This is a genomic window from Glutamicibacter sp. BW77 (assembly GCF_002332285.1).
GTDB classification, from domain to species: Bacteria; Actinomycetota; Actinomycetes; order Actinomycetales; family Micrococcaceae; genus Glutamicibacter; species Glutamicibacter bergerei.
This window is the reverse complement of record NZ_NRGT01000073.1, coordinates 128,219-241,839: the sequence shown is the minus strand read 5'-3', so window position 1 is coordinate 241,839 and position 113,621 is coordinate 128,219. Positions and strand designations below refer to the sequence as shown.

At 56.0% G+C, this 113,621-nt stretch carries 117 protein-coding genes, 1 tRNA gene and 1 riboswitch (2 of these 119 running past the window's edge); of the genes, 48 read left to right on the top strand and 70 right to left on the bottom strand.

The features are described 5' to 3' along the window. Positions 1-112, bottom strand: partial view of a homoserine O-acetyltransferase gene (locus tag CIK74_RS13510; RefSeq protein ID WP_096256714.1) — the 5' portion only. 1,034 nt of this gene lie to the left of the window's left edge; only the first 112 of its 1,146 coding nucleotides appear in the window; the start codon lies at positions 110-112; its stop codon lies beyond the left edge, outside the window. 2 nt (positions 113-114) lie between these two features. After that, a complete protein-coding gene (locus CIK74_RS13505; RefSeq protein ID WP_255248480.1) occupies positions 115-1,470 on the bottom strand; it encodes a bifunctional o-acetylhomoserine/o-acetylserine sulfhydrylase in 1,356 nt (451 codons plus the stop codon). Between the two features lie 80 nt (positions 1,471-1,550). Further along, a riboswitch (SAM riboswitch) is annotated at positions 1,551-1,668 on the bottom strand. A gap of 174 nt (positions 1,669-1,842) precedes the next feature. Here CIK74_RS13505 and CIK74_RS13500 point away from each other — a divergent pair. After that, positions 1,843-2,487 carry a VOC family protein gene (locus CIK74_RS13500; RefSeq protein ID WP_170947882.1) on the top strand — a complete coding sequence of 215 codons (645 nt, stop codon included), beginning with the start codon at positions 1,843-1,845 and terminating at the stop codon, positions 2,485-2,487. Between the two features lie 66 nt (positions 2,488-2,553). On the opposite strand, the gene CIK74_RS13495 is transcribed toward CIK74_RS13500, so the two are convergent. Continuing rightward, positions 2,554-2,964: a GNAT family acetyltransferase gene (locus CIK74_RS13495; protein WP_096256712.1), complete on the bottom strand. Its 411-nt coding sequence runs from the start codon at positions 2,962-2,964 to the stop codon at positions 2,554-2,556. A 62-nt stretch (positions 2,965-3,026) separates the two neighbouring features. Beyond that, positions 3,027-3,809: a type II CAAX endopeptidase family protein gene (locus tag CIK74_RS13490; RefSeq protein ID WP_096256711.1), complete on the bottom strand. Its 783-nt coding sequence runs from the start codon at positions 3,807-3,809 to the stop codon at positions 3,027-3,029. A 35-nt stretch (positions 3,810-3,844) separates the two neighbouring features. Between CIK74_RS13490 and CIK74_RS13485 the strand changes: the two genes are divergently transcribed. Continuing rightward, the gene (locus tag CIK74_RS13485) at positions 3,845-4,231 is read left to right on the top strand and encodes a hypothetical protein (protein ID WP_096256710.1); all 387 of its coding nucleotides are present in this window, start codon (positions 3,845-3,847) and stop codon (positions 4,229-4,231) included. 13 nt (positions 4,232-4,244) lie between these two features. Beyond that, positions 4,245-4,700, top strand: coding sequence for a hypothetical protein (locus CIK74_RS13480; RefSeq protein ID WP_141392962.1), 456 nt, complete (start codon positions 4,245-4,247; stop codon positions 4,698-4,700). Between the two features lie 198 nt (positions 4,701-4,898). Here the strand turns inward: CIK74_RS13480 and tpx are convergent, their stop codons facing one another. Beyond that, on the bottom strand, positions 4,899-5,396 hold the full coding sequence (gene tpx, locus CIK74_RS13475) for a thiol peroxidase (protein WP_096256708.1): 498 nt from the start codon (positions 5,394-5,396) through the stop codon (positions 4,899-4,901). A 98-nt stretch (positions 5,397-5,494) separates the two neighbouring features. Between tpx and CIK74_RS13470 the strand changes: the two genes are divergently transcribed. Beyond that, entirely contained in the window at positions 5,495-6,121 is a 627-nt protein-coding gene (locus tag CIK74_RS13470) for a class I SAM-dependent methyltransferase (protein WP_096256707.1), read from the top strand. A 121-nt stretch (positions 6,122-6,242) separates the two neighbouring features. Here CIK74_RS13470 and hutI read toward each other — a convergent pair whose 3' ends face one another. The 7 genes from hutI to tdh all read right to left on the bottom strand — a co-directional run bounded on the left by hutI (position 6,243) and on the right by tdh (position 14,563). Continuing rightward, positions 6,243-7,430, bottom strand: a complete 1,188-nt coding sequence (gene hutI / locus CIK74_RS13465; RefSeq protein WP_096256706.1) for an imidazolonepropionase — start codon at positions 7,428-7,430, stop codon at positions 6,243-6,245. A 128-nt stretch (positions 7,431-7,558) separates the two neighbouring features. Further along, positions 7,559-8,506, bottom strand: coding sequence for a carbohydrate ABC transporter permease (locus tag CIK74_RS13460; protein WP_096256705.1), 948 nt, complete (start codon positions 8,504-8,506; stop codon positions 7,559-7,561). Beyond that, positions 8,503-9,642, bottom strand: coding sequence for a sugar ABC transporter permease (locus CIK74_RS13455; RefSeq protein WP_096256704.1), 1,140 nt, complete (start codon positions 9,640-9,642; stop codon positions 8,503-8,505). The genes CIK74_RS13460 and CIK74_RS13455 overlap by 4 nt, the downstream gene beginning before the upstream one ends. 67 nt (positions 9,643-9,709) lie before the next feature. Then, entirely contained in the window at positions 9,710-11,065 is a 1,356-nt protein-coding gene (locus tag CIK74_RS13450; protein ID WP_041649406.1) for an extracellular solute-binding protein, read from the bottom strand. 136 nt (positions 11,066-11,201) lie between these two features. Next, positions 11,202-12,218 carry a LacI family DNA-binding transcriptional regulator gene (locus CIK74_RS13445; RefSeq protein ID WP_096256703.1) on the bottom strand — a complete coding sequence of 339 codons (1,017 nt, stop codon included), beginning with the start codon at positions 12,216-12,218 and terminating at the stop codon, positions 11,202-11,204. An 88-nt stretch (positions 12,219-12,306) separates the two neighbouring features. Then, complete coding sequence (locus CIK74_RS13440) at positions 12,307-13,506, bottom strand: glycine C-acetyltransferase (protein ID WP_096256702.1); 1,200 nt, start codon at positions 13,504-13,506, stop codon at positions 12,307-12,309. 10 nt (positions 13,507-13,516) lie between these two features. Further along, positions 13,517-14,563, bottom strand: a complete 1,047-nt coding sequence (tdh, locus tag CIK74_RS13435; RefSeq protein WP_096256701.1) for an L-threonine 3-dehydrogenase — start codon at positions 14,561-14,563, stop codon at positions 13,517-13,519. A 134-nt stretch (positions 14,564-14,697) separates the two neighbouring features. On the opposite strand from tdh, the gene CIK74_RS13430 reads away from it, so the two are divergent. After that, on the top strand, positions 14,698-15,603 hold the full coding sequence (locus CIK74_RS13430; RefSeq protein WP_096256700.1) for a LysR family transcriptional regulator: 906 nt from the start codon (positions 14,698-14,700) through the stop codon (positions 15,601-15,603). A 208-nt stretch (positions 15,604-15,811) separates the two neighbouring features. Here CIK74_RS13430 and CIK74_RS13425 read toward each other — a convergent pair whose 3' ends face one another. Genes CIK74_RS13425 through CIK74_RS13420 form a run of 3 tightly spaced genes read right to left on the bottom strand, consistent with a single transcriptional unit; the run spans position 15,812 to position 17,897 of the window. Then, positions 15,812-16,540, bottom strand: coding sequence for an aldo/keto reductase (locus CIK74_RS13425; RefSeq protein WP_343251927.1), 729 nt, complete (start codon positions 16,538-16,540; stop codon positions 15,812-15,814). After that, positions 16,503-16,673 carry a hypothetical protein gene (locus CIK74_RS19200; protein WP_343251926.1) on the bottom strand — a complete coding sequence of 57 codons (171 nt, stop codon included), beginning with the start codon at positions 16,671-16,673 and terminating at the stop codon, positions 16,503-16,505. Before CIK74_RS19200 ends, CIK74_RS13425 begins: the two co-directional genes overlap by 38 nt. A gap of 45 nt (positions 16,674-16,718) precedes the next feature. Further along, complete coding sequence (locus CIK74_RS13420; RefSeq protein WP_096256699.1) at positions 16,719-17,897, bottom strand: MFS transporter; 1,179 nt, start codon at positions 17,895-17,897, stop codon at positions 16,719-16,721. A 115-nt stretch (positions 17,898-18,012) separates the two neighbouring features. Here CIK74_RS13420 and CIK74_RS13415 point away from each other — a divergent pair, with 115 nt between their 5' ends. Together CIK74_RS13415 and CIK74_RS13410 are read left to right on the top strand one after the other, a co-directional pair. Continuing rightward, positions 18,013-18,459, top strand: coding sequence for a MarR family transcriptional regulator (locus CIK74_RS13415; protein ID WP_096256698.1), 447 nt, complete (start codon positions 18,013-18,015; stop codon positions 18,457-18,459). Positions 18,460-18,491: 32 nt separating this feature from the next. Then, positions 18,492-19,166 (top strand): HAD family phosphatase, encoded by a 675-nt coding sequence (locus CIK74_RS13410; RefSeq protein ID WP_096256697.1) that lies wholly within the window; start codon positions 18,492-18,494, stop codon positions 19,164-19,166. Between the two features lie 98 nt (positions 19,167-19,264). On the opposite strand, the gene CIK74_RS13405 is transcribed toward CIK74_RS13410, so the two are convergent. Further along, on the bottom strand, positions 19,265-20,173 hold the full coding sequence (locus CIK74_RS13405; RefSeq protein ID WP_096256696.1) for an aminoglycoside phosphotransferase family protein: 909 nt from the start codon (positions 20,171-20,173) through the stop codon (positions 19,265-19,267). A gap of 633 nt (positions 20,174-20,806) precedes the next feature. Between CIK74_RS13405 and CIK74_RS13400 the strand changes: the two genes are divergently transcribed. Then, positions 20,807-21,100 (top strand): hypothetical protein, encoded by a 294-nt coding sequence (locus tag CIK74_RS13400; protein ID WP_141392961.1) that lies wholly within the window; start codon positions 20,807-20,809, stop codon positions 21,098-21,100. 365 nt (positions 21,101-21,465) lie between these two features. On the opposite strand, the gene gatB is transcribed toward CIK74_RS13400, so the two are convergent. The 4 genes from gatB to CIK74_RS13375 all read right to left on the bottom strand — a co-directional run bounded on the left by gatB (position 21,466) and on the right by CIK74_RS13375 (position 25,461). Continuing rightward, positions 21,466-22,974 (bottom strand): Asp-tRNA(Asn)/Glu-tRNA(Gln) amidotransferase subunit GatB, encoded by a 1,509-nt coding sequence (gene gatB / locus CIK74_RS13390; protein ID WP_096256693.1) that lies wholly within the window; start codon positions 22,972-22,974, stop codon positions 21,466-21,468. Between the two features lie 9 nt (positions 22,975-22,983). Beyond that, positions 22,984-24,537 carry an Asp-tRNA(Asn)/Glu-tRNA(Gln) amidotransferase subunit GatA gene (gene gatA, locus CIK74_RS13385; RefSeq protein ID WP_096256692.1) on the bottom strand — a complete coding sequence of 518 codons (1,554 nt, stop codon included), beginning with the start codon at positions 24,535-24,537 and terminating at the stop codon, positions 22,984-22,986. Beyond that, positions 24,527-24,823 (bottom strand): Asp-tRNA(Asn)/Glu-tRNA(Gln) amidotransferase subunit GatC, encoded by a 297-nt coding sequence (gene gatC, locus CIK74_RS13380; RefSeq protein ID WP_096256691.1) that lies wholly within the window; start codon positions 24,821-24,823, stop codon positions 24,527-24,529. The genes gatA and gatC overlap by 11 nt, the downstream gene beginning before the upstream one ends. Positions 24,824-24,909: 86 nt before the next feature. Continuing rightward, positions 24,910-25,461, bottom strand: coding sequence for a 1,4-alpha-glucan branching protein (locus CIK74_RS13375; RefSeq protein WP_096256690.1), 552 nt, complete (start codon positions 25,459-25,461; stop codon positions 24,910-24,912). Between the two features lie 121 nt (positions 25,462-25,582). Here CIK74_RS13375 and CIK74_RS13370 point away from each other — a divergent pair, with 121 nt between their 5' ends. Together CIK74_RS13370 and CIK74_RS13365 are read left to right on the top strand one after the other, a co-directional pair. Next, entirely contained in the window at positions 25,583-25,858 is a 276-nt protein-coding gene (locus tag CIK74_RS13370) for a hypothetical protein (RefSeq protein ID WP_096256689.1), read from the top strand. 12 nt (positions 25,859-25,870) lie between these two features. Next, a complete protein-coding gene (locus tag CIK74_RS13365) occupies positions 25,871-26,200 on the top strand; it encodes a GNAT family protein (protein ID WP_096256688.1) in 330 nt (109 codons plus the stop codon). A 7-nt stretch (positions 26,201-26,207) separates the two neighbouring features. On the opposite strand, the gene CIK74_RS13360 is transcribed toward CIK74_RS13365, so the two are convergent. Beyond that, positions 26,208-28,121, bottom strand: a complete 1,914-nt coding sequence (locus CIK74_RS13360; RefSeq protein ID WP_096256687.1) for a penicillin-binding transpeptidase domain-containing protein — start codon at positions 28,119-28,121, stop codon at positions 26,208-26,210. 72 nt (positions 28,122-28,193) lie between these two features. Beyond that, positions 28,194-28,730, bottom strand: coding sequence for a GNAT family N-acetyltransferase (locus tag CIK74_RS13355; protein WP_096256686.1), 537 nt, complete (start codon positions 28,728-28,730; stop codon positions 28,194-28,196). Positions 28,731-29,210: 480 nt separating this feature from the next. On the opposite strand from CIK74_RS13355, the gene CIK74_RS13350 reads away from it, so the two are divergent. Next, the gene (locus CIK74_RS13350; RefSeq protein ID WP_229677031.1) at positions 29,211-30,026 is read left to right on the top strand and encodes a glucosamine-6-phosphate deaminase; all 816 of its coding nucleotides are present in this window, start codon (positions 29,211-29,213) and stop codon (positions 30,024-30,026) included. A 49-nt stretch (positions 30,027-30,075) separates the two neighbouring features. Then, the gene (locus CIK74_RS13345; protein WP_096256685.1) at positions 30,076-30,519 is read left to right on the top strand and encodes an SRPBCC family protein; all 444 of its coding nucleotides are present in this window, start codon (positions 30,076-30,078) and stop codon (positions 30,517-30,519) included. Here CIK74_RS13345 and CIK74_RS13340 read toward each other — a convergent pair. Next, on the bottom strand, positions 30,516-31,103 hold the full coding sequence (locus CIK74_RS13340) for a hypothetical protein (RefSeq protein WP_096256684.1): 588 nt from the start codon (positions 31,101-31,103) through the stop codon (positions 30,516-30,518). The genes CIK74_RS13345 and CIK74_RS13340 overlap by 4 nt on opposite strands. Positions 31,104-31,387: 284 nt before the next feature. Between CIK74_RS13340 and CIK74_RS13335 the strand changes: the two genes are divergently transcribed. Then, positions 31,388-31,915: a hypothetical protein gene (locus CIK74_RS13335; protein WP_141392960.1), complete on the top strand. Its 528-nt coding sequence runs from the start codon at positions 31,388-31,390 to the stop codon at positions 31,913-31,915. Between the two features lie 72 nt (positions 31,916-31,987). On the opposite strand, the gene CIK74_RS13330 is transcribed toward CIK74_RS13335, so the two are convergent. The 7 genes from CIK74_RS13330 to CIK74_RS13300 form a co-directional block, all read right to left on the bottom strand. After that, positions 31,988-32,791: an inositol monophosphatase family protein gene (locus tag CIK74_RS13330; protein WP_096256682.1), complete on the bottom strand. Its 804-nt coding sequence runs from the start codon at positions 32,789-32,791 to the stop codon at positions 31,988-31,990. After that, positions 32,792-35,032, bottom strand: coding sequence for an NAD-dependent DNA ligase LigA (ligA, locus tag CIK74_RS13325; RefSeq protein WP_096256681.1), 2,241 nt, complete (start codon positions 35,030-35,032; stop codon positions 32,792-32,794). Positions 35,033-35,123: 91 nt separating this feature from the next. Then, positions 35,124-36,053 (bottom strand): protein phosphatase 2C domain-containing protein, encoded by a 930-nt coding sequence (locus CIK74_RS13320; protein WP_096256680.1) that lies wholly within the window; start codon positions 36,051-36,053, stop codon positions 35,124-35,126. Further along, positions 36,054-37,265, bottom strand: a complete 1,212-nt coding sequence (locus CIK74_RS13315) for an adenylate/guanylate cyclase domain-containing protein (RefSeq protein WP_096256679.1) — start codon at positions 37,263-37,265, stop codon at positions 36,054-36,056. It abuts the gene before it with no gap. Further along, positions 37,262-37,813, bottom strand: coding sequence for a hypothetical protein (locus CIK74_RS13310; RefSeq protein ID WP_096256678.1), 552 nt, complete (start codon positions 37,811-37,813; stop codon positions 37,262-37,264). Before CIK74_RS13310 ends, CIK74_RS13315 begins: the two co-directional genes overlap by 4 nt. Before the next feature lie 86 nt (positions 37,814-37,899). After that, the gene (locus CIK74_RS13305; protein WP_096256677.1) at positions 37,900-38,766 is read right to left on the bottom strand and encodes a biotin--[acetyl-CoA-carboxylase] ligase; all 867 of its coding nucleotides are present in this window, start codon (positions 38,764-38,766) and stop codon (positions 37,900-37,902) included. Between the two features lie 40 nt (positions 38,767-38,806). Beyond that, entirely contained in the window at positions 38,807-39,664 is an 858-nt protein-coding gene (locus CIK74_RS13300; protein WP_096256676.1) for an NAD(P)-dependent oxidoreductase, read from the bottom strand. A 194-nt stretch (positions 39,665-39,858) separates the two neighbouring features. On the opposite strand from CIK74_RS13300, the gene CIK74_RS13295 reads away from it, so the two are divergent. From CIK74_RS13295 to CIK74_RS13285, 3 genes are all read left to right on the top strand, one after another. Beyond that, a complete protein-coding gene (locus CIK74_RS13295) occupies positions 39,859-41,469 on the top strand; it encodes an acyl-CoA carboxylase subunit beta (protein ID WP_096256675.1) in 1,611 nt (536 codons plus the stop codon). A gap of 43 nt (positions 41,470-41,512) precedes the next feature. Further along, positions 41,513-41,731, top strand: a complete 219-nt coding sequence (locus tag CIK74_RS13290) for an acyl-CoA carboxylase subunit epsilon (protein WP_096256674.1) — start codon at positions 41,513-41,515, stop codon at positions 41,729-41,731. Between the two features lie 132 nt (positions 41,732-41,863). Further along, a complete protein-coding gene (locus CIK74_RS13285) occupies positions 41,864-43,531 on the top strand; it encodes a DUF885 domain-containing protein (RefSeq protein WP_096256673.1) in 1,668 nt (555 codons plus the stop codon). Positions 43,532-43,602: 71 nt separating this feature from the next. Here CIK74_RS13285 and CIK74_RS13280 read toward each other — a convergent pair whose 3' ends face one another. Beyond that, on the bottom strand, positions 43,603-43,992 hold the full coding sequence (locus CIK74_RS13280; protein ID WP_096256672.1) for a VOC family protein: 390 nt from the start codon (positions 43,990-43,992) through the stop codon (positions 43,603-43,605). A gap of 296 nt (positions 43,993-44,288) precedes the next feature. Between CIK74_RS13280 and CIK74_RS13275 the strand changes: the two genes are divergently transcribed. The 7 genes from CIK74_RS13275 (at position 44,289) to CIK74_RS13245 (ending at position 54,370) form a co-directional block, all read left to right on the top strand. Continuing rightward, the gene (locus CIK74_RS13275; RefSeq protein WP_170947881.1) at positions 44,289-45,671 is read left to right on the top strand and encodes a dicarboxylate/amino acid:cation symporter; all 1,383 of its coding nucleotides are present in this window, start codon (positions 44,289-44,291) and stop codon (positions 45,669-45,671) included. Between the two features lie 158 nt (positions 45,672-45,829). Continuing rightward, entirely contained in the window at positions 45,830-46,501 is a 672-nt protein-coding gene (locus CIK74_RS13270) for a TetR family transcriptional regulator (RefSeq protein ID WP_096256670.1), read from the top strand. A 3-nt stretch (positions 46,502-46,504) separates the two neighbouring features. Next, complete coding sequence (locus CIK74_RS13265) at positions 46,505-49,945, top strand: MMPL family transporter (RefSeq protein ID WP_096256669.1); 3,441 nt, start codon at positions 46,505-46,507, stop codon at positions 49,943-49,945. Further along, complete coding sequence (locus tag CIK74_RS13260) at positions 49,942-50,580, top strand: nucleoside triphosphate pyrophosphatase (RefSeq protein ID WP_096256668.1); 639 nt, start codon at positions 49,942-49,944, stop codon at positions 50,578-50,580. Before CIK74_RS13265 ends, CIK74_RS13260 begins: the two co-directional genes overlap by 4 nt. Positions 50,581-50,670: 90 nt before the next feature. Then, positions 50,671-51,141: a hypothetical protein gene (locus CIK74_RS13255; RefSeq protein ID WP_141392959.1), complete on the top strand. Its 471-nt coding sequence runs from the start codon at positions 50,671-50,673 to the stop codon at positions 51,139-51,141. A 5-nt stretch (positions 51,142-51,146) separates the two neighbouring features. After that, complete coding sequence (locus tag CIK74_RS13250) at positions 51,147-52,445, top strand: glutathionylspermidine synthase family protein (RefSeq protein ID WP_096256666.1); 1,299 nt, start codon at positions 51,147-51,149, stop codon at positions 52,443-52,445. A 152-nt stretch (positions 52,446-52,597) separates the two neighbouring features. Then, positions 52,598-54,370 carry a biotin carboxylase N-terminal domain-containing protein gene (locus tag CIK74_RS13245; protein ID WP_096256665.1) on the top strand — a complete coding sequence of 591 codons (1,773 nt, stop codon included), beginning with the start codon at positions 52,598-52,600 and terminating at the stop codon, positions 54,368-54,370. A gap of 31 nt (positions 54,371-54,401) precedes the next feature. Here the strand turns inward: CIK74_RS13245 and CIK74_RS13240 are convergent, their stop codons facing one another. Continuing rightward, positions 54,402-55,160, bottom strand: coding sequence for a 3-beta hydroxysteroid dehydrogenase (locus tag CIK74_RS13240; RefSeq protein WP_096256664.1), 759 nt, complete (start codon positions 55,158-55,160; stop codon positions 54,402-54,404). 208 nt (positions 55,161-55,368) lie between these two features. On the opposite strand from CIK74_RS13240, the gene CIK74_RS13235 reads away from it, so the two are divergent. Continuing rightward, positions 55,369-55,911: a hypothetical protein gene (locus CIK74_RS13235; protein ID WP_141392958.1), complete on the top strand. Its 543-nt coding sequence runs from the start codon at positions 55,369-55,371 to the stop codon at positions 55,909-55,911. An 80-nt stretch (positions 55,912-55,991) separates the two neighbouring features. On the opposite strand, the gene CIK74_RS13230 is transcribed toward CIK74_RS13235, so the two are convergent. From CIK74_RS13230 to CIK74_RS13220, 3 genes are all read right to left on the bottom strand, one after another. Continuing rightward, positions 55,992-56,576: a VanZ family protein gene (locus tag CIK74_RS13230; RefSeq protein WP_096256662.1), complete on the bottom strand. Its 585-nt coding sequence runs from the start codon at positions 56,574-56,576 to the stop codon at positions 55,992-55,994. 657 nt (positions 56,577-57,233) lie between these two features. Continuing rightward, positions 57,234-58,622, bottom strand: a complete 1,389-nt coding sequence (locus tag CIK74_RS13225; RefSeq protein ID WP_096256661.1) for an MFS transporter — start codon at positions 58,620-58,622, stop codon at positions 57,234-57,236. 361 nt (positions 58,623-58,983) lie between these two features. Next, positions 58,984-60,396: an NAD(P)H-quinone dehydrogenase gene (locus CIK74_RS13220; protein WP_096256660.1), complete on the bottom strand. Its 1,413-nt coding sequence runs from the start codon at positions 60,394-60,396 to the stop codon at positions 58,984-58,986. A gap of 114 nt (positions 60,397-60,510) precedes the next feature. On the opposite strand from CIK74_RS13220, the gene CIK74_RS13215 reads away from it, so the two are divergent. The 5 genes from CIK74_RS13215 to CIK74_RS13195 all read left to right on the top strand — a co-directional run bounded on the left by CIK74_RS13215 (position 60,511) and on the right by CIK74_RS13195 (position 64,671). Next, positions 60,511-61,311, top strand: a complete 801-nt coding sequence (locus CIK74_RS13215; protein ID WP_096256659.1) for a purine-nucleoside phosphorylase — start codon at positions 60,511-60,513, stop codon at positions 61,309-61,311. 37 nt (positions 61,312-61,348) lie between these two features. Next, positions 61,349-63,079: a phospho-sugar mutase gene (locus CIK74_RS13210; RefSeq protein WP_096256658.1), complete on the top strand. Its 1,731-nt coding sequence runs from the start codon at positions 61,349-61,351 to the stop codon at positions 63,077-63,079. Between the two features lie 33 nt (positions 63,080-63,112). Beyond that, positions 63,113-63,799, top strand: a complete 687-nt coding sequence (deoC, locus tag CIK74_RS13205) for a deoxyribose-phosphate aldolase (RefSeq protein WP_096256657.1) — start codon at positions 63,113-63,115, stop codon at positions 63,797-63,799. 35 nt (positions 63,800-63,834) lie between these two features. Beyond that, positions 63,835-64,086 carry a hypothetical protein gene (locus CIK74_RS13200; RefSeq protein ID WP_096256656.1) on the top strand — a complete coding sequence of 84 codons (252 nt, stop codon included), beginning with the start codon at positions 63,835-63,837 and terminating at the stop codon, positions 64,084-64,086. Between the two features lie 102 nt (positions 64,087-64,188). Then, on the top strand, positions 64,189-64,671 hold the full coding sequence (locus CIK74_RS13195) for a tetratricopeptide repeat protein (RefSeq protein ID WP_096256655.1): 483 nt from the start codon (positions 64,189-64,191) through the stop codon (positions 64,669-64,671). A gap of 17 nt (positions 64,672-64,688) precedes the next feature. On the opposite strand, the gene mfd is transcribed toward CIK74_RS13195, so the two are convergent. Next, positions 64,689-68,306 carry a transcription-repair coupling factor gene (gene mfd / locus CIK74_RS13190; protein WP_096256654.1) on the bottom strand — a complete coding sequence of 1,206 codons (3,618 nt, stop codon included), beginning with the start codon at positions 68,304-68,306 and terminating at the stop codon, positions 64,689-64,691. A 227-nt stretch (positions 68,307-68,533) separates the two neighbouring features. On the opposite strand from mfd, the gene CIK74_RS13185 reads away from it, so the two are divergent. After that, positions 68,534-69,028: a DUF2505 domain-containing protein gene (locus tag CIK74_RS13185; RefSeq protein ID WP_096256653.1), complete on the top strand. Its 495-nt coding sequence runs from the start codon at positions 68,534-68,536 to the stop codon at positions 69,026-69,028. 159 nt (positions 69,029-69,187) lie between these two features. Continuing rightward, a complete protein-coding gene (gene nhaA / locus CIK74_RS13180) occupies positions 69,188-70,534 on the top strand; it encodes a Na+/H+ antiporter NhaA (protein WP_096256652.1) in 1,347 nt (448 codons plus the stop codon). Positions 70,535-70,625: 91 nt separating this feature from the next. On the opposite strand, the gene sufU is transcribed toward nhaA, so the two are convergent. The 4 genes from sufU to CIK74_RS13160 form a co-directional block, all read right to left on the bottom strand. Continuing rightward, positions 70,626-71,078: a Fe-S cluster assembly sulfur transfer protein SufU gene (gene sufU, locus CIK74_RS13175; RefSeq protein ID WP_096256651.1), complete on the bottom strand. Its 453-nt coding sequence runs from the start codon at positions 71,076-71,078 to the stop codon at positions 70,626-70,628. After that, positions 71,079-72,380: a SufS family cysteine desulfurase gene (locus CIK74_RS13170; protein ID WP_275542575.1), complete on the bottom strand. Its 1,302-nt coding sequence runs from the start codon at positions 72,378-72,380 to the stop codon at positions 71,079-71,081. It abuts the gene before it with no gap. A gap of 199 nt (positions 72,381-72,579) precedes the next feature. Further along, positions 72,580-73,161 carry an aminoacyl-tRNA hydrolase gene (pth, locus tag CIK74_RS13165; protein WP_096256650.1) on the bottom strand — a complete coding sequence of 194 codons (582 nt, stop codon included), beginning with the start codon at positions 73,159-73,161 and terminating at the stop codon, positions 72,580-72,582. Positions 73,162-73,204: 43 nt separating this feature from the next. Further along, positions 73,205-73,489 (bottom strand): 50S ribosomal protein L25, encoded by a 285-nt coding sequence (locus CIK74_RS13160; protein WP_096256649.1) that lies wholly within the window; start codon positions 73,487-73,489, stop codon positions 73,205-73,207. 300 nt (positions 73,490-73,789) lie between these two features. Between CIK74_RS13160 and CIK74_RS13155 the strand changes: the two genes are divergently transcribed. Both CIK74_RS13155 and CIK74_RS13150 read left to right on the top strand, forming a co-directional pair. Then, positions 73,790-74,215 carry a DUF1801 domain-containing protein gene (locus tag CIK74_RS13155; protein ID WP_096256648.1) on the top strand — a complete coding sequence of 142 codons (426 nt, stop codon included), beginning with the start codon at positions 73,790-73,792 and terminating at the stop codon, positions 74,213-74,215. A 40-nt stretch (positions 74,216-74,255) separates the two neighbouring features. After that, positions 74,256-74,759 carry a hypothetical protein gene (locus CIK74_RS13150; protein WP_096256647.1) on the top strand — a complete coding sequence of 168 codons (504 nt, stop codon included), beginning with the start codon at positions 74,256-74,258 and terminating at the stop codon, positions 74,757-74,759. Positions 74,760-74,868: 109 nt separating this feature from the next. Here the strand turns inward: CIK74_RS13150 and CIK74_RS13145 are convergent, their stop codons facing one another. From CIK74_RS13145 to CIK74_RS13135, 3 genes are all read right to left on the bottom strand, one after another. Continuing rightward, a complete protein-coding gene (locus CIK74_RS13145) occupies positions 74,869-75,849 on the bottom strand; it encodes a ribose-phosphate diphosphokinase (RefSeq protein WP_096256646.1) in 981 nt (326 codons plus the stop codon). 70 nt (positions 75,850-75,919) lie between these two features. Further along, on the bottom strand, positions 75,920-77,371 hold the full coding sequence (gene glmU / locus CIK74_RS13140; RefSeq protein WP_096256645.1) for a bifunctional UDP-N-acetylglucosamine diphosphorylase/glucosamine-1-phosphate N-acetyltransferase GlmU: 1,452 nt from the start codon (positions 77,369-77,371) through the stop codon (positions 75,920-75,922). A gap of 137 nt (positions 77,372-77,508) precedes the next feature. Beyond that, positions 77,509-77,583: transfer RNA gene (locus CIK74_RS13135), tRNA-Gln, on the bottom strand. 163 nt (positions 77,584-77,746) lie between these two features. Here CIK74_RS13135 and CIK74_RS13130 point away from each other — a divergent pair. Together CIK74_RS13130 and CIK74_RS13125 are read left to right on the top strand one after the other, a co-directional pair. Continuing rightward, a complete protein-coding gene (locus CIK74_RS13130; RefSeq protein ID WP_096256644.1) occupies positions 77,747-79,540 on the top strand; it encodes an ABC-F family ATP-binding cassette domain-containing protein in 1,794 nt (597 codons plus the stop codon). 216 nt (positions 79,541-79,756) lie between these two features. After that, entirely contained in the window at positions 79,757-80,611 is an 855-nt protein-coding gene (locus CIK74_RS13125) for a phosphotransferase (RefSeq protein ID WP_096256643.1), read from the top strand. 159 nt (positions 80,612-80,770) lie between these two features. Here the strand turns inward: CIK74_RS13125 and CIK74_RS13120 are convergent, their stop codons facing one another. Together CIK74_RS13120 and CIK74_RS13115 are read right to left on the bottom strand one after the other, a co-directional pair. Next, positions 80,771-81,757 carry an NAD-dependent epimerase/dehydratase family protein gene (locus tag CIK74_RS13120; protein ID WP_096256789.1) on the bottom strand — a complete coding sequence of 329 codons (987 nt, stop codon included), beginning with the start codon at positions 81,755-81,757 and terminating at the stop codon, positions 80,771-80,773. A 242-nt stretch (positions 81,758-81,999) separates the two neighbouring features. Further along, positions 82,000-82,482 (bottom strand): glutathione peroxidase, encoded by a 483-nt coding sequence (locus CIK74_RS13115; protein WP_170947880.1) that lies wholly within the window; start codon positions 82,480-82,482, stop codon positions 82,000-82,002. A gap of 143 nt (positions 82,483-82,625) precedes the next feature. Here CIK74_RS13115 and CIK74_RS13110 point away from each other — a divergent pair, with 143 nt between their 5' ends. Both CIK74_RS13110 and CIK74_RS13100 read left to right on the top strand, forming a co-directional pair. Next, positions 82,626-83,138 carry a hypothetical protein gene (locus tag CIK74_RS13110; protein ID WP_205738287.1) on the top strand — a complete coding sequence of 171 codons (513 nt, stop codon included), beginning with the start codon at positions 82,626-82,628 and terminating at the stop codon, positions 83,136-83,138. Positions 83,139-84,064: 926 nt separating this feature from the next. Then, positions 84,065-84,430: a hypothetical protein gene (locus CIK74_RS13100; protein ID WP_170947879.1), complete on the top strand. Its 366-nt coding sequence runs from the start codon at positions 84,065-84,067 to the stop codon at positions 84,428-84,430. A 534-nt stretch (positions 84,431-84,964) separates the two neighbouring features. On the opposite strand, the gene CIK74_RS13090 is transcribed toward CIK74_RS13100, so the two are convergent. Together CIK74_RS13090 and CIK74_RS13085 are read right to left on the bottom strand one after the other, a co-directional pair. Then, on the bottom strand, positions 84,965-85,225 hold the full coding sequence (locus CIK74_RS13090; RefSeq protein WP_096256639.1) for a type II toxin-antitoxin system RelE/ParE family toxin: 261 nt from the start codon (positions 85,223-85,225) through the stop codon (positions 84,965-84,967). Further along, on the bottom strand, positions 85,222-85,485 hold the full coding sequence (locus CIK74_RS13085) for a type II toxin-antitoxin system Phd/YefM family antitoxin (protein WP_096256638.1): 264 nt from the start codon (positions 85,483-85,485) through the stop codon (positions 85,222-85,224). The genes CIK74_RS13090 and CIK74_RS13085 overlap by 4 nt, the downstream gene beginning before the upstream one ends. Positions 85,486-85,670: 185 nt before the next feature. Between CIK74_RS13085 and CIK74_RS13080 the strand changes: the two genes are divergently transcribed. The 3 genes from CIK74_RS13080 (at position 85,671) to CIK74_RS13070 (ending at position 87,574) form a co-directional block, all read left to right on the top strand. Then, entirely contained in the window at positions 85,671-85,916 is a 246-nt protein-coding gene (locus tag CIK74_RS13080) for a hypothetical protein (RefSeq protein ID WP_096256637.1), read from the top strand. Further along, complete coding sequence (locus tag CIK74_RS13075) at positions 85,913-86,911, top strand: SRPBCC family protein (RefSeq protein WP_096256636.1); 999 nt, start codon at positions 85,913-85,915, stop codon at positions 86,909-86,911. Before CIK74_RS13080 ends, CIK74_RS13075 begins: the two co-directional genes overlap by 4 nt. A gap of 270 nt (positions 86,912-87,181) precedes the next feature. Continuing rightward, on the top strand, positions 87,182-87,574 hold the full coding sequence (locus tag CIK74_RS13070) for a DUF3021 domain-containing protein (protein ID WP_096256635.1): 393 nt from the start codon (positions 87,182-87,184) through the stop codon (positions 87,572-87,574). A 173-nt stretch (positions 87,575-87,747) separates the two neighbouring features. On the opposite strand, the gene CIK74_RS13065 is transcribed toward CIK74_RS13070, so the two are convergent. The 3 genes from CIK74_RS13065 to CIK74_RS13060 form a co-directional block, all read right to left on the bottom strand. After that, entirely contained in the window at positions 87,748-88,221 is a 474-nt protein-coding gene (locus tag CIK74_RS13065) for a hypothetical protein (RefSeq protein WP_096256634.1), read from the bottom strand. A gap of 224 nt (positions 88,222-88,445) precedes the next feature. Further along, positions 88,446-88,595 carry a hypothetical protein gene (locus tag CIK74_RS18810; protein WP_170947878.1) on the bottom strand — a complete coding sequence of 50 codons (150 nt, stop codon included), beginning with the start codon at positions 88,593-88,595 and terminating at the stop codon, positions 88,446-88,448. Positions 88,596-88,716: 121 nt separating this feature from the next. Beyond that, the gene (locus CIK74_RS13060) at positions 88,717-89,202 is read right to left on the bottom strand and encodes a MarR family transcriptional regulator (protein WP_096256633.1); all 486 of its coding nucleotides are present in this window, start codon (positions 89,200-89,202) and stop codon (positions 88,717-88,719) included. A gap of 45 nt (positions 89,203-89,247) precedes the next feature. Here CIK74_RS13060 and CIK74_RS13055 point away from each other — a divergent pair, with 45 nt between their 5' ends. Further along, positions 89,248-90,213: an EamA family transporter gene (locus CIK74_RS13055; RefSeq protein WP_096256632.1), complete on the top strand. Its 966-nt coding sequence runs from the start codon at positions 89,248-89,250 to the stop codon at positions 90,211-90,213. A gap of 82 nt (positions 90,214-90,295) precedes the next feature. Here CIK74_RS13055 and CIK74_RS13050 read toward each other — a convergent pair whose 3' ends face one another. Continuing rightward, positions 90,296-90,799 (bottom strand): hypothetical protein, encoded by a 504-nt coding sequence (locus CIK74_RS13050; protein WP_096256631.1) that lies wholly within the window; start codon positions 90,797-90,799, stop codon positions 90,296-90,298. A 317-nt stretch (positions 90,800-91,116) separates the two neighbouring features. Here CIK74_RS13050 and CIK74_RS13045 point away from each other — a divergent pair, with 317 nt between their 5' ends. Continuing rightward, the gene (locus tag CIK74_RS13045; protein WP_096256630.1) at positions 91,117-91,536 is read left to right on the top strand and encodes a hypothetical protein; all 420 of its coding nucleotides are present in this window, start codon (positions 91,117-91,119) and stop codon (positions 91,534-91,536) included. A gap of 215 nt (positions 91,537-91,751) precedes the next feature. Then, complete coding sequence (locus tag CIK74_RS13040) at positions 91,752-92,273, top strand: hypothetical protein (protein WP_096256629.1); 522 nt, start codon at positions 91,752-91,754, stop codon at positions 92,271-92,273. Between the two features lie 145 nt (positions 92,274-92,418). Here CIK74_RS13040 and CIK74_RS13035 read toward each other — a convergent pair whose 3' ends face one another. The 3 genes from CIK74_RS13035 to CIK74_RS13025 form a co-directional block, all read right to left on the bottom strand. After that, a complete protein-coding gene (locus CIK74_RS13035; RefSeq protein ID WP_096256628.1) occupies positions 92,419-92,928 on the bottom strand; it encodes a GNAT family N-acetyltransferase in 510 nt (169 codons plus the stop codon). Positions 92,929-93,019: 91 nt separating this feature from the next. Next, complete coding sequence (locus tag CIK74_RS13030; protein WP_096256627.1) at positions 93,020-93,496, bottom strand: GNAT family N-acetyltransferase; 477 nt, start codon at positions 93,494-93,496, stop codon at positions 93,020-93,022. A 173-nt stretch (positions 93,497-93,669) separates the two neighbouring features. Beyond that, entirely contained in the window at positions 93,670-94,095 is a 426-nt protein-coding gene (locus tag CIK74_RS13025; protein ID WP_240520544.1) for a hypothetical protein, read from the bottom strand. A 306-nt stretch (positions 94,096-94,401) separates the two neighbouring features. Between CIK74_RS13025 and CIK74_RS13020 the strand changes: the two genes are divergently transcribed. Continuing rightward, a complete protein-coding gene (locus CIK74_RS13020; protein ID WP_013348061.1) occupies positions 94,402-95,523 on the top strand; it encodes a hypothetical protein in 1,122 nt (373 codons plus the stop codon). Positions 95,524-95,611: 88 nt separating this feature from the next. Here the strand turns inward: CIK74_RS13020 and CIK74_RS13015 are convergent, their stop codons facing one another. Continuing rightward, complete coding sequence (locus CIK74_RS13015) at positions 95,612-96,112, bottom strand: tetratricopeptide repeat protein (protein WP_240520543.1); 501 nt, start codon at positions 96,110-96,112, stop codon at positions 95,612-95,614. A 136-nt stretch (positions 96,113-96,248) separates the two neighbouring features. Between CIK74_RS13015 and CIK74_RS13010 the strand changes: the two genes are divergently transcribed. Continuing rightward, on the top strand, positions 96,249-96,857 hold the full coding sequence (locus CIK74_RS13010) for a tetratricopeptide repeat protein (protein WP_141392957.1): 609 nt from the start codon (positions 96,249-96,251) through the stop codon (positions 96,855-96,857). Between the two features lie 201 nt (positions 96,858-97,058). Here the strand turns inward: CIK74_RS13010 and CIK74_RS13005 are convergent, their stop codons facing one another. The 8 genes from CIK74_RS13005 to CIK74_RS18555 form a co-directional block, all read right to left on the bottom strand. Next, complete coding sequence (locus CIK74_RS13005; RefSeq protein WP_205738286.1) at positions 97,059-97,454, bottom strand: hypothetical protein; 396 nt, start codon at positions 97,452-97,454, stop codon at positions 97,059-97,061. A 272-nt stretch (positions 97,455-97,726) separates the two neighbouring features. Further along, positions 97,727-97,927 (bottom strand): hypothetical protein, encoded by a 201-nt coding sequence (locus tag CIK74_RS18955; RefSeq protein ID WP_041649101.1) that lies wholly within the window; start codon positions 97,925-97,927, stop codon positions 97,727-97,729. A gap of 243 nt (positions 97,928-98,170) precedes the next feature. After that, positions 98,171-98,668: a GNAT family N-acetyltransferase gene (locus CIK74_RS12995; protein WP_240520549.1), complete on the bottom strand. Its 498-nt coding sequence runs from the start codon at positions 98,666-98,668 to the stop codon at positions 98,171-98,173. 363 nt (positions 98,669-99,031) lie between these two features. Next, complete coding sequence (locus CIK74_RS12990; protein WP_096256623.1) at positions 99,032-100,135, bottom strand: FtsX-like permease family protein; 1,104 nt, start codon at positions 100,133-100,135, stop codon at positions 99,032-99,034. Further along, positions 100,132-100,776 (bottom strand): ABC transporter ATP-binding protein, encoded by a 645-nt coding sequence (locus CIK74_RS12985; protein WP_240520542.1) that lies wholly within the window; start codon positions 100,774-100,776, stop codon positions 100,132-100,134. Before CIK74_RS12985 ends, CIK74_RS12990 begins: the two co-directional genes overlap by 4 nt. Then, the gene (locus CIK74_RS12980; RefSeq protein ID WP_096256622.1) at positions 100,773-101,849 is read right to left on the bottom strand and encodes a peptidoglycan-binding domain-containing protein; all 1,077 of its coding nucleotides are present in this window, start codon (positions 101,847-101,849) and stop codon (positions 100,773-100,775) included. Before CIK74_RS12980 ends, CIK74_RS12985 begins: the two co-directional genes overlap by 4 nt. Beyond that, entirely contained in the window at positions 101,839-102,411 is a 573-nt protein-coding gene (locus CIK74_RS12975) for a hypothetical protein (RefSeq protein WP_096256621.1), read from the bottom strand. The genes CIK74_RS12980 and CIK74_RS12975 overlap by 11 nt, the downstream gene beginning before the upstream one ends. 733 nt (positions 102,412-103,144) lie before the next feature. Then, positions 103,145-103,399 carry a hypothetical protein gene (locus CIK74_RS18555; protein ID WP_141392954.1) on the bottom strand — a complete coding sequence of 85 codons (255 nt, stop codon included), beginning with the start codon at positions 103,397-103,399 and terminating at the stop codon, positions 103,145-103,147. Positions 103,400-103,615: 216 nt separating this feature from the next. Between CIK74_RS18555 and CIK74_RS12960 the strand changes: the two genes are divergently transcribed. Continuing rightward, the gene (locus tag CIK74_RS12960) at positions 103,616-104,161 is read left to right on the top strand and encodes a VanZ family protein (RefSeq protein ID WP_096256618.1); all 546 of its coding nucleotides are present in this window, start codon (positions 103,616-103,618) and stop codon (positions 104,159-104,161) included. Positions 104,162-104,273: 112 nt separating this feature from the next. Here CIK74_RS12960 and CIK74_RS12955 read toward each other — a convergent pair whose 3' ends face one another. After that, positions 104,274-104,792, bottom strand: a complete 519-nt coding sequence (locus CIK74_RS12955) for a GNAT family N-acetyltransferase (protein ID WP_240520541.1) — start codon at positions 104,790-104,792, stop codon at positions 104,274-104,276. Between the two features lie 299 nt (positions 104,793-105,091). Between CIK74_RS12955 and CIK74_RS12950 the strand changes: the two genes are divergently transcribed. Beyond that, positions 105,092-106,315, top strand: a complete 1,224-nt coding sequence (locus tag CIK74_RS12950; RefSeq protein WP_096256617.1) for an IS110 family transposase — start codon at positions 105,092-105,094, stop codon at positions 106,313-106,315. A gap of 169 nt (positions 106,316-106,484) precedes the next feature. Here CIK74_RS12950 and CIK74_RS12945 read toward each other — a convergent pair whose 3' ends face one another. The 4 genes from CIK74_RS12945 to CIK74_RS12925 form a co-directional block, all read right to left on the bottom strand. Then, on the bottom strand, positions 106,485-107,963 hold the full coding sequence (locus CIK74_RS12945; protein WP_141392952.1) for a glycosyltransferase 87 family protein: 1,479 nt from the start codon (positions 107,961-107,963) through the stop codon (positions 106,485-106,487). 24 nt (positions 107,964-107,987) lie between these two features. Continuing rightward, positions 107,988-108,224: a helix-turn-helix domain-containing protein gene (locus tag CIK74_RS12940; protein ID WP_256382728.1), complete on the bottom strand. Its 237-nt coding sequence runs from the start codon at positions 108,222-108,224 to the stop codon at positions 107,988-107,990. Next, positions 108,224-108,865 carry a hypothetical protein gene (locus CIK74_RS12935; RefSeq protein WP_141392951.1) on the bottom strand — a complete coding sequence of 214 codons (642 nt, stop codon included), beginning with the start codon at positions 108,863-108,865 and terminating at the stop codon, positions 108,224-108,226. The genes CIK74_RS12940 and CIK74_RS12935 overlap by 1 nt, the downstream gene beginning before the upstream one ends. Before the next feature lie 826 nt (positions 108,866-109,691). Then, entirely contained in the window at positions 109,692-110,963 is a 1,272-nt protein-coding gene (locus CIK74_RS12925) for a citrate/2-methylcitrate synthase (RefSeq protein WP_096256613.1), read from the bottom strand. A gap of 63 nt (positions 110,964-111,026) precedes the next feature. On the opposite strand from CIK74_RS12925, the gene CIK74_RS12920 reads away from it, so the two are divergent. After that, on the top strand, positions 111,027-112,292 hold the full coding sequence (locus CIK74_RS12920; protein ID WP_170947877.1) for an MFS transporter: 1,266 nt from the start codon (positions 111,027-111,029) through the stop codon (positions 112,290-112,292). A 184-nt stretch (positions 112,293-112,476) separates the two neighbouring features. Here the strand turns inward: CIK74_RS12920 and CIK74_RS18550 are convergent, their stop codons facing one another. Together CIK74_RS18550 and CIK74_RS12915 are read right to left on the bottom strand one after the other, a co-directional pair. Beyond that, entirely contained in the window at positions 112,477-112,932 is a 456-nt protein-coding gene (locus CIK74_RS18550) for a hypothetical protein (protein ID WP_141392950.1), read from the bottom strand. A gap of 649 nt (positions 112,933-113,581) precedes the next feature. After that, on the bottom strand, positions 113,582-113,621 hold the end of the coding sequence (locus tag CIK74_RS12915; protein WP_096256611.1) for a GrpB family protein. It continues 572 nt past the right edge of the window; only the last 40 of its 612 coding nucleotides appear in the window; the start codon falls outside the window, past its right edge; the stop codon is at positions 113,582-113,584.

Sequence of the window (113,621 nt, the reverse complement as noted above, 5' to 3'; positions counted from 1 at the left end):
CACCGGTTTCGAAGGTGTACTCCCCCACGAACGCACGACGCAAAATGCCGTCTTGCCCGTCGGTAAGTTCCTGCGATGGCAGAGTTTCTTCGGTAGTCACTATGGATGCCATGCCTAAAGGGTTTCCTGCAATTCCTGGTGAGAGAGCTGCTTAGTGGCAGCAAAACCAAGTTGCAGATCAGCGAGAATATCCTTGATGTTTTCAAGTCCCACACTCAACCGAACGAGGCCCGGACGCACACCGGCGGCCAGACGTTCGTCTTCGGTCAATTGCGCGTGGGTGGTCGACGCCGGGTGGATGACGAGCGAACGAACGTCACCGAGGTTGGCCACATGTGAATGCAGCTCCAGCGCATCCACAAAAGCCTTGCCAGCTTCGAGTCCACCAGCAATATCGAAGGCAATAATCGCGCCGACACCGTTTGCCGAGTACTTCTGTCCGCGTTCAAACCACGGCGAGGAAGGCAGGCCAGCGTAAGCGACCTTTTCAACCTGCTCCTGGCTTTCAAGCCAGACGGCTACTTCCTTCGCGTTTTGCACGTGACGCTCGATACGCAGAGACAAAGTCTCCAGACCTTGAGCAATAAGGAAAGCATTAAACGGTGCGACAGCCGCGCCCAGATCGCGGAGCAACTGCACGCGAGCCTTCAGAATGTAGGCAAGATTGGCACCAAGGATGCCATCAACGCCCAGATCGCGGGCGAACACCAAACCGTTGTAGGACTCATCGGGGGTGTTGAAGTCCGGGAAACGTTCCGGATCCTTCGCAAAATCAAATTTGCCCGAGTCCACGATTACGCCGGCAATGGCGGTGCCGTGACCACCGAGGTACTTGGTGGCCGAGTGGATGACGATATCCGCGCCCCACTCGATGGGGCGGATCAGATATGGGGTTGCCAAGGTGTTATCAACCAGCAGTGGAACCCCGACCTCATGGGCAATCTGTGAGACTCCCTCGATGTCCAAAATGTCTTGGCGCGGGTTGGAGACGACTTCACCGAAGAAGGCCTTGGTATTTGGCTTCACCGCTGCACGCCACTGATCCAAGTTGTCTGGATCCGCCACGAAGGTGACCTCGATACCGAGCTTGCGCAGCGTGTGCTTGAGCAGGTTCTGCGTTCCACCGTAGAGGCTCGGGCTGGCCACCAAGTGGTCTCCAGACTGAGCCAAGTTGAGAATTGCGAGGGTGGTTGCTGCCTGCCCCGAGGCGACCAGCAGTGCGCCGACGCCGCCTTCAAGATCCGCGATACGGTTTTCGACCGCTTCCTGCGTTGGATTACCGATACGGGTGTAAATCGGCTCCAGCTCCTGCAGTGCGAAGCGAGCCGCGGCGCTCTCGGCGTTCGGGAAAACAAAAGACGTGGTTTGGAAAATCGGCAGGGCACGCGCACCGGTGACCGGATCTGGTTGCTGCCCGGAATGGATCTGACGTGTTTCAAAAGACCAGTTGTTACTCATGGTTTCCTCCATATTGTTTGTCGACTATGGGGGTACACCACTCAAAAACACACCGACGGCAAATTCCTCGTCGAGGAGCTTTCGAAGGGGGTAACCCGCGCTTGTCCTCAACGCTTGGTGCGTCGAGGGCCAGGTCTTCACCCGGGGCACCCCACCGCGGCGGAGGGTTGCCGCCCAGTAAGCCGGGGCTTGTTACTGGGACTCATGACCTGACTCAAGTCTGCCCGATAGCCGAAGAATTTGGCAATATGAGATAGCTTAACGTGACTCAATCGGTCATATAGATCTTTAATGAAGAAATTTATGCAGACTGTTCGATCCCACCATTACCACTTAGGGTCGCCTAAGTCGAGACTGAGATCACATAGTGACATGATGGGGCACATGATGAGGCTAGATCACGTTAGTTACGCATGTGGCCCCGATGGGCTCATGCCAACCGCCGAAAGAATCTCCAAGGCTTTGGGCCTGGAATTCGTCAAGGGGGGCGTACATCCGCGTTTTGGAACGCGGAATGTAATTTTCCCGCTCAAGCACAACCAGTACCTAGAAGTTGTTGAAGTTCTAAACCACCCTTCCAGCGACAAAGCACCGTTTGGGCAGGCAGTACGAGCCCGCTCCGAGCTTGGCGGCGGCTGGATGGGATGGTGCGTTTCCGTTGAAGACCTCTCCAGCGCCGAAGAGCGGCTGGGACGTAAATCTGTTCCGGGAAACCGCAAGTTCCCAGACGGCCGCGAACTCACCTGGCAGCAAGTTGGAATCAAGGGGCTCATCGCTGATCCGCAGGTTCCGTATTTGCTTCGCTGGGACGCAGGAACGGAGGATCTGCACCCTTCGAAGGCTCTAGAGCCTGTAGGTGCGATTCAAAGCATCACTATCGCTGGTTCCCGCGACCGCGTCCTAGACTGGCTAGGCCAGCCAGAGAACGTCAATCTTGGCGCGGTGAGCATGGAATACGAAGCACCCAACGGCACTCCGGGCATCTTGTCGGTCACCTTTGAAACCGACAATGGTTTGGTCACGCTATAACAAAGAACGTCGAAATAAAGGGTAGGTGCGGACGGCAACGTCCTCGCCTACCCTTTGTCGTTCCAACTATCCAAGCCTTTTGCCTAGGACCACCACTTCTTGAGCTTCGTAGCCTAGCCGCTCGTAAAATCCGATCACATCAGTGTTCTCGGTACGCACCATGAGCTGTACTTTGGGCACCCCTTGTTCAGCAAGCCAACGCGACGCTGCCCCCATAATCTCCTGTCCAAACCCCTGGCCCTGCATGCCGGGTTGGACCGCCACGTAATATAGCCAGCCTCGGTGTCCGTCGAACCCAACCATGGCTGTAGCTACCAGTCTTTGCTCATGACGTCCCGCAAGAATCGTAGAGCTCTGATTCTCCAGTGTTTTACGTGCATCTGCCTCCGGATCATTCCATGGCCGCGTAAGCTCGACGCTCCGCCACAGGGCTGTTGCTTCGCCTATTTCGGTCAGTTTGAGTTCACTGATTTGCATAAGTAAAACGTACCGTTGAAAACGTCGTTTATTGCTATTGCGCAATGCTTGCCGTTGTGGGGTTAGCCTCCGATACCGATAGCGGGGCCGAAGAGCATGAACCCGACAAATCCCACTGCGTCCAACAAGAAGTGCGCGATCACCAACGGCATCACTCGCCCATATTTCTGGTAAATCCAACCGAAAATCACACCCATGGCTATGTTTCCCAGCATCGGGCCGACGCCTTGGTAGAGGTGGTAGCTACCGCGGATCAGCGCAGATCCGAGAATCAGCGTCCACGGTCCCAGGTTCAGCTTCTTACCGTAGGTAAACAGGAAACCGAGCATGATCACTTCTTCAAGCACCGCGTGGCGTACGGCAGAAAGCAGCAGCACCGGCACGCTCCACCAATAGTCACCAAGATTAGCCGTGGACAACGCGGTGGTTACTCCCAAGGCACGGCCTGCGGCATATACGCCCAGGGTTCCAAGGCCCATGGCAAGAAACAATCCGGCCCCAAGTAACAGATCTTTACCCGGACGGCGGAAGTCGAACCCTACATCCTTCACGCTTCGGCCCAGGGTGCGGTGCATCAAATACAGTGCGAGAAGAACCGGGATCAGTGCGAAGAAAATATCCAGCAACTGATAGGACAGGTCGAAGTATTCGCGCGTGTTTAACGGATTATTCATCGACGTGGTCTGGTCGCGCAACGGCGCACGGCTCACCTTGTCGGCGAAACTAATCAGTGAATACACCGCGCTCTGCCCCAAAGACAGGGCTAGAACCAAGATGATCTCAAACCTGAGAGTTTTGCGGGTTGCTGTCTGCTCAATTTGTTCAGCGTTCACATTTTCGATCATAGGCTGATCTGACTGTGCGCGTGCTGAGGAGCCTCATGACTAACCTGCGACAACCTGAAGTTGAGACCACCAGCAAGCTGAACAAAAAGAGTGCGAGTGAGTCGTCCTGTGGCATCGGAGGAAAAGGCGGGAAAGGCAATTTGTCGCGTTCAGTCACCGCCTCAGCTAGCTTGTCTGCAGGTGGAGGTGTGGGCATCAAAGCATTCAACGCAAATACGAACTTCACGGTCCAAAGCTCGCTAACTACAATTTTGTCTTCCGCGTCGTCTAAAATGAACTCACGTCAAATGTATGTTGCTCGCCCACAAAGCACTTTCTACATCTTCAAATGGCGGCAGTACACTGCGGGATTCAAAACTTCGAGCGGATCAGGGACTGCAATTTCTCCTACGGGAATCCAGTTCCGAGTAGTTGCTGCCTAACAAGGAATTAATCTTGAGATCAAAAAGCACTCTAATTTTCGCAACAATCGTTGCACTTGCCCTCTCATTCACAGGTTGCTCCGTTGGCAAATCAGAAATCTCCACACCATCAACAGGACCGTCGCTAGTGCCGATGCAAAAAAATGAAATTGCGGCGACCAAAACGACCATCGAAGAAAAGATCCAAACTGTCTCAGTTGGAATTCCACTGAATGGTGGCCAATATTCGCCGGTACTTGGACGCAAAGGCGAAGACACCTCGTCCACCGTGGTATGGCAGGATGACAAGCACCAGGATCAGGGAAAAATCAAAGTCATTTGCACGCCTGAAGGTGGGACTGTTCAGGAACAGATTGATGTCAACGGCTTTTCAAGCTCGCTAAGCTTCATCGTTAATGAATTGCAGGGGCGAGATTTATCGGTTTCGATCGCCCCTACTCACTCTCTAAAAGCTAGTAAGACTGCTTAACCAATCAGCCAAACCCGCAACTCGCCGAATAAGCGAGATCTCATTCGATGTTTTACGTCCGATTCAGATCATAAACGTCTGCCGAAGTATGCGTGGAGCAAACGGTAGTCATTGACCCCATTTATTGTTTAGACGCAAAATGCCCACCCGAGCACGGGTGGGCATTTTCTGCGCATCATTATCGATGCGAACAAGCGACTAGCTCAGAGCTGCAATTGCAGCATCGTAATCTGGCTCGGTGGTGATTTCCGGAACGATCTGGGTGTAAACGACCTTGCCGGTCTCGTCCAAGACGACGACGGAACGTGCCAAGAGGCCCGCTAGTGGCCCATCTACCTGGGTCACGCCGTAGTCCGAGCCAAAGTCCGAGCGGAACACGGAAGCAGCGGTCACATTTTCGATGTTCTCTGCACCGCAGAAGCGGCCCAAGGCGAATGGCAGGTCAGCGGAAACGCACACTACGGTGGTGTTTTCCAGGCCGGCAGCCAGTTCGTTGAAACGGCGAACGCTGGCAGCGCAGACACCGGTATCAACTGATGGGAAGATGTTCAGGACTACGCGGCGGCCAGCCAGCGACTCGCTGGTGACATCTGCAAGGCCGGTGTCGGTGAGGGTGAATGCTGGAGCCTGCGAGCCTACGGCTGGCAGTTCACCAATGGTCTGTACGGGAGTTCCCTTAAAAGCAGTATTAGCCATAGGTCTTGTTTATCATGGATGCCTAATCCGGAGCCATATTTTCAGCCAACAAGCGCAAACAAGTCGCTCACGCCTTGTGCTCATGCAAGACTGTGGAGATGGGCACGAACTACGATGCATATGCGGCCAAGATGCGAGCGCTGACTCTGGACGGTACTGATTTGGAAGTAGTCGCCCGATTCACTGACATGCTATGCCACCGTGAATCACAGGTTCTGGACATCGGCTGCGGCGTGGGCAATACGGTCAATGCGCTGCGCCGCATGGGACACCATGCCTACGGCATAGACCCCACACCCCAAGTCCTGGAAGTAGCTGCAGAGCTATTCGACGGGACCTGGTTCAGGCAGCTGTCAGCGAATCAGCTGGAGAGCGCCTCTTTGCGCAGCCATGGCCTGCCCGAACAGTACGACGCCATTTTGCTGGCCGGCAATGTTCCGGCATTCATCCCACGCGAACAGCTACGGGGAATTTTCAGTTTGGCCGATCAGGTGCTCAGTTCTTCGGGCGTGCTCATTATCGGCACCACCAGCCATACCAAAGGCGGGTCAGCAGACCAGGACGAGCTTCGCCAAGGTACTTCGCTGCAACTGATGCAACGATTCTCCGACTGGCATTTATCTCCCTACCAGTCAGATTCCCCGTGGTCGGTCAGCGTCTACGCGCACATCAAGCAGCGTTCCGGGTTCCCGAGCCCAGACGGAATATTCGTATTGCCGTCCTAGTCTCATGGACAGTGAGAGTCGAAATGGCGGCTACCATTTCATCGGCTTCCTCACTCGCCGGCGGGAATCCCCGAGCATAGTGTCCGGTGCAGCACGGTTCTCGGTGGCCTGCGGCAAACCGCTAGATTGCTTTGCCGGCCCGATATACGCTGTGGGTCAGGTTCATTCCGGGACGGTATGCCAGATGCGCAGCAACCGGAGCGTCAAGCACATGCAGATCAGCACGTTTGCCTACCTCGATGGAACCGGTTTGGCCGGCAACTCCGAGGGCCAAGGCGCCGCCGTAGGTTGCCGCTTCGATTGCCTCAGCCAGCGACAGGTTCATTTGGAGCACTGCGGTAGCCACGCAGAAGTTCATATTGCTCGTGTAGCTGGTACCCGGATTGCAGTTGCTGGCCAAAGCAATTCGCACACCTGCATCAAGCAGTTCGCGGCCCGGTGCAAGCGGCTGTCGCGTAGACAGGTCGCAGGCGGGCAAGCAGGTTGCTACCGTGCCCGGAGTTCCTGTCCGTGTGGCTGAGTCCCAGCCGGCCCAACTTCCGGCGAGCGCCTGGATGTCCTCTTCCTCCAGATAATTCACGTGGTCTACAGAGTGGCTGCCGAACTCCACTGCCAGCTGCACTCCTGGGCCAGGACCCAGCTGGTTTCCGTGGACCTTGGTCGCCAGTCCCTTTGCCCTTGCCGCTTCCAGGACCCGGCGCGATTGTTCTTCAGTGAAAGCTCCGCGTTCGCAGAAGACATCGACGAAGTCAACGTTATCTGCCACGGCATCCAGCATCGGGCCAGTTACCAACTCCGTGTACTCATCGGCATCCCATCCTGCAGGTACCAAGTGCGCACCGAGGAAGGTCAAGGAATCAACCAGCGGTTTGCCCAGCACCGAATGCCGGGTCTCTTCATCCACTGCCAGGCCATAACCGGTCTTGGTTTCCATCCATGTGGTGCCCATTGCCAGAGCTTCCGCCCGGCGTGCAGCCACAGCTTCGTTCAGCTCGTTATCGGAAAGCTGGCTGGTAGCTGAAGTGGTGACCGCGATGCCGCCGGCGGCATACGACTGCCCGGCCATGCGCGCCACGAATTCTTCGGCCCGGTCGCCCCCGAAAATCAGGTGGCTGTGGGAGTCAACCCAGCCGGGCAAAACCGCACGCCCGCCGAGATCAATCGATTCATCGGCTTGCGGTGCCTGGCCCATGTCACCGACCCATGCGATCAGGCTGTCTTGGATCAGCACCGCGGCGTGTTCCAACACCCGGGCGTTTTGGTCAACCGTAGTCAGCTGTCCAATGTTGGTAAGCAACAGGGTTGCCATGAGAATTCCGCCTTCGTGGTGTTGCTGGTCCTTTAGGCATGAGCCTACCTAGGATCCATGGCGTGGGAACAGAGAACCAGAGGGTGTCCGTCNNGACGGACACCCTCTGGTTCTGGAACGAGCTCGACTTAGCCCTTGCTGGCTCCTGCCAGCAAACCTCGCACGAAGAATCGTTGCAGTGCGAAGAAGACAACCAGCGGAATGATCATCGAGATGAAAGCTCCGGCTGTGAGCAGCTCCCACGATTGGCCATAAGAACCTGAGAGGTCTTGAAGCGCCTTGGTAATCGGAAGTTCCCCACCGGAGGTGAAGACCGTGGCCACCAGCAAGTCATTCCATACCCAGAGGAATTGGAAAATTCCAAACGACGCGATGGCAGGAGTCGCCAGCGGAAGGACGATACGAGTGAATATAGTTCCGTGCCCGGCACCGTCTACTCGTGCAGCTTCAATGACTTCTTCCGGGATTTCCGAAATGAAGTTATGCAGCATGAAGATCGCCAGAGGCAAGGCGAAAATCGTATGGGCAATCCAAACCTTGGCATAGGCGCCGTCGAGCCCATTAACGCCTAGCCCGGGAAGGATATACAACCCACCGATTTTCACGCCATCGGAAAACATCTGCAGCAGTGGAACCAGCGCCATCTGGATCGGGACAATCTGCAATGCAAAGACCAAGATGAATAGAGTGTTGCGCCCTTTGAAATTGATCCAGGCAAAAGCGTAGGCCGCCAAGCTGGCAATGATGATCGGGATGATGGCAGCCGGGATCGTAATGACCAAGGAGTTCAAGAACGCCTTGGACAGCGGCAAGCTGTCGCCCGAGACGAACGCTTGCGCGTAGTTCTCCAGCGTAAATGACGGGTTGGACAGGGCCGTCCACCAGCCAGTGGTTTTGATGTCGTTGGCTTCACGGAATGAAGAGACAAAAAGCCCAAATGTCGGGATGGTCCAGATCGCGGCGATAAGGAACGCAGCGGCCGTGGCAATTCGAGACGAACTGGCCTTGCGCAGTTTCCCGCCGGTTTTTTCGGTGGCTTTAAGCAAGCGGCGCGAGGAATCACTGACCGTACTCATCGAGTGCCTCCTTGTTTCTTTTGCTGGCGAACGTTGTAGATGATGATCGGAAGCACCAGGACAAACAGGACTACTGCCAATGCGGAGCTGTATCCGGTGCGGCTGCCCAGCTGGAACTGCCGGACCATTTCGTAGGCCAGAACCGTGGTCTCGGAGCGTCCACCGGTCATGGAGGACACGATGTCATAGACCTTCAGCGAAGCAATGGAAATGGTGGTCAGCACAACGATGACCGATGAGCGGATTCCCGGCAGCGTGACATTCATGAAGCTCTGCCACGGGGTGGTACCGTCCAAGGCAGCTGCTTCAAGCTGTTCGGCAGGGACCGCTTTAATTGCCGCGGACAGAATCACCATGGCGAAGCCAGCTTGGGTCCAGATCAGGATGATGACCAGGAACAGGGTGTTCCATGGTTCCAGTCCTAGCCAGTCCACCGGTTTCGCCCCGAAGGCGGTGATGATTGCGTTCAATACGCCAATTTGTTCGCCTTGCCGCACATCATAGAAGAATTTGAAGATGATCGACGCGCCAACAAATGAAATTGCCATCGGCATGAAAACGAGCAGCTTGAAGAACTTCTCACCACGGCTCTTGTCGATGAAGGCGGCGTAGGCCAAGCCGATAATCGTTGAAACCACCGGGGCTACCAAGACCCAGACCAGCGTATTGAGCAGGGCGGTCAAGCCATCGGGGCTGGTAAAGACCCAGGCGAAGTTCGCCAGCCCGGCAAATCCGGAGCCGTCGTTGGTCATGAAAGCACTAATTGCTGTTCGGATGGTTGGGTAAATCAGCCCTATTGCCAGCAAGATCATGGCCGGGGCCAGGAATCCTGTTAGCTGAAGAAAAGTGCCGGCCCCCGACCGTGAGCGGCGGTCATAGAAATACACGGCAAGACCGAGAACGGCAGCCACTGCGGCGACCCACATGACCGAGGCATATAGCCCGAGCAATAAGAGTATTACTACAGGAACGAGCACGGAGGCGAGCAAACGAAGAATTGCGAAGCCACGTCCACGGTTCGTAGAAACCTCAACGAACGCAAGTACCAGGCCGATCACCACGGCAAAGGAAAGCAAAATTACCGGTATTTGAAGAAGCGGTGACAAGCCGGCAAGCCACTGGAAAAAATCAGACACGAATCATATCTCCTTTAAAGCTGGAGAAGGCCGGTTGAACCGGCCTCCCCCACTTATTCACTGGTGACTAAGAGTCGTAACCGGCTTGGATGTTCTCTAGAACTTCCTTGGTGGGCTTCCCATCGATCCAGTCCACAATTCCCTTCCAGAAGGAATCGGCACCGACGCTCTTTGGCATCAGGTCAGATCCGTCGAAACGGAAAGTGGTGCTTGGATCCTGCAGCAGTTCCACCGCAGAGCGCAGCAGATCACTGCTGGCATTTTCTGGATCAAGGCCGGAGTTTGCCGAGATCACGCCACCGAGCTTAACTCGGCTATTGGCCCAGTCTGCACTGGCCAGGTATTCCTGCACCTTCGCAGTGTCTTCGTCGTTCGAGAAGGCCGCGACGAATTCGCCACCGCCGACAACCGAAGTTGGATCACCCTCGTTGAATTGTGGTGCGATGAATGCCCAGACATCTCCGTCAGGAGCTACCGTAGGTGTTTCACCGTCTGCGTTCTTGGCATCAAGGATGAAGCCTTCGAGGAATGAAGCCTGGTGGGTCAGCGGGCAAGTGCCCTTGGCAACTGCGGTGCCAATGTCACCAAACGCGGTGGCATTAATGGACTTTACATCTCCATAGCCTGCGTTGACCTGCTTTGGATCCAGCAAGATCTCGCCAACTGAATCAAATGCGCTGGTGATTTCTGGCGAGGTGAATTCCAGTTCTCCGGACACCCATTTGTCATAGGCTTCGGTACCCGACTGGCGCAGGACAGCGTCCTCAATCCAGTCAGTGCCTGGCCAACCCGATGCTTCGCCCGAGGCAAATCCTGCACACCAGGCAGGCTCATCGGTCTTCTTGGTAATTTCGGTTCCCAGGGCGGTCATTTCGTCCCAAGTCTTGGGAACGCTTACGCCCCATTCCTCGAACTGTTTGGGCGAATACCAGATGTAGCCCTTGACGCTGGCCATCAGCGGTGCACCATACTGGACGCCGTCCACCTTGCCGTAGTTCTGCCAGTCCTCAGACCAGTTCTTCCCCACTTCAGCTTGGGCGCCTTCAGGAAGTTTCTGCACCTTGCCCGAGGCTACGGTAGCTTCCAGCAAACCTGGCTGAGGGAAGACTGCTAGGTCAGGCGTATCTCCGCCCTGGACCTTGATGCCCAACTGGGATTCGAAGTTCTTGTCGCCGGTGTAGCGGATCTTGATGCCGTTCTCTTCAGACCAGTCGGCCCAGGACTTCTCGAGCAGCTCAGCTTCGGTGCCAGTGACTGGTCCGTAGACATCCACCACGCCGTCGGATTCGGCAACCTGGGTCTCCCCGCCTTGGGCATTGGGATCATTGGGATCTGCTCCCCCGGAGCAACCGGCCAGCAGCAAACCGATTGAGGCCACGGAAAGGGCGGGAACGAGCTTCAACCCACGTTTTGTTTTCTTCATGATGCCTTCCACTTTTGAGTTGTACCCTGCGGGAAGTTCCAGCTTGGCACGAGTGATCCCCTCCATAGTGACGCAGATCATCGACGCGCGTCAACAGCTGAGCGCACGAGACCCGGAGAAAATCCTCAAGAGGGGGCTAAACGGGAGCTATTCCAGAACTTTCCCTGATCACCATGACGGGAGTGACGAGCTGTTGAATGACGTCGCTGGATCGGCCTTCGATTTGTTCCACCAGCGCGTCAACCGCGGTGTGGGCAATAACTTCACCGGAAGGTGCCACCGTGGTCAGCGCAGGCGAAACCATTTCTGCCGAACGGTCACCGATTCCCAAAGCGACAACCGAGACGTCCGCTGGAATCGACAAGCCAGCCATTCCTGCGGCATTCAGGAAACCAGCAGTGGCGAACTCTTTGAGTCCTACCACCGCACTCGGGCGCGGGTTGAATTTCAGGTAGCCGTCCAAGGCTTGCCGGCCACCGCGGGCGTTATTCTCCACGGGCATCTCAACAATTGACATATTCTGTGCCTGCGCTGATTCGGTGATGGCTCGTGCGGTACGGATTGCCGGGCCATTGCCAGCGGCCTGATCTTGTTGCGAAACATTGATGTACATGATGGATCGGTGACCCAATTCGGCCAGATGCTCTATTGCTAGGCGTCCTGCTTCAGCGAAATCATTGTCAACATAAATCACGTCATCGCTGTCATCGGGCCGGCCAATGGAAGCGAAAGGAATTTTGGCGCGACGCAGAACATCAAAGCGCGGATCAGAAATTGAAACCTCCATGAGCAGCACTCCGGCCACTAATTTCTGCGCAACAAGGCTTTCCATGCCCATGACGTCGGTCATCGGGTTGGACCAGAGCAGCATGTGATAGCCCAGGGCACGAGCCCGCTCCATGGCCGCAGTGACATACTCGAACTCAGTGGATGAATAGCCGTCAACACTGGTTGGAAAATGCAATGCAAGGATGCCGCGACGTGCGCCCGCCAGCCCCTGAGCAAAAGCGTTCGGGGTGTAATTCAAGTCCCGCATGGCGGCCAAGACCTTGGCCTTGGTCGCATCTGAGATAGTGCGCCGTCCACTGATCACGTAGGAAACGGTACTGGGAGATACGCCGGCAAGGCGTGCAACATCGTCCCTTGTAGCCATTTGTCCTCCGCTTCAACATGCAGTTACGTAGCTTCTATTGAAACACGTCAGTGAACGGGCGCACTGTCATCAGCTGTGCAAATGCCGGCTACCGGCTGGCTACGAATGCCTGCACGCAGGCTTCGATATCCTCAGCCGAATGCGCAGCAGAAAGCTGGACTCGGATACGCGCGGCACCCTTTGGCACCACAGGGAAGCTGAAGGCGGTCACGAAGACGCCCTGCTCCAGCATCTTGCCTGCAACTTCTGCGGCCTTGACCGCATCGCCGAACATCACCGGAATGATGGCGTGCTCGCCGTCAAGCAGATCAAAACCTTCCTCGGTCATCCGGCGGCGGAAGTGCGCCGCGTTTTCGAAGAGCTTCTCGCGCAGATCACCTGAACCTTCCACCAGGTCCAGTGCGGTCAGCGTGGCAGCCACGATGGACGGAGCAAGTGAGTTGGAGAACAGGTAGGGGCGGGCCTTCTGGCGAAGCATCGCCACGATCTCGCCACGGCCGGAAACGTAACCGCCCGAGGCTCCGCCCAAGGCCTTGCCGAAGGTGCCGGTGTAGATATCTACACGGTCAGAGACCCCTGCGTGTTCCGGAGTTCCGGCGCCGGTGGCTCCCATGAAGCCCACCGCGTGAGAATCATCCACCATGACCAATGCGCCATACTTGTCAGCCAGATCGCAGATGGCTTCCAGGGGAGCCAAGAAGCCGTCCATGGAGAACACACCGTCGGTGACGATGATGGTGCGGCGAGCGCCTGCCCCATCATTTGATGCCGCAACTGCTTGCAGCTGAGTTTCCAGATCCGCCATATCCTGGTTGGCATAGCGGAAACGTGCTGCCTTGGACAAACGAATGCCATCGATGATCGATGCGTGGTTCAGCGCATCGGAGATGATCGCGTCTTCCTTGCCGAACAAGGATTCAAAAACTCCGCCATTGGCGTCGAAGCAACTGGAGAACAGGATCGTGTCTTCGGTTCCGAGGAATGCCGAGAGCTTTGCTTCAAGTTCAAGGTGCAAATCCTGGGTACCGCAGATGAATCGGACCGAGGCCATGCCGAAGCCACGTTCGTCCATGGCGTTTTTCGCCGCGTCAATGATGCGCGCGTCATCTGCCAAACCGAGGTAGTTGTTCGCGCAGAAGTTCAGTACCTTACGCGATTCACTGCCCAGGGAACCAGCCATGATCGAGGCCGACTGCGCCGAGTCGATGTGGCGTTCTGCTTTAAAAAGTCCTGCTTCTTTGAGCTGTTCCAGTTCCGCGGACAGCTGGTCTTTCATATCTGTGTACATGTCATATCTCCTAGAAAACTGTCCAGTCCAAAACAACCTTGCCGCCGTGCCCACCGCGTGCGGCGGTGAATCCGTCCTGCCATTCGGTGGCAGGGATGAAGTCGGTAACTACCGAAGCTACGCGTTCGCGCAAAACGTCCGAGGTGGTGAGCATGGCGCTCATGGCGTACCAAGTTTCAAACATTTCGCGCCCATAGATCCCCTTCAAGGTGAGCATGTGGGTGACAACCTTGCCCCAGTTGATGTCGATCGATTCGCTGGGAAGTCCCAGCATGCTGATCTTGCCGCCGTGGTTCATGTTTTCGATCATTTCTGGCAATGCGGTCTTGTGCCCCGACATTTCCATGCCGAAGTCGAAACCTTCGCGCATGCCCAGTTCCTTCTGAGCGTCGGCGACGCGCTGCTTAGAAACGTTGATGGCGAGGTTTACGCCCATGCTGCGGGCCAGTTCCAGGCGTTGCTCGGAGACGTCGGTGATGGCGATGTTGCGCGCTCCGGCATGGCGGGCTACCGCTGCCGCCATCAAACCGATGGGTCCCGCTCCGGTGATCAGGACATCCTCGCCGACCATGGGGAACTGCAGCGCGGTGTGTACCGCATTGCCGAACGGATCAAAAATTGCGCCGAGCAGCGGGGTGATGCGCTCGTCGCGGTGAATGTACACATTGCTTGCCGGAATTACCACGTATTCGGCGAACGCGCCATCGCGCTGCACGCCAACGGAATTGACGTTGATGCACATGTGCGGGCGTCCGGCGCGGCAATTTCTGCAGATACCGCAGACCACGTGGCCCTCGCCGGAAACGCGGTCTCCGACTTTAACGCCGTGTGCGAAGGATCCAACCTCCACGACTTCGCCGTAAAACTCGTGCCCCGGGACCAGCGGTGTGTTGATCATGGCCTGCGCGGCCTCATCATAGGCTTCAATATGCAGGTCGGTGCCGCAGATGCCAGCGGTCATGACGCGGATTTTCACGTCATGGGCTCCGGTCTCTGGCTCAGGCCGGTCAACGAGTTCCAGTCCGGCGTGTGGGCCGGACTTATATAGAGCTTTCATGCTGGTTCCTTTGAGATCGGGCACCGAGGTGCGCACGACAGACTTGGCGTTGCTTCAAGTGTCGCACCCAACACCGCGGGATAAAACCTTAGAAGAACTTCGATTTCCTGATCTAACGATTTAGTATTTACTTCATGGAATTACATCAGTTGCGAATTCTTCGCGAGCTAGCGGACTTAGGTAGCGTCAACGCCGTGGCCAAGGCCCTCTACGTCTCGCCTTCGGCGGTGTCCCAACACCTCGCGCAGTTGCAACGCGGCTTCCCGACTCCGCTGACTCAAAAGGATGGACGCAGGCTGGTGTTAACGGCAGAGGGTAAATTATTGGCATCAGCTGCCGCGTCGGTCGCCTCAACGTTGGCTGAGGTTTCAGCAAAAATCCGCACCCAGGATCAGGACCGCGATGCCCCCGTTCGCATCGCCGGGTTCCACTCTATCGGGCAGACGCTCTTCGCTCCGTTGCTGGCCTACCCGCAAGGCAGCCTACCCCCGCTGCGGTTCTCGGATGAAGACGTATCCCAGCAGGACTTTCCGGCATTGACCTCCGCCTACGATCTGGTCCTCGCCCACCGCATGCCGCATACCGCTCCGTGGCCTGAAAACCAGATCACCGTCATCCCCTTGGCCTTCGAACCACTGGACATCGCGATTCACCGGGAGCACCCGCTGGCAGCCTTCGAGGAATTGACCCCGCAACAGCTGATCGGCGAACGCTGGGTGGTCTCCCGTGCGGGCTACTCCCCCGCCGATGTGCTGGAAACTATTGCCGCTCTGGCCGGCAGCGCACCGGTGGTTGAGCATCGAGTCAACGACTATGCCACCGCCGGTGCCCTAGTGCAGGCCAGTAGCTGCCTAGGAATCCTTCCGCGATATACGGCGCGCAAATCGCTGGACGAGTCGGTGACTTTACGACCCATTAAAGGGCTAAACTCCGGACGACAAATCGACCTGCTGCTGCGCGCCGAACATCTGCACCGTGCACCGGTCAACGAGGTGATCGAGGCTATACGCAGTACCGTGCGACGTCTGATGCTCAGCTAATGCCCGCGCACAGCAAGCACGCTTGAACATGGTGCTGGTCGATGCGCTGACCGTGGAAGCTGGCAGGATCATCGAGCCGATCATCTACTTCATATCGCCGGTAGGCTCGGCGGGCCCTGAGTCCGCCGAGCCTACCGGCGAAAGGTTCTAGATACAGCACCGCCCGCCCTCAAACCAGAGGACGGGCGGTGCTTGCGAATGCTGCAGATCAGCCGTTGAAGCTGTCAGGATCCGGGCCGGTGCGGCCGCCGCGATCCAGCGCGTCAATCGCGGCTAGTTCTTCGGCGGACAGCTCGAAGCCGAACAGATCCAGGTTCTGCACGATGCGCGATTCGGTGACCGACTTCGGGATGATCACCCGGCCCCGCTGCAGGTGCCAGCGCAGAATTACCTGCGCGGCGGTGACCTGGTGCGCTTCGCCGATCGCCAGGATCGATGCGTCGTTCAGCAGCGCCCCCTGGGCCAGCGGGCTCCACGCCTCGGTGGCAATGCCATGCCCGGCATTGGCGGCGCTGACTTCAGCATTCTGCAAGGCAGGATGCAGCTCAACCTGGTTGACCGCAGGAACAACATCCGTGGCATCAATCAGCTTCTGCAGGTGAGTCGGCTGGAAATTAGAGACGCCGATAGCGCGGATCTTCTTCTCGGCATACAGCTTCTCCAGCGCCTTCCAGGTCTCCACATACAGTTCCTTCTCCGGAGCCGGCCAGTGGATCAGGAACAAGTCCAGGTAATCCAGGCCCAGGCGCTGCAGGCTCTCGTCAAATGCTTTTAAGGTCTGCTCGTAGCCCATGTCCGAGATCCAGATCTTGGACGTGATGAACAGTTCCTCACGGTTAATGCCGGACTCGGCCAACGCCTTGCCCACGCCTTCTTCGTTACCGTAGATCGCTGCGGTGTCAATACTGCGGTAGCCGGCCTTCAGTGCGGCGGCCACGGCGGTAGCCGGCCTTCAGTGCGGCGGCCACGGCGGTGGTGGTTTCTTCGTTCGGAACCTGGAAGACACCGAAGCCGATCTGCGGCATCTGCACGCCGTTATTCAGGGTAACGGCGGGAATAACTGTCGTCATTTCTAACTCCTTAAATTGTGTGGTGGATCAGTGAAAATTGGGGGGTCAGTTAACCGGGGTCAGTTCCGCCACGACCGGGGCCTTCTTGGCCAGGTTCATGGCCAACAGCATCAGCAGCAGCGCGGCGACGGTGATCGCGGCGCCAATCCAGATTGGCGAGGTATAGCCCAGTCCCGCGGCGATGCCCATGCCGCCGGCCCAGGCACCCAGGGCGTTGCCGACATTAAAGGCGCCGATGTTTGCGCCGGAGGCCAAGGTGGGTGCTGAGCCTGCGTAGCGCATGATGCGGCTTTGCAGGCCAGGCACGGTACCGAAGCCAAAACCACCCATGAGGAACAACGCCACGATGGTGGCCACCTGACTGGTAGCCAGCGCGCCGAAGGCAATGAGGACCACGAGCAATGCGCCAATGAAGATCAGCAGGGTGCGGTCGATGTTCTTGTCGGCCATGCGTCCACCTAGCCAGTTGCCGGCGAACAGACCGGCACCGAAGAGGACCAGCAGCCACGGCACGGTATGGGAATTAAATCCGGAGACTTCGGTCAGGGTGTAAGCGATATAAGTGAAGGCACCAAACATGCCGCCGTAACCGAGCACCGTCACACCCAGCGACAGCCAGACCTGCCGGGATTTGAAGGCTCCCAGCTCGCTGCGCAGCGAGATTGCTTCAGCCGCCTGCTTAAGTACCGGTACCAGCGCCAGGATGCCGATCAGCGCGATCACGCCGATGCCTGAGATCGCCCAGAAGGTGGAACGCCACCCTGCCTGCTGGCCTAGGAAAGTGCCAAAAGGCACGCCCAGTACGTTGGCTGCGGTGAGTCCGGTGAACATGATGGCAATAGCACCCGCCTTCTTATTGGCGGGAACCAGATCGGCGGCGACCACGGACCCGATGCCGAAGAAGGCGCCATGGCACAGGGCGGCGATGACGCGGCCAAGCATGGCGACCTCGTAGGTCGCGGCGACGGCCGTGAGCGTATTACCGATGATGAACAGCACCAGCAGGCCGGCCAGCACGGGTTTGCGCGGCAATCGCACGGTAGCTGCAGTTAGTCCGAGCGCACCGACCACCACGCTGAGCGCGTAGCCGGAGATCAGCCAGCCGGCGGCTGCCTCGCTGACGGCGAAGTCCGCAGCCACCTCCGGAAGCAGGCCCATGATCACAAATTCGGTGAGCCCGATGCCGAAGGCACCGAGGGCCAACGCAATAAGTCCGAGCGGCATGACGTTACTCCTGATAAGCTGGAAGAAATTAGTTGCAGACGCTTGTTATTGCGTCGATGAATATAATAGTTGCACACGCAAGTAATGAGCGCAAGCAACAAATATGGGAGTTGTTATGGGAATCGCAGATGACGCCGTTGAAATCCGCTCACGCGGATGGCGCACTTTGGCGGCATTGCACGGAATAATCGAGGCCGCACTGGAAAAGGATCTCACCGCTCACGCCGGCCTTTCCGTGGTCGAGTTCACACTGCTGGACGCGCTGAACCGGCAAGACGGATGGCATATGCGCATGGCGCAGTTAGCCCGAGCCACCGCATTAAGCCCGAGCGCCACCACCAGGCTGGTCACCCGTCTGGAGGACCGGCACCTGCTCTCGCGCGTGCTGTGCGCCGATGACCGGCGCGGCATTTACACCGAACTGACCGAAGCTGGCCAGGAGCTGTACCTGAGGGCCAAACCGATTCACGATGAAACGCTGGAACGAGTGCTCAACGATGCCGAGAAACTACCCGAGCTGGCCCCGCTGGCCCGGACCCTGCATCAGCTCCCCGTCTCCTAGCCTCCGCATTCGGATTCAAAAAGGAACCACCGATGAACCCAAAATTCTCCGCTCTGCTCTTTGACTGCGACGGGGCCCTGGTGGACTCCGAATCCCTCACTAACGCGGTGCTGCGCCAGATGCTGATCGAGCTTGGATGGAATCTCAGCCAGGAAGAATGCATCCAGATTTTCATCGGCAAGGCATTGAAAGATCAATGGCAGCCAATTCTCGCCCACACCGGATTCCGCATCGACGACGCCTGGATCTCCCGGTTCCGGACACGACGCGACGAGGCGCTGCGCGCGAACCTGCAGCCCATTCCCGGCGCTCTGGAAGCAGTCGCGCAAATTTCCGGGAGCTACGGCAACAAGATCGCCTGCGCCACCGGGGCCGATCGCGGCAAGGTGGAAATGCAGCTCTCGCTCACCGGGCTGGCACCGTTTTTCGGCGACCGGGTGTTCAGCGGCATGGAATACCCGCGCAGTAAACCGGCACCGGATGTCTATCTGGCGGCTGCAGCTGCGCTCGGGGTCGATCCGCGTCAGGCGCTGGTAATCGAAGATACCGCCACCGGAGTCACCGCAGGTGTCGCCGCCGGGGCCACCGTGTACGGATATTGCTCGGGCGGCCCGACCAGCACCAGCCCTCAGGCGCTGACCGCCGCGGGTGCCAGCCACATTTTCACCAGCATGGGCGAACTCCCCGCGCTAGTCTCGTCGAATTAGCGCCCCAGAAAACCCCCGGCAGGGACGATCCGTGGGGCCTCCGGAAACGGCCGTTTTGGCATCAACATCTAAGATCCGGATCAGCCGCTCCGGCACACTCACCTCTTCAGCAGCATATTCAGGGTATCCAAGCCGATTCGTCCCAAGGGGTCGGCGGTGCCCAGCGGCGCGGTGAGCATGGCGTAGCGCAGTGCCCAACCACGCGCCCGCAGCCACATTGCTGTCCCGCGATCTGCAGCGTACCGACGCAACTCTTGATCACGCACCGGCTCGGTAAAGTGCATCCACAGCATTCCCAGATCCGAAGCGGGATCTCCGGCGCAGAGGTCTCCAAAATCCACCAATGCGGACAGTTCAGCCTTGCCACCACCGGTGGTCACAATCGTATTGTGCGGATGCGGATCGCCGTGGAGCCAGCGTGGCGGCCCGCCGTAGGCATCAGCTTCTAATGACTGTTCCCAGATGAATTGCGCACCGCGTCGGTACGTCGTTGGAAGCTGGGAGATCTGCTCTCTGGTGCGTTGATCCACTACTTGCAATTCGCAGCCTCTGAATTCACTGCGTGGCGCATCTTCGGGGGCAGGGCCATGCACCACCGACAAATAGTCGGTAAAAGCCGGCGCATAGGCATCACGTTGCCTTCGCCCCAGCGTCGCCGCGCTGATGCCAGGGACGTAACGGCAGATCGAAAAGGTGAACGGGTAGTCCGCTGACGGCTCCCCGATGAATACCGGAGCCCCCACATCCAAGCCGCTGTCGGACGACAGGCGAGGCAACCATTTCCGCTCCTTGTGCCCGATCTTCTCGGCGAGTGCACGACGAGGCAGTCGCACCAGTAAATCATCACCCAAACGGTAAACCTCGTTGTCCCACCCGGTAGCCAGATAAGTCAGAGTTCTTCCGGACCACTGACTCGCTTGCGCGCAGATCAATTCGCGCACCAACGCCCGATCAATAGACACTTCCGCCGCAGGTTTTGCCGAAACGGCCATTTCTTGGAAGGTCATTGCTCCATGCTAAATCAATCCCGCCAAAGCGATCGCGCGCATTCCGCTCGGTACGAGAATCCGAGACTAGATCTGGGAGATTTTTCATCCACTTTTCGCGGCAAAATCATCCGTGTCATCTGTTCGGTAATAGCGTGCGTGGAAATAACGTGCGGGACAATCGTGCTTTCCGCTACCTTGCGGTTTTCGTTCAGTGCGCTCGAGTTCTAGATGCGGACCTCATGACTAGTACCGCGTTTCTGTCTTCAGTTTGGCTTGGCAGCTCGGCATAGGCCTAGGCAAGTGACTGATTTTCGCGTTGTGTGAATAGGAAATTTAGGATTTGCTGTCCGGCATAGTATTAGCGTCGTGAAGGGAGGCCTATTTCCTTCGTCGATTGGCGGGTTCTCTTTTTCGTTTTTCAGAAACAGTACAAAGCCCCCTAGAACGCGTGCTCGAACACTGGAGCTTAAGGCCACTGGCTGCATAATTCCGAGAAATAACCCCCTTCACCGAACGCTCAAAGGGATGTTAATCATCCAAATTGACGATAGCCGTGGCCGCCAAAGCAACGTACTGTGAAGATGGTAGTTCTAATAGGAACCAGTCAGTTTGAACTTGGATTGAATTACCTGACATGCACAGAAGGGCTTCGTGAGTCGCATGCTTGCTTGGTTTGGCTTGGAAGAAAAGGCTAAAAACGAATCGGAACAACCAGACGATGGCGTGAGCGAAAAAACTAAATGGGGATCCCTGCTCCTCTGCCTCGCTTTGGCATTTGCGGTTTTTGCCGTAACTCATTGGCTACTTAGCGGCGCTTCCGGCTTTGCATCCTATGTGCCCGGAATATGCGCCGCAGGCACCCTGCTCATTGGTTCGCTCATTTCCGAACACTCCCTAGCCCGCGGTGAAGACCATTCCCCGGACCCACGCTCCGGCAAAAACTAAATCCCGTAACGTCAATCGCGTGTCGCGCGCGTTGGCCGCATCCTGAGGTCAAATGGTGATCTGGGCCGGCTCCGGCAACGCGGGTGCCAGCGAGTTGAACTTCGAAGCTCTTCTCCACTATCCCACCGCTCCCGCCCACGCTATAAGATTCACCATTCTAAAAAACGGCACCGTCTGGCGAGCGCCGCCACACGAAACCGCCCGCAGAGGCGGCGATGGCCAGACTGATCCGAGTATTACTTCCGAACTCTGGCAACGCCCGCGAGCGATCACCGGAACATCGTGGCTTATGAAGAAAAACAGCGAACCCCGAATTGCTTTGAAAGGAATTCGGGGTTCGCTGTTTTAGTACCGAAGGATGAGTCTTACAGACCCAACTTCTCGATCACGATTTCGCGCACGCGACCGGCATCGGCCTGACCGCGGGTGGCTTTCATAACCGGTCCCATCAGGGCGCCGATGGCCTGCATCTTGCCGCCCTTGATCTTCTCGACCACGTCCGGCATGGCGGCCATAGCTTCATCCACGGCCTTGCCCAACGCATCATCGTCGTTGACCACAGCTAGGCTGCGCTTCTCAACGATCTCGTTTGGAGTTCCTTCGCCATCAACCACAAATTCCAGCACCTGGCGGGCGATCTTGTCATTGATCTTCTTCGAGGTGATCAGCGAATTCAGCTCAACGATGGTTGCCGGGGTGACCCCCAGATCCGCAATTTCCTTGTCCGCAGCCTTGGCCAGACGGGCGATCTCGCCCATCCACCACTTGCGGGCTACCGCGGCACTGGTACCGGCGGCAATGGTTGCCTCGATCTCGTCGAGCACGCCCGCGTTGACCACGTCACGGAATTCCTTGTCCGCATAACCCCAGTCGGCCTTCAGTCGCTTGCGGCGATCTGCCGGCGGCTCGGGCAGACGCGAACGCAGTTCCTCAACCCATTCGGCAGTGGTGACGATTGGCACCAGGTCCGGCTCCGGGAAGTAACGGTAGTCATCGGCATCCGACTTCGGACGGCCCGAGGTGGTGCTGCGAGTGTCTTCGTGCCAGTGACGGGTTTCCTGAACGATCTTCGCTCCGGAATCGAGCACCGCTGCGTGGCGTTCAATTTCGAAGTGCACCGCGTGCTCCACGGCACGCAACGAGTTTACGTTCTTGGTTTCGGTACGGGTACCGAACTTGTCCGCTCCCTTGAGCATCAGCGAAACGTTGGCGTCGCAACGCACGTTGCCGCGCTCCATTTTCGCATCCGATACCCCGAGGTTCTTCACGATTTCACGGATGGCGGCCACGTAGGCCTTGGCCAGCTCCGGCGCCCGCTTGCCGGCGCCCTCGATGGTCTTGGTGACGATTTCAACCAGCGGCACACCTGAACGGTTGTAATCAACCAGCGAGTAGTCCGCACCCTGGATACGTCCGGTGGATCCACCCATGTGGGTTAGCTTTCCGGCGTCTTCCTCCATGTGAGCGCGTTCAATCTCCACACGGAAGATCTCTCCGTCTTCCAGTTCGATGTCGATCCAGCCGTCGTACGCGATCGGATCGTCATACTGGGAGGTCTGGAAGTTCTTCGGGGTGTCCGGGTAGAAGTAGTTCTTCCGGGCGAAACCGCAGCGCTCGGCGATCTTGCAGTTCAGTGCCAGGCCGATCAGGATGGAGTACTCCACCGCGGTCTTATTGACCACCGGCAGCACGCCTGGCAGACCCAGGTCTACCGGGGTGACGTTGGTGTTCGGGGCGTCGCCGAAGGCATTCGGGGCGTCCGAGAACATCTTGGTTTTGGTATTGAGCTCTACGTGGACCTCAAAGCCGAGCACCGGATCATACTTTTCCAGTGCCACATCAAAGTCGACTAGTTCATCGGTGTAGTTAGACATGTGCTCCCCTTAGGCCTTTGGCGCGATCGACGCGGAATCAATGGCAGGTGCCTGCGAGATCAGGGTGTGGCCCCAGCTCTTTTCCAGCAGTGCTTCCAATGCGGCACCCGCGCGGTACACGCGGGCGTCTTCGAAAGCAGGCGCCAAGAACTGGATACCCACCGGCAGGTCCTCAGACAATCCGCCGGGCACGGTGATGCCCGGGATGCCGGCGAGGTTAGCCGGGATGGTTGCCACGTCGTTGAGGTACATAGCCAATGGATCGTTGTCGTTCTCGCCCAGTTCGAAGGCGACGGTTGGTGCCGTTGGAGACACCAGTACGTCTGCTTGTTCAAATGCTGCGGCGAAGTCGCGCTGAATCAGTGTGCGAACCTTCTGTGCCGAGCCGTAGTACGCATCGTAGTAACCGGCGCTCAATGCGTAGGTGCCCAAGATGATGCGGCGCTTTACCTCATCGCCAAAACCTGCGGCGCGGGTGGAGCCCATGACGCGTTCAATGGTCATTGGGCCGGATTCTGGCAGCACGCGTTTGCCGAAGCGCACGCCGTCGAACTTGGCCAGGTTGGAAGAGACTTCCGAAGGCATGATCAGGTAGTAGGCGCCCAGCGCGTACTTCAGGTTAGGGCAAGAAACCTCGACGATTTCTGCGCCCGCACCCTTGAGCAATTCCAGAGATTCTTCGAAGCGTGCCTGCACGCCAGCTTGGTAGCCTTCACCCTGCAATTCTTTAACCACACCAATGCGCAGACCCTTCAGATCTCCGGTGGCACCAGCTTCCGCGGCAGCAACCAGACCTTCAAGGGCTTTTGGCAGCGAGGTTGAATCCTTCGGGTCGTGCCCGCCGATCAGTTCCTGCAAGTATGCCGAGTCAAGCACGGTACGGGAGACCGGGCCGATCTGGTCCAGCGAGGAAGCCATGGCGATCGCACCATAGCGCGAAACACCGCCATAGGTTGGCTTCACACCCACGGTGCCGGTGACGGCGCCCGGCTGGCGGATGGAGCCACCGGTATCCGTACCCAGTGCGAGTGGGGCTTCGAAGGAGGCAACTGCAGCGGCCGAGCCACCGCCGGAACCACCGGGGATGCGGTTCAGATTCCACGGATTGCGAGTCACACCGTAGGCGGAGTGCTCGGTGGACGAACCCATGGCAAATTCGTCCAGGTTGGTCTTGCCCAACATTGGAAGCTTTGCCGCGCGGATCTTTTCGATCACGGTCGCGTCATATGGGCTCATCCAGCCTTCGAGCATCTTCGATGCTGCGGTGGTGGGCTGGCCCTTGGTGACGATCAGGTCCTTGATGGCAATTGGTACACCGGCAAGTGGGTGCAGCGCTTCGGCTTCGGCTCCGCCGGCTGCGCGAATCGCGTCCACCTCGGCCGCGACGGCGAGCGCCTCTTCGGCGTTCACGTGCAGGAAGGCGTTTAGTGCACCATCAACTTCGGCGATACGGTCCAGGTGAGCCTGGACTGCCTGGACGGAGGTTACGTCGCCAGCGCGCAGCTTTGCTGACAGCGCGGTGGCGGAAAGTCGAATCAGATCAGACACAGAATTATTCACCATCCAAAATTGCTGGGACCCTAAAGCGGTCCGAGTCCGAGTCAGGCGCGTTGAGCAGAACTTCATCGATGCTCAGCGTCTGCCCCACCACGTCTTCACGCAACACGTTGGTCAACGGGATTGGGTGGCTGGTGGCTGGAATATCGGAAGAGGCGACTTCGCTGACAGATGCGATGGCATCGACGATCACGCCGAGCTCACCGGTCATCTTATCCAGCTCTGCGCCGCTCATCTCGATGTGGGCCAATTGTGCCAAATGCACAAGGTCCTCACGGCTGATGGCAGACATATATCTCCCTAAAGTGGGCGGATGGGTTTCACAGACAAGTCTATCCCTTGCCCGCCCTCAGCTAGGTCGATTTGGTCTTCAAGCGGTTATGCTATGCGCAATACCAGACCACTGAGCGGTTGGCCTAGCGCGTTTTCCCACGAACCGACCACACCTTGCCCGGTTACTTCGCCTGCGACTGGGCGACGAATCACTTCAAGCGTGCCGCTAACCCCGTTACCTAAGACCCGGACATTTGAGTCTTCTTCGAAGGAATTGTTCTGATGTTGTGGGACAGCCCGGCCGGCAAGAAGTTCATTGAGCTGCGCAGTAAAAACCGGGTCACCGGTCGCGTCATAGATGTAACGCAAGCCGAGAATCCCGTGATCGCTGGTGCCCACGAGATATGCCTCGGCGCCTTCCAGCGCTTCGGCTCGGTAGCTGAAAGGCACGTGGTAAATCACCTCGGAGCGATCGGCACGGTCTGCGACTAAGCGCAGTTCCATACCCACTTCTCCGGCTGGATCCTCCAAACGGAAGCCACCGACGTCCTGTAAGTCTGGAGCGCCCTGACCGTCATAAAAATCCTGCGTCACCAGCCACTTAGCGAGCAACTCATTTTTTGAAGGATTCATGGAGGTGTTGTAGATAATGCCCATGGGCTCAGTCTGCCAAGCGCGCGCTGAGCACACAAGAGCCTAGGGCTAGTGTTGTTCACACTTCTTTGACAAATAGTTTGTTTTTCTCTTTACTAACAAACTTCCGCGTCGACTAGATAGCATGGGTTTCATGTTCGGTGAGGCGCAGTGGAATCAAATGGAACAGGCCCAAGACTATGGAAAGAGCCTGCTCTGTGATGAGCAGGTGGATTTGCGCGAAGTGGAACCAGAGGATCTTGCGCAACTTGCCCAATGGTGGAATGACCCGCGTTGGGCAGTGTTACAACAACGCATTATCAAACCCCGTCCTGCCCAATCGGTGACGGAAATGCTTGCTAGTTGGAGCGTAAATAAACCCCACAGCGGTGATGCTGGGTTTAGCATTTTTGAATGCTAGGATGGACGGCTTATCGGGCACATCACGCTCAGTGGTGGATCCTTACCGCACCGAGCCGCCGAGTTAGCGATCATGCTCGGCGGTGACCAGGTAAACCGAGGTTACGGCACCCGTGCCATCGGCCTAATGCTCAAATACGGCTTCGCGGAGATGGGTCTAAACCGTATAGGGCTGAAAGTCGCCGCCTTTAACACTCGCGCGGTACGCACTTATGAAAAAGCAGGCTTCATCCTTGAAGGACGAGAACGAGAGATCTATTTCCATCAGGGGCTTTTCCACGACCAGCTAATTTTCAGCGTTCTCTCCCGCGATTATTTCGCGGCAGTTACCCCCGCAAGCTAAACAGTGATTACTTACCAACTTTGGTAAGGAAGTCGGCAACTAACGGTCCGGCAGTCTGCGCGCCCCCATCACCGTCTTCGACAAAGGCTGCGACGGCCAGATCCCCTTGGGCGGCAATCACCCAGGCGTGCGCGTTTCGTTCGGCGTCGTATTCGGCGGTACCACTCTTGCCGATAATTTTTGCCCCAGGAACCGACTTTAATGCTTTGAGCGTTCCGTGGTCCACCGTGCCGGCCATCATTTCTTGCAACTGCTCAGCTTCTTTTTCAGTCAGCGCGCTCTTAGCCTTGGCCGGTTCTTTGACCTTCGGGTTCAGCACGAGTTGTGGATGCACGGTGCTGGCGTTAGCAATGGAAGCCATCACTGTTGCCATGCCCAATGGAGAGGATTCCACCACGCCCTGTCCAATCATGTTTGCAGCCAACTCGGTACCTTCGGAGTCATCTGGCACCGAACCGATAAATGCTTCGGCTCCAGTTCCATCATCTGCTAGTAGCCCTAATGAGCTGGCAGCGTCGGCCACCGCTTTGGCGCCAAGTCCCTTACCTGCATTGACGAAAACCGTGTTGCAAGACTCTGCAATGGCTTCTGCGAATGGAATCGTACCCACCGCTTTGGTTGGGTAACCGTCATAGTTTTTGAAACTTTTGCCATCAACCTCGGTACTTGCCGGGCACTGCACCTTGCTCTGGGGTGTTTCGCCGTCACGCAGCATTGCTAGGGCACCGACTACTTTGAAGACAGATCCCGGTGCGTAGCGTCCTTTGAGCGCCGTATTCAGCCCGTTGGTTTCCGGTCCGGATGCGGCCGCGAGAATTTGGCCGGTGGAAGGTTTAATGGCCACGATGGAGGAGGCTGAATCAGTTTCAGCAACCAACGACTCTGCAACGGTCTGCATATTTTCATTGAGCGTCAGTTTGAGGTCTTCGCCCGCGACCGGTTCACTGCTCAGCAGTTCTGCCACGGCCTCGTGGTCCGCGTTGTAGCGGGAAACGGTGACGCCTGAGGCCCCCGCTAATGACTCGTTATAGGCCGATTGCAGACCGGAAAGACCCACCTGGTCACCGGCCTGAATTTTGCCTTCAGACTTTTTGATAATTTCAGCGGTGGCTTGTCCGACGCTTCCAAGGATTGGTCGGGCGAAGGTACGCGTGGGCGCCAAGGGCATCTCATCAGGTTGCGCGACGGCACCTGGGATCCCGGTAATTTCGTCATCGCTCACCTCGCGGCTGGCGTCATCACGCAATACGATGGCCTGCACCCACGCCTTGGCCCCAGATTTTTCGACCCGATTTGCGAACGAATCTTCATCGATCTCTAGCAATTTGGCCAGACTCCGTGCCGAGGAGTCCCACTGATCTGCCTCGGTGCGGGTCTTGTCGATTCCTACCCGTACCACCGGACGATTCTTTACTAGGGCATTGCCGTTACCACCCAGAATCTGTCCACGTTTAGCTTCGCTAAATCGTGCGTCAAGAAATTCTCCGGCGACCAAGTCGGGTGCGAGAATCGCCGGGTCAAAGCGCAGCTTCCACTGCTCGGCGTCCTGATCAAATTCCATGACCGCTTGAGTTTCATAGGTGAGGTCGTTCTCGGAGGAGTCAACATCCCACGTGGTCTGCACTGTTGCGGTAGCCGTTTTCACCCCGTCTTGGGCTTCTTCGTCTTCCGCTGCATTCAGCACGGTGTGGGTATGCTTGATGTCGCCCATCGGACCGAATGCTGTTTCGACGCTTTTGTTCGCGGCGCTAGCGTCGCTTCCAGCGAGTGGCACCTGACTAAAGTCCCCGGAACCGAGCGCGGCTGTTAAGGCCTCGGCCGCGGGTTTTGGGTCCGGCGTTGCTGCGCTGCACGCAGTAAAGGTACTGGCAACGAGCGCGGCGACAGACAGGACAACAACACTTCGGGGGAAACGACGCATGGCGTCAGTCTATGCACTTCGAACTGCAGCACGCTAGAACGGCTCGCCACATGTCAGCGTTCGATATGCGGCTTAGTCAGCTAAGTTCAGCGAATACACCACAAGGCGGATATCGGTATTTGGCACTACCCAATCACGTTCGGCTCGGTGGATAAATCCCAGTGACTCGTAAAGACTTCGTGCTGCTAACCAACGTTCACCGGTGGTTAGCGAGACAGTATGTACATCGGCAAGTTGGCGGGCAAAGTTAATCGCAGCCACCACCATCGCTTTGCCAGCACCGGTGCGTTGTACGCCCGGATCAACGCTGAGCATACGGATTTCTAGCTCGCCTTCAAGCGCAATGTCAGCATATTCATTACCGGCTTGAATGAGGGTCATTGAGGCAACAAGATGACCATCCTTGCGCGCTACCAAAATGTCGCAGTATTTATCCCTTCGTGCAACCTGGCGAACAAACTTTAGGTATTCGTGCTGCGGATCAGCAAAGTGCCCGGCCTGCACGTACGCATCAACCGTTAGCTGGCCAATTCGTTCATAGTCGGCCACGGTAGCGGCTTCGATCAGTAATGGGCTACTGGTAACTTTGGCATCATCAATTTCAGACATAGTTCTACTATTTTGTCACCATTTCTGAATCTTCAGAGCCCTTTGTGCGGGTTCTGTCGCCACTTCGAATTCTGTTTAGTGAAGTCTTTCCGCGTGAATTCACGGATGAGCGACCCGGTGCCGAAGGCATGAAGAAGTTGTGATGGTTTGACATGAAATAAAAGACAGCGTTGCTGTGCTGTCTGCCAGCAACCAGTAAACTAGTAAGCATTGCCCTCGGGCATATGGTCTTTCTCTTTGATCACAATGTTGTGCTCGCCTACACCACGTCAATGGCTGAGGAAGTAACTTTCCTTCTAATCACCCCTAATCGGATTGATTTTTAGCTGTCTTCGGTGCGGTGAGAAGTTTTAGAGAAGTACAGACACAACCCAATAATTTCAATTTGTAAGGGACAACATTTTGGTTCAGATCCAAAGATTTGCGCTGCGGCGCGTAGCCTGCCCTCACTAATTTTATTTTTCACTATCAGATCGGAGAGTGAACGACTTGCGCGTTCTCATTGGTTCATCCGCGGAACATGTTGCTCGCATTGCAGCAGATAACGTCCTTGCTGGGTTAGCACACCACGGGCATGGAAAAAATCCCGTACTCGGTGTCGCTACGGGCTCATCCCCCTTGGGCCTATATCGCGAGTTACGTGTGGCGGTTGCCGAAGGACGAGCAGATTTCTCCAACGCGCAAGGCTTCGCCTTGGACGAATACATCGGCATCCCCGATACCCATGAGCTCTCCTACCGTCAGACTCTGATCACCGAAGTGTGCAACACTTTTGGCTTGCCCGTCAGCGGTCTACACACTCCTCGCGGAATGGCAGATTCTGTCGAGGAAATCGAAGCCGCAGCACATGCGTATGACCAGGCTATCAAGGCTTCCGGTGGCGTACAGGTCCAGATTCTTGGCATTGGTAGCAACGGCCACGTGGGGTTTAACGAACCGGGAAGCGCTTTACGAAGCCGTACCCGTATCAAGCGTTTAGCCGCGCAAACCCGTATCGACAATGCACGCTTTTTCGACGGCATCGAACACGTTCCTACCCATTGCGTGACCCAAGGTCTGGGTACTGTTTTGGAAGCTGGACGTCTAGTCCTCGTGGCTACGGGAGAAGCTAAAGCAGAAGCCGTGGCGCTAGCCGTCGAAGGGCCACTGTCCGCGTCGTGCCCGGGGTCGGTTCTGCAACTTCACCAAGACGCTGTGGTTGTTCTCGACGAAGCCGCCGCGGCCGGTCTTAAGAAACGTGCCTACTACGATGATGCGGCGGAAGGCATCAGCTTAGAGAACCTGCGGGTCCACTAGGCCTATTCAATACGGTCATTGGCCTACCGGGAGTGCAAGACTAAGAACTATGGCAGTCTATTTCGAATGCGTCACCCACACTCAGATGAGTCGAACCGAACTTTTTGACCGTTCACGGAGCATCGACGCGCACCTAGGTTCAATGTCTCAGACAAAGGAACAAGCTGTCGCTGGAGTGCAAAGTGGCTTAATCTCATTCGGTGAGCAGGTCACGTGGAAGGCCCGACATTTTGGGATACCGTTTCGGCTCACCACGAAAATCACGGCTATGGATCCAGCTCGCATGTTCATTGATGAACAGTTGCGTGGACCGTTTAAGTCATTCCATCATGTCCATGAATTCTTTGACGTAGACGGCAAGACAATGATGATTGATCGGGTCAGTTTTGCGGCCCCTTTCGGCCCCCTTGGGTGGGTGGCCGAAAGGTTAGTTTTAGGCTGGTACATGCCTCAGCTGATCAGGCAGCGAAATAAATTTCTTTTGGAAAATTAAGGCTCAAACAACAGAGTATCTAGATGATCAAGGACGCTCGGTGCTGACTCGTCCTCGTCGGCAGTAACTGTGAACGAGTGAGAGTATGCGGCGCAGGAGTCTAAGTCCCCACACTCGTCATATGGACTACCTGAAATTAGCAATATGGCTGCCCCTTGGGGGAACTCCACAGGGATCGGGACTTCGTCGCTGAAAGAACCATCGGTATTCACACGAATTTCTCGCGCCTTGATTGGATCTTTTTCGGAGTACTCCGAAATTAGCTGGAGTGTATATTCCTTGCCCTCTGCGTAACCCAGATCGCACTTGGCAGCGGGCGCTGCGACGGTAATCGTCGCTCCTGGCCGGGCCGTCGTTTCAGAAAGAGACATGGCTTCAGGTAAACACTGATCTTGGGCCTTGGAACAACCTGTAGCTAAAAGTAGAGGCACCATCAGCGTGATAGCACCTGCTAAAGCATAAATTCTCTTCGGACTGCTCTTCAAGATTTTTACCTTTCCAGCGCCTGCCACTCCGTCTGAATGTCCATGACGCAGAATCTCGGAACGGTCGCAGGCAATAGACACTTTACTTTCGAGGATCACGACTGTGACCTGATAACTCTTTTATTCAATCCTACGTATAAAAAGAATTGATAGCTAGGATTCAGCCGTGACAGGAAGTAATTATTTTCCTCGCGTGTCCCAACGGCGCGGTTTCTTAGACGCTACTTATAGGCTTAAGGTCGCCCGCATTTAGACTCGCAGGGCAGAGCCAACAGAGCCAACAAGCAAGGGACCGTCTCATTACCGCTCAAATTCAGCGACTCGATTCCCGTAATGACCGTATCGGAAAAATTGCGCTTTTCCTCTCGCATATTTTCACCCCAGTGATCTTAGCCAGCTTGCTGTTGCTTTCTACGCCCTTGCGGCACAGCGAAGTCTCCTGGGTTGAAGTATGCGTTGCCACAGCTTTCACCATGGTTCTTCCGTGGCTGTATCTGCTGTGGTCCACCTACCGCGGAACAGTGACCGATTTACACGTCACCAGGCGCGGCCAACGCCATAAAATATTCGCCCTCACCGCGGTATCGATTGGGCTCGGACTCCTATTGCTTAGCCTGATGGGCGCGAGCCAGCGGATATTTGTTGAAGTACTCTCCATCTTGGCCGGGCTGCTAATGGTGGCAGTGATTAACCTGTGGTGGAAGGTCTCTGTGCACATGGCGGTCGGCTGCTACGTGGCGCTACAACTTTGTACGAGTTTGGCATTGGTCCCACCCGTCCTGGCGTTTATCGCGGTGCTCTCGTGGTCCCGCATTCGTAGCCAACAACATACCCCCTCGCAGGTCTGCGGCGGCGTCATTGTTGGCATAGCCGTGAGCTACCTTAGCGGTTGGATAGCAATGCTCAGCTAACCGCTCCAAAAACACTTCTGGCTCGTACCGCTACCTTTAGAAGGGGCGCAGGTACGAGCCAGAAATGTTTAACTACACTTTAGGGCTAACCAGTTTGCTGGTATCAACCAGTCCGGCATATTGCCAACCGGGGTATCCCACCGGTCGTCCCACCGGGGTGCCAGTTTCTTCAGCGATCAAGGCACCGGCAGCCCAATCGTATTCTTGAGTTCCAAATTCCGCGTAGGCGTCCAAAGACCCCTCGGCGACCAAACACAAGTCCAAGGCTGCCGAACCAATCCGGCGAATATTGACAAAATCTGGCAGCAGTTCGGTCAGTACGCTTAGTTGGAACTCACGGCGTTCTGCGTCGTAGCCAAAGCCGGTACCCAACAATTTGGCATCCGACTCGACCGGGCCGGTGAGCTGGGTGATCTTCTTGGTACGTAGATCATGCTTCCAAGCTCCCTGCCCCCGTCCGGCGAAGTATTCGACCTGCAGCGCGGGTGCAACGATAGCTGCTGCCACCCATAAGTCGGTACCATCATCTTGTCTCTGGCATACGCCTACCGAGGAGCAGTAATACGCGATGTTGCGCACGAAGTTTGTCGTGCCATCCAGTGGGTCAATACTCCAGCGGTAGCCGCTGGGATTAGCCGGCTTCTGACTGGGGAATTCTTCACCTGTCAGTTCGTCGTTAGGACGTGCGGTGAAAATCGTGGCACGGATGGCTTCTTCCGCCGCGCGGTCAAAATCGGTAACCCAGTCCCCCACAGCCGACTTTTCATCCGTATTAAACTTTTCCTCATCACGGCCGGAAAGTACCTGGGCACCGGCAGCAGCAGCACGACGTGCCAAAAGTACCAGTGGGTCATGCGCTATCTTTTTGTTCTCCACTTAGGCTCCTTCACTTGCCTTTATTGCGACCTCGCGCGCAGCATCCGGTCCTTGTTCAATCAACACCACAAAGCCAGCCTCATCCAGTACAGGCACGCCTAGGGACTGCGCCTTATCAAGCTTTGACCCGGCGGCCTCGCCGGCCACCAGAAAATCTGTCTTCTTGGAAACGCTCCCGGTGGCTTTTCCACCGCGAATAATGATTGCTTCTTTAGCGGTGTCCCGGGAGAAGTTCTCCAACGTACCGGTGACCACAATGGCCAATGAATCTAGATGCTTGATGACATTTTCGTCTTGCTCATCTTCCATCTTCACCCCGGCGGCTTGCCACTGGGTGACGATGTCACGATGCCAATCAACCTTGAACCAGTCGACCAAGGCTTCGGCAATAATTGAGCCCACCGAATCGATCTGACTCAGCTCATCCACTGCCGTCGGTGATTTCAAGGCTTCCAGGATAGCGTCCATAGACCCGTAGCGGGTTGCAATGGCGCGTGAAGCGTTGGGTCCAACATGACGAATCGACAGGGCGACCAAGACGCGCCAGAGTGGATTGCTCTTAGCCTTTTCCAGTTCTTCGAAGAGCTTTAATGTGCTCTTGGTAGGTGCCGACGGCTTTTTCGCCGTGGCCTTGGTGTAGAAGTATGGAACCAGCTCGAATTTTCCGGTGCCTTCACCCTTGGAGCGTTTTTCGCGCCAGACTTTCACCTCGGCAAGCTGCTCAAGCTTTTCTTTCAGATCAAAAAGTTCGGCTTCGTTGTGGAGCGGACCTGCGCCAGCCGGCAAAATCAATCCGCCCTGAGTGGCGGGGTCTTCACCCGGCCCACTGGTCAACGCCGCGGCAGCCTCGTAGCCCAGCGCCTCGATGTCCAATGCGCTGCGCCCACCGAGGTAGGCTACTCGTTCGGTGAGCTGTACCGGGCACGATTCAGCGTTGAGGCAACGAATATCTACGTCGCCTTCCTTAGCCGGCGCCAGTGGTTGACCACAAGACGGGCAAGAAGTAGGCATCACGAATTCACGCAGTTCCGTATTGCCCTCACGCAAGGCGAGCACTGGACCAACAATCTCTGGGATCACGTCTCCGGCTTTACGCAGGATCACGGTATCGCCGATCAACACGTTTTTAGCCTTAACAACTTCTTGGTTGTGCAAGGTGGCGCGCGCGACGGTGGAACCGGCCACGAGCACCGGCTCCATCACGCCGAAGGGAGTCACTCGTCCGGTGCGACCGACCTGCACCTGGATATCGAGTAGTTTGGTGTGTACTTCTTCCGGCGGATATTTGTAGGCCACCGCCCAGCGTGGCACACGCGAGGTGTAACCTAGCTGTTCTTGTGTGGCCAGGTCATCAACCTTGATGACAATTCCATCAATGTCGTGGATCAGCTCATGGCGTTTTTGACCATTCTCGGCGATAAAGTCGGTGACCTCGGAAAGTGAGGTGACTACCCGACCGTAAGGAGAAACTGGTAGACCCCAATCGCGCATCAGCTCATAGGCTTCGGACTGGTGCGTCATTGCAAAGTCTTTACTGCGACCAAGACCATGGACAAACATCCGCAGTGGGCGCTTTGCGGTCTGTGCCGGGTCCTTTTGGCGCAGCGAACCGGCGGCTGCGTTGCGGGGGTTCGCCAACGGCGCCTTGCCGTCTGCGATCAGCATCTCGTTGTAGGCGTTAAAATCATCGGTGCCGATGTAAACCTCACCGCGGACTTCGAATTCTTGCGGGTATCCACTGCCGCTCAGTTCTTGCGGGATATCGGCGATGGTCAGCGCGTTATGTGTCACGTCTTCACCGGTAGTGCCGTCGCCTCGGGTGACCGCACGCAACAGCTTTCCGTCACGATAGGTCAGGTTCAGCGCCAACCCATCGATTTTTACTTCGCACAACCACTTCATGGGCGATTCGGGATGAAGCTTTAATGCGTTGGCTTGGGCCCGTTCCAGCCACACGGTGAGCTCTTCGAGCGAAAAGACGTCCTCTAACGAGTACATTCGGCTGGCATGGGTTACCGGAGCAAAAGCGCTGCTGACCTCACCGCCGACTTCTAACGTGGGTGAGTCCTGGCCCATCAGAATCGGGTACTGACTCTCCACAAGCTGCAGGTCGTGGAACAGCTGGTCATACTCGGCGTCCGAGACCATCGGAGCGTCTTGCAGGTAGTAGGCCTCACGATGTGCACGCACTTGTTCCACCAGCGTCGCATAGCGCTCGCGAACGCTATCCGGTGGGGTCATCGTGGAGTCTGTTGGTGTTACTGGATTTTCACTCACGTATCCAATTGTGCCCCAACTAAGCGACGCTTTGACTCTTGCGAGCACCGCGTGTTTAAGAGTCCGCGGCGGGTAACACGTCGATGACTACCACCGCGATATTATCCCGGCCTCCAGCTTCCAGCGCAGCCTGAGTCAAAACTTGAGAAGCCGCTTCTCGTTCCGGGTAGCCAACAAGAATTTCTTGAATTGCTTCTTCGGTCAATTCCCCGCTTAACCCGTCACTGCACAGCAGATAACGATCACCGATGCGCGGCTGCAATACGGTTAAATCCGGTTGGCTGTCGGCCCCGGCACCTAAGGCGCGGGTGATCAGGTTGCGGTGTGGGTGGCTACGTGCCTCGGCCTCGGTAATCTGACCGGCGTCCACCATTTCTTGCACTGCGGAGTGGTCCCGGGTAAGTTGACGCAGTTCCTTGCCCCGTAGACGATAACCGCGCGAATCACCGACGTTGACCAACAGCAAGCTGGTGTACTCGGCGCTACTTTGGGTTTCGGCACTGACCTTTTCGGTCCGTGCCCGATGTTCGGCCAGCATTTCGGGGGTAATCTTGCTGAGCACATCGGTGTTTTGGCTCATTTTAAAGCTACCGGTCCACGGTGGGATCACCATTGGCTGGCTCACCTGGTCACGGCCTGGCCCTGCACTACGGATCAAAGCCAGTGCGCAAAGCGTAGTGCCACCACGCGATTCCAGCACATCTCGGATGCGGTCATCGGCCAGTTGCACCTGTTTTTGAACTTGCTCAACGGTCGGTAACCGGCGCGCTATGGTTTTCAGGCTGAAGGTGTTCAGCTCTTCGAGGGTTTCTACTGCCAGTTGACTGGCTACCTCGCCCGCCTCATGTCCGCCCATCCCATCGGCCACCGCCTGGACCACGTCAGTGATCAGGATGCGGTCTTGATTGTCCTGGCGTTTGAGCCCGACATCTGTTTGACCGCAGACGGCCAGGCGGAAGCTTTCGAAGTTCTCTTCAGAATCCATTTAGTCCAGCACCAGCCTGCCACCCTCACCAGCGGAGAGTTCATAGGGTTGAATTTCACCAAAACCACGCACTGAGGTTATTTCTTGAGCAGTGAGGATAAAGCGTGCGTCTTGTTTCAGCGTGTTCGCGGTAACCGCGTCGGTTAGTACCATTCCGGGCTCCGCCAACGAGGTCAGTCGAGCTGCCAAGTTAACCGTGGGACCGTAAATATCTCCCAGCCGGGAGAGCAAACGTCCCCAGACCACCGCAACACGAGTGCGCGGCAACAGTTCGTCAGCTTCAAATTCACGCGAAAGCGCCAAGGAGATTTGGGCTCCCGCCTGCGGAGTTTCGGCCACGAATAAGACTTCGTCACCAATGGTTTTGACGAGTCGGCCGCCACCAACGGAAATGATTTCGGCGCTCTTAGATTCAAAGCGCTGCACCATTTGGGCGAGGGTGCGTTCGTTCATCCGACGCGACAAGGATGTGTAAGAAACTAGGTCGGCAAAGCCGACCGCGCGGGCCAGCGGCAGTGGAGTTCCGTCGTCGTCACCCGAATCTTGGTTATAGGCCGCCACTCCGGCTTCGGCGCGTAGTGCAAGACGGTGAATTCCGGCGTTGAGCTGGCGACGCCAGGAGTAAACCAGCAAATCTTCCAACGGACCGATGAGATCAGGCAGACTTTCCAAGAGTTGCCGGCGTGCTTGTCGGTCGCTCATATTCTGGTTGGCGACCATATCCTCGACGATCGCCTCGACCTGCCAGACCACCATGCGGTCTGTCATTTGCCCTACCGAACGCATCAGCGAGATGGCGGTTTCGTCGGTGAGTTTTCCTTCGCGCACCAGGTCAACCATGGTCTTGAGGGCTTCGGTGTCTCGTCCACTGAAAAAGACTTCGTCGTCGCCGAGCTCCGGAAAGCCCATGGCGCGCCAAAGTTTGCGGGCCGAGAGTAGTGAAACACCGGCGTCGGCGGCTACCTCACGACGTTTAAACTCGCGTTGCCCGCCAATGAGACGGTGCTCCAAATCGGCCATGTGGTTTTTGACCGCGTCCGAGGCATGATGTGGAACCTGGAGCGGACTCTTCATGGCTTGGGCCAATTCGGCGATGGGGTCTAGCTCCGCCGGGTTCTCAGGATTAGGGGTGTGCTCGCGGGCTTCTTTGACTGCCTCAGAAGCCGCCTGCGGGGTGTCTGGACGTGATGGATTGGAGTTGTCGGTGCTCATTGTCCAATGCCCTCACTGTTCGATGTATCTACCGCGGCGTTTGTTCTCTGATGCTGGTGCACGTTGTTCATCGTCTCGATGGCTAAGGTGCGGAAATAGGATACTGCGGGCACATGCATGATACGCACATGTCCATGGCTTAATACAACGTCTAAGGTCCCGGGTTTCGTGCTTACCGCCTGTTGCTTGGTGTGCGCAATCAAATCACGCACGGAATAAAGACCAATAGATTCTAGGTCCGAGCGACCATAGGAAGTCCGGAATAAGATCCGCTCGGTGGTCAACACGATGCAGGTGCGTAACCAACGAACCCACGGTGTAACACACCAGATCAGCACAAGTATGAACCACAGTACGGCGGATAAAATCATCCAGAGCTCGGATTCGTTCGTGAGCCAATCAGAAAGGTCTTCACGGGAGAGATAACCGAGTAGAAACGCGCACCCAGCGGTGAGGAATAAAAAGACGGCAAAAGGCTGGCGTAACACTCGGGAATGTTCTCGGGTCTTGATGACCACGCGCTCCCTGTCATGTAACGGCACCTTCATCGTCGAGTTCCTCGCCCCTCCTACCGTAAGTTCTTCCGAACAGTCACCTCATCTAATACTAGTCCGCGTACTCTGCGCTTGGCTCGTTAAGCGTATTTACCGTCGGCGCGCCGCACATGGTGTACGTCGCCGGCCAGAATCCGGTGGCTTTGGCCCGTAGCGTCTTGCACGACAAGTGCGCCATCCTCAGCCAGTTGCACTGCCTTACCCAACAGAGTTGATCCATCGGGGAATTCCACACGTACTTCTTGGCCTAAGGTCGCCAGTCGTTCCGCCACCAGTTCGCGCAGTGAGTGGTTCCCAAAGGGCTCCATGGCCACGTCACTTTGCCCGCCAACCGCTCGGAATGCTGCGTCGAGGGCAACAAACTGACGCAGGTATTCGGCAAGCAATGCCGAGCGATCCACCCGGTGACCGCCGGCTAGGCGAAGCGAGGTCGCTGTTTCTACAGGTAACTCAGCTGGCTCTTGGTCTACGTTCATACCGGTGCCCACCACCACGGCAAAGCCTTGGGGAGTTTGCACCATTTGGGCCAAAATCCCGCAGATTTTCCGGTCACCTGCAAGTAAGTCATTGGGCCATTTGATCCGCGCATTAACTGGAACTAGCTCTTGGACTGCGTGAGACCAAGCCAGCGCCGCCAGCATCGTGTACCAGCTCAACGACTGAGGCTCCATCGCAGTGCCCGGTGAGGCCAAAATGCTCACGGTGATCGCAGACCCGGCCGGTGTCACCCATTCGCGCCCCAAACGCCCCTTGCCCTGTTGCTGGTGCTCGCTGAAGTACACGCTCAGGTGGCTAGCTAGTCCGTCGCTTGCAAGTTGGGCAAGTTCGGTGTTGGTGGAGCCAGAGCTGGTCACTACCTTGATGAAGCCCAGCCGCAGTTGCGCGGCCAGCTCTTCTAAGGGGGCTGAGTCCAGCGCTGCCCGTGCCGCCGAGGTTTCAGGGTTCATCCTTTAACCCTATGACATCTCTTCCGTGGGGAACCTGTTTTTAGAGGAAGATGTCCTCGATGAGTTCAGCCTGCGGATTTACCGCATACTTCTCCAGGTCGCTGATTCCGCACCTTTCGAGCACCTGCACGTCGGTGAAGAAATTCCCACTAACTCCTTGTGGCTCACTGGCAAGAATGCACACCGCGGCGTCCGCCACGATATCGGTGGTGCGAGCGGCTTGGATCATCTTCATCCCACCGGGCATAGCTCGAATGGCGGCGGTATCAATCAACGTTGCCGGCCACAGCGAATTCACCGCAATTCCCTCGTTTTTGAGTTCTTCGGCTAGTCCCAACGTGGTCAGTGACATTCCATATTTGGCCATGGTGTAGCCCAGGTGAAGTCCCGCCCAATGTGGATCTAGATTCAGCGGTGGTGAGAGGGTCAGAATATGCGCGTGTGAGGATTTACGCAGGTATGGCAACGCTGTTTTTGATAACAGGAACGTCCCCCGCACGTTGATGTCTTGCATCAGGTCGTAGCGCTTCATGTCCAGATCATCGGTTTTTGCCAGGTTGATAGCCGAAGCGTTGTTGATGACGATGTCGATGCCGCCGAATTTTTCGACCGCCGCATCCACCGCGCGCTGTACGTCCGCGTCTTCACGCACGTCGCCGGCAACCGCCAAGCCGTGCCCGCCGGCCGCATTAATCTGCTCGACGGCCGTGTGAATGGTGCCTTCCAAGCTGGGGTGTGGCTTATCGGTTTTGGACAGCAAGACTACGTTGGCTCCGGCCTTAGCTGCGGCGAGCGCGATGGCCAGTCCGATGCCGCGGCTACCTCCGCTCATCAACACGGTGCGGCCCTTGAGCCGAGTTATTTCTGGGGCGATCTCACTACGCGATTCATTAGTCATGTGACCTAGGTTACGCGATGTTCCCGCGCTAAGCTACTCATGAGTAACTTATTCTGGTGTGCTTCATGTTCACACCACGGGCGTTTTGTGAGTTTCCTACAACAAAAACCGCAAATAACCCGGTTAGACTGACTTAGTTGGCATTTTTCTTGTGCCATTCCTACACATCAGCAGAACCCGAGGGAGCCGAAGGTATGACGCAGGGCCACACCGAGACGGACGAAGTGACCGATCTGTCCACCACCGCTGGCAAGCTTGCCGAATTCCGCCGCCGCCAGAACTTGGCGCAGGCACCTTCGGGCGAGGTAGCCATCGAAAAGCAGCACGCACGCGGCAAGCACACCGCCCGCGAACGCATTAACATGCTGATGGATGAAGATTCCTTCGTCGAATTTGATGCCCTGGCGACACACCGTTCCACTGCTTTCGGCATGGAGAAGAAGAAACCACTGGGTGACGGACTGGTCTCCGGTTATGGCACAGTAGACGGCCGATTGGTCGCCGTCTACTCACAAGATTTCACCGTATACGGTGGCTCACTTTCCCAGGTTAACGGCGAAAAAATCGTCAAGGTTCAGGAATTCGCCCTGCGCAATGGTTGCCCTATCGTAGGTATCCTCGACGGCGGCGGAGCACGCATCCAAGAGGGCGTCGCCTCGCTGGCGATGTTTGCCGACATCTTCCGCAATAACGTTCATGCCTCAGGTGTTGTGCCACAGATTTCTTTGATCATGGGTCCTAGCGCCGGAGGGGCCGCCTACTCCCCCGCGCTCACCGACTACGTCATCATGGTCGACAAGACCAGCCACATGTTCATCACCGGTCCAGATGTCATCAAGACGGTCACCGGCGAAGAGATCGACATGGAGTCCTTGGGTGGTGCACGCCAGCACAACGCCAACACCGGCACCTCCACGTACCTAGCCACCGATGAGGAAGACGCGGTGGAGTTCTGCAAGGAACTGCTGGACTTCCTCCCATCCTCAAACCTCGCCGACGGATTGACCGCGGAATTTGATGAAGATCTAGAAATCAATGAAGATGATCTCTCCCTAGATGCGCTGATCCCCGATTCGGCAAACCAGCCATATGACATGCGCAAGGTTATTGAATCCGTAGTTGACGACGAGCACTTCTTTGAGATGCAGTCACTCTACGCACCGAACGTGATGATTGGTTATGCGCGCGTCGAAGGCCGCACGGTAGGCATTGTGGCTAACCAGCCGATGCAGTTTGCTGGCACCTTGGATATCGCCGCCTCTGAGAAGGCCGCACGCTTCGTACGCAACTGCGACGCTTTTAACGTCCCACTGCTCACCTTCGTGGACGTGCCGGGCTTCCTGCCTGGCAAGGACCAAGAATTCCAGGGAATTATCCGCCGCGGAGCGAAGCTGCTCTATGCCTATGCAGAAGCCACCGTGCCCAAGCTAACCGTAATCACCCGCAAGGCTTACGGTGGCGCGTATATCGTGATGGGTTCCAAGAAGCTTGGAGCGGACCTGAACTTGGCATGGCCTACCGCGCAGATTGGCGTGATGGGCGCACAGGGTGCGGTCAACATTCTTTACCGTCGTGATCTGGCCGCAGTGGAAGCCGAGGGCGGAGACGTCGAGGCGCGCCGCAAGCAGATCATTGAAGATTATGAGGCAGAGCTTCTTAATCCTTATCAGGCTGCAGAGTTGGGCTACATTGACGCGGTCATTGCGCCGAGCGAGACCCGTCTACAGCTAGTCCGCGGATTGCGCGCACTGCGTGAAAAGCATGCCACCTTGCCTCCGAAGAAGCATGGCAATATCCCGCTGTAAAGCCGGATTCCGCAGCCAGCATCCACCTTTGAAGGAGTAGCCAGTGACCGAGCAAAGCACCGCACCTGCGGCCGCACAGATTCAGGTGACCAAGGGTAAACCCACCGCAGAAGAACTCGCGGCGGTAACCGCCCTACTCACCGCCATGGGGAGCGCCACGTCTGAGGAGATTGAAGTTCCTGCGGTGCCCGAGCGTATGACTCGACTTCGCAAACGTCGGGCGCTGTCTCCACGTTTGGGCTGGAGCCTAGGCCGACGCTAAGCGATTCGACCCGCAATTCCCCGGTGTTCTACCTTTGGGTAGATCACCGGGGAATTTCATTTTAAGAAGTAGCTTCCAGCAAAAAACCTAAAAGTCTTCAACAAATCTTTCATATCAATTACTGTTAGCTACATGACATCTCCCACAGCGCAGCGCATACCTTCGCGCATCGACGCCATTGCCGAAAACTTCTTTGCTAAGACCCTAGAGCTTGCCCCGGAATACGGCGTTTCTTTTGGGTTACCCGGATACGAAGCCGCTTACTCTGATTACTCCCCCAGGGGAACCGAAGCGCAGATTGAATTAATACGCGAAACCCTCGCCGCGCTGGAGACGACTACGCCCCAAGATGACATCGATGCGGTCACCCTCGATGCCATGCAAGAAAGGCTTGGATTAGATCTAGAGATTGCGCTTTCTGGTCGCACAGAATTAAACAACATTGCCTGCGCCGCGCAGGAAATCCGTTCGATCTTTGACCTCATGCCGCAAGAGCGCGTGGAGGACTTCGAATTTATCGGCATGCGCCTAGTTAACGTTCCACAAGCCATCGACGGATACATCGCATCGCTGCGAGATTCCGCTTCTAAGGGATTGGTCTCTGCCAAGCGTCAGGTCAATATCGTCATGGGTCAATGCGCAGACTACGCCAAGGACGGTGGATTCTTTGACAAGTTAGCTAGCGCAGGAGCTGCCTTAGATCCGTCCCTTTCTGTTTCATTGGACGCTGGAGCAAATCTCGCAAAAGATGCATACCGAAAGCTCGCGCAGGTACTCAACGATGAGTTGCTTTCCCAAGCGCCAGAAGCCGATGCGGTGGGCCGCGAATACTATTCATTGATGTCGCGCCGCTTCTTGGGCTCCGCAGTAGATCTTGAAGAAACCTACGCGTGGGGCGTAGCCGAACTGGACGCGATCATCGCCGAACAGCAGCGCGTGGCTGAAAAGATCAAACCCACAGCCAGCATCGAAGAAGCCAAAAAGATCCTCAATGCCGACCCGAAACGCACTCTCGACGGTACCGATGCACTTAAGTCATGGATGCAGGAAAAGGCCGATGCGGCCATCGTGGCACTACGCGACGTGCACTTCGAGATTCCCGCGCCAATGGACCGTATCGAATGCATGATTGCTCCAACCGAAGACGGCGGGATCTACTACACCGGCCCTTCCGAAGACTTTGAACGCCCCGGACGGATGTGGTGGTCGGTACCTCCTGGCGAGGACCAGTTCACCACCTGGGCCGAGCTGACCACCGTGTATCACGAAGGTGTTCCGGGTCATCATCTGCAAATCGCGACCGCACAGCTGCAGGCCGATACGCTTAACAGCTGGCGCCGACTACTGTGCTGGGTTTCCGGTCATGGCGAAGGTTGGGCACTATATTCCGAACGCTTGATGCACCAACTGGGCTACCTCGACGACCCGGGCGATTACATGGGCATGCTCGATGCGCAACGATTGCGTGCTGCTCGCGTGGTCTTCGACATCGGCGTACACCTTGGATTAGAAGTACCCTCCCAGTGGGGCACCGGAACGTGGAACGCGGACAACGGCTACGAATTCCTCAAACAGAATCTGGATATCTCCGAGGGACAGCTGGACTTCGAATACAACCGCTACCTTGGTTGGCCGGGCCAAGCCCCGAGCTACAAGATTGGTCAGCGCCTCTGGGAACAGGCACGCGACCAGGTGGCCGCGCGTGAAGGCGAAAACTTTGAGCTCAAGGATTTCCACACCCGCGCGCTGAAGCTTGGGTCCGTAGGACTCGATACCCTCAACCGCGCGTTATTAGGCTAACCCTGCCCCGAGCGAATCAAATATGTTGGCTGTCAGATCTTCTGGCAGCCAACAGTTTTAACCACCCAACCTCACGGCGTATAGGTGGACAGCTGGATCAAATTGCCACAGGTGTCATCAAATACCGCGGTACTCACCGGTCCCATCTGCGTTGGTTCTTGGGTAAATCTCACGCCCAAGGCTGACAATCGTTCGAATTCGCCCTGCAGATCCTGAACCGAGAATGAGGTCAGCGGAACACCATCGGCAAACAAGGCTTCTTGGAACGGACGCGCGGCCGGATGCGCCACCGGTTCCAACAAAATTTCGACCCCACCTTGATCCTCCGGTGAAACCAGGGTTAACCACTTATATTCATCCATGGGTACATCGTGCTTCTTCACAAAGCCGAGTAGCTCGGTGTAGAACTTCTCGGCCTTAGCCTGATCATCAACCAAGACACTGGTGATATAAACCTTCATCTAAACTCTCCATCTTGTTGCTCTTGCTCGTCATCGGCAGATCCGGTGCTTTCAGTTAATGCATATTTGGTACCCAAAAGCCATCAACTCGGTTAGTCCCCTGCGCGCTGCGCTTTCTGAGCGCAGCTTCAAAAAGAAAACTATGCATCGGTTTATTCCAAGATTTCTCTAGAATTCGGCTCATTCCAGTGACCCTTCACACAAAATGGCCACCCTTTCGTTGGAATAACCGCCGCGCGTCATGTTGCGTAACATTAACTGCAATGGTTCCGCTTTTCCCCCCTACCGTTTTACTCATGTCTAACTCCGCACCATCATCGAGACTGCCTCGTTGGATGACCAGCTTCGGTCCGCAGATTATCGCTGCGTTGATCGTTGGTCTGATCCTCGGCCTAGTCGCAAAGTACACCGGCAGCACCGCCGACGCACCCAATGCCCTGGGTGAAGCACTGCAGATTATAGGATCCAGCTACGTAGCCTTACTGCGCACCGCTGTCATTCCACTGATCTTCTTTGCCGTGGTTGCTTCCATCGCAAACCTGGCCCAGGTCACCAATGCCGCACGCCTCGCGTGGCAGACCCTGCTCTGGTTCGGCATCACCGCACTCATCTCGGTGACCATCGGCATGGGGTTGGGCGCGTTCATGCAGCCTGGCGCCAATACCGGCCAAAGTGCCCCGGCCGAATACGACGGCAAGACCGGGGACTGGCTCGGCTTCCTCACGGGCCTGATCCCAGCAAACTTCTTAGGCCTAGGTGCCAGCACCAAGATGACCGAGGGCGTTGCTACCACCTCGATCAGCTTTAACGTGTTGCAGATCTTGGTCATTGCGATCGCCGTGGGCATTGCAGCCCTGAAGGTCGGCAAACAGGCCGAACCATTCCTCGCATTCTCCGCCTCGATGCTTTCGATCATTCAGAAGGTGCTGTGGTGGATCATCCGCATTGCACCACTGGGCACCGTGGGTTTGATCGGTAACGCGGTAGCCAGCTACGGCTGGGACACCATTGGCGCACTGGGCAAGTTCACCGCAGCCATCTACATTGGCTTGGCCCTTGTACTCTTTGCGCTGTACCCGGTCCTGGTGCGCAGCCACGGACTGTCGATTAAGCAGTACTTCTCCGGGGTTTGGCCTGCGGTCCAGCTCGGCTTTGTGTCGCGCTCCTCGATCGGCACGCTGCCACTGACCCAGCGGGTCACCGAACGCAACCTTGGCGTACCTTCGGCTTATGCTTCCTTCGCAGTGCCATTGGGTGCCACCACCAAGATGGACGGCTGCGCCGCGATCTACCCGGCCATTGCCGCGACCTTCGTCGCCCAGTTCTTCGGCATCGATCTTGGCCTCACCGACTACCTGCTGATCGCCTTGGTATCGGTATTGGGCTCGGCCGCTACCGCCGGAACCACCGGCGCCGTCGTGATGCTGACCTTGACCCTTTCAACCTTGGGTCTGCCATTGGCTGGCGTGGGACTGTTACTCGCCGTTGATCCGATCGTCGATATGGGCCGTACCGCGGTGAACGTCGCCGGTCAGGCCTTAGTGCCAACCATCGTCGCCAAGCGCGAAGGCATCCTGAACATGGAGCTCTACAATGCACCGCGTAACGGCAATCCCTTCGCCGACGACTCCGTGGCGGCAACTGCTGTCCAGCCCGAAGCAAACTCGGTAACCAGCTAATTTGTCCCCCGGTTTATCTGCCGGAGCATCCAAGCGGTCAGCATTCACCCATCGTGGTGTGTCCTGGCCGCTTGATTTTTTAATGCACAGCCTAATTCGTGGTGCAGAACACACTTTTCATTTTGCACAGCGTGCAAGTTTGCACGTAGTGTAATTATGTGACTTCCCAAGGTACCGGCACCCGCCGCGAACTCAATAAGCAGGCGACGCATCAAGCGATCGTCGATGCGGCGTTGCAGCTGCTACGCGAGGGTCACGGCACCGCCATAACTGCCACCCAAATCGCCGAAGCCGCCGGCATCTCCCGGCGCACGCTGTTTAATTATTTCCCCTCCGTGGATGCAATCCTTTCCTATCCGCTGCATGCGGTACTCGAGCATATGGTGGAGACGCTATCCCCACTGACCGAGCATCTTCCGCTCATGCAAGCGGTGGTGCGCGCACTGCAATCCGAGCGGGCCACCGAACTTTTAGGCCAAGTCGCCCAATTTGGGGCTTATCTTCGCCAGCAGGCCAGCGGCGGCTGCTACCCACCAAATTTCATCGCCTGGCAAAGCGCCACCGGCGAGGTCATCGCGAAGGTAGCCTCGCGCTATCCGCAGGCAGATGCCTATTCGATCCGCGTGTTTACCCACGCGACCCTGGGCGCCGGGCAGGCAGCGTTTGATACCTGGATTGACCAGCTACCCGATCCTGGCGCCTCGGGACTCCATATCTCCGATGAACTCATCAATTCCTTCCACCGGCTGATCACCCGCGCCATGGAAATGCTCGACGCGGGTTTTGACTCGCTGCTCTTAACTGCCTCAACCTCGCCTCAGGAAGACTAAGCCATGGCTACATACCTCTACCGCCTCGCCTCGTGGGCGCATAAAAACCGTCTACGCATGCTAGCCATGTGGATTGCCGCCTTCATCGCCATCGGTGTGTGCGCCTCCCTCTTCATGGGACAGCTGTCTAATACCTTCACCCTGCCGGGCACCGAAACCCAGCGCACCATGGACCGGATGAAAAATGAGTTGCCTGATTTGGCCGGCGGCCAAGGCACCATCGTCTTCCGTGAAGGTTCCAACCGGGCGCTGAACGCAGATCAAAAGTCCGCGATTCAGGATTCCTTGGAGCAGCTGGCGTTGCACCCACAGGTTGTCGAGGCCATGAGTCCCTTCGAGCTGCAAAAGCAGCTTGATGATGCCAAACCGGAACTGGATAAGGCTCAGCAAAAACTGGTTGACGGACAGCAAGACCTTGACAAGGCTAAAGAGCAGATAGCCGACGGCAAGGTGCAGCTGGCCGATGGTAAAGAGCAGATCACTCAAGGGTGGTCCCAGCTCTTTGACGGCACCAAGGAAATCGAGGATGCCCAGCCACAGATTGACGCGGCAGAAAAGAAACTTGCCGCCGGGTGGAGTGAACTTCGCGCAGGCGAGGCCCAGCTGAAAAGCGGTCAGGCACAATTTGATGCGGGTGAAAAGAAATACCAGTCAGGTCTGGCAGAGTACAACGCTGGATACAAGAAGTACCAGTCAGGCAGCAGCCAGTTAGCTGCCGGAGAAAAACAACTTGATCAGGCCGATGCCAAGCTCGCCCAGGGCGAGAAGGAATACCAAAATGGTCTGAAACAGCTTCTAGATGGCAAGTCGCGTGGTGCCTTGGAAAAGGAACTTACCGCCGGCAAAAAGCAGGCCACCGAGGGCCTGGCGAAGGCTGAAGAGGGTCTTAAAACCATCGAGCCGCAAATCTCGGAATTGAATACCCAAATCACCGGTGTTCAGCAGCTGCTGAAGCAGGCCGAAGCCGAGGGTAACGACGCAGATATTGCTAAGCACCAGGCCACCTTGCAAGGCATGCAGGCAGGTCTTGACCAGCTCACCGCCGCGAAGGCCAAAGCCACCGAAGGCAAAACGCAGGCCAACGCCGCGCTGAAGCAAATTGCCCAGGCTCAGTCCGGGCTCAAGCAGTTAGATGGTGCCCGTAAGGAACTTGACGCCGGTGCTAAACAGGCCACCGAGGGACGCAAGGAACTCGAAGCCAACCGTAGCCAACTAACTTCCGCAAAAAAGCAGCTTGATCAGGCAAAAACCCAGCTTGCCTCGGGCAAAAAAGAACTTGATGCGAATAAGGCAAAACTTGCCCAAGCCCGGGTGCAGCTTGCTTCCGGTCGTGCAGAATTGAACTCCGGACAGGCCCAGTTCGACAAACAAAAGGCCACGTTCGAAGCGGGCAAGGCTCAGCTGGTGACTGCAGAAAAGACGCTGCGCGACTCTGAGACCACGCTCAAGGAAAAGACCAAGGAGCTGGAAGACGGAGAAAAAGAAATCGTCACCGGCGAAAAGGAGCTAGAACGCGGACGCGCAGAGCTAGAGTTCGCCTCCCGTCAGGTCGGCGCCAGCGGCGACATGCGCTTCGTCTCCAAGGACGCCTCCACCGCCGTCTCCCAGGTCAGCTTCCGCATCCAAACCGACGCGTTGACCGCCTCTGACCGTGAAGCAATCACCGCGATCGCCGCAGGCCCACAGGCCACCGGGGTTGAAGTACTTTTCTCCAAGGAAATCCTGCAAGATATTTCCGAGGTCTTTGGTACCGCAGAAATCATCGGTGTGGTCATCGCCGCCGTGGTGCTGATGGTCATGCTCGGCACGCTCATCGCGGCCGGGCTGCCACTACTCCTGGCACTTCTTGGCGTAGGCGCAGGTGTAGGAACCACGCTGGCCTTCTCCTCAATGTTCTCAATGGCCTCAATTACCCCAGCGCTGGCATTGATGTTAGGCCTGGCCGTCGGTATTGACTACGCACTGTTCATTATTCACCGCCACCGTACCCAGCTGCTGTCCGGCATGGAGGTCGGCGAATCCATCGCCCGTGCGGTAGGCACCAGCGGCAACGCGGTAGTCTTCGCAGGCTTGACGGTCATTATTGCGCTGGCCGCGCTGGCCGTACCAGGCTTGCCATTCCTCACCGTACTGGGGCTGTCCGCGGCCTTCACCGTGCTCTGCTCGGTACTGCTGAACATCACCTTGCTGCCGGCCCTGCTCTCCTTTGCCGGTAACAAGCTGGTCTCCAAACGTGCCCGAAAGCACGCGAAAAAACCGGTGACCAAGGAACCGATCTCGGCACGCTGGGTGCGCATGGTTACCAAGATCGCGATTCCCGTCTCCCTGCTGGTGATCGTGGTGCTCGGAGCAATTGCACTGCCGGTCTCACAGATGCGGACCGCCTTGCCCGACGGCAGCGCCGAAGCCGCCGATTCGCAAGCCTTCCAGGCCTACCAACAGACTAGTGATAAGTTCGGCGCCGGCTACAACGGCCCACTGCTGGTACTCGCCGACCTGCCCGAGGGACTCTCCCAGCGTCAGGCGGATACCAAGTCACTGGATATCGCCGATATGTTGCGCGAATACCACGGCGTGGTAGCAGCCATCCCGGTCACCATGACCGATGACCGTTCGCTGTCCGCCATTCAGGTGATCCCGGAAGGCGGTCCGGCCTCCGCCGAGACCGAGGCACTGGTCCACGAATTACGTGACAACGCCGGAAAGTTCACCGACGCCACCGGAGCGAAGATCGCTGTCACCGGTCAGGTTGCGGCGCAGATTGATGTGTCGGAGAAGGTCACCAGCGCGTTGCCACCGTATCTGGCCATCGTGGTAGGACTTTCACTGATCTTGCTGTTGTTAGTCTTCCGTTCGGTGGTTGTGCCCCTGCTAGCCACCGGCGGCTTCCTGCTATCCCTAGCCGCCGCCTTCGGCGCCAGCGTGATGGTTTACCAGTTCGGTTGGATGTCTTCGGCCTTCGACGTCAATGTCCCTGGCCCGCTGCTCAGCTTCCTGCCGATCTTGCTCACCGGTATCCTTTTTGGCCTGGCCATGGACTACCAGGTGTTCTTGGTTTCGGCGATGCGCGAGCATTACGCCCACGGTGTATCGGCTCGTGATGCGGTACGTTCTGGGTTCTCCATGGCGGCCCCGGTGGTCACCGCGGCGGCGCTGATCATGATTGCGGTCTTCGCCGGCTTCATCTTCTCGCACCTGTCGATGATCCGCCCGCTGGGCTTTGCACTGGCAACCGGAGTACTCTTTGACGCCTTTGTGGTCCGTATGACGCTGATCCCAGCGGTCATGCACCTGCTCGGCGACAAGGCTTGGTACCTTCCCAAGTGGCTGGATAAGATCCTTCCAGACGTTGACGTTGAAGGCGCTAAGCTCAACGCAATGCTTGAACGCAAGGCCGAAGAAAACGCAGCTCACAACCCCACCAAGGAGACCGCCAGCGTATGAGCACCACGATAAGCAGGCCGCGATTGCTACTTGCCTCCGCCAGCGCCGGAAGGCAGAAGTTGCTCCGCGACGCCGGCTTGGCTTTCACCACGCAGGTCTCCAGGGTGGACGAAGATGCGGTGCTGAGCGCTGCCGAAGCGGAGCATGGGCCACAAAGCCCGTCGGCCACGGCGTTGCTGCTAGCCAAAGCGAAGGCAGAAAATGTCGCCGGGGACGCCCATCTTGAGGGCACTCTAGTGCTCGGTTGCGACTCGGTCTTCGAGCTTAATTCCCTGGCCTACGGCAAACCTCATACCGCACAGGTTGCCCGCGAACGCTGGCAACAACTGAGCGGCGCTACCGGGATCCTGCATTCGGGACATTGGCTGATCGATACTGCCAATCCGGAAGCTGCTACCGGAGAGATCTCCTCAACCACGGTGCACTTCGCCACCGTGAGCGACGCGGAAATCGAAGCCTACGTGGCCAGCGGAGAACCGTTGCCCTGCGCCGGTGCGTTTACCATCGACGGTTTGGCCTCGGCCTTTATCGAATCCATCGAAGGCAATTTCCAAAACGTGGTGGGTCTCGATATTTTTGTGCTTCGCAAATTGCTGACCCAGTCAGGTATCAGCATCACCGAGCTATGGAAATAGTCTCCATACATCGTGCTGAACGGCGCTTGGCGCGGCATCCCCTGCAGCAAGCGCCGTTCGCTTACCGCTAGACCGAGAGAACTTAGATCATTGAGTGTCCAACGACGTTTCACCTTGCCCGCAGTGGCCACCGCCGCAGCGTTAGTCTTATCCAGTTGCGCTTCGGATGCCGGCTCTAATTCAGGCTTCGAGTCCACCCCAGAAGACACGGTTTACTGTGTTGATCAAGACAACGTCGTAGTTGACGAAGCACAGTGCAATGACGCTCAAGGCTCCTCCGCGCACCATGGCGGCTCGGGCATCGGCACCGCACTCATGTTCTTCATGATCGGCCGCTACGCCGGCGGACTGCGCCCGGGCACCAGGCTTGATCCTACTCAGTCCACGCAGCGTTTTAGCACCACAGACAATGCTGCCCGGACCAAGGCTGGATTATCAGGCACCTTCCGCAATGGCTATTCGGCATCCACCGGAAAACCGGCAGGTTTTGGCTCCAGCAACAAGCAGCGCAGCGGCACCGGTCATTCCGGTGGCTTCGGCGGCGGACACACCGGAGGCTAAGCACAGTGCAACGCAAGATGACCACCGCACGTCCAGATTATCTTTCCAAGGTCCAAGCCGCAGGGCTGGTGTACACACACGATGATGCCCACAGTTCCGCACCGCAGCTCTACAGATACTGGCGCGATGACGCCTACTACGAGCTGACCCCTCAAGAAATCGAGGTGCTGCACCAGGCAGCCACCGCGGTGTTTTCCATGATGGAGGAAGCCGGAGACTATCTGCTCTCTCCCGCTGGCGCCTCGGATCTAGCACGCTTTGGCATCCCGCACCGCGCCATGCGCGCTATCCGCGATAGCTGGAATGAAGAGCCAGCTGCCGGATCTGTCTACGGCCGTTTCGACTTCCGTTTTGGCGGGCTGACCCACCCCGAGCCGGACCAGCGCATCCCCAAACTTTACGAGTTTAATGCCGACACCCCCACCTCACTGGTCGAGTCCCTAGTGCAGTGGCAATGGTTCGAGGATCAGCCTCAGCTAGGCTCCAGCCAATGGACCAATATGTATGAGGACCTGGTGGCGGCCTGGCAGCGAAACCTTGAAATTATCTCGCGCAAGATTGGTGCCGTGCCCACCGTCTACTTTGCCTGCAGTGAAGAAGATACCTCCCACGAGGATCAGATGAATACCCTGGTGTTGCGCGATACCTGCGCCGCGGCCGGATACCGTACCGAAACCATCTATATCGAGAATCTCTGGGTCGATGAGCAGGGACGCTATTGCGCGGGCGAAAACGGCCCGCACATCCAGGTCATTTTTAAGCTGTACCCCTGGGAGCATATGGTGCACAGCGAGAATGCCGATGAGCTTTTCGAGGATATGCGTGACTCGGGATTCGACGGTGCCAGCTACCGTGGTGGCACCATCTGGATCGAACCACCGTACAAGATGCTGTGGAGCACCAAGGCTATCTTGCCGGTGCTGTGGAAGCTCTTCGGCGAGGATCCGGATCGCTCCCAGTATCTGCTCCCAGCATGGTTTGACGGCCAGGCCCCGTACTACATCCAACGCCTTGGCTACGTGCGCAAACCATTACTCAGCCGCGAAGGTGCCGACATCACCATGTACCTGCCAGACGGTGGCCTCACCCTAGGCGAAGCTCAAGGTTATGGCGAGGAAGGGTTCATCATTCAAGAGCTCGCCTTGCCTCCGGTGTTCCGCCGCGCGGATGAAGCAACGGATGTCAGCACGGTGTTGGGCATCTGGATGATCGATGGCGAGCCTTCTGGTCTTGCGGTGCGTGAAAGTCAGGGACCGATTACCGATAATTTCGCCAACTTCATCCCGCATGTGATTTCCCACTAGCCGGTCCGGATTAAATGCCCCACGTTTTTGTAGGAACCCTCTAAAATTTTTGGTCTAACACCCCGGAATTTGCGGATAAGTACATATAGTTCCCACAAAACCGATAGGCTCCTAGGTGAGAAACCGTAACTTTTTAAAGACAAGGTTCACCCATGAATCCATTGACGAAGGTGCTGGTCGCCAACCGCGGCGAGATTGCAGTGCGAATTATCCGTGCGGCACGCGACGAAGGAATCGAGTCGGTCGCTATCTACGCCGATTCGGACCGCGACGCACTGCACGTGCGACTGGCCGATGAGGCCTACGCACTGGGCGGCACCACGGCCGCCGAATCCTACCTTCGTATCGAGAAGATTCTGGACATCGCGCAGCGCTCCGGCGCCGACGCGGTACACCCCGGCTACGGCTTCCTGGCCGAGAATGCCGACTTCGCGCAAGCGGTTATCGATGCCGGGCTGACCTGGATTGGGCCAAGCCCACAGGCCATTGACCAGCTTGGTGACAAGGTCAAGGCGCGTCATATCGCTGAAAAGGTCGGCGCTCCACTGGTTCCAGGCACCAAGGATCCGGTGGCCTCGGCCGAAGAGGTATACGCTTTTGCCGACGAATTCGGTTTGCCGCTGGCCATCAAGGCCGCCTACGGCGGCGGTGGCCGCGGAATCAAGGTAGTGCGCAACCGCGAGGACATCGGCGAGATGTACGAGTCCGCAGTCCGTGAAGCCATTGCGGCCTTTGGCCGCGGTGAATGCTTTGTCGAACGGTTCTTAGATGCCCCGCGCCACGTCGAAACCCAGTGCCTAGCAGATAACCAAGGCAACGTCGTGGTCGTTTCCACCCGTGACTGCTCCTTGCAGCGTCGCAACCAGAAGCTCGTCGAGGAGGCTCCGGCTCCCTTCTTGAGCGAGGAGCAGGTCACCCGACTCTACGAAGCTTCCAAGGCGATCCTGCGCGAAGCAAACTACACAGGTGCCGGCACCTGTGAGTTCCTCGTCGGACAAGACGGCGTCATCTCCTTCCTCGAGGTCAACACCCGACTGCAGGTCGAGCACACGGTATCCGAGGAAGTTACCGGTCTTGATCTGGTGCGCGAACAGTTCCGCATTGCCCGCGGCGAAGAGCTGGGCTACACCGACCCTGAGGTCCGCGGCCACTCTTTCGAATTCCGAATTAATGGCGAAGACGCCGGCCGCGGCTTCGTGCCAACCCCTGGCACCATCACCAAGATGAGCCTGCCTACCGGTCCTGGCGTCCGCGTAGATTCGGGTATCGAAGCCGGCGAGAGTGTCTCAGGAAACTTTGACTCGATGATCTCCAAGCTGATCATCACCGGCGCCACCCGGGAGATCGCCGCCGCCCGTGCACGCCGTGCGCTGGAAGAATTTAAGCTCGAAGGAATGGCAACGGTATTGCCATTCCACCGTGCGGTCATGTCAGATGCCGCGTTCGTGCCAGAATCAGGCCCCTTCAAGGTCCACACCCGCTGGATTGAAACCGAATTTGCCACCGTCATTGAACCGCACCCAATGCCGATGGCAGAAGCGGAAGAAGCCGACGAACGCACCTCGGTGACCGTAGAGGTTGCCGGCAAGCGTCTGGAAGTCACGCTACCTTCCTCGCTGGGGTCGGTATCGGCCACCGCAGATAAGGGTGCCAAGAAAAAGCGTAAGCCAGGGCGCAAGGCCGGCGCTGCCGCCGCTGGCAACAGTGCAGAGCTGCGTTCGCCGATGCAGGGCACTATCGTGAAAGTTGCGGTGGCCAACGGGGATACCGTCGCCGCCGGAGATCTGATCGTAGTACTTGAAGCAATGAAGATGGAACAGCCAATTACCGCACACCGTGCAGGTACCGTCCAAGGCCTAGAGGTGAGCCCCGGAGAGTCACTGTCCTCCGGAGCGGTGATCGCCTCGATCATCGAAGCGGACTAAGTACCCACCGCCAATTTGGGCCGTTCAAACGTTACGCGTTTGGACGGCCCTGGGCGTTTAACCAGTCGGAAAAGGTTTCGCTACCCAGCCGCGCGCCCGGCCCGGGAAGCAAAGAGCCATCACGCATGGCGCGGCTCATCGGCCCGGGTAACGGTATTTCGAACACCCGTTTGGCCCGCCCTGTATCGTGTGCCAACTGGGCCCGCATCAGATCAGCCATGCGTTCCTCACGGGGTCCGGCCAGATCTGCCACCACTCCTTGGGGCTCCCCCGTCGCTAGCCTTACCAGTTCAGCGGCGACCTCGGCGCTGGAGACTGGCTGCGAACGCATGAGTGGGGCAAAGTGCAACGCCCCGATTCCCATCCGTTCCGTCAGCTGTCCGGCAAACTCGTGAAATTGCGAAGCACGCAGCAAGGAGAATCCTCCTGTCTGGTCCATCAGCAAACGCTCTTGGGCTGCCTTACCTGCGTAGTACTGTGCGTCAACAGCCAACGCACCAATTATCGATAGTGCAACGTGGTGAGTACTCCCCACCAGGCGTCCTGCTTCCAGTAAATTTTTGGTGGCCTGGGTAAAAAACTCCACCGCGGCCTTTGTGCGCATACTGGAGGTGCTCGACACGTCAATGACTGAATCAACACCACTCATCGCGTCAACCAGCCCGACACCGGCCACCACATCGATTCCGGTGCGTCGCGACAGAACCAAGGGAATATGCCCGGCTGATTCAACCGCCGAAACGACTTGACGACCAATGGTCCCAGTTCCACCTGCGATAGCGATTTTCATGGGCTCAACCTATCTTGGGGTCTTACACGACACCGTAAATATGAGGCCTTATATTTCTCTTCAGACTGTACGTCGCACCAAGATTGTTTCGCAAGGCAACCGCCAGCCTCGTGTGCGCAAACAACTTTCAAATGCGAAACAGGTTCGTTTCCTGGCCCTTGGAGACGATTTCTATTCCTATAAGAAGACTTAAAGCTAGGATGACATCATGCTAAAAGATCTACGATGCAGAGATATAACATCTTTACCATCGATGCCATTATTTTTGGTTGCCTTCGGCGTAGCTGCATCCATGAGCACAACGGTTAATTGGTGGGCGCCAGGGCTCGGGCTTCTTGCTAGCTGCGGCGTTTGGATGTTAGCCAAGATTTTTTCGCTTTCGAAGAATGATGGAAACAGTGCACCCGCACTAATAGCCAAGCAGCATGCTCTTTTGTGCGCGTTGGCGGGGCCGCTTGCTGTTATCGCCGGTTATTACTGCTTTAACGCTTCGATTTCGCTGATTGCTGTATTGCCAATATCTTCGATATTTGGGGGCGCTTTCATAAGTCGACTACTCGATGACTCGACAGCACTCAAAGCTGGTTATGCTTGCGCACTTGCTGGCGTGCTGGTTCTAATTATTGAATCCGCGGGAGTCGTGGAAAGTTTTAATCTACTCATACAAGGATCAATAGTTTCGTTTGTCGCCATGGCATTTGCGGGAGTGTCGTTCATTTTAGTCCGCAAAGTTTTTGTCGATCACCAATAACACAGAGTACGGCGAAAGTGGATTTTGGTGTTTTGGATATGCAGCCCACCAGCTTCCCTTTGATTTGGAACCCTTGCATTTTAGTGAGACTTGGAGAATATTCGTTTGGTCGAAAGTGGCTTGTCTAAAGTACGCCTCTTGACATGGCTTCCGCAGATCCCCCAGCCAAACACGGTCCCCAGAGAGTACATAATGATGTCAGTTACGGTGAGCGCACGTCCCCAGTTCGTGAGTAACTGAGAAATCTCGATGAGCCCACCGAATCCGATAAGAAAGATGAATGCGGCACTGGTTCTCATTTTTGTGAACCACAAGGTAAGAATCATGCCAGGTACAAAAAGAATCGCGTTGAGCGCGGATTCTCGTACAGCAGTTAGATTCAGGCCATACTGGTCAAACCATCCATCAAGGGGAACTAATGAGAATCTTGCCCTGTCCTCTCCTTCGAATTGAATCGGAGCACTTCCACCGTTGGGAATGATGGTAATCATGACGACACCGATATACCAGCAAGCTAAGCACCATAAACCCAGGGTTTCCCGAACGTCTCGTTTGTTTGGCCGCTTCGAAAATCGGCTAACAAAGAGCATCACAATTAACACGATGACGCTAACGAGAAAGAACCAGGGAACGAGCCAACCAAAAGCCCGAATTGCGTTTGTCACGTGTTAGTAGCCTTATCTCCGGTGTAACAATTTTTCCATTGACAGTAACATATCCGACGTTGTCAAGCACATAAATATGGAATTTGAAGGACCACTTTCGCGTGTCGTCAAAGCGTCTTGCACCCGCAGAACCGCAATTCAATGTGAAGTCACCGTTGTTGCGCCGGATAAGACCCGTGGGTTGATTGCTGATTCTCTAGATCTGTACTTTGAGTGAACGAAAAACTCCGTCAGCGTCAGAACGTTTAGGCTCTGGCTGGATACTGAAAGCTGGCATAAGTGAATGAAATTTTCGTTCACTTATATGCCCGATCCCTTTAGAACCCTGTTGCTGGCTAAAGCCAGCGCGGGCGGCTTGTTTCGGGTATTTCATCGTTGCGTACGTTACTGGTTCTAGGTTTCTAACCCGAACGAAAATATGGCCGGGTCCCTTCTCCCCCACCTAAAACAACCTGTTCGGCTATCAGCCCTGGATATAAGTTCGAACCTGCGGTTGATAGTGAATGAAATTTTCGTTCACGAAATTCTCTGAACCGGAGGCAGACCCGCAGCAGCCGTTTTGCCCTCTAGCCACGCCCAGGACAAATGAAAGATGGCGTGTAATGCGAATCCTTGCGGACTGCCTTACACGCCATCTTGAAGATTTTTCAGCCGTTATTACTCGACGAATTCTTCCATATCTACATCTTTAGTATCGCGGGTAAGGAACAGTGCCACCAAGGTGAGCACAGCGGCAATTGCCAGGTAGATGCCCACGCCCGTCGTGCTGCCATTTCCAGCGCTCCACAATGCGATTGCCACGAATGAAGCCGGGGCTGCACCAATGACCGAGGACAGGTTGTAAGCAACCGCGGATCCGGTGTAACGCACGTTGGAGGGAAAAAGCTCCGGCAAGTACGAGGCCATCGGACCGAAGGTCAGACCCATGAGGGTGAAACCGACAATCAGACCTGCCATCGCTGCGGCCTGTCCAGGGCCGAAGAATAGCGTCCAGGCTAAACCGAAAATTAGAATTCCAATGGTAACCCAAATCAAGAACTTGCGACGGCCATATTTCTCGGCCAACGGTCCCGAAACCATAGTGAAAATACCGAAGAATACGACGCCGATAATCAGCATGGTGAGGAAGGTCGGGCGGTCAATTCCCAGACCTGGAACGAATCCTTCAGCGTTAAAGGTTTTGCCGGCCGCTTTCGCAGTAGCCTGCCCTTGTTCAACGGATGATGCTGTAGTGCCGTATGTCAGGGTGAACGAGGTCATTAGGTAGAACAGCACGTAGGTGGCCAACATGATGAAGGTACCGGCCAGAGTTGGACGCCAGTGATGTTTCATCGTGACCGAGAAAGGTGACTTTACGACCTTCTTCTCGTTAAGTACCTTCTGGAATGACAAGGATTCAACGAGCTTCAAACGTACCCACAGGCCAATGATCACCATGACAGCGGAGAAGTAGAACGGTACGCGCCAGCCCCATGCTAAGAACTGTTCTGCGGTCAGGGTGGTCTGCAGGACCACGAAGATCAGGTTAGAAAGAATAAAGCCGACCGGTGCCCCCAATTGTGGGAAGGTGCCGTAGATAGCTCTCTTATTCTTTGGAGCGTTCTCCGTCGCAAGCAATGCCGCGCCAGACCATTCACCACCAAGCGCCAGTCCTTGAGCGAATCGCAAAATCACCAAAGCCAGAGGAGCGAGGACCGTCCAGTGCCCCTGCGCAGCAGGTAGGAAGCCCATCAGGAAGGTAGCGATACCCATCAATAGCAATGACGCAACCAGAGTTCCCTTACGTCCCAACCTGTCGCCGTAGTGGCCGAAGATTATGGAGCCAAGCGGACGCGCAACGAATGCCACACCAAAGATGGCAAAGGAGGACAAGATTGCGTTAATCGGCGTTGCGTTAGGGAAGAACAGCGTAGGGAAAACCAATACCGACGCGGTGGCGTAAGCATAAAAGTCGAAGAATTCGACGGTGGTGCCGATCATGCTGGCGAACAGCACGCGACCTCTGGTGTTTTCCTTTGGCGCTACTGTCTGGTTAGCCTGCGACATGCTGGCGGCTCCTTCTAAGATGCGAATAAAGGCTCGTTTATGACTTCATAATGGTACGTCGAACTGACCAGCATGTGGATATTTGTGTCCAACATTCGGACACATTTCTTCCATCAAGTCATTTTGAACCTGAGTTCGGACACTGACCTGCAGAAAAAGCGCTTCCAAATAATGAGACTAATGAACCTAGATCTCTGCGGCACTTGTACCAAAGATAGAACTTCCTGTGAGGTGATTCGCAAAAGTTGTTTCAAATCCGTCCGTGGCTAGCAACGCGGAACACCATAGAACCTAAAAACCGAAAAAGCCGAGCTTCCCGATCAAAATCAGGAAGCCCGGCTTTTGCTCGGAACGGGTAAAGCTACATGCGGCGGTGCAACCGTCGAGCAGCTTCGGCCAACGAACCTGACAAGGATGGGTAAACCGAGAAGGTTTCCGCGACATCGTCTACGTGCAAGCTATTTTGCACGGCGAGCGCGAGCGAGAAGATGAGCTCACTGGCACGTGGTGCAACGACAACGCCACCAATAACGGTTCCCGAACCCTTGCGTGAAACGATTTTCACGAAGCCCTTTTCAACGTTCATCATCTTCGCACGAGCGTTCGTGTTCAGATCTACCTTGATGATGTTGGCCTGGTATTTACCTTCAGCTACTGCACGCTGGGAAACACCAACAGTGGCAATTTCCGGCGAGGTAAAGACGTTCGAGGAGACCAGATTCAAATCCAGTGGCTTCACCGAGTCACCTAGCAAGTGAGCTACGGCGATACGCCCCTGCATAGCCGCTACCGAGGCCAGTGCGAAGACTCCGGTGCAGTCACCGGCAGAGTAAATGTTGGTCACGGTGGTGCGCGAAACGCCATCAACCTTGATATGGCCAGAATCAGTCAACTGCACGCCAACTTCTTCTAGTCCCAGACCTTCGGTGTTAGGGATACCGCCAACTGCAATCAAGCAGTGGCTTCCTTCAAGCACTCGTCCGTCTGCCAGCGAAACGAAGACCTTATCGCCCTTACGCTCAACACCCTCGGCGCGAGCCTGCGAGACAACGTTGACACCGTTTTCTTTAAAGGTGTCTTCAAGTACCGCCGCGGCATCTGCGTCTTCGCCCGGAAGCACACGATCACGCGAGGAGACTAAGGTCACCTTGGCGCCAAGAAGATTGTAGGCGGAAGCGAACTCGGCACCGGTGACACCGGAACCAACGACGATCAGGTGCTCTGGCACCTCGTTCATGTTATAAATCTGAGTCCAGTTGAAGATACGCTCGCCATCTGGTTTGGCGGTAGGAAGTTCACGCGGATGGGCACCGACGGCCAACAGGATTGCGTCTGCTTGGATGGTCTGTTCCGAACCATCAGGGTGACTTACGGCGATGTTTTTACGGTCTAGGAGACGGCCTTCGCCGACCACAATACGCACTCCGGCACGTTCTAGGCCGGTACGGATGTCACTGGACTGCTCCTTGGCAAGTTCCAGCAATCGGTGGTTGACCACCGAGAAGTCGGTTTGCGCGTCATCGATCCCCTCGATGTGGACACCGAAGGTTTCCGCGTGCTGTACACGGCGTACCGCGTCAGCGGTGGCAATGAGGGTTTTTGACGGCACGACGTCGGTTAGAACCGCCGAACCACCCATCCCTGCACGTTCCACCACAGTGACATTGGCACCTAGTTGGGCGGCTCCCATGGCAGCTTCATAGCCACCTGGTCCACCACCGAGGATTACTAAACGGGTTGCTTTATTCCTAGGATCTGCGCTCACATTTTCCATTGTTCCCCATGCACAGCTTTTGCGCACATCACGATCGAGTGAATTTCCTCCATTTGCCACGGGTTCCACCTGACAAAGGGGCTACCTACCGGTAGCGTATTTCACGTGAATGATATGCAAAATGACCCACAGGCGTTGGCGGCACAGGCCGCCCAGGTAATTGCCGAGCAAACTAATGTCGAAAAGCACGACATTGCTCTGGTCCTCGGCTCCGGCTGGGGCGAAGCCGCTGAGCTAATTGGCGAGCGAACCCACACACTCGATGCCACCACCATCCCTGGCTTCCACGCTGCGGCGGTACCTGGCCACCGCGGCACTATTTCCTCGATTCTGACCGAATCGGGCAAGCGCATTCTCGTACTTGGCGCGCGCACCCACTACTACGAGGGACGCGGTGTGCGTTCGGTAGTGCACCCTATCCGTACCGCAGCTGCCGCCGGTTGCACCCAACTGGTGCTGACCAACGGTTGCGGTGGGCTGAACCCGAATTGGACCCCGGGCACCCCGGTCCTGATCTCAGATCACATCAACCTCACGGCGACTTCTCCGTTGGAAGGCGCCACATTTGTGGATCTAACCGACCTATATTCTTCGCGTCTACGCGAGGTGGCTCGTGAAGTTGACCCAACTCTGGACGAGGGCGTCTACGCACAGTTCACCGGCCCACATTACGAAACCCCGGCAGAGGTGCAGTATGCCAAAACCATTGGCGCCGATCTGGTAGGCATGTCCACCGCGTTGGAAGCCATTGCTGCCCGCCACGCTGGAATGGAAATTTTCGGTATTTCTTTGGTCACTAATTTGGCTGCCGGTATTAGCCCCATCCCGCTAAGCCATGAAGAGGTCATTGAAGCCGGTCAGACCGCCGGGCCACGCATCTCCAAACTACTGGCACAAATCATCGCCCGCCTCTAGGCGAGAAACACTTTCACCTGTAGAGCCAAGGAAAACGATGAATCAAACCGAGAAAAACCAACTCCTCGCGCAGGCAGCCGACTGGGCCGCTCAGGATCCTGATCCGGCCACCGCTCAAGAGCTTCGTGCACTGATCTCCACCGTTGAGTCCGGCGATGGACCTGCCCTGGAAGATCTAGCCGATCGTTTCAGCGGAGTACTCGAATTCGGTACCGCCGGGTTGCGAGCCGAGCTTGGTGCCGGCCCAATGCGGATGAACCGGGTAGTGGTGATGCGCACCGCCGCCGGAATCTCCCGCTTTTTGTCCGAGCGTGCCGCCGGGGAGTACACCCCTAAGGTGGTGATCGGTTTTGACGCACGTTATAACTCGGATGTGTTCGCCACGGATTCGGCTGCGGTGTTTACCGCGGCCGGATTTGAGGTTTTGCTGATGCCCTCGGCTCTGCCAACACCCGTATTGGCGTGGGCAGTGCGCACCTTTGGAGCCGAAGCCGGCGTCATGGTCACTGCCAGCCACAATCCGCCGCGTGATAACGGTTATAAGGTCTACGTCGGAGGAAAGGTCGCCGACGAGGTGGGCCGCGGCGCACAGATCGTCTCCCCCATCGACGCACAGATCGCCGCGTTGATCGATGCAGATCAACCCGTAGCGGACATTAAACGCGTCGACTCGGGCTGGACGGTACTGCCGGGGGCCGCAGAGGATCGCGACATCGAAGCGTCCTACCTCGATTCAATCGGCAACGTCATTCCGCGCGCCGATGGTTCGCTTGCCGCCGCGCGAAAGAACTTGAAGGTGGTAGTCACCGCGATGCACGGCGTCGGCGGGCACACCATGCGTTTAGCACTGCTCAACTCCGGGTTCAGCGACGTACATATGGTCCCGGAGCAGGAACATCCGGATCCAGATTTCCCGACCGTGAAGTTCCCTAACCCAGAGGAGCCAGGGGCCATTGACTTGTCCCTTGAACTAGCTCGGAAGCTCGGAGCGGATCTGGTCATCGCTAATGACCCGGATGCAGATCGTTGTGCCGCAGCCATTCACGACGGTAGCGCTTGGCGGATGTTGCGCGGCGACGAGGTCGGATGGTTGCTTGGAGACCAGCTTTCGCGCATCCTCCCGGCCGAGCAGAAGTTGGCAAATTCCATCGTTTCGTCTCGCATGTTGGCGGCTATCGCCAAGGACAGCGGAAGAGAACATGAGGAAACGCTCACCGGATTTAAATGGATCGCGCGCGTGGAAAACCTCGGGTTCGGCTACGAAGAAGCGTTGGGCTACGCGGTGGCCCCTTCGTTGGTGCGTGATAAGGACGGCATGTCCGCGGCGTTAGTTCTCGCAGATCTTGCGGCGGAGCTGAAGGCTGGCTCAAACAGTATCCAGGGCAGGTTAGACGAGCTCGCGGCAAAACACGGCGTACATGTCACTGACCAGCTCTCGATGCGCTTCACCGACCTGTCGCAGATCCCGGTACTGATGGAAAAGATCCGTACTCAGGCTCCGGCGCAGCTTGCCGGAGCGGAAGTTACCGAGGTCACCGACCTTTCTCAAGGCACCGAGAAGCTGCCTGCCACCAACGCCATGGTGCTACACACCTTCACCGGCGCACGCGTTATTGTGCGCCCCTCGGGAACCGAACCAAAACTGAAATGCTACCTGGAAACCGTGGAGCACGCCGAGGATCTGGCCGACGTTCCGGCGGCTCGCGCACGGGCCACGGCGCAGTGCCAAGCGATCAAGACTGAACTTGAAGCATTCCTCACAAACTAATCCGAACCTACGAACGAACAAAAGAGGATCACGATGTCCGAATTAAGTGCTCGCGAAATCGCTGGCTACATTGACCACACCCTGCTAGCGCAGAATGCCTCCCGCGAACAGATCATCACGATCTGCGAAGAAGCGAAGAAGTACGAATTTAAATCAGTCTGCGTCAACCCACTGTGGGTATCAACGGTCTCGCGCGAACTGGCAGAGTCCAACGTGTTGACTTGTTCGGTCATTGGATTCCCACTGGGCACCTCCACCACCGCAACCAAGGTCTTTGAAACCCGCACCGCGGTATCCGACGGAGCCGACGAAATCGACATGGTCATCGATGTGGCCGCAGCGCTGCGCGGAGATCGTGATTCCCTGGTCAACGAGATCTTCGCCATTGCACAGGCAGCCCATGAGGGTGGCGCAATCTTGAAGGTCATCATCGAAACCTGCCTGCTCACCGACGAGGCAAAGGTGCTGGCTTGCGAGGCAGCGAAGGCCGCCGGAGCCGATTTTGTGAAGACTTCAACCGGATTCTCTACCGGTGGCGCGACCGTTGAAGATGTCGCGTTGATGCGTCAAACCGTTGGCCCAGATCTCGGAGTGAAGGCCTCGGGCGGTGTGCGCAGCGTCGAAACCGCGCGGGCAATGATTGCTGCCGGCGCAACACGTCTCGGTTCTAGCTCAGGAGTTGCTATCCTAGAGGGAGAGCAAAGCGGATCCGCTTACTAAGATCCCGCACCCATTCGTTTCCTCAAGGAGAAAAAGTGTACTCGAACGGCAAGAACACCGCCCACTCAGGTGAAGGTCGCCTCGTTGGCAACATCGTTAATACCCTAATCTTCACGGTGATGTTCGCAGCCGGTCTTTACGCCCTGTCTTACTGGACGTTGGAGACCGCTTGGTGGCCAACCATTGCATGCTTCGCGCTGTGCTTCTTGGCCTTTGCGATTCCAATGCACCTGATGGGTCGCGCGGACTCTATCGAAGAGGCAGCCGCAGCAAACGCTGCCCTGTAATTTACGCTTGAACATTGTGGGGAGGCCGAGAGGCCTCCCCACAATTCGTTAACCGGGCGTTCTGCCCTTGCCCGAGATTATTACGCGCACTAGCCTCGACTTATGATCGGCACCCTCAATGAACAGATCGAAGCCTTCTGGCGCAGCGCCAAGGGGAAAAGCTCGCAGAAGCTACGCGAAGAACTCGATGAACTACTCGCTCAGCGGCCAGCCGGCGACGCAGTGGTACTTTTTGAGCAAGCCTCACTCCACGACTATCTCGGCGAAGAAGCCCAAGCGGTGGAACCCTACCGGGCGGCGATAGCCACCGGCCTTGATCCAGAAAAACTGGACGAAGCGCGTATTCAACTAGCCAGCACGCTACGCAACTTAGGCGAAACCGGCCAGGCCGTGCAACTGTTGCAATTGATCCAGGCATCAAGCCACGTGTACCGCGATGCTCAGGCGTTCCTTGCGCTCGCCCTACACGACGCGGGAGATCACCAGGAGGCACTGCGTGTAGCTTTACAGACGCTGGCGCCCACCCTCAGCCTTTATGGACGCCCGGTACATGACTACGCCAAGGAACTGGCGGGCACCATTTAATCGGCACCCGCCACCGGCTACTTAGCGTTGCCCTGCACCGCCGGAGCAGGTTCGAAGATCCCGTAGAGCAGACGCTCGGCCCATTCAAGGATTGCTTCGTCCGCTAGGTCCTTTCCACCCACAGGAGAGGTGCGCGGCTTCGGAATGAAGATCGCGTTGAGCGCAGGCTTGTTGACGGAGCCCGGGTAGAGACGCTCCAAACGAACCTGACGGCTGGCCGGAAGATCCTCAATCTTCGCCGGGGACACCTTGATATGGTTACCGATCTGCTGAATATCACGCAACCCCAAGGCCCTGGCACGCACGCGTAACGCCGCCACCCGCATCAGATTCTCTACCGGCTGCGGAAGCTTGCCGTAGCGATCTTCGAGTTCTTCTTGGACCTCGGCCAGCGCCTCCGTACTTTCGGCGGCGGCAATATTTCGGTAGGCCTCTAACCGCAAGCGTTCGCCAGGCACGTACTCGTGCGGCAGGTGAGCATTCACCGGGAGCTCAATCTTCATCTCGGTGGCTTCTTCTTCGCCCTCACCCTTAAAGTCTGCGACGGCCTCGCCGACAAGACGCAGGTACAAGTCGAAGCCAACCCCGGCGATATGCCCGGACTGTTCGCCACCGAGCATATTGCCCGCCCCACGCAACTCCAGATCCTTCATGGCCAGCTGGTAGCCGGAGCCTAGTTCGTTGTGCGCCGCGACGGCTTTCAACCGTTCCAACGCTACCTCCCCCAATGGCTTCTCCACGTCCCAGAGGAAGTAGGCGTAGGCACGCTCGCGGGCACGTCCCACACGGCCGCGCAACTGATGCAGCTGGGACAAGCCATAGTTATTCGCCCGGTCCACAATCAACGTGTTGGCGTTAGAAATATCCAGCCCGGTCTCGATGATGGTGGTGGACACCAGCACGTCAAATTTCTTCTCCCAGAAATCCTGGATGATCCGTTCCAACCGTGTTTCGCTCATTTTGCCGTGAGCCACCTCAACGCGTGCCTCGGGAACCAGCTCGCGCAGTTCGGCGGCAACACGGTCGATGGACGATACCCGGTTGTGCACAAAGAACACCTGGCCATCACGCATCAGCTCGCGCTTAATAGCCGCAGAAATCTGCTTGTCGCTACGTGGCCCGACGAAGGTGAGCACCGGATGGCGTTCTTCGGGCGGGGTGGCAAGCGTGGAGGTTTCACGGATGCCGGTAAGGCTCATTTCTAGGGTGCGCGGAATCGGGGTGGCGCTCATGGCCAACACGTCCACGTTGGTGCGCATCTTTTTCAGCTCTTCCTTGTGCTCTACACCGAAGCGCTGTTCCTCATCGATAATCACCAACCCAAGGTTCTTAAACTGCACGGTCTTGGACAGCAACCGGTGGGTACCGATGACGATGTCTACCGAACCGTCCTTAAGTCCGGCAAGGATTTCCTTGGATTCCTTGGCGGTTTGGAAACGTGAAAGAGTGCGTACGCGCAGTGGGAAACCCGAGTACCTTTCAGTGAATGTTTGGTGGTGCTGTGAGGCAAGCAGCGTGGTGGGTACCAAGATGGCAACCTGTTTTGAATCCTGTACTGCCTTAAACGCCGCACGCACCGCAATTTCGGTTTTGCCGAAGCCGACGTCGCCGGAGATGAGCCGGTCCATCGGGACCTCGCGTTCCATATCCTGCTTAACTTCATTAATAGCCGTCAGCTGGTCCGGGGTTTCGACATAGGCGAAAGCTTCTTCCAGCTCGTTCTGCCACGGGGTGTCCGGACCAAAGGCGTGACCACGGCTGGCCATACGCGCCGAATACAGCTTGATCAGATCCCCGGCGATCTCCTTGACCGCCTTGCGCGCCTTGGACTTAGTGCTCGCCCAATCTGAACCACCCATCTTGGACATGCTCGGGGCTTCACCACCCACATATCGGGTAATGAGATCCAGCTGTTCCATGGGGACAAAGAGTCGGTCCCCCGGTGCCCCACGTTTGGACGGCGCGTATTCCACCACCAGGTATTCGCGCTTTGAATCCTTGGACGAACCTGAGACCTTACGGGCGACCAATTCCACGAACTTACCGATACCGTGCTGTTCATGCACGATGTAGTCCCCGGTCTGCAACGACAGCGGGTCCACGGCGTTACGCTTGCGCTTGGCACTGAGCTTACGGGTTTTACGGTTTCCGTAGGCACTGGAGCGGCCTAGCAGGTCGGCCTCGGTGAGCAACCCAAATTTCAGTGCTTCGAAGACGAACCCGCGTCCGGCGGTAGCCTGGGTGATTTCGATCAGGCCGGCGGTGGGGGCTTCAGTGAGCAGTTCTACCCGGTGCGCAGGGATCTGGTATTCCTGGAATAGCTCGGAGAGCCGGGCCGCCGGGCCTGGACCTTCGGTGGCAACAACAATCCGCCATTGGTCTTTGATGCGGCCGGAGATGAATTCCATCATCGCCTCGACATCACCTTGGTAACCGCGCGGTTCGCGTGCCTCGACGCGGATTATTGCCGCGCCCAGGTCCAGATCCTCATCGGCACCCAATGAGGTTAATGACCACCAGGAGACCTGCGCGTTTTTGGCATTTTCCACTGTTTGCGCAAGTGACGCAAAATCACCGGATGCGAGCTTGCGCCCCGACTCGGCGGTACTTAAATCTAAAGGCGCGGCAGCCCCATCGGAAGCCGAAGCCCAGGCGGCGGCGAGGAACTCGGCGTTAGTCTCATTGAGGTCGTGGGCACGGGTGCGCACGCGCTCGGGTTCCATTACCAAGGCAATGGAGGACTGTGGAAGTAATGACAGCAGTGGGACCATTTCATCGACCAGCAACGGGGCCAACGATTCCATTCCCTCTACCGCGATACCGCCGGCAATTTTAGTGAGCATCTCGGTGGCCGCTGGGAAATGTGCTTTTAGGTTTGCCGCACGGCCCATCACCTGTGGGGTGATCAGCATTTCACGGCAGGGGGTAGCAATAATTTTTGTTGGGCCCGCGCCATCTAGCGAACGTTGATCAGCGATAGAGAAGTAGCGCATGGAGTCGATTTGTTCACCGAAGAAATCGATACGTATCGGATGCTCGAGCGTCGGCGGGAACACATCGATAATGCCACCGCGTACGGCAAATTCGCCACGGTGGGTCACCATATCCACGCGTGCATAGGCGGCCGCCGCCAAATCCCGGATGACTTTTTCGAAACCCGGCTCGGCGTCTAGTTCCAGCAGCACCGGACGCAGCTGGCCGAGTCCGGCCACCAAGGGCTGGAGTACGGCGCGAATGGGGGCGATGATGACCTTCAGGTCCGGGTCTTGATCGTTGAGCCTACGTAAAACCTCCAATCGACGTCCCACCGTATCGCTGCGTGGTGAGAGCCGTTCATGCGGCAAAGTCTCCCAGGAGGGGAACTCGGCGATCTGAGATTGTGGCATATAGGCGCTCAGTGAGGCCGACACTTCTTCTGCTTCGCGTCCCGTGGCCGTGACAATGAGCATCACCGCGTGGTTGTTCCCCGCGATAAGTCCTTCGGTTGCGTGCGCCCCAAGAATGGCGCGCATGCCCTGCGGCGCAGCAATCTCTAATTCTTCGCTACGCATTGCGAAGGGTTGGGAGGCGCTTTGCTGGATTCGCCTAAATGACGGTTCCTCGCGCAGGAAATCATGAAGTCCGGATAGGCTCATGTTGCAAAAGTTCCTCTCACTGAAGGCAAAACAGCTACGTGGCGCACCACAAACAGCAACCGCAAAATCTTTCCGCGGTCGGCGCAATGCCAATATGTTGTTTTATGTTGCCTTCCTAGCCTACCTAACCGGTGAGAGCAGATAGGGTTAATACCGACCAGAAACGGCACGGAACCTAAGTATGTTCCGCACGACCGCCGAACCTTTTTAGATTGGGATTCGCATTCATGGCATTGAACGCAAGCACGCAGATCGCCCACCGCGCGGACCAGGTCATTGCGACCCTAGCCGACCGTGGTTTCGCCGAGCACCTCACCTCGCTCGCCAAGGGCAGCTTAAGCAGCTTCACCGTGGACGGTGACACCGCAGGGGCATTTACCCTGACCACGGTCCGTGCGCTACCCACCGACCGCGTACCAGACTTCGCCCGCAAGTTTGTTGGTGCCTCCATCGACGTCACGCAGGTTGAGCAGTGGAGCGCACCGGATGCTGCAGGAAACCGTTCGGCGACAGTGAAGATCACCGTGGCAGGTGTCCCGGTGACTGTTTCCGGAACTGAATCTTTAAAAGCGGCAGGCGAGAGCACCAACTTCGCAATTGATGCGAAAGTTTCTTCGTCGATTCCCTTCATTGGCGGCAAAATTGCTTCGGCAGCCGAGCCCTACCTGGGCAAGGCACTGAACATGCAGGCCGCACAGGTCAACGAATGGCTGTCTAAGTAAGCAAGCCGTAGTTCAGCACAAATTCCCGGGACAGTGTGAAGATGCATTGGCCCGGGATTTGTGGTTCCAACCACTTTTCACGTTAGGGTGGAACTGAGGTGTGCCGGGAAGTCTGGTCGGCGAACAATTTGTCATTTAACGAAGTAAGCGAGTTTAGCTATGACTCAAACGCCATCTTCGGGTTCGCCAAAGAACCTGTTTTCGCGCCCAAGTTACAAAGAATCTGTGCGTATCGGAGATATCCTACGCAAAGAAACAGTCGGCGGCATGGTTCTCATTGCCGGTGCAATCCTGGCCCTGATCTGGGCCAACACTCCAATGCGAGATTCTTATTTTGCGTTGCGTGATTTCCACTTCGGACCCACCTTATTCGGTGTGGATCTGAATCTCTCCATCGGCCACTGGGCCGCGGACGCCCTCTTAGCGGTGTTCTTCTTCCTGACCGGTTTGGAGTTGAAGAAAGAATTCGCCATTGGCGACCTGCACAACATCAAAACCGCTGCCGTTCCAGTGGCCGCTGCCTTTGGCGGTGTTTTAGTTCCGGCACTGATCTTCGTGGCCATTGCCGCCGGGTCCGGCGGAGGCACCGAGCTACTTCGTGGCTGGGCTATTCCCACGGCAACGGATATTGCCTTTGCCGTCGCGGTCCTCGCGGTAATCGGTTCGGCGCTACCAGCCTCCCTGCGTATTTTCCTGCTGACTCTCGCCGTGGTCGATGACCTGATCGCGATCGTCATTATCGCCTTTGTTTTCACCGATGACCTGAAATTTGAATACCTCGGGCTGGCCATCATTCCGATTATTCTCTTCACGATTCTTGCCCGTTACCTTGGCAAGTTCTTCGCAAAGCGAGCCTGGGCCGCATGGCTGATCCTGTTGCCGCTGGGCATTTTGACCTGGATCTTCGTCTTTGGTTCGGGTATTCACGCAACAATTGCCGGTGTAGTTTTGGGCTTCTGTGTGCCGGTGAAACGCACCGATGGTCGCGAAGGAATAGGTCTAGCCGAACGCTTTGAACACCGATTCCGACCATTGTCCTCGGGCTTCTGTATCCCCATCTTCGCCTTCTTCGCCGCCGGAGTCACCGTCATTTCTCCCGACAAGGGCAGCGGAGGGTTACTAACAGATCCAGTCTTCTGGGGAATTGTCTTGGGCCTGATCTTCGGCAAGCCGATAGGCATCATGGGCTCTACCTGGCTCTTGACCAAGTTCACTAAGGCTTCGTTGGATAAGGACGCACGATGGGGTGACCTCTTCGGGGTGACGCTGCTGGCCGGTATCGGTTTCACCGTCTCGTTGTTGGTCTCCGAGCTATCATTCGGCTTGGAGTCGGCGCATTACGAGCATGCGAAGGTCGCGATTTTGGCCGGTTCATTTTTAGCCGCGATCCTAGGTGCCATCTGGTTGGTTCCACGTAACCGCCGCTATAAGGAGATCGCCGCGCGAGAATCGCGTGATGATGACCAAGACGGCATTCCTGATGTTTATCAGTCGGACGACAAATAACCCACTGACTACGAAAACGGCTTGGGCCTTCACACAAGTGAAGGCCCAAGCCGTTTTATTTTAAATACTAAGTTGCTAGGTCTTGGCCTGTTTAGGCGCTTGCACCGAGCATAGCGGCCTCTGCCGCAACCCAAGCGAGCATTGCGCACTTGACTCGTGCAGGGAATTTAGAGACCCCCACAAAGGCCGCAGCGTCTTCGAGCACCTCTTCATCGGGCACCATGGCCCCACGCGAACGCATCATTTCACGGAAGACTTCCAGCTTGTCCAAAAACTCGTCTTTGGTAAGTTCCGGAAGCATCTCGCTGAGCACCGAGGCGGAAGCCATAGAGATCGAACAGCCGTCGCCTTCCCAACTCATCGCGGTGAAATGATCATTTTCGCCGACTGCCACCCGGACTCGAATCTGGTCACCGCAGATTGGGTTGTGCTGGTGCGATTCACCATGCAGCTCACCGGCGGCAGGGTCCACCAGAGGTGACCCAATGCGCCTCTTGGCGTGATCGAGAATTACTTGCTGGTACAGCTGATCTAATTCATTCATTTAGACTCCAAAGTATTCACGCACGGAGGCAACTGCCTCGATCAGTGCGGTAATGTCTTGCTCGGTGTTGTAAAGGTAGGTGCTCGCACGAGTTGTAGCCGAAACGCCTAAGGCTCGGTGCAACGGCTGGGCGCAATGGTGTCCCACACGCACCGCGATACCGCGCGAATCCAGGTATTGCCCCACATCATGCGGGTGCACTCCGATCACTTCAAAAGGCACCGTGCCAATACGTGCAATGTCTGAGGGTCCAAAAACGCGGACTCCCTCGATGTTGGAGAGTCCTTCAAAGAGCATCGCGCCGAGGTGTTCTTCCCAGCTGGCAATGCGATCCATGCCGACCTCATCCAGGTAGCTGGCGGCGGTAGCCAATCCGTGAGCCTGTGCCACACGCTGGGTTCCTGCTTCGAAACGCTGCGGAGAGGGGAGGAATTCTGCATGTTCCATATCAACGACGGTGATCATCGAACCACCGGTGAGGAACGGTGGCATAGCGTCCAATAGTTCAGCACGGCCATACAAGGCGCCGATGCCTGTGGGGCCTAGCATCTTGTGACCGGAGAACGCCATGAAGTCTACGTCCAAAGATTTCACATCGATCGGCATATGCGGGACCGACTGGCACCCGTCCAATACAGTCAATGCGCCGACCGCTTTAGCGGCGGAAACAAATCGTGCTACATCGGTGATGGTGCCCAACACGTTCGATACGTGGGTGAAGGCCACCAGCTTGGTCTTGCTGTTGATTAGTTCATCAAGCATCTCGTAGCGTAGTGCGCCCTGTTCATCGACGGGGACGTAACGCAGCGTTGCTCCGGTGCGAAAAGCCAGTTCCTGCCAGGGGATGAGGTTTGCGTGGTGTTCAAGTTCGGTGACTAAAATTTCATCGCCGGCCCCTAAACGGAAGCGCTGTGCTTCGTCCCCACCGCGGCCGAGCGACGCGTTGGACATGGAGTACGAGATGAGATTTAACGCTTCGGTGGCGTTGGAGGTCCACACCAGTTCATTGCTGCGCGCACCGATGAACTTCGCTACCGTTTCACGGGCCTGTTCAAAAATATCGGTGGCTTCCACCGCAAGGCTATGAGCCCCACGATGCACCGCAGAGTTGGCATTCTCGTAGTAGTGCTGTTCGGCTTCGTAAACACAACGAGGCTTTTGGCTCGTCGCTCCAGAATCCAGATATACGAGATCCGTGCCGTTGACTTGGTGCTCCAGGATTTCGAAGTCTGCTTTGATGCGCTCAACCTCTGAAAGAGAGAGCGCCTCGGTTGCTTCTGGGTGACCGATTACCGTGTGCACTTGGTCCTCCGAGGTGATGGATATGATTTGCCCGCTCAGATTTGGCGATTAGGCAATGGGTACATTAGCTAATTATTCCACTCTAGATCTCGAATCTCATCTAAGTTTGCCCTTAGTAAGCAATGCCTCATCCAAAAAGAACAGCGCCCGGTGCACTGCCCACTAGGGGAAGTGCACGGGCGCTGTGTCTAAGTTAACTTTACGAAGTGTGAAATTTGCCCTGTGCGGTTTCTAAACCGGAGGAAATCAACAGTTCGACGGCGTCAGCCGAATTATCGATCAGGAAAGGCAAATTTTGTTTCTCTGATTTGGAGAAGTCTTGCAAGACCCAGTCGGCAGTATCCATACGACCGGTAGGCCGTCCAACACCTGCGCGAACTCGCAAGTAGTCTTTAGAGCCCATGGCTTTAGAGATATCGCGCAGTCCGTTGTGGCCGCCTTCTCCCCCGCCTCGCTTGAGCTTGACGGTGTCAAAAGCAATGTCGATTTCATCGTGCACCACGATCAAATTCTCGACACCGATGCCGAAAAATTTTGCAAGATTCGCAACCGGGCCACCGGAAAGGTTCATGTAGGTCATAGGTTTGGCCAGCACCACACGTGGTCCACCAACGTTTATTCGTCCCTGAATGATCTGGGCACGCGATGGATGCGTCTTAAATTTCGACCCGACGCGTTTGGCCAATTCGTCGAGCACCATCTGCCCGACATTGTGTCTATTGCCAGCGTAGCCGGGCCCAGGATTCCCGAGCCCGGCTACCAGCCAAGTATCACTACTCATATGTTTTAGCTACTAAAAGCTGTATTCGCTCCGAAGACCGAACTTACGCAGCGATCAGTAGGTCCATGTGATCAACGGTGCGGTTGATTGCGTGGATCTGGATGTCCTTGATGGAGGTCTTAACTTCCTTGCCATCGATGTTCAGAACCAGCTCAACGCCGCGGTCACGGATAGCCAAGGTGGTCTCGTGGATTGGCAGCAAGATGTGCTGTGGCTCGGAGCCTGCACCGTAGATTACTGCTGGGATCAGGCCGTCGCGACGAGCCTGACGGGCTGCGCCCTTGCCGAAATCGGAACGAACTACGGCGTCAAGGTTGACAGATGCCATGATGAATCTCCTTATAGTGATTGAATGCTTCTTTTTACGCCCTGCGTGGACCTGGGAAGCATCCATCATCTGGAGATGAAAGAGCTTTTCCGGCCTTGTCGATAACGGTCACATCAAAAATGATGATTCCCTCGCCTGAGCACAAGTAGAAATTCTACCAGCAAGCGGGCGAGAGTAAAAAATCTGTACCCTACGCCACAACCCTGAAAGACCCCGGCGGCGTTAGCAACAATGCCCGGTAGTGTGGCACGAAAGATCATTCTTCGGTGGCGTCAAGCCATCCGATATAAAGGAGTACAAATGAGCGTCAAACAACCAGCGATGTCACCGTCCGAAATGCCCGTTGCCGAGGTACTCTCCCGTGCCCCGGGCACACGTCGTGACGAAGCCGAGCAGCTACTGGCACTCTTCCAGGAAATCACTGGCTTACCCCCGGTCGTCTGGGCGGAGCGCATCATCGGCTTCGGTGACTACGAATACCGTTACGACAGCGGACATAGTGGACACGCCCCGTTGATGGCATTTGCGCCAGGCTCTGCAAAACACACTATTTATCTGCAAAGTGATTTCGCGGTAAAATGGCCCGAGCTTCTTGGCGCGCTTGGCCCGCACAAGGCCAGCAAGGCATGCCTTTATCTAGGCCGCTTGTCCAAAGTAAATTTGGAAGCATTGCGCGAGCTACTGGCGGCTTCCTACGCCTTGGCCCTCACCGAAGCCGGTCAGTAACTTACTTGTGGTGGCGCATTAGCCAAAACGGGGAGATCAGATGAACGCTAGTCTGCATACGGTCGCTATTGGCGGTTTGAGCCGGAGCGCACTGAAATCTAAATTACGCGACCGAGGAATTCAGCTTAACGACTTTGCCAACCAATTAGTGCTGCATCCGGTATTCAATAACGTGCAAGCTCCGATAGTGAAGCACTTTGCCATCCGCAGGCTCGCGGATCTGGGCTTGAACGACGGAGCATCCTTGTCTGAGGTTTTTTCTGCCGCACAGCGTCATCATCTGAGTTTGTGCCCGGTAACCGCGGGCCCATATTTGCGCCTGGCCTATACGAACCAGCCCATGTCTAAGCACAGCGTGCTCAACGTTGGGAAAGCTCCGAATAGCTCGCTCACGGTAGCTTCTGTGGCACTAGGCGACGATGAATTCCCCAAAGGATTTTATCTTCGTACAGTCGATGACCAACAGTGGTTACGCGGTTACCGATGCACCGACGAACACCTTTTCTCCGCCGACGACCATTTTATTTTTCTCGCGGCCAGTTAGCCCGATCATCACGGAATGACCGCCGGGAATCAGTGTTTTCAGAATCCCGTTAAATGACCAATGGCCGGCACCCGAAGGTGCCGGCCATTAGCTTGCGAAACGAGAACTACTAGGCGCGACCGTCGAATAGGTTCGTGACAGAACCCTCGTGGAAGACCTCGGAGATGGCGCGTGCCAACATCGGAGCGATCGAAAGAACCGTGAGGTTTGCGAAGCGCTTCTCTTCTGGGATTGGCAGGGTATTGGTGACCACAACTTCGGTGGCACCGCACTCGGCCAGACGCTGCGCGGCAGGGTCTGAGAAGACTGCGTGAGTCGCCGCGATGATGACATCCTTCGCGCCGGCTTCCTTCAACACGCGCACTGCGCCTGCAATGGTTCCACCGGTGTCGATCATGTCATCGATCAGTACCGCGGTACGGCCGGCAACCTGGCCTACTACGGTCTTGGACTCGGCCATATTAGGCACGGTCAAGTCACGGGACTTGTGCACGAATGCTAGTGGGGCGCCGCCGAGGCGTTCGGCCCACTGCTCAGCCACACGCACACGACCGGTGTCTGGTGAGACCACGGTGATTGGGTCATCGCCGACACGGTCACGGATGTAGTCCGCCAACAGTGGGAAGGCGAATAGGTGGTCCACCGGACCATCAAAGAAGCCCTGGATCTGCGCGGTGTGCAGATCGCAAGAAATAATACGGTCGGCACCAGCGGTCTTGAACAGGTCCGCTACCAGACGAGCCGAGATTGGCTCGCGGCCACGGCCCTTCTTGTCCTGACGAGCGTATGGGTAGAACGGTGCAACCACGGTGATACGACGCGCCGAGGCACGCTTCATCGAATCAATCATGATCAGCTGTTCCATCAGCCAATTGTTTAGTGGGGCTGGGTAGGACTGCAGCAAGAAGACTTCCTTGCCACGTACCGACTCGTCCGAACGCACATAGATCTCGCCGTTAGCGAAGTCGTAGGCGTTCAGCGGGAGCAGTTCGGTGTCCAGTTCCTTAGCAACTTCTGCTGCTAGTTCCGGGTGTGCCCGGCCGGTGGCCAGGACCAGCTTTTTATCGACATTATGGCTGATTTCACTCATGGGGTTTGCTTTCTCGCTCGCTTCGCTAGCACGTATGAGGTGGTCTGAGGAAATGAATTCCTCGATTGAATTATTCGGAAGCCGAGTTATTCAACGAGGACTTGAATGCGGCATCGGCCGAAGGGGTGCCTGGACGCTTTTCCAGCGTCCAACCTTCGGTGTTCCGCTGCGGAGCCACGGACAACGCTAGTGCGCCAGCCGGGACGTTTTTACGGACGATGGCACCAGCACCGGTGTATGCGCCGTCCCCGAGTTCCACCGGTGCGATGAACACGGTGTTCGAGCTGGTGCGTACATGTGAACCAATCTTGGTTCGGTGCTTCTTTTCACCGTCGTAGTTTGCGGTGATATTGCCACACCCAATATTGGTGTACTCACCGATTTCAGCATCCCCGGCATAACCCAGGTGCGAGAGCTTAGAGCCGCGACCAATGGTCACGTTCTTGGTTTCGTAGAAAGCGCCAATCTTGCCGTCCGGACCCAAGTCGGTTCCGGGACGCAGGTAAGCGAAGGGACCAACGCTGGCGCCTTCGGAGATCCGCGAGTCAGTAGCGTCGGTGCGCTTGACCGTAGCGTTCTGGCCAACAACCACGTTGGTCAAGGTGGTGTCTGGACCAACCACGGCGTTGCTGCCGATGATGGTTTCGCCGTGTAGCTGGGTACCTGGCTTCAGAGTGACATCTTGGCCGATGATGACCGTGGCGTCGATCCACGTGGTCGCCGGGTCAATGATGGTCACACCTTGGCGCATCCAGGATTCGGTCTTGCGCTCGTTGTAGATGCGGGCCAGGTTGGAAACCTGAACGCGATCGTTCGCTCCCTCGATCTGCCAGCGGTCGGCAATCTGCGAGGACGCGACTCGGCCACCGCGGGCACGGGCAATGGCCAGTACATCGGTCAGGTACATTTCGCCCTGCGCGTTGTCGGTGGTGACCTCGGTCAGCGCCGAACGCAGCATGGCTGCATCAAAGGCATAAATACCGGAGTTGATTTCCTTGACCGCAAGTTCAGCCTCGTTGGCATCCTTCTGCTCGCGGATCCCGGAAACTTCACCGTTCTCATCACGCAAGATTCGACCGTAACCCGATGGGTCATCCAGCTCGGTGGTCAACACGGTGACAGCGTTACCGCTCGCTTCGTGGGTGACCACGAGGCCTGCCAGCACTTCACTGGTGAGCAATGGCACATCACCATAGGTCACGACGACGGTGCCTTCGAGGTCTGGATCTACTGCGTCGAGGCCCTGCTGCACAGCACGGCCGGTGCCAGGAATGTCATCCTGATCGGCGATGGTGATGCTTGGGAACTGCTCAACGATATGAGCTGCAACGAGGTCACGTTGGTGACGCACCACGGCGACCAAGCTCTTCGGTTCCAGCGCGGAAGCGGCGTGCAATGCGTGAGAAATCATTGAACGACCTGCAATTTCGTGCATGATCTTCGGCTTAGCCGATTTCATCCGGGTTCCTGCGCCTGCGGCGAGGACGATAACGGCTACTGGTGCGTTGACCTGATCGCTCAAGTGCTTTCTCCTGCGAAGTCGAGTATGAGATTTCTGGCATCAAAATAAAACCCCGCTGACAGTCTATCGCGATGAGGAAGATCGGCTTAACTGGCGTTCAAAAAGAAAAGCGCCCACGAGGGGCGCTGAGAGCTAAATGGTTCCGCCCGTAGGATTCGAACCTACAATGCACAGCTCCAAAGGCTGGCGTGTTGCCATTACACCAGGGCGGAAAACGTACCTGACGAGCATCACCCGTTAAGCACGCTAATTATTCTGCCACGATCTAGAGTCTGAGTGAAATCGCACAACACGTTAACAAAAGATAATCTCCTCTGCGGCGTTCAGATCGGTACTAAATAGTTCTCGATTTGCGTCGCTTCGTAAACTAGAGGTGTGGCTCATTTACTCGGAGGCGAAGCCCTCCATCTCGAATATCCCACCCACGTCGTATTTGACTCGGTCACCATCGGTATTTCCGAAGGCGACCGTATCGGTCTGGTGGGACGCAATGGCGAAGGCAAATCCTCGCTACTACGCATGCTCGCGGGCAAAATCGAACCTCACTCAGGGCGTGTGACCCGACGTGGAGACGTAACCGTCGGGGTACTCGATCAGAGTGACACCCTCGATTCAGACTCCACCGTGCATTACGCACTGGTAGGAGACATGGAAGCTCATGAATGGGCCGGTGAAGCTCGCATTCGTGATGTCATCGGTGGACTTGTTGCAGACCTGGATTGGGAAGCACAGATCTCAACGCTCTCCGGTGGACAGCGACGCCGTGTCGCCTTGGCTGCACTGCTAGTTCAAGACTGGGATGTGGTCATCCTCGACGAGCCAACTAACCATTTGGACGTCGAAGGTATCTCCTGGCTGGCGACTCACCTGAACAATCGTTGGTCCAAAAGCTCCGGCGGACTGATGGTTGTCACTCACGACCGTTGGTTCCTCGACGAAGTCTGCACCAATACCTGGGAGGTGCACGACCGCTTAGTTGAACCTTTCGAGGGTGGCTACGCGGCCTACGTACTACAGCGTGTGGAGCGTGACCGCATTGCGGCGGTCACCGAAGGCAAGCGCCAGAACATGATGAAGAAGGAACTTGCTTGGCTGCGTCGTGGTGCCCCTGCGCGTACGGCCAAACCAAAGTTCCGTATTGAGGCAGCCAACCAGCTGATTGCCGATGTCCCTCCGGTTCGTAACCCGTTGGAATTGAAGAAGATGGCCACCACCCGTTTGGGCAAAGACGTGGTGGATTTGCTGGACACCGAGGTCAGCTTCGGCGACAAGCGCATCTTGAAGCCGTTCACCTGGCGTATTGCTCCAGGTGAGCGTACCGGACTGCTCGGTGCCAATGGTGCTGGTAAATCAACCTTGTTGGGGTTGATTGCAGGCACCGTAGTACCTACCGGCGGTACAATCAAGCGCGGTCAGACCGTGAAGTTGGCAGTGCTCGATCAGCAGTTCCGTGAGTTGGAGAAGATCGGTGAAGACCGCGTTCGCGAAGTCTTGGCTGGATTTCGCACCACTTTTAATGTGGACGGCAAAGATCTGACCCCAGCGCAGCTGCTGGAACGTTTGGGATTCTCCTCCGCGCACCTGTCCACCAAGATCAACGAACTTTCCGGTGGCCAGCGCCGCCGCTTGCAGTTGCTGATGATCTTGATGAATGAACCGAACGTCATGATTCTCGATGAGCCAACGAACGACGTCGATACCGACATGTTGGCTGCTTTGGAAGATCTGCTTGACTCCTGGCCTGGCACGCTCATCGTAGTGTCGCACGACCGCTACCTGCTGGAACGCGTCACCGATCAGCAGTACGCGATCCTAGACGGCAATTTCCGTCATGTGCCAGGTGGCGTCGACGAGTACTTGAAGTTGCGTAGCGCCGAAGGTGTCAAGGGGTCAGGCAATCCAGCTGCTGCGTCCTCGAACGGTACTTCTGCCAACTCCAAGGGTCTCAGTGCCGCGGAGCTTCGCGCCACACAGAAGGAACTGAACGCTAACGAGCGCAAGGTCGGTCAGCTGCGGGACAAGGTTGAGAAGACTCATAGCAAGATGGCCGCACACGACCAGAGTGATTACGAGGCCTTGGGCAAACTAACTGCCAGAATTAACGACCTTCAGTCTCAGATTGATGAACTCGAAGAACGCTGGCTGGAGCTCACCGAAATCCTCAGCTAGGCATAGCTAGTGGTGCAGTAACTAGGTATTTCGATTGAAGTGGTGGTCCAGAAAGTAATTTCTGGACCACCATTTTTTCGTCGCGCCACTGCGTCGATGTTCCTGGGGATGTTCTCAAAGATCATCTTTGACGATTACTCAAATTCGTTCGGTTCATCTGCTACTAAGCTAGTGACGCAATCACTAAATCTCGGCTATCCACGTAGGCTCCGGTAAATGCACACAGCAGAAGGTTCGGTCTCGCTAGAGGCGATAGTTGAGACAGCCGTTTCAGAGCTGCCACTTCGGATTCGACGCGCGCAACGAACAATCATCAATGAGGGTTCAGCTCATGTTGTTGTTCTTCTGGAGGACTACGCGGCCGTTCGAGTGACCCGCGATTCGTTTACTGCTAATAAGCTTCGCCGAAGGCAACAACTCGTTGATTCAATTCCAAGCGACCTTGGGCTGACTTTGCCGCGCTCGCTCGGGCCGGTAGTCGAAATCGAGGGACATGCGGCGGTGGCTACGGAATTTGTCTCCGGCGCTCCTTGCCCTGCCGGTGAAGGCGAACCGGAGGAACTTCAACGCCTGCTGGAAGCAGTTTCTTCAATCGATCCCGGCCCACTTCAGTCGATGCTCAACGAGCCGTTATCGTTCTGTGGCGGCGCGAATTGGTATTCCGTTCAAATTGAAGAGGTCATTCCAAGAATTGATCAGCAATTTAGAAATCTTGCTCGCGAGGCAATTGCGGCACTCGCACATCTTGAACCCGAAGAGCAGGTGTTCTCCCACGGTGATCTAGGCGGATACAACGTCATGTGGCATCGGGGGCAGGCAACCGGAATTCTCGATTGGGATTTATCCTCCATGAGCGATCGATCTACCGACCTTGCTTCTTTGGGGGTTTGGCACGGATGGGAGAAACTCTCAAAAATCGCCGGCGCTGATCAGGTTACTCGAGCCGGCATACGGCGAAATACCTTTCGACTCCAACAACTCGGTTTTTTGATCATCGCTCACAGGCCAGAGTCGGAAGTCTCAGCTGCTATCGGCAGGGCCAATAGTTGGATCGCCGAAAATCTCGCCTAAGACTAAATCTAGCTTCGTAGGTTGTGCAATGGTTCTTCGTAATTTTGGTGAGCCAGATGGTAGTTGCCTGTAATTGTGAGCTCTACTTGGCGGCTATCCTCGAACAACGCTGGCGGTTTTTCTCCCCCTAAAGGCGGGCCTCTTGCGGGACAGTCCTGATTAGTTCTTTCCAGACTCGCTGATCTTCTGAAGGAGCACAAGTTCTTCCGTTCTACTGAGACCTGAACGCCGGACTCTATCCAGTCCGCGCGCACGTTCATCGGTCAGCACGTCCTCAAGAGTCTGTTCCAGGCTTCGTTCGCTCCCACCGGCGGCTTTGAACCGTTCGCCACTACGTTGGGCGAAGGCTGCATCGTCTAAAGGGAGCCATAGCGGCAACGAATGAGGCCCTGCCCAGTAGTTGACATCCTGTTCTTTCAACCAGACATCGTCAGCCGCGATAAATTCACCGGTATAGCCCGCGACCTTCGCGGCAGAAAGCAGAACATCAGAAAAATTGCGTTCACTGCCAACTACGTTGTAGGTTCCGGTGAGTCCGCGGAAACCCGCGTCAAGAACCCATGCTGCCAGATCGCGGACGTCAATGAACTGGACATAACGACCCTCGGTCTGCGGCACAAGGACATTGCCATTCGCTGCAAGGGCAAAGCGTGAGACCCAATAGGAAAAACGATCGCTGGTGTCTCCCGGTCCCGCAATAAGTCCGGGTCTGGCAATTAACAGGCGGTCCCCGACCGCATGCTGGGTGATCTGCTCAGCAACAACTTTGGCGTGCGCATAATCGTCTAGGTCTGTGGGAGCGACGAGTTTGGCGTCTTCTGACGCTCCGGGTTCATCGTTGCTCTCATAAACAGACACGGATGAAACGAGTGTCCAATGCTTCGTTCGATTGGACAAAGCTTCCAGCGCACCCTCAACGAGATCCCGTGCGTAGGACAGCTCTATAACCTCATCCCAATCAACGTTTTTGACCTGGTCGTACGCGCCAGGCAGTCTTCTATCTGAGGCGACGAATGTGGCCCCTTGTGGGGCCGTGCCTGATACACCGCGAGCCAAGACGGTTACATCTTCGCCTTTGGCCACCAGTTGTTCCGCGAGTTCGCGACCGAGCCATGCAGTACCGCCAAGGATGAGTGTCCGTGTCATGATGCCAGTCAACCGCACAAGTGACGCCGATAACAGAAAGTTCACGCGGAGCGCAGATTCCAGACGCGAACAGCAATGAGTCTTTGCACCAGTGAGTTGACGCAGCCGGCCGACTGCCCGTTTCAGTTAGCCATAACTGGAGACGGATTAGACGAGCTTTCTGAAATAGCCCAAATTGTTTCCTTCGGGGAACGTTATGCGGGAGACAGCGGTCAAGCCAACGACTTTAGGACGGAGTGGCCTTAGCTGGGCAGATTGGCTTCGATAGCCTCAATGATGGCTGGATCATCCGGCACCGTCCGAGGGCGGAATCGCATTGTTTCGCCGGAGGGAAAAATCAAGAACTTCTCAAAGTTCCAGCTCACGCGGCCCGATTTTCCTGCGGCGTCCTCGGTCTTCTTTAGTTCTGTGTACAGCGGGTGCTCGTTTCTGCCGTTAACACGTATTCGGTCGAAGACCGGAAAGCTCACCCCGTAAGTGGTGGAACAAAATTGCTCAATCGCCTCATTGCTGCCTAGCTCCTGCAAGAACTGATTGCTGGGGAACCCCAGCACGGTGAAGCCACGGTCCTTGTAGGTACGTTGGAGTGTTTCAAGGGTGGCATATTGCGGTGCCAGTCCACAGCGGGAAGCAACGTTCACCACGAGGATGACCTTCCCGGAGTAGTCAGTCAGGGAGGTTGTGCTTCCGTCCATCTTCACGATGGGAATGGCGTTGATGTTCATACCAGATTCAGCAATCTGCGGTCCTATTACATTCCCGGCGCGCTAGATTGTTCGGTGCCGCCGGGCGGAGGCCGGCGCGGGCTTGGTGCCCGGGAACCCTATCTGTAGACTCCGGGTAGCCAACCCGCTGATAGCCTTTCATTATGCGGATACTGCTTACCCTTCTCGGAATCGTTGCAATAGTCGCATACTCCGTTCTCGGAGCATTTTTGATGAATGACTGGGCTGTGGTGGCCGCGAGCGGGATGCCACTCGATACGACGATCGCTGACATGAAGGCAGCGGACCAGCAGTACAGCACCATTCCAGGTCTGGTCTTCGCTGCGCTGGGCATCCTGATTGCCCTGGTCTGGGGTGCGATAACGATGTGGTGCCGGGCCATACTGCCGGGCTGGGCGAGCTTGGCGCTATGGGCCGGAATCTTGGCATTTGGCGCGCCCGCATACTTTTTCACCTCGTTCGCCAATCTGAACTCTGTAGGCGATACCTATGCCGATTGGAACTCCGAGGCGGCATTCACGCTGGAAGCACCCCTGTATGCAATCAGCGGATTCGCATTCCTGATCGCTGTGGGGGCATTGACTGTACCGCTGGCCAAGACAGTGGCAAGGAAGACATCGACGGGTCAGTGGCATGGCGACAAGAAATCCGCTTAGTTCTAATAGTGCCGTCGCTGGCGATGCAGAACGAACGTCTAGGATCCGGGCCAGATGTACGGGGACGCTAGAAGAGCATTACCAGCTCAGACGCGTGTAGGTCTCTCGTTGGGAAGCCCCGATACCCTGACCTGCAACGTATCAACCGTTGGAAGAGCTATCGGTTAAATTTTTTGCATCACAGTGCCTTGGAGGGCTCCGGCTCAATCGACTTATGAGGTGGAAAGATCGAATCTATGACTATTGAGATTGAATATGCACGGGACCCGCACGCTGTCCGGAACATCTTAGAATCACTTCCGGAGTGGTTTGGAGATCTGGAATCGATTGACAGCTATGTTGTCGACGCTGCCAATGAAAATTTCGTGAGCATACTCGCACGCGACTCTGGGGCTACCGTTGGTGTTTCTTTGATACGTCGACACTTTTCAGAATCCGCGGAATTACACTTGATCGCAATCTCTCCGGAAGCGCGTGGCCTTGGAATCGGAAGAGCACTTATCGAGAAGATTACTGCAGACCTAGCCGACGACGGATGTGTGCACCTATCGGTTCATACGGTAGGACCGTCATTCGACAATGACGCATATGCCCAGACACGTTCCTTCTATCGAGCAATAGGCTTTTACCCCTTAGAAGAGCACAGCAACATGGACTGGTCAGGACCGACACTTATCCTCGTCCGCCCAATTACGCCTGCCACATAAGCTAAACCCTCTGCGGGTTCTACAGTTCAACGTTGGCCGGTTAATCACAGGTACGAACAAGTCTCCGGTCAATCTGACAATTCTGGAACCACTATTCAGATGAATTTACGTTGATTTGCTGTCTACGGCTGACCAGCCAGCGGACTCACGAGGGGTCAGCTGCTAGCGGCAGTGTTCACAGAGAACGTCGTAGCATACGTGAATTCGATAGACAGCGCTTTGAGCGATCCCGATGCTTGGCGCGGTTTTCGTTCCTATCTGGAAACGGCATTCGAGATGCAGGCCGAGAACTGCGCGTTCACTGACATACTCACCATGAGTGCTCCTGAGGCCCCGGGACGTCTGCGCCCGGACTTCGTCCACCAGGACGTGGCGCTATTGCTCCTAGCAATCGCGGGCGTCATTAATGCGACTCGCGAAAGCGCACCGGAAGCCTGGAGACGGGTTGCAGCAATATCGATCGAGGCACTGCAGTCTCAACGCGAGCAGCTACCGCCGGCGCCAATCACCCAACAGCTCTATCGCACCTTCGCACTCGAACGGGTCCAGAGCCGAAAGACGGAAAGTCACAGCAACTCACACTGAGCCGCATCGTCCTGCAAGGGGTTGTCCGGACAGAGGTACGGCCGTGTTCCGCTAGAGGAGCGCCCGCAAAGGGAACGCTCGCCGGGACTGTACGAGGTGGATGCAGAGCGCCACCCGATTGCTGAGGCGAGTCGGCATCGGACCCTAGTCGAGTTTCCCGAAGGGGCCGGCAGCGTCGAGTGGAATCCGCTCTGGCTTCCTGGACATGATCAAGAAACCCACCCCCACGAGCAGCACAGCAATGGCAAGGCCAAGGAGGGACGTATCGCCTGATGTCGCAGGGCAGCCCGCAGAACTGTCATCAATCTCAGGACAGCTCCTCCATGGCTGCAAGAACATCACGAAACCACCTGCCGCTCCTGCGAGAGTCAGCAGGAGGCCCAACGTCATGTAAACAATGTTCTTAGAAGCTTTCACGCTTCATTCAAACACAGCAACGCTACTTTCTCAGTCGTCCCGTATGCCGAACCCTTACTGAGACGGTCAATTGCCGAAACTGAGGACATCAAAGTTATCTTCAGGCTAGGCGGATGGCTATTTGTAAACCTCGCGGCGATGCGCCACTCGGACCACCGTAACGACGAGAATATTGTCAATAACCTCGTAGAATACTCGGTAGTCACCAACGCGAATCCACCAGGCGTTAGTTTCGCCAGCTAGTTTCTTGCACTCAGCCGGTCGAGGGTCCTGCTCAAGCTCAGCAATGCCAGACAGAATACGCCGTCGGATACCAGAGTCAAGTTTTTTGAGTTCTTTGGCGGCCGCGGTGGTAAATTCAACGCGGTAAGAACTCACGCGTCGAGTTCAGCGCGCAGTTCGTTCAGGCTGATACGTCCGCCTGCATCAACCAACTTGGCCGCTCGGTAATCGGCGACGTCCCTGAGCATTTCGAGTTGCTCCAGCAGCGCAAAATCCTCGGGTCCAATGAGCACAGCCGCAGGCTTGCCATTCTTAGTGATCTGTACACGTTCACGTCCATAATTGGCGCGACCTACCGCTTCGGCGAGGCCATCGCGAAGTGCTCGAATCGTGACGGACGAGGTAATCGAGTTCATGCAACCACAATATCGCTTGTGTACACATTTGACACAGTAGACCTTTCTCCAGAAGACCATCATCGATGAACGCGGGCGTTTCGCAAGGGAACCCCCTGCGGGAGAGCGGAGTTGGGCATGCTCAAGCGACGGCCCGTTAGCAACCATGGTTGACGGAATCTATTTTAGCAATGTAAGTTGACAACATGAAGTCAGAACAGATCGCAACGCTCGCCTCAGACACCAGCGACCCGCGCGCCGGGCTTCGCGCCATCGCTTCCCTCCGTGCACTCACTGAGAGACTCGAACTCGCTCAAGTTGAGGCGGGTCTGGTTTTAGGTATGAGCTGGCAGAATATCGCCGATGCGCTCGGAGTCTCCAGGCAAGCAGTACATAAAAAGTACGCGAAGAAGGTAGACCAGAGCATCCCCGTTCCAAGGAGGAACCAGTGAGTAAGTTCATCGATGCGGCAGCAACATCGCACACGCTCTCGGTCGTCGCGATGGAGGAAGCCTCCCGCTTCGGCCAGCGCAGCACTGACATTGACCATATGCTTCTTGCCCTGGTGGTCAGCGAGCAGGTCGCCGGGCAGGTATTGCGCAGTGCAGGGATAACGCTTGAAGCGGCACGGGACGCGGTGGCAGGGCAGCATTCGGCACAACTCGCCTCACTTGGTATCAGTACCGGACTCCCGTCGCAAGGCCGGATCGTCTTCCATGAAACTGGAGGCTACGTGTGGAGTGACCGGGCCTTAGAGGTCCTCAAACGTGCCAGCGACGGCGAGAAGCGCGGTGACGCAGCTGCCGTGCTGCGCGAACTCGTCGCGGAGCCAAGTGGCATGATCGACCAAATATTGCAGCGTCTGGGCTTCGCGCCCGATCTGGTGATCGCAAGACTCGATGAAGTTCAGCGATACCCAGCACTCACCCCAAAACGCACCATTCAGTCGGGCCGACGCTCGGGAGCCGTTGGGGCATTTGTGCCAGCTGGGCTTGAGCAGGTCTGGGATCTGCTCGCCAACCCATCGCGGATGTCTGAGTGGGAGCCAACTATTGGCGAAGTCGCGCTCAACAAAACGCAGAAAGAAGCTCAGATCGGCGATCAATGGACCGCGCACTCCCGCACGCGGCGCTCTGATGGCAAACTGATTCGGATCAAGCCAGAATTCCAGACTCAGAACGTCGAACTTGTCGCATGCTCAGACGAAACACTGATCGAGTGGCAGTTCACTTATCCCGATTCAACACAGGCCGACGCGAAGCGAGTTCGGATCGAGTTGGAGCCCGCAGCTGGCGGCACTCAGCTGAGCATCTCTTTGAAGTGGGATCGTAACTCCAATCGCCCTGCTCATCCGATCCGCGGACTGCTGATCCGCCCGCTCGTGCGCTTCGGGATCTGGATGCAGTTGTCGCAACTGAGCGGTGGCATCAGTCGCGCATTCCGCTAATTGGTCCAGAGGAACAAGGCAATAAAACGGGCCGCACCAATTGTTCTCGGCATTGCCATAATCACCGTGCTCTTCGCATGATTGGTTTTGCGGCATGAAAAACCACTCGACGAATGGGCAAATAGCAGCGCTCTTATCCCTTGAGCATTCCCGGAGATTCTGAAGTGGATGACTCGTAATGACGGCATCAATGAATTTGACCAGCGTGGGTTGTGGTGCCCGGTTTAATTTCGTCACAAACTTTAACATCGCATGGTTTAGGCTTTAGAAATGTCGCCACTACGTCTGGGTTTCATCCTTGCAGGCATTCCGCTCGTCGTTATGGGAGCCATTGGTACCGTGCTGCTCGTTCAAGGCGATGCTACCAATGCCCGCAGCACCTTCGCGGTCGGGGTGATTATCGCCGCCACGAGTGGCGCTTCCGTGATCTACAAGGTGGAGCGGTGGAAACTGCTGACCCAGTCATTGATTCATTTTGCAATCATGCTCTGTACCGTACTGCCCGCGCTGTACTTGGGCGGCTGGTTTACCTTGAACGCGCCAATCGATTATCTTTCAGTATTCGGTATTTTTCTCGTCACCGGGGCTGTGCTTTGGCTCGTGTTTTATCTGATTTTTGGTGTCATTCAGCCGAAGATGCAAGCAAAGCGTATGCGTAGTTAACGGTGCAAATGGCTTGGGCCTGTATTCCTTGATCTTTATCATCTGTCCCTGCTTTTCGCTGGAACAGATAATAAACAGCGCGGCTAGCTCTGCCGAAATAGAAATTGAAGGACAGCGAACTGCGACCTCTTTTGAGGAAGGTCTTGCGGCGCAGTGGGCTTAGTCAGCGAAAACTAGTCCCTAGTGGGTGTCATGACCCATGCTTCGTGATGCTTCTCTGCGTTCCAGGCCCGGTTACTTTCATACTCGATAGGGCGTGATTCGCCTTGGCAAAAATCGATTGCCGCTCTTTCGACAGAAATACGACTGACATTGCTCTGCTCAGAAAAGAGCAGCCACTGCATGGATTCCGTCGAAGTCGTATCAAGATTCTGGACGTCCTTGGCAAACGGCTCTGGAACCAGCTTCGTGTCACTGTAGGGGCAGACAATCAGAACTTTTTCCCACAGGGGAATGGGTGCGTCGACGTCCTCTCCTCTTGGAAGGGAGAAGGCACCTTGTGCATTGTCAGCGGCACTTGCTAGCGACTCCTGGTATCCGGAATTTTGCGCGCACCCGGTGAGAGAAACACCAAGGAGTAATGGCACAGCCAGAAAAACCCCTGCGGGTGGGAGCTGAACCGGTTTCTTGTCCTGACTAAATTTCATGGGTCCATCTTGTCGTACGAAGCTGAAAGCTACATGCCCATATGTTCCTTGACCTGATCAATTCCGTTTGGGGAACGGCTAATTTTGTCAGTTCCGCGAGAGGACAACCTAGAGGGGCGAGCGCCCGTAAGCGGAACCCTAAGCGGAAACTCTGACCGGACACCACATTTGGCGTCATAGCTATCGCGGACAGCAGTACCGATCGGCATTGTTCAATAAGGGGCTTACACCGAACTGAAAATCTGCTGCAGTGCAGCTTCAGGCTCCGGATCAAAAACAAAAGCCAATACACCAGATGTCAGAACCATCATGACAGCAATAAATAGCGCAAACACTACACCAGCGATGAGCATGAGTTTCTGATTGTCATTCATCTCCTCAGGGTATCGTCAGCAACGCATCAGACCGGAATCCTTCAGCGGTCCCCGCAGCCAGTCGATGACCACATAGAGAACGTTCACTGAGACAGTTTTGCGCGGACGGGCGCCTTCTTCGTCAGACCGCTGCAGCTCCGATTCGGCCAAGGAGTAGTGCCAGGGCTGCTTGCTCGTCGCGGCTAAGCGGCGACAGGATGGCTCGTTCAGTTTCGAGGTGGTCTGGCAGGGCCTGTTCGATGAGCTTCTTCCCGGTGTCGGTGAGGGCAACGAGCGTGCCGCGGCCGTCGTTCGGGTTTGCCTCGCGCGCCACGAGTCCGCGGGCTTCCAGCTTGTTCAATCGCTGAGCGACCGCACTGGTGGAGATCATGGATTCCCGTGCGAGTTCCGCCGGGGTGATCCGGTAGGGCGCGCCACTGCGCAGCAGCGTGGCGAGCACGTCAAAGGTTGAAGCATCCAGGCCGTGTCGTTCGAAGGTGCCCGCCAGGCGGGATTCGATATTGAGCGCCGTACGACTTAATCGACCGATGACCGCCATCGGGGAGACGTCAAGCCCCGGCTTTTCCTTTTGCCACTGTTCAAGGATGCGATCTACTTGGTCTGCCATGGGTCAAGCCTAGCCTTTTGCTAAGCACTTAGCTATTATAACTAAGTGCTTAGCAATCGAAAGTTCCTGATCCTGGCCACCGCCCTGGCGCCCGCACTATGGGGCACCACCTACCTGACGACCACCATATTCCTCCCCGAGAGCCGCCCGCTGCTTGCTGCGACATTGCGTGCACTTCCTGCCGGGCTGTTGCTCCTGGCGGTTTGTCGCCAGTTGCCGAGCGGTGCGTGGTGGTGGAAGTCCTGGATTCTCGGGATTCTTAACATCGGGGCGTTCTTTGCGCTGCTCTTCATTGCGGCGTACCGACTGCCGGGTGGCGTCGCCGCGATCGTAGGCGGCATCCAACCGCTTATCGTTGCGCTGTTAGCCAGCAGATTACTCCACGAACGACTGACAACCCGCGTCATGGTGGCCGGCTTTACCGGAGTCTTAGGGGTTGGCTTGATAACACTTCAGGCCCAGGCCCGCCTGGACGCCATTGGTGTCGCGGCGGCCCTCGGCGGAACTCTTTCCATGGCCACCGGGATCGTACTCTCCAAGAAGTGGGGACAGCCCGCCCCGCCGCTGACAACAACCGCCTGGCAGCTCATCACCGGTGGACTGAGCCTCCTGGTGGTCATGGTTCTCTTCGAGGGTCTGCCCCTGGCAGCACTGACGCAGTCAAACATCGGCGGCTATGCCTACCTTTCCCTTGTTGGCACCGCATTTGCGTATGTTATGTGGTTTCGCGGCATCTCCAGGCTTCCCGCGGGCACCACGGCGTTCCTTGGGCTGCTCAGCCCGGTGGTGGCCATGCTGCTTGGATGGGCTGTCGCCGGGGAGAATTTCACACCTCTTCAGATGCTGGGAATATTCCTCGTGCTGGGGTCCATCGCTTTTGCGATCATCGCCAAGAGGGTCAAGCCGCGCGCCCAGTGCGAAGTCCTCGTCCAGAAGGAAACCTGTCAGCCGTTGCGCAGCCAAGCTGACATAGGATGGCAGGGAAAGTTCGCCGGAAAGACGGGCGGGTAGGGCTGCCCGCAAGCCGAACCTTCTACGGGGCACCGCCTATCCGCGACTAGAGCGACGATACGTTACGCTCAGAACCGAATTATCAATCGTTCTGTTGCTGCGGTCTGAAAACGGTATTTGAAAGCGGCGCATAGGCATACCAGCCAGTGCTCTCGCCACGACGAGTCGCCTCCCGCGCACGCGCTACTTCCTCTTCAAATTCTTTAAGTTCAATAGCCAAAGAATCGAACACTGCCGCAGCTCCAGGGTTGAGAGCTGGTCCCCTCCCCCGAAATTTGCGTTTCGGTGAGTTTTCAACGAACACGACTAATTCGATTTCGAATTTGTCGCCAAGTTCATCAGCCACACGTTGCGCCAATCGTTCACCCTCTGCACCGAATATTCGGGCCAGACCTGCGGATTTCCACTCATAGTCACGGTTCAAGCCGTCATAGTACGACTGTTCCCACTGCGAAAGTTCACGTGTCAAAGTACCGGACAGCTTGGCAGTGCCGTAGTGAATTGGTTCGTTAAACCAAAGCACCGTGTCTGCATAATCCGGAAACAGGCGCACCGTTGAGGGCGCAGCTTTCTGCGAAGAATTCATACCGCGATCATACCGACACAGACCAGAGACGCATCCTCAGTATTGTCACCCCCATGGGGACTGTAAAGCGGCTGAAAAGGCACAAAGATCGCAGAGAGCTAGGAATGGCTAGAAGGCGACTCTGAAGACGCAATCACACGCTGTTAGCGGCACTCAATATCATGCCCCTACCTAACTATTGATGTGAATTTCTAGGAGTTTCAAACTGCACCAACAAAACTCTGAATAAGCCTTTAAGTGAGATGAAAACGAAAAGCATTAATTGGTTTGCGCATAGGATCTAGTCCTACAGCTCATTCAATTTGCAAAGGCCACCAGTGAATAAAAAGCGCTTTTCAAAGATTATTGCCCCACTACTGCTCCTTCCTCTAGCTCTTGCGGCAGCAGGGTGTTCAGCCGATAGGAAGCAGGCTTGCGACGGAGGAAAACCCGTCAGCGATCCACAAGAAGCTGTTCGAGTACTACTTGAGGCTGCAGAAACAACTGACCACGATAAAGCGTGTTCAGTGATCATGGGCAAATTAGACGAGGAAGTCATGAACACACAGCTGGCTGCGCTGAAGAACGACATGGATTCGGCAGCAGTCACCCCTTCCAACTTCACGATGGTTGAGTTCGAGCGTGGCGGCCCAGCACACTTCTACCATGTGTATGCTGATCAGCCTGATAAGTCCGTGGACCTTACGTTAATGGAGGTTGGCAAAGGATCCAGAATAGTATTTGGCGACAACTACTGAGTCACTACCTCATTATCAATCTCCGCAATGAGGACGTAGGCCCTGAATGAACTTCGGGCCTACGTCCTCACTCGCACTCGTTGAGCATTCCGAATCGGTCTGGTTTTTAAAGTGATTAGGACTGTGGCCGATTAACCAAGTTGGTCGGTTTTCGAGTCCCGTAGCGGGAACGCTCTCACGGCTATGTCTCAATTCTTGCGAGGTAAGATCACACTATGTCCGAGACTGAACCTGTATTGGAATTGACTCCCGCGCCTGACATGATCGTCGATATCGTCAAAAAAATGGTCGATGGGCCTTGGCCACGGTCCGATGAAGAACGCGAAAATCTATTCGCACAGCTCGGAATCAAATCAGGAAGCCGGCACGAGCTGAAGACCGATGCATCAACCCACCAGATGACTGAGCTGGATATCGGCCTCGACGGAAAAATACCGGGCTCATGGGACACCTATAACAATGAGTTTCTAGGTGTGTCCGTCCACCTCTACGGCACTCAAGAATCAGCCGATCCAGCTGCTCAAAGTGGGTTCGGCAAACTACAGATGCAACTCACCGAATTCTTCGGCGAACCGAATCGTCCATGGGACAACGAAGAGACGCCACCCTGCATCTGGGAGACAAATGGTCGGACAATTACTACACACCTCTTCAACCATCGCGACAGCAACGTGATGTTGAGTGTGGAAGATTCAGTTCGCGCCGCCATCGCAGAAGCCGATTCAAATGCCAGCTAAGTAATCACAGGTATTCCGTGAGGAAAAACGTATGACGACTCCCCCTGAGTTTCAGCGGGGTCCTGTAAAAGAGTTGCCCGAATAGAAACTCGTGTGTCCGGTAAGTCAGCCCGTTAGGCGGACGCTGAACGAGGCTTAGCGCTTGCTAGGATTCCCAGCGGACCTCGCCGTCTTCCAACATGAGTGTCGGATGTAGTCCCTGATTTCGCGCGACGCCGATGGAAGCGAAATGCGCTGGATGCACGTACGCTACGAAACTGTTCACGCCTTTGGACCGCAACCAACTGTTCATTGCGTTGGTGGCTTCGGACGCTATCCCCTGACCTTGATGGAGTGGTGAGATAACCCAGGCGATGTTAGCAACGAGTTCCGGTCCACTCTGCTCCACTGTGGCCTGAACAAATCCGATTGGTGCGTCGCTGTGTTTCAGTTTCACGATCCAGTTGAACCACCTCTGCAACCCGTCTTCGGATTGCTCGACTAACTGCGCCGCGTATCGACGCTGCAGCTGTTCAAGCGAGGGTGCTTCGCCGCCCGTGTATTCATACAATGAAGCGTCCGCCAAGACTTCGACCATTCCCAGTGCGTGCTCCATCGAGAGCGGTTCCAGACGCAATCGCACCGACGTGACGGTTTCAATTTTTGGCCAATCCATTAGCTAAGCATGACAGACCAGGCCGAGCCGCCCGCAAGCCGAACCCGATGCGCGATGGGCCACCAGGCAGGCGGTCAGCGGACGCTTCACGCTACGCCAGCGTGTAGTGATCGAGCCCTTCATGGTGGGATTCCAGCTTGAAGCCATTCCGGGTAAGAAGCTTCGCGGAAGCAGCATTGGCCGGGTCAACGCGGGCGATAAGTTCCTGAGTTCCGTAGACTTCTGGAATCGTGACTAGTGCACTATTGACCATGGCTCCGGCGATGCCCCGGCCCCAATGATCGGGCGAGACCCAGTACCCGATCTCTATGCCCTCGTCCTTGCGGGTTGAAACGACGATGCCGACAGGTTCTGTAGCCTCGGCGGCCAGAAACCAGCGGGAGGATCCTTCGGCGTCGAGTGGATCTTGTTGAAGGGCTGCCCGAATGCGGACTTGGATGGTTTCTTGGTCCCAGGGCTGGCCGTCGCCGATGAAGCGGGTCACCCGTTCGTCTGCGGCCATGCCCGCGAAGAATTCCGTGTCTGCCTCGTGGAATGGGCGCAGATTGATCGAGGGAGGAATCGGCATGGGGACCTTTCAATTTTGGGGGTCTTTATCAACTTATCAAGTATGTGGCCCGCTCCTGCCAGCGCCTATTGAGGAACGTCGAACGGACGCATGTCCCTGCTCTCACTGGTGCTGGAAGTTGACCCAACTTACCGATTCAGATGGAGAATGCACACGGACAGCTCTGCGACCGGTCAAGGAAGCAACTTTGGCTGCCCGTCTGAATCGCGACCGAGCCAGGCGAAGAGTATGAGCACGAGGGCTGTTCCGGACAACACTCCATCGATAATGCCCGCAGGGAGCATGAAGGCCATCAGCACGACTGTCACGGTGCAGTTGATGATGGAGAGTCCAAGCCCCCACAAACGGTTGCGTAATAGTCCGATGGCTCCGAGAACGCGTAACGTCGCAAATATCCCGCTCATCGCCATCATGAGGTATAGGTTTTCCTGCAAATAAGGTAGGGCGAACACATTAGCATTTTCAGCTATCGATGACTGAGGGATATTGAGCCCGATGAGCACGAGTAACCCAATGAACACTAGCCCCTCCATAAGCACTCCCTGAGCTAAGAGCAACCAAGCAGCCCACCGATACTGAAGTTTTCGAGTCGTATTCACATAGCAACTATATCGGCGTTGTCATAGCCGGATAGCTGAACTATCAGCGACCGTAATCCGAACTTCGCTGTGTCGGCCTTAGCCGCCACCGCCAAGTTCCATAATGGGAACGCTCTGCGGGACGCTCTGCGGGACGCTCTGCGGGACGATAAATTGATGTATGTGCCCGATGGGTATTCGCCTTGTGAGTAAGGCGAGATTCCTCCAAAGAAAAGCTCCCCACCTGATATCTAGAAATCTGTTGAAGGCCGACGGGGAGGCTTTCGGGCGTTACGACGTTAGCCGAGTGGCTGTTAGCATCGGGTCATGACAGACCTGATGTCCGCCCTGCCTCGAACCACCATTGGCACGACAACGTTTTATATCGACGAGGCACGCCCCGTGGCCCTGGTCCGCCGAGAAGCCATGCCGGATCTCTTCCTCACGTGGCCGGATCTTGACACGGGAATTCTGGCCCCAGATGTTTCCGTTTGTGCGGCGACCGACGCCCTCTGGGTGCTGTACCAAAGCGGCCCCGATGGGCAGGAAATCGACTACCCGGCTTTACACAGCCCCACCGTCGTGGTCGCTGTAAGGATTGGTGTGGACGGTTCACTGGGTTTTGTTCGCACTGAGGAAACCACCGTCGTGGGAGCAACAAGCGCCGGACTATGGACGAGTACATCCATAGTCGAACAAACGGACGACAACTATCGGGGCGGCGAGCTGCCGGCGGACTGGGCTGCTCCATCGACATTGCAAATCCTGTTGCCAGGTCAGGTCCAACGAACGCTGGAAGTCGACCGGTACGTCAACGCCGTCCGCGAGGACGAGCACGGTCATGTGCTATTCGTGAACCCGTCGCCGCCGGTAGCCCACCATGACTCCGACACGATCAGCTATGAGTACCGATGTACGGCGATGGTAATAGGTACGGTCGACGAAATACCCGAGCATGTGAAATTTAGGGAATTTGTTCCCCAAGGATGGGGAACCCTCGTTGCGTCGGAACAGCTCGGCCTTGACTACGATTCTTATGGACCGAGACATGATTCTGCACGAGTCGACCTTTCCGAGATCGCCGGGACGCACTGGAAACGCGTGAGCTTGACTGATGCCCAGAAGACCCAAGCTGTGAAGGCGCTAACGGATCAGTTTGCCGACGCTGACGCCTATTGGCGCGCAGCAGATGGAACTACCGCCCCGCTCGCTGATGGCGTCCAAGAAACACACGTGGAAACCATCGGAGAATGGCCTGAATCCGAAGTTCATGTGACCTGTCGCCACCCGTATTTTCCCGCGGGCTGGATCCGCCGCAGGATCAGGGTCTTTGACGATGCTGGACGCATCAAGTTCGACCGATACGCGAGTCTTGAATTCATGGAAGACCTCGACACACATGCACTCCCCGACATTCGTGAAGCGAAGGATGGGATCCTGGAGGTCTAGATCTGCTTGGCAGACCCAGGCCCGCAAGCCGAAGGCTAAACGGGACAGCAGATACGTTTGGATTGGGGATTCCCCACGACAGCGTTCCTCACTGACCGGCGGGGAGTGTGCTCGGAAGCTCCTCCGCATACTCCCTCAGAGCTCTCTTATACCCATCGAGCGTAGGGATGAGGGCCAGCAGCGCGGTCCTCAGGGCGTCTCCATAACGGCCTGCGTCGTATAGCGCTAGTGCGAGAAATGCTTGGCGCGCACCTTCGTCGTCCTCTGACGCGGGAGAGGACTCAAGCACAGATACTGCCTCTGCCGACTCGCCAACGTTGCGCAGAGTGCTCGCCAACTGGATGAACACGCGTGTTGCACGTTCCCCCTCGAGACCAGCCTTAATTGCCGCCCGGTAATACTGGATTGCTTCAGCCTCCAACCCGAGAGAGTCATGGATGCCGCCCATTTCGAAGAGAACCGAAGCATCACCTGCCGGTCGTTCTGAAGCGAGCGATTGCATCGCTGCGATGGCGCCGTGCGGGTCCGACTCGTCAAACGCATGCTCGTAAAAGTCGTCTACCTTTTGGTCCCATGAAGTGTCAATCATGACTACAGTCTGGCAGAAGACAAGCCGAGCGATGATCGCGCGGCAGTCGAGTAGACCGCCCGCAAGCCGAACCCTCTGCGGGGCATAGTGCCTGAGCATCAGCCCAGTACCCCGGCCTGCAGCTATGCTTCTAGCCATGTCATCAAAATCGCCCACCGAAGAATCTCTAAAAGCTCGCTACGTCATAGATCCTGTCTCCCTACGCGAAGTCGTGAGGAACAAAGCCGCAGTAGAATCCCGGATTGAAGAACTTGAAAATATTGGCGAGCCAGGCGACGCGGAACGCATCGCTTGGCTTCGAATACTCGGAAGGCTGCAAGAAGCTGAAGAACTGGGTTGGATCACATTAGTTAAATCGGGCGGGGAGACAGATACCCGGCAAATCGTCACACCACTTCCATTCCAAGCCGTAGCCGGTGCTTTACGGCTGGCTCACGTCATGCACTGGCAGAAGAAATACAGCCAAGCCGATCAGCTATTCACAGTCGCGTTGGAATCTGCACAGTCTGAGATTGATAATTCTGAAATGAACCCCGTCGTTGCGCGTACATTGGCAGCCTTCGCTTGGCAGCATTTAGGCAAGCTGCACTTCGACCAAGGACAGTTCGCCGATGCGCTACGTAGTTTCGAATCTGCATTGGTCCTGCGCCAAGAACTGCAAAGCCCTGAAGACCAGCTCTCGTCAACCCGACAAGCCATCCGTACTGCCGAAGCCTGCTTAGCGCAGAAGGTAAGGCCTTCATAGACATATTTTCACCGGCTTGCGTCAAGGACACCTCGAATTTGCGCAAGAACAACGTCAAATCTTGAATGCCCCACACGATGATTGTCGGCCCTCGTAGACCCGTATAGGGAACCTTCCGTGCGAATTCGGGGCCTTGACGGGTATTTCTCAGTCGAACATGTCTGCTTATACAACGCTTCTGTGTGCCCGGGTAGTGCTAGTTCAGCCAGACGGGTTACTGCCTTTGTCTAGGCGATCTTGGAGTCGTTTGCTGAGCACTACGTCATGCCGCATTTTCCGTAACTCGGATACCTCAACCTCGATTCCCTGAACGGCCAAGATCTCCTGAATGAAGGCCCAGTGTCCGGTGGTTGCGACTTCTACGCTCTGCTCGCCGTAGGGCTCATCGGGCCCCACGACAACGCGGGCGGTTTCCTCGATGTCCCGACGCCGGGCATCGGACCAGCGCCCGATGGAACTCCACCCGCGGTTATCCAAAAGCAAAACTAGCTTTCCGTTGTCGAGTTCGGCCTCGTGTCGCACCGATACTTCTTCTGTTTCACCGGTGGTTGCGTTGTCACTGTCGGCAAAGCTCACCAGACGAATTATTGGGCTCATGGTTAGGCCTTTCACTGTCGGTAAAACCGAATCTACTACGCATTGGAAGTCGCTGGGCGCAGACTGGAACCATAGCCGGTTCAAGGTTTCGTAGCGATCGAAGTTGGCGTCCCGTAAAGCGGTCCCCCAGAGAAGCGTCCGGAGGGGAACGTCTACTGGGACGGTGGATGGTGCGAACGGATCCGGACCGCCAATACAGCAATCTTGCTCTCCTGACCGATGTGACGACGCCAATTGTGTCGGCCCTTGGCGACAACGACGAAACTGATCCATTAACGGATCTGCGTAGGGAACCGCCACCATTGACCGGTCTCGATAGGATGGTGATCCCGCACGTCAAAGACAAGGAGCTCATCGGTAATGCCTACAAGAACCTCAAGACGGCGACCTACAGCATGGTCGATCATCATATTCGCCCTCGCCCTGTTCATGTTTGGACTCAGCGTCATGGCGGTAGCGTTCTGGACGCCCATCGATGAATTCTTCGTCAATCGAGCGGACGAGGCAGGAAACATGAGCCTGTTGCTTCCGCACCAGAACGAACTGTGGCTCGTCCTCCACGCGCAGGCCTTCGCTGCTTTCCTTATATCCGTGTTCGCGTTCGTCACAATGTGGAAATCGCGGCCGGAGCGCGCCAACCTCCAGGGCGGCCGCCGGACATCCAATCAACTGTGCCTACCTACTCAGGAGCATGAGCCCGCCCCGTAGAGGAACCACTAACGGGACAGGATTTTCTCGAACAACAGATTATGTTCGTCGTAAAATGCCCCGGTGACGCCGAGTGGCCGCATCCCAAGGCGCTCACACACTCGCTGTGAGGCTGTATTGAGTGGATCAGTGACAGCGAGAACGGACCGAAGCCCGTTGTTTGCCGCATCCGTCATGACAGCAGTGGCCGCTTCTGTGGCATAACCTGCACCTTGGGCATCGGGGTGTAAATGCCAGCCGATCTCCACCGGAGCTTCACCTTCAACACCTACCGATAGCGGGATGGGTTTGAGCAGGATATTCCCAAACAATCCACCAGATTCGCGAGAGGTAATGGCCCAGATCCCGTGAACTGGGTTGTCAATAGCACGACGACGAATGATGGATTCCACCGCTTCAGAGCGATCAGTCATCGGCTTTGCTTGAGACCCAAGAAAACGAACAGTCTCCCATCGGGACTCAAGATCGAATAGAAAGTCAGCGTCGTCTAACTCCCATCGCCGCATGATCAATCGTTCACTGCTGATAGTCCGCATCCGTTAATTATCAACTACAACGAGTCCAGAAGCGGTGAACCCAGATTCTCGTCCCGTAAGCCAGTCCCCTAGAGGAGCGCCCGCAAGGGGAACCCTAACTGGGACATAGGACCGGCTTATCACCCAGTTCCCCTGCCTACGCTCATGCTTCTAGACATATCAACAAAATCTCCTGCTGAAGCTTGATATGCAATCGTCCGGTACCCGTTTCATCCAGGTTCCCCAGACGAGGTCTCGACCCGTTTCGGTCCTGGCCACAGCACCAGTTACCGCTCTAATACAAGCCTTCGTTCGTCGGTTGATTGTCTCGGACACGGAAGAACCATCACTGCTCTATGGCGTTCGAAGTACCTTCACCGGATCGGCGTTAGCAGCATATGCAGCCGGCACCAAAGAACTAGCTCCAGCAGAAAGCAACGCAAGAATCACTATGCCAAGACAGAAAGCGAACGGCGGTACAGAACCTGTTGAGACGGCAATTCCAAGGCCGCCTAACATTCCCACCAGTGCACCCGCCACCGCTGGGATCAGTGTCCTGATGAGCATGAGCGTGACAATGTCACTTCGCGTTGCGCCAAGAGCACGCCTACGGCCCAGGTCCTTTCGGCGGACAAGGATATCGGCAAAGACAACCACCGCGACGAGCAACGACCCAATGCCCAACGCGCCATATAGCAAAGACTTACCAAAAGATCCCAAGTCCCCGACGATCTCATCATGAAGCTTCGCCATCTGCAGTGGCGAACGCACAGAGATAGCTTCAGGATCAGCGAGCTGCCCGAATAAACTCAACACCGATCCCTGAGCCACCGCAGCTTGGCTGGCATCATTCAAGATCAGGTGCAGGTTCGTTGCGCTGCTTCCCGACTGAGCTTCGTAAATCACTCCTTGGTCCAAATCAGTGAATGGATCACGAGGGGTATAGGACCCGACAATCGCGAAGTCCACAGGAATGTCAGCATTGGCAATTCGAACCGCCCCCACCGGGTATTGCATCCCCAGCTTGCGTAGAGCTTGGGTAGAAACCAGGGCTTCTCCCGGTCCGGGATAGCGTCCCGCTTCCAATTGTGCGACCGACCCTATATCTCCGATAACCGCCCACGCCGGGACCGGCGTTGCACCTTCCCCAATCGCCAGATTCTTGACGTCCGTCGGCGATCCAAGGCCAACGGAGCGTTCAATCACAGAGAAATTGGATGCCATCGAAATGATCGATTCGCTGATCAGACCGTCGGCTTTCTTATCGGTCACCACCAGCTGTCTGGCGCCGGAGGAATCAATACGCTGCGCCACCTGTTCTTCAGCAGCCGCGGTCCGGCCGACAGTAGAAATAGTCATGATGCACATGGCAGCTGTAATCAAGCAAACTAGCGCCGAGGGAACCTTGCTAGCCCAGGCGGTAGCCAGTGCTTCACGGAGCAACATTTTCAATGTCATAGCGCCAGCACCTCATCTGCGCGACTAATGACATAAGGATCGTGGGTCGCGATCACTACAGTGCGCTGCTGGGTTCCGGCATCCTTCGAAAGGATATCCAAGACACCGGCGGCATTCGTGGGGTCGAGGTTTCCAGTCGGTTCATCGGCCAGAATCACCGCAGGATTATTAATCAGCGCCCGCGCGACAGCGACTCTCTGTGCTTGTCCACCAGAAATCTGACCAGGCTTGTGATCACTGCGCGCGGCAACACCAAGTTCTTCCAGCAGCTGCTCTGCCCGGGCCATTGCGATTTTCCGGTCCACACCGGCATAGAGCGTTGGCTCAATAACAGAATCGATAATGGTCCGCGATGGATCCAACGACGAGTCTTGAAAGACGAACCCCAGCTGATCAGCCCTAACCTTTGACCGAACAGCATCAGGAGTAGAAGACTGAGGCTGGTCGTGGAGAAAGACTTCCCCTCGGCTTGGCGTGAGCATCAGCCCCAGCACGTAGAGGAGGGTGGATTTCCCACGCCCCGAAGGACCGGTGAGTGCAGTGACTTTCCCCGGGGCGAATTGAAAGCTCAAGCCATCAAAAAGTTCCTCAGAGTCCTTGGTGTATTTGAACCCCAAATCACGAACGCTGAGGATGCTCACCGCGCCTCGCTGTTCGCTGCAAGGACTTGCACAGAGGTTCCTTCTTCCAGACCTTCGACGATGACAATTCCCTGTCCGCTGGCAACTACCTCAACTGGGACTGGCCCGTTTTCGGTCACTACTTCTGTCTCGCCTGAGGCAGTGGTGGTAACCGCCGAGGAAGGAATGCCGATACCCTTGGTTTCGGGGACGACAATCACCTTGGAGCGAAGGGTGACGTTGCTGCCAGCAGGCAGTTCGTCGCATTCCTTATCGCACACCGATCCACCAGAGGGCCCGGCCAAAGTATGGATGACGTTTCCTGATTCATCGGTGGTCGTTTGCGCTATCTGAGCTTCCCAGGTCAGGTCGCCATGGTTCACCTCTATGGCGGAATCCTGCGGAATCAACGCAGCTTGTTCACCGGTCAAAGACATCGTGAAGGTACGCTCCCCGCTAGGGGCAAGAACGGCGTCTTCACCTCCAGCTAGATTCTTTCCCGGGCGGATCGCTTCGCCTATATCCACCTGGCCGGGCAAAGAGCTGATCGCAACCATGCGTCCTAGCGCGATACGGCCATCTGCCTTTTGCTTAGTCGCAATTTGCCACCCCTTGATCGCCGAAGTTGTGGCAGCATCAAAGCGGGTATCAGGGGTGCCGCTGAAATACTCCTGGTCCTTGAGGAAGCTTTCAACCTGCTTCACATTCTCGCCCGAGGCCTTAGGTCCAATGTCTTGGTACAAGGGTGTCTGACCTGAGATCACGTAAACATCGGATCCGGCGACGGAGTAAATGACGTCTCCTGGCTTTTTCTCCCCTTCCGACACTGAGGACACGACTCCGGCCAAGTGGTTGCTCGCAACCACTTGGACCGGCTGTTTCACTATTGTGGACAGATTCAGTGAGGAACCAATGGCTGATGCTTCGGCCTTGGCCCAAACATTTTGTTCGCTTTCCTGCGTCGTCTCTCCTTGGCCCACTACTGTTGCGTTGATTGCCCATCCGGCTGCACCTGCAGCAACTGCAATCGCCGCAGCGGCGGAGAGGAATTTTGGCTTCATCCAGCTGGAAGTATCAGCGCTTCTAGTTCCCATACAGAATCTCCGAAGGTGGAGATGAAGGACATTTCTGATTCATTTCCGCGGTATCGACAGTTTCCAAGTTCATTGCATCGTAGGGTGTCCATGATGCTGAGCCGCTAGCAGTTCCTTCAACGAAGGTTTCTTCACTTGGCAGTGAGCCGGTTTCAACGCCATAGTCTTGGAGGCATGGGATGAGGGTGTCGCGGTAGTAGCCGTAGAAGATACGTAGCTGCGTTCGGGTCGGGGCTTGGCTGTATTTCAGGTCCATCGGGTACTGAACTTCACAGGTATAGGAAGCTTCTGCAAGCGCTTCTTGCTGCCCCTCGGTACTTTTAGTGGTAAACGATCCATCGCTCTCCACGGAGGTGGGGAACCCGAGAGTGCTCAGGCATTGCGCTTGCTCTGTAGGCCAGTCCTCCTGGGAAACGTATCGGACTCTTTCTACCTCCGGCCATGATTTCAGGCCGCTCATTTCCTTTAGTTTTTCCACAAAGTCATCCCAGGTATATTCGGCGTAGCCGCCGTTATCCAGGGGATCATCTTCATTGCTCACCGGTGCTGGCGGTGCTGACATCGAGGATTCAGCTGGCGTATTGCTTGCTGCAGAAGAACTTGTTTCCGTACTCGGTGAATCGATGCTACAGGAAGTAAGGAGGAGAGGCATAAGCGCAATTAGTGCGAGGCCTTGGAGCTGAACTGATCTTTTCACGCTAAATGCACTCTTTCGAAACGGTCATAAAATGATGAAGGCGCCTGTCCCTCAGCGATAAACCGATTCCCTGCGTGACTTGGCTTACCCGGAGTATATCTACTTTCGGTCGTTATGTAACGCGCAGCACACCTGAAGAACCTGAACGTTGGGAGCGCGCAGGAGGATTACAAGATTATTTGGCGCGGTTCCGTTTTCTGCAAACCTTATGGTCGTTTATCTATCTATATGCGATCCACTAGCGGCATATATTAAGCATGAGGAGATTCAACTTTAGTGCCCTGGAAAATCACTTGAAATCGTTGTGGCTTCTTTTCAATTGAGGGACTTTTACGCATGTTCTTTCGATTTTCATTTCTATCATCGATGTTTCTAGAGAATCTTCACCCAGGGAACCCGCAGTGAGGAATCGTCGACGAATGATGGCGACGGGACTGCACGATGTTGGTAGACGTCTTGCGGGTGCTGGAACCGCGCATGCGGATAGGAAGTTGAAGCCCGCAAGGGGAACCTTCTACGGGACAATAATTCGGATTGTCGTGGGCTACGGTGATATCCCTGCCCAGGCAGATGAGAATCGCCGGTGGATAAGTGAGAGTTAGTCGATGGCCCGGCGAGGACGCAACGCGCCTAAAAGTATGAATACAAAGGAAACTGTGATGACACCGGCCAAGATCATCATCCCGCCGTTGGCTAGTAACCACATTTTTACCAGAAGAACAGCAATGACGAGGAGAGCAACGACTAGGGAAACAGCCTTGACCGGGTTCCTCTTCATCAGTCTTGGTAGGGGCCATACCTTCGGAACCGAGGTCGGCTCGGGGTCCTGCGAGCCATTTGGGGGTATGTTCATGATTCTATTCTGCCTCAAGCTATTTTCGGTGAAGTTCAGCCTTCTCGCCGGGGAACGTCCAGCGGGACGCATTGGCCAAGGTGAAAACCAAATAGACACCTCGTATCAAAGATCGGTACCGTTCTAGTATCGCGTGCTCCAGCCACGCGAAGCGCTGATCTCAATGGAGATGCCGCTGACTCTTGATGAGCACTCAATCGGACACGAAAGCACGATTTGTACTTCGGACTTCTCAGTTACCTTATTCCGTTCTTCCTAATTGGCGTTGTGCTGATCGCGGGAGTTCTCGCGATCAGCAACCGGAAACGGATCAAGACAGGACAAACGCAGCTCTCAAAACTGTTCCTGCTCTGGATCTTCCTCGGATGGGTCCTTGGCACAGGTTTGATTACTCTGATGCCCGCAGCATTTGGTGGTGAACCGAAAAGCACTCTTTCACTAGTACCTTTCAAAGAACTTATTTCGAATGGTCCTGGAATTGGCTACTCGGTTATCAAGGAAGGGATCGCCAACATCTTGCTGTTTGCGGTAGGTGGAGCGCTCTACATGCTTGCACTAAAGCCAAGTGTGGGACGCATAGTTCTCCATCTTGGCTTTTTCGCGGTAGTCGTTGAAGCGGGGCAGTTTGCCCTCGGAATTGACAGAATAAGCAGCGTCGACGACGTCATTTGGGCGATCCTGGGCGCAGCGATTGGCGCTTTTACTCTGCGAGGTTTGGCCAAACGAAAAATGCGGAACAGAACACCGCCAGTAGCAAGCTGAAATTCATCATATTTGACGGGCATCATTCACAGTCCCATCTGACGGTCCACTAGAGGAGCGTCCACAAAAGGGAGTCCTCAGCGGGACAGAGTGCTGCTAGTTTGGCGCGGAATCAACCAACGAGCGGACAACGCATGGCAACACGAGGCCACTGATCTAATCCGATGGAGGCCTCATGCTCTCGGATTCTCCTCAGACCTGGGGACAACTGACTCGTCGGAACAATATCAAAACCCAAACGAGCATAGTAGGGCGCGTTCCAAGGAACTTCGGCAAAAGTGGTTAGCGTCAGCGCGGCATAACCCTGCTGTCTCGCCCATTCTGCTGCCATCCCGATGAGCTGACGGCCAATCCCGAGGCCCGCATGAGTCGGAAGTACAGAGACTTGCTCTATATGAGCAACGTCGTCTATTAGATCCAAAAGAAGGTACGCAACGGGCTGATCAAAATCATCCGTGTCCACCCATGCTCTACCCTGATTTTGATACTGAAGGAAAACATGAATGGGCATCGTCTCACCGTCGGCAATTGATGCCATGCCTTCGCCGACGAAGACAGTATCAGCAGCACGCTCAATGCCCGGGAGCAAGCGAACATCATCGACCTGTGCAGCGCGGATCATGAAAGCCATTAAAGCACACGGCACTTCAACGCCTTCCGTCCTACAAGTCGTTCGGCAGGGGGAACCCTCTACTGTGATGATGTTATTAGGTCATCAGCCCGGCGTGACTCAACCCTCTACCGACGCCCTTCAAGGTTGTCTTAGTCCCGATCTGTCCGCCGGCTGGTGGCCCGCACCAAACGTGCTGCCCAGCCGAGCATGACTTCATAGGAGCTTGTTCCAAAGATCCCATCACAGTACTGTCTGTCCGACTGGTCAACACGAGCCAACCCTGTTGCTTTACCAGTATCAGAGGAGCTCCACCCCTCATGGCAAACGAAGAATTCAAGGTTATCGCCGGCATCGACACACATGCCGACACACACCACGTCGCACTGATTACCGACTACGGAAAACGGCTTGGGGACCGCAAGTTCCTGGCCGTCGGTTCCGGGTACCGGCAGATCGCCGCCTATCTGACCCGTTTCGGACCCGTAACCGCTGTTGGCATCGAGGGCACCGGCTCCTATGGAGCCGAGCTCGCCCGTGTGCTGGCGGAACACGGCTTCATCATCCGGGAGGTGAACCGCCCAAACCGTGCCGAACGTCGCCTGCGTGGCAAATCCGACCCTCTGGACGCCTACCAAGCCGCCGAATCGGTGCTGGCGGACCGGGGCACGTCCACCCCCAAAGCCCGCGACGGTTATGTGGAAGCGCTGCGGGTACTGCGCACCGCACGTACCAGCGCCATGAAGGCCCGAACGGCCTTGATGAACCAAATCAGCGCAGTCCTCACTGCCGCCACGGACGAAGTCAGAGCCAAATATCGAGGTCTAAGCAGTGAGGCAAGGGTCAAGGCCATGGCCAGCAGCCGACCCACAGGCGATCGGGCGGATCCCGTCACAGCTACCCTGATGACGCTCAAGCGATTGGGGACGCGCCACCGGTTCCTGAGTGAAGAAATCAACGAAACTGATGCTGCGCTTGAAGCCATAATTTTGACCTATGCCCCAGAGCTTATGGACGTCAAAGGTGTTGGTGTCGTCGTCGCTTCTCAGCTATTGGTGACATTCGGCGATAATCCGGAACGCATGAACAGCGAAGCGGCTTTCGCGGCTCTGGCCGGTGTTGCGGCCGTCCCGGCTTCTTCCGGGAAAACAAGCCGTCACAGGCTCTGCCGAGGTGGTGACAGGCAAGCCAACAGCTCGCTTTACCGGATTGTCGTGGTTCGTATGTCCACAGATGCCAGGACACGTGCCTACGTGGCCAAACGTACCGAAGACGGTTTAAGTAAAAAGGAAATTATCCGTTGTCTCAAGCGTTATGTTGCCCGTGAAATATTCCACGTCATGAAGAATCCTAGGTCTGCTCCGTTGACCAACGATTTGCGGATCCTGCGTCTGAAATTGGGTCTGACGCAAGTGTTTGTTGCAGCTGCGTTGGGGACCTGGCCGGGCACGATCTCGCGCATTGAGCATGGCAAGTCCCAGGACTGTGAGGCCATCTCCAGATACCGAGCTTGGCTTGAAGAACAAGCTCCGGAACGCAATTGACAAGAATAGGAGCATCGGGACACCTCCCGAACGCACGGATAAGATTCGGTGCAACATGTTCACAGAGCTGAAAGCCAGGCATTACAGTGGTTGCGAAATCAGACAACACGAACGCGTCAACTAATCGCCGTCATGCGCCCCACTTAAGCGAACGAGCAGCTAAAACGGATCAACGACTTACAGGCTCTCGCAGAGTGGTGGCAGTGAACCGCGCATGCGATTGCTGAACCAGAAGTACAACGATGCATAGACCAATGAGCAGCAACGATTCACGCAGCACAATCGCTAACGGAAACAATACCGGCGTATTGAGACTGAAAAGCACGTCACCAAGGTTTGGTCCTGTCGCAACAAGAATTAGCCCACTAGCAAGGCAAAAATTCCGAACTCGCAACCCGCCACGGCCCCAGAGCACCATTAGCCCTGGCAACAGATACACCCAATGGTGCATCCAACTTACGGGAGACACCATGCACGCGGTCAGGCCAATGACGATCGCCGCTTGGATATTGCCACCCCGACGAAAAACCCTCGCCGCAGCATAAAGACCAAGTGCGGCAGCGATCAGAGTCAGCGCTACCGCTGGAATGGCAGTCCAATCCCCTAATGCCGCAAAAGCTCCTTGGATGGAGTTGTTTCCCGATGTGGAGAATAGCCCATCGAGGGAGACCCGATCAGATAAATTCCAGAGCACTCTAGTAGCAAAATCAATGCTCATGGATGGATAAGCGAATGCCGCAACAACTGTCACAGCAAGAGCAGCTATGGAGCTGGTCAAGGCAGCCCGTTTCTGCCCAGTAATGACGAAGTAAACAATGAAAAGAGCTGGCGTAAGTTTCACGGCCGCTGCGATTCCCACAAGTACCCCTCTGGGAATGAACCGCAGAATTCGATTTTCAGAATTACGCCCTATGTCAATCAGCACCAGGGCCATAAGGAATACATTGATTTGGCCGAAGATGATGTGGCTGGCCATAACGATACTGCAAGACGCAATGAATCCGACTATGCCGACAACTGCAGGCTGGTTACGATGCTTCAACGGCAGCAAGCTGCGCAGAACGAGCCCCATCGTCAGCGCTGAAGCGATAGACCAAAGGAAGTAGGCAGTTTTAGCTGTAAGGATGTTCAAGGGAAGGAAGGCTAAAGCAGCAAAGGGAGTGTAGGTAAACGGCAATCCCTCGGTCGGCATGTCGGTTCCATGGATGTTGCCGGCGTAGATGTTCTCACCCGCTGCCGCCAGTCCCGCCCCATAGTGGTAGACATAGAAATCGACGGGGTTGACCTGACTTACGAGTCCAGCCAGGAAGCAGACGCTGATAAGCGCAGAAAAGAAGAGCGCGACTATGCTCATCCAGCGTGATTGGCAGGCCCAAGCTCGTCGGATGATTCCATTCCGGATCTTGCTCGCGGGCGGAACTTGGGGTTTAACCTGCAGCACATCATCAGGATTGCAATCGAGCTTAGAACAAAGTACTGCCAGCGTGGATAACTTGATGCCCGTAGCATCACCGATGCACAATTTGTGCAGATCCTCGACCGGTACGCCGGTACGTTGAGCGGCCTGGTCGAGACTGATGTTACGCAGTCGGAGCGTGTTCTCCAGGACGCTGATGGTTTGCGTTCCGGTAATCTTCGCTTCACGCATTAATGCTTGCACCGGTGTTTCTCCTTAGCTCCGGTAAACGGTGAGGAGGTCACCGACATCGCATTCAAGGACATGGCAGATGGCTCTCAAAGTCGTGAAACGGATGGCTTTGGCATGCCCGTTTTTGAGTAAGGACAGATTGACGATGCTGACTTCCACTCTTTTGCTGAGCTCTGTCAATGTCATTTCTGCATTTATAAGCAGTTCGTCCAAGTGGCAAACGATCAGTGCTTCTTCGGCCTGCTTGCGAGTCTTGGCCACTAGACGAGTCCTTTTGCATCGCGGTTCAGCGCATCGCCACTCCGAAATACAGCGGCTAACAATAAGGCGATCAATCCCACGTACACAGGCATCAGATTGAAGCTTGAGCTGGCGTAATACACGAGATCACCAACGCCTAAGGGGCTGATTCCCGAATCAATTCCGGACAGCTGTGAAACCGTGGCCTTCTTTGCTGCTCCTTCAAGAAATGGCCCCAGTGCTCCGGCTACTAATGCTGTGAATCCCGAGATCGCTACTGGCCACGCGAACCCGCCGGCGAAAGGTGTTCCTCTGATCAGTCGGTAACACAGGAACACGACGGTAACCGTGGCGAATAGAACGGCTGCCGCAGTAAGCGTTGCCGAAGAGATAAAGAGGGTTTGTATTGATGAGTCGATGGTGGTTACCTGCACGCGGAGCGTTTCGACTTGAAGCGAGACTACATTTGAGTCGAGGCTTCCTGCATCGATGTGCTGGAAAGAAGGGACGGAGAAATTCAGCTTGCCGGCTTGGATTTGGAAAATCCGTAGCCATGCCTGGTATCCGACGTAGCAACCGATAGCCAGGGTCAGCATCGCGACGATAGCAAGTGATCCTAAAGTTACGCCACGTCGAGTTCCAGTGAGAAGTTTGTGCATCATCTACCGCCTTTACGATATTCGTTATTAACGTTTATCGTAATGCATGATTGTTGTCGCGTCTATCGGCCCAGGATTCACTACGCCCTTCGGTGCCACCTTCAGGGGGTTACTCGGTTTGGCTGTTGCGGTTCAGGAGGAGGGTGTGAATGGCATCCAGTCAAGGTTTCTTCGCGGCACTTCGGGGAACGCTGCGGGCCCGCACGGGATACTCCCGTGATGCTGCCCGCCGGATTTGAAGCTAGGGGCCACCAGTGCTTGTAGCGCTGGAATCTCTTTCTCGGACACCCATCGATGGATTCGAAAATGTTCCGCAAGCCGAACGTTGAACGGACAACCTATTATGCGAGCCATATACGCTCGCGGGATTCCTTCTCGTAGACTTTAGAAAACAACGGAGGTGACAATTTGAAACGAAAAGTCATCGTTGCAATTGGGTTTACGTTGACTCCCATCGGGGTAGCGGTCTACTCGTATTATCAAGATAGTGATTCCTTCAACCTCATCAGCCTTGGCATGGCAGCCTTTTGGATCGCCATTGCCGTAGGAATTCTTGTCAGACTAATCCGGGCCAAGCGCGGAAGTAAGATTCGAGATGCATTCGGTCCAGTGGCGGCCGGAGTAGACGCCTACCAAGCGATCCTCCTTAGTCAACCTACAATCGACCAAAGCACCGATGGGGGAGCTAAAAACATACCCACGGACAGATCCAGCACCGGCCCCTAGCTCTCCAAAGCATCCAACTAATGGCTCCTGCTCGTGGAACAACCGCGCTCCCGCAAGGGGAACGCTCTACGGAACATATTCCGTAAACGAATCACTTCTGCTGCTATGGAGTCCCAGACGCTTCGCTTGGTGCAGGTCCAGAGTAACGGCCGTGCGGGCGCATCCGCATAGGAGCGCGTCCGTACTCATCTGCCATGTGGGCAATCCATCCTGCCGACCGCGCGATAGCAAAAATCGCCGGCCCTGCGTCAGGTGCCATCCCTTTAACATGGAGCAACGCTGCTAAAGCCAAATCAATGTTGGGACCAAGCCGTGTGCGGTTTTCCATCACACGGGCCAACGAGCCAACAGCTCGAAGAACAGGTGAATCGGGAACTTCCTGATGCAATATATCCAAGAGAATTCTGGCGCGTGGGTCACCTTCTGGATACAAAGCATGCCCGAATCCTGGAACCATGCGCCCATTAGCAGCGATCGATTCCGCCAGCGCCTTTTCTGGTGAATCATATTTAAGTGCCATTCTGATTAGTTCTGCCGCATCTTGGCTGGCGTTGCCATGGAGCTTGGAATCCAGTGCGCCAATTGCACTGCTGATTCCTCCGTAGATCGTTGCACGGGCAGACGCTGCCGCTCTAGCCGCCAAAGTGGAAATAGCCAAGTCGTGGTCAACCAGCAACACCAGCGCAGCATTAATCGCGCGAACGCTCTTAGACTTTGCATCTTGCGTTGGCCCGAAGGCTGCGCTTATCCCATCGGCAACACTTGGATGATCCGTAGATCGACAGGTTTTGTGCCTTGCTTGGTTCAAACTGCTGACGATTCCTGAAATCAATCCAGCACCCAACTCCGCGACGTTGTTCTGCGAGGCATGGCGCAACGGATCAGCAGCACCCAGAGCTAACAGTGCGGCAGACACTTTGTCCAAGGGCGAGGCGAAGCGAGGCAATGCAGCCACGAAGTTTGCTGCGTTTCGCGTGTCCTCGGCGTTGGCTTTGAATCTATGGGAACTGTTCAGCGGTTCTCCCCAGAGCCAGGCGGCGACAGACTCAAAGTGATAACGCGATACGAGTTCTTCTACGGCTACGCCCCGGAAGTAAAGCTGTCCATCGATGACTTGGGAAATGTTGGTATCCAGGATCATCAAAGGCGCACCGTGGGAAGAGTACCTCGAACCGTCTTCTCGCGAGGTCGACGAAACAGGGGCTCGTCCGCGTTGCTGTGCGAACGCCTCGACCTCCAGCGCGTCCAGTGTTGAGCCGCCACTGGATCGCTGGCTGCTCAACAGGCCACGGGAAATGTAGGAATAAACCGTTTCGGGCTTCACATTCAACCGGATCGAAGTCTGGCCCACAGTAAGCCTCGGAATGTCAGACATTGCAACCCTTACTTGATTCAATCAACATTGATGAATCTAGCATCGATGTTGATACTTGGGAACATGCGCAAATCATCTGCATCGACGACCTCGACTGCCAACGCATCATCGCTGACCAACCATGGCAGCGTCGCTTTTCGGCGAGTCTACATATGGATCTCTATCGGCAATGGGGCCACTACTCAAGCCGTATTCTTCCTGCTTGCTGGACTGGCAGTGCTCAGGGCAGAAGATCCTCAAGCCGTCGGGTTGCAGCTAGCAGCACAATCTCTTCCAGCCTTGGCATTGCTGCTGCTGGTCGGCAGCGCCGCTTCAAAATTCAATTTCCGCTCAGCCCTGGTGCTGAGTTTATGGCTACAGGCAGCAAGCGCAATAATTTTTGGCATCACATCACTGGTGTTCGGCTACAACCTTGTCTCGGCGCTGATCATGAGCTTGGTCTATGCGACAGCTTCAACGGTGCAAGCGCCAGGGCGTCGGACGGTGATGGCTGATCTCTATCCCGAGGAAGTACGCCGACGCGCGATCTCTAGTATCACCGCGTACAGCAATGGTGCTCGATTGGTTGCTCCAGCCGCAGCAGGATTTGCGCTAGCAACTGGGTACTGGCAGGTTTGGTTCATTTTGGACGCAGTCGTATGCGTAGTTGCCGCTCTTCTCTCATCAAGAGCCATCAAGCTCCTCAATATCTCCCAGAAAGAGAATCTTGGGAAAGAGGGTGAGACCGGTTGGAGCCCTACTTTGAATACAAGGTCTGTGAGAGCGTTTCTTGTTGCGTTTGCGGCGGTCTGCGTCTTCGGCTTCAACATCCAGGTCATTGCGCCGTTGGCTGCCCGGGACTTGCTCAACGGTGCAGAGGAGTACGCCGGGTTGATTGTTTCTTCCCATACGCTCGGTTCACTGCTCGGTGCCGTGCTAGTTGCTCGTGCTGACCGGCATCTAAGAGGTTGCTATGCCGGGGGAAGCGTACTTCTTGGACTCGGATTGATCGCGTTCGTTATTCCTTCCAACGCGATGGAGACCATGATCCTTGTTTGCTCGTTGATTGCTGGTGTCGGACGAGGACTCACTTTGACCGCTTCGTCGACGATGGCTTCCACGTGGGGTGAGTCAACTGTTTTTCGTGAACGTCTCATTGCGTTGACTTCGATCATTTTTACGGCGAGCAATCTTGTAAGCGCGGGGATTATAAGCATGTCTTTGGCGTTAGGCAGTTCCACGCTCACCTTGTGGGTTTGCGGGGCCGGCTCCGTTGCAGCTGGGCTTTGCGCCATGATGATGCGATCGAAGTGGGACTCGGAAAATCGGTCTGAACCATCGGGACCCTAGAACCGATGATGACTACTTCGATAGTTCTAGCGCTCTTCCAGGGCCAAGAACTCATTGCTTTGTTGCCCACAGGGGAACGCTGTACCGGGCAAACAATCCCAGACCGAACGTTAATCTATAGTTTCGTCAGGAGAAGGTTTCTAACGCCTTCTGCTTGTGCTCAAGTTCCCTTGATGACCTGCATTTACCGGACGGTTTCTCCCTGCACGCTGGGGATGAGGATGTTCTCATGAATTCTGGTCCATCCTTGGGATTCCAAAGTGCGGGTATCAGCGTTATCTCGAACCAAGGAAGCTGACATGTTGCTTGGCATGGTCGAGGCAGTGACAATCAGGTCTGCTGCTCCCATGCCGCCGCAACCTGCAAACCATTGAGGGTCTGTTCCTGGTGGAACGACAATTATGCAACCTACCGAAGAATCATGGGACGCAGCAGCAAAATATCGTACCTGTTTGTGGGTTGTCAGAAGTCGTGAACTTTCCGCGTCAACAGTGTCGTCGAGCTCAACTCCCGTAGGCAGGACGTCGGTCGGCGTGCTCTGTGTCTCCAACGCCCGAATCCCGGTGTGCGATGAACATGCGCCGAGTGGCAACAATAAGCCGATACAAATGGCTCCGGAGAAAATCCTGCGAATACTCATTTTCATACCCCTTCAAACGGACATTATTGCAAGGGTATCTCAGTATCGGATTGGTAAGCCGAAGAATCCAATCGCGTGATTCGGGACGGAAGGGGATGCTTGGGAAAATGTTATCCATGACCCAATCCTGCCAGAAGCGCGGATCTAATACTGCGTGACAGAGATGAAAATTCAAGTGTCCCATATGCCGGTCGCCATACGGGACACTCGATCCGTTGACTTGGTAAATTTTCGAAACTCCGAGTTTTCAAAGATTTCAGATTCCCGTATACCCCGCCCGAGAAAATGCCCGGTGAAGGGACCTTATGCGGGGCACTTGAAATCAGGCCAAATTGCCACTTCCAGCGACAAGATACCCACCCAAGTTTTCGACCACTCTGTGACGAAAAAGTCTCCAACTCCTTGGCGTAATGGAAGAACAATCCTGCTCTGAACTAGTCGTAGCCGATAGCCATAAGAACCATTTTGGAATCTATGATGACACGGCAAAGTTACATTCCGAAAAGCCTCTCGTTCACGCTGAAGAATTCAGTAACTGGTTCCCTAATGCGCCTGCGGAAACTCCAGTTGCCAGGTTGCCGGCGCATTTAGACTTCATCACGGAACTTCTAAACATGCAGACAAGCAACACCTTGGGAGGGTACACGTCTTAATTTTTGATAAGACCCATAGCCGAAAAGGCTCGGTGA

Coding starts and splice junctions, on each gene's coding strand:
- CIK74_RS13505 (WP_255248480.1), bottom strand. CDS start 1,470: ATGGAGGAAACCATGAGTAACAACTGGTCTTTTGAAACACGTCAGATC.
- CIK74_RS13500 (WP_170947882.1), top strand. CDS start 1,843: ATGATGAGGCTAGATCACGTTAGTTACGCATGTGGCCCCGATGGGCTC.
- CIK74_RS13495 (WP_096256712.1), bottom strand. CDS start 2,964: ATGCAAATCAGTGAACTCAAACTGACCGAAATAGGCGAAGCAACAGCC.
- CIK74_RS13490 (WP_096256711.1), bottom strand. CDS start 3,809: ATGATCGAAAATGTGAACGCTGAACAAATTGAGCAGACAGCAACCCGC.
- CIK74_RS13485 (WP_096256710.1), top strand. CDS start 3,845: ATGACTAACCTGCGACAACCTGAAGTTGAGACCACCAGCAAGCTGAAC.
- tpx (WP_096256708.1), bottom strand. CDS start 5,396: ATGGCTAATACTGCTTTTAAGGGAACTCCCGTACAGACCATTGGTGAA.
- CIK74_RS13470 (WP_096256707.1), top strand. CDS start 5,495: ATGGGCACGAACTACGATGCATATGCGGCCAAGATGCGAGCGCTGACT.
- hutI (WP_096256706.1), bottom strand. CDS start 7,430: ATGGCAACCCTGTTGCTTACCAACATTGGACAGCTGACTACGGTTGAC.
- CIK74_RS13460 (WP_096256705.1), bottom strand. CDS start 8,506: ATGAGTACGGTCAGTGATTCCTCGCGCCGCTTGCTTAAAGCCACCGAA.
- CIK74_RS13450 (WP_041649406.1), bottom strand. CDS start 11,065: ATGAAGAAAACAAAACGTGGGTTGAAGCTCGTTCCCGCCCTTTCCGTG.
- CIK74_RS13445 (WP_096256703.1), bottom strand. CDS start 12,218: ATGGCTACAAGGGACGATGTTGCACGCCTTGCCGGCGTATCTCCCAGT.
- CIK74_RS13440 (WP_096256702.1), bottom strand. CDS start 13,506: ATGTACACAGATATGAAAGACCAGCTGTCCGCGGAACTGGAACAGCTC.
- tdh (WP_096256701.1), bottom strand. CDS start 14,563: ATGAAAGCTCTATATAAGTCCGGCCCACACGCCGGACTGGAACTCGTT.
- CIK74_RS13430 (WP_096256700.1), top strand. CDS start 14,698: ATGGAATTACATCAGTTGCGAATTCTTCGCGAGCTAGCGGACTTAGGT.
- CIK74_RS19200 (WP_343251926.1), bottom strand. CDS start 16,673: ATGACGACAGTTATTCCCGCCGTTACCCTGAATAACGGCGTGCAGATG.
- CIK74_RS13420 (WP_096256699.1), bottom strand. CDS start 17,897: ATGCCGCTCGGACTTATTGCGTTGGCCCTCGGTGCCTTCGGCATCGGG.
- CIK74_RS13415 (WP_096256698.1), top strand. CDS start 18,013: ATGGGAATCGCAGATGACGCCGTTGAAATCCGCTCACGCGGATGGCGC.
- CIK74_RS13410 (WP_096256697.1), top strand. CDS start 18,492: ATGAACCCAAAATTCTCCGCTCTGCTCTTTGACTGCGACGGGGCCCTG.
- CIK74_RS13405 (WP_096256696.1), bottom strand. CDS start 20,173: ATGACCTTCCAAGAAATGGCCGTTTCGGCAAAACCTGCGGCGGAAGTG.
- gatB (WP_096256693.1), bottom strand. CDS start 22,974: ATGTCTAACTACACCGATGAACTAGTCGACTTTGATGTGGCACTGGAA.
- gatA (WP_096256692.1), bottom strand. CDS start 24,537: ATGGTGAATAATTCTGTGTCTGATCTGATTCGACTTTCCGCCACCGCG.
- gatC (WP_096256691.1), bottom strand. CDS start 24,823: ATGTCTGCCATCAGCCGTGAGGACCTTGTGCATTTGGCACAATTGGCC.
- CIK74_RS13375 (WP_096256690.1), bottom strand. CDS start 25,461: ATGGGCATTATCTACAACACCTCCATGAATCCTTCAAAAAATGAGTTG.
- CIK74_RS13370 (WP_096256689.1), top strand. CDS start 25,583: ATGGGTTTCATGTTCGGTGAGGCGCAGTGGAATCAAATGGAACAGGCC.
- CIK74_RS13360 (WP_096256687.1), bottom strand. CDS start 28,121: ATGCGTCGTTTCCCCCGAAGTGTTGTTGTCCTGTCTGTCGCCGCGCTC.
- CIK74_RS13355 (WP_096256686.1), bottom strand. CDS start 28,730: ATGTCTGAAATTGATGATGCCAAAGTTACCAGTAGCCCATTACTGATC.
- CIK74_RS13345 (WP_096256685.1), top strand. CDS start 30,076: ATGGCAGTCTATTTCGAATGCGTCACCCACACTCAGATGAGTCGAACC.
- ligA (WP_096256681.1), bottom strand. CDS start 35,032: ATGACCCCACCGGATAGCGTTCGCGAGCGCTATGCGACGCTGGTGGAA.
- CIK74_RS13320 (WP_096256680.1), bottom strand. CDS start 36,053: ATGGATTCTGAAGAGAACTTCGAAAGCTTCCGCCTGGCCGTCTGCGGT.
- CIK74_RS13315 (WP_096256679.1), bottom strand. CDS start 37,265: ATGAGCACCGACAACTCCAATCCATCACGTCCAGACACCCCGCAGGCG.
- CIK74_RS13310 (WP_096256678.1), bottom strand. CDS start 37,813: ATGAAGGTGCCGTTACATGACAGGGAGCGCGTGGTCATCAAGACCCGA.
- CIK74_RS13305 (WP_096256677.1), bottom strand. CDS start 38,766: ATGAACCCTGAAACCTCGGCGGCACGGGCAGCGCTGGACTCAGCCCCC.
- CIK74_RS13300 (WP_096256676.1), bottom strand. CDS start 39,664: ATGACTAATGAATCGCGTAGTGAGATCGCCCCAGAAATAACTCGGCTC.
- CIK74_RS13295 (WP_096256675.1), top strand. CDS start 39,859: ATGACGCAGGGCCACACCGAGACGGACGAAGTGACCGATCTGTCCACC.
- CIK74_RS13285 (WP_096256673.1), top strand. CDS start 41,864: ATGACATCTCCCACAGCGCAGCGCATACCTTCGCGCATCGACGCCATT.
- CIK74_RS13280 (WP_096256672.1), bottom strand. CDS start 43,992: ATGAAGGTTTATATCACCAGTGTCTTGGTTGATGATCAGGCTAAGGCC.
- CIK74_RS13275 (WP_170947881.1), top strand. CDS start 44,289: ATGTCTAACTCCGCACCATCATCGAGACTGCCTCGTTGGATGACCAGC.
- CIK74_RS13265 (WP_096256669.1), top strand. CDS start 46,505: ATGGCTACATACCTCTACCGCCTCGCCTCGTGGGCGCATAAAAACCGT.
- CIK74_RS13260 (WP_096256668.1), top strand. CDS start 49,942: ATGAGCACCACGATAAGCAGGCCGCGATTGCTACTTGCCTCCGCCAGC.
- CIK74_RS13245 (WP_096256665.1), top strand. CDS start 52,598: ATGAATCCATTGACGAAGGTGCTGGTCGCCAACCGCGGCGAGATTGCA.
- CIK74_RS13240 (WP_096256664.1), bottom strand. CDS start 55,160: ATGAAAATCGCTATCGCAGGTGGAACTGGGACCATTGGTCGTCAAGTC.
- CIK74_RS13235 (WP_141392958.1), top strand. CDS start 55,369: ATGCTAAAAGATCTACGATGCAGAGATATAACATCTTTACCATCGATG.
- CIK74_RS13225 (WP_096256661.1), bottom strand. CDS start 58,622: ATGTCGCAGGCTAACCAGACAGTAGCGCCAAAGGAAAACACCAGAGGT.
- CIK74_RS13220 (WP_096256660.1), bottom strand. CDS start 60,396: ATGGAAAATGTGAGCGCAGATCCTAGGAATAAAGCAACCCGTTTAGTA.
- CIK74_RS13215 (WP_096256659.1), top strand. CDS start 60,511: ATGCAAAATGACCCACAGGCGTTGGCGGCACAGGCCGCCCAGGTAATT.
- CIK74_RS13210 (WP_096256658.1), top strand. CDS start 61,349: ATGAATCAAACCGAGAAAAACCAACTCCTCGCGCAGGCAGCCGACTGG.
- deoC (WP_096256657.1), top strand. CDS start 63,113: ATGTCCGAATTAAGTGCTCGCGAAATCGCTGGCTACATTGACCACACC.
- CIK74_RS13195 (WP_096256655.1), top strand. CDS start 64,189: ATGATCGGCACCCTCAATGAACAGATCGAAGCCTTCTGGCGCAGCGCC.
- mfd (WP_096256654.1), bottom strand. CDS start 68,306: ATGAGCCTATCCGGACTTCATGATTTCCTGCGCGAGGAACCGTCATTT.
- CIK74_RS13185 (WP_096256653.1), top strand. CDS start 68,534: ATGGCATTGAACGCAAGCACGCAGATCGCCCACCGCGCGGACCAGGTC.
- nhaA (WP_096256652.1), top strand. CDS start 69,188: ATGACTCAAACGCCATCTTCGGGTTCGCCAAAGAACCTGTTTTCGCGC.
- sufU (WP_096256651.1), bottom strand. CDS start 71,078: ATGAATGAATTAGATCAGCTGTACCAGCAAGTAATTCTCGATCACGCC.
- pth (WP_096256650.1), bottom strand. CDS start 73,161: ATGAGTAGTGATACTTGGCTGGTAGCCGGGCTCGGGAATCCTGGGCCC.
- CIK74_RS13160 (WP_096256649.1), bottom strand. CDS start 73,489: ATGGCATCTGTCAACCTTGACGCCGTAGTTCGTTCCGATTTCGGCAAG.
- CIK74_RS13155 (WP_096256648.1), top strand. CDS start 73,790: ATGAGCGTCAAACAACCAGCGATGTCACCGTCCGAAATGCCCGTTGCC.
- CIK74_RS13150 (WP_096256647.1), top strand. CDS start 74,256: ATGAACGCTAGTCTGCATACGGTCGCTATTGGCGGTTTGAGCCGGAGC.
- CIK74_RS13145 (WP_096256646.1), bottom strand. CDS start 75,849: ATGAGTGAAATCAGCCATAATGTCGATAAAAAGCTGGTCCTGGCCACC.
- CIK74_RS13125 (WP_096256643.1), top strand. CDS start 79,757: ATGCACACAGCAGAAGGTTCGGTCTCGCTAGAGGCGATAGTTGAGACA.
- CIK74_RS13120 (WP_096256789.1), bottom strand. CDS start 81,757: ATGACACGGACACTCATCCTTGGCGGTACTGCATGGCTCGGTCGCGAA.
- CIK74_RS13115 (WP_170947880.1), bottom strand. CDS start 82,482: ATGAACATCAACGCCATTCCCATCGTGAAGATGGACGGAAGCACAACC.
- CIK74_RS13110 (WP_205738287.1), top strand. CDS start 82,626: ATGCGGATACTGCTTACCCTTCTCGGAATCGTTGCAATAGTCGCATAC.
- CIK74_RS13085 (WP_096256638.1), bottom strand. CDS start 85,485: ATGAACTCGATTACCTCGTCCGTCACGATTCGAGCACTTCGCGATGGC.
- CIK74_RS13080 (WP_096256637.1), top strand. CDS start 85,671: ATGAAGTCAGAACAGATCGCAACGCTCGCCTCAGACACCAGCGACCCG.
- CIK74_RS13070 (WP_096256635.1), top strand. CDS start 87,182: ATGTCGCCACTACGTCTGGGTTTCATCCTTGCAGGCATTCCGCTCGTC.
- CIK74_RS13065 (WP_096256634.1), bottom strand. CDS start 88,221: ATGAAATTTAGTCAGGACAAGAAACCGGTTCAGCTCCCACCCGCAGGG.
- CIK74_RS18810 (WP_170947878.1), bottom strand. CDS start 88,595: ATGAATGACAATCAGAAACTCATGCTCATCGCTGGTGTAGTGTTTGCG.
- CIK74_RS13060 (WP_096256633.1), bottom strand. CDS start 89,202: ATGGCAGACCAAGTAGATCGCATCCTTGAACAGTGGCAAAAGGAAAAG.
- CIK74_RS13050 (WP_096256631.1), bottom strand. CDS start 90,799: ATGAATTCTTCGCAGAAAGCTGCGCCCTCAACGGTGCGCCTGTTTCCG.
- CIK74_RS13040 (WP_096256629.1), top strand. CDS start 91,752: ATGTCCGAGACTGAACCTGTATTGGAATTGACTCCCGCGCCTGACATG.
- CIK74_RS13035 (WP_096256628.1), bottom strand. CDS start 92,928: ATGGATTGGCCAAAAATTGAAACCGTCACGTCGGTGCGATTGCGTCTG.
- CIK74_RS13030 (WP_096256627.1), bottom strand. CDS start 93,496: ATGCCGATTCCTCCCTCGATCAATCTGCGCCCATTCCACGAGGCAGAC.
- CIK74_RS13020 (WP_013348061.1), top strand. CDS start 94,402: ATGACAGACCTGATGTCCGCCCTGCCTCGAACCACCATTGGCACGACA.
- CIK74_RS13015 (WP_240520543.1), bottom strand. CDS start 96,112: ATGATTGACACTTCATGGGACCAAAAGGTAGACGACTTTTACGAGCAT.
- CIK74_RS13010 (WP_141392957.1), top strand. CDS start 96,249: ATGTCATCAAAATCGCCCACCGAAGAATCTCTAAAAGCTCGCTACGTC.
- CIK74_RS13005 (WP_205738286.1), bottom strand. CDS start 97,454: ATGAGCCCAATAATTCGTCTGGTGAGCTTTGCCGACAGTGACAACGCA.
- CIK74_RS18955 (WP_041649101.1), bottom strand. CDS start 97,927: ATGGGCGTCCAGAACGCTACCGCCATGACGCTGAGTCCAAACATGAAC.
- CIK74_RS12995 (WP_240520549.1), bottom strand. CDS start 98,668: ATGCGGCGATGGGAGTTAGACGACGCTGACTTTCTATTCGATCTTGAG.
- CIK74_RS12990 (WP_096256623.1), bottom strand. CDS start 100,135: ATGACATTGAAAATGTTGCTCCGTGAAGCACTGGCTACCGCCTGGGCT.
- CIK74_RS12980 (WP_096256622.1), bottom strand. CDS start 101,849: ATGGGAACTAGAAGCGCTGATACTTCCAGCTGGATGAAGCCAAAATTC.
- CIK74_RS12975 (WP_096256621.1), bottom strand. CDS start 102,411: ATGTCAGCACCGCCAGCACCGGTGAGCAATGAAGATGATCCCCTGGAT.
- CIK74_RS18555 (WP_141392954.1), bottom strand. CDS start 103,399: ATGAACATACCCCCAAATGGCTCGCAGGACCCCGAGCCGACCTCGGTT.
- CIK74_RS12955 (WP_240520541.1), bottom strand. CDS start 104,792: ATGGCTTTCATGATCCGCGCTGCACAGGTCGATGATGTTCGCTTGCTC.
- CIK74_RS12950 (WP_096256617.1), top strand. CDS start 105,092: ATGGCAAACGAAGAATTCAAGGTTATCGCCGGCATCGACACACATGCC.
- CIK74_RS12945 (WP_141392952.1), bottom strand. CDS start 107,963: ATGCGTGAAGCGAAGATTACCGGAACGCAAACCATCAGCGTCCTGGAG.
- CIK74_RS12935 (WP_141392951.1), bottom strand. CDS start 108,865: ATGATGCACAAACTTCTCACTGGAACTCGACGTGGCGTAACTTTAGGA.
- CIK74_RS12925 (WP_096256613.1), bottom strand. CDS start 110,963: ATGTCTGACATTCCGAGGCTTACTGTGGGCCAGACTTCGATCCGGTTG.
- CIK74_RS12920 (WP_170947877.1), top strand. CDS start 111,027: ATGCGCAAATCATCTGCATCGACGACCTCGACTGCCAACGCATCATCG.
- CIK74_RS18550 (WP_141392950.1), bottom strand. CDS start 112,932: ATGAGTATTCGCAGGATTTTCTCCGGAGCCATTTGTATCGGCTTATTG.